The sequence below is a fragment of the Pseudomonas sp. Pseusp15 genome (assembly GCF_059492165.1).
On the sequence record NZ_CP168523.1, the window covers coordinates 5679168 to 5790924 of the forward strand.

Below are 111757 nucleotides of genomic sequence, written 5' to 3' on the forward strand. Positions count from 1 at the left end.
GATTTACTGCATGCCCGTTTCGACAGCCCGAAGGTGATCGATCTGTTGCAACAGATTGATAACGCCGACGGCCTGCTCATCGCCACACCGGTTTACAAAGCCTCGTTCTCCGGCGCGTTGAAAACCGTACTGGATTTGCTGCCCGAACGCGCCCTGGCCCACAAAGTGGTTCTGCCAATGGCGACCGGTGGCAGCATCGCCCACATGCTGGCGGTGGATTACGCGCTCAAGCCAGTGCTGTCGGCGTTGAAGGCCCAGGAAATGCTCCACGGGATTTTCGCCGTAGACAGTCAGATCGCTTATGGCGAAGGCAGCGCCCAGGCGCAGTTGGCTCCCGAGCTTGCACAACGACTGAGTGAATCGCTGGAGCTGTTCTACAGCGCCATGGCTCGCCGGCCCAAGCCGCTCGATCCAAACCTGTTGAACGAACGTTTGTTGAGTGCTCGCTGGAGCATTTAAGCCAGCCCTCAAGCAACATCTGAATTTGAAGTACTCACCTTACTGGTCCGCTAACGGGCAAGCAGGTGCAGCCAAAACCCAACTGCAAAAAGGAGAGCGCCATGCGCCCTGTCATTTTGCGTCGTGGTCTGGTCGCTCTGTTTGCTGCGGCTGTGTCCTTCGGCGTCATTACTCAAGCCCAAGCCGAGACTTTGCGAATCGGCTATCAGAAATACGGCACCCTGGTGCTGCTCAAAGCCAAAGGCACTCTGGAAAAACGCCTCGCCGCCCAAGGCGTGGACGTGCAATGGACGGAATTCCCCGGCGGCCCGCAACTGCTTGAAGGCCTGAACGTCGGCTCCATCGACTTCGGCGTCACCGGCGAAACGCCTCCGGTTTTCGCTCAGGCCGCGGGCGCCGATCTGCTCTACGTCGCTTATGAACCGCCTGCGCCCCACAGCGAAGCGATCCTGGTGCCGAAGGGCTCGCCGATCAAATCGGTGCAGGAACTCAAGGGCAAGAAAGTCGTGCTCAACAAAGGCTCGAACGTGCACTACCTGCTGGTGCGTGCGCTGGAAGACGCCGGCCTCAAATACACCGATATCCAGACCGTGTTCCTGCCGCCCGCCGATGCCCGCGCCGCATTCGAGCGCGGCAGTGTCGATGCCTGGGTGATCTGGGACCCGTACCAGGCTGCCGCCGAACAGCAATTGCAAGCGCGCACCTTGCGCGATGGCAAAGGCATCGTCGACAACCACCAGTTCTACCTGGCGACCAAGCCTTACGCGCAAAAAAATCCTGACGTGATCAAGGCCCTGGTGGAAGAAGTGCGCGCGGTCGGTGAATGGTCCCGGGCCAATCCCGAGGACGTCACCCGACAGGTTTCGCCACTGCTCGGCCTGCCGGCGGACATCACCCTGACTTCGGTGAAACGCCAGGGTTACGGCGCGCTGTTCCTGACCCCTGAGGTGGTCGCCGCCCAACAGAAAATCGCCGACAGCTTCTACCAGCTCAAGCTGATTCCCAAGCCCTTGAGTATCAAGGACGTGATCTGGACGCCACCGGCAGCCGTCGCCAAAGCGCCGTAATTCGATTCCCCAAGGAGACCACTCCATGAGCCTCAATATCTTCTGGTTCCTGCCTACCCACGGCGACGGCCATTATCTTGGTACCGCCGAGGGCGCTCGCGCCGTCGACCACGGTTACTTGCAACAAGTTGCGCAAGCGGCGGATCGTCTGGGCTTCGGCGGGGTGCTGATTCCCACCGGTCGCTCCTGCGAAGATTCGTGGCTGGTGGCCGCCTCGCTGATCCCGGTGACCCAGCGTTTGAAATTCCTCGTCGCCCTGCGCCCCGGGATCATTTCCCCGACGGTGGCGGCGCGTCAGGCCGCGACCCTGGATCGTCTGTCCGGCGGCCGTGCGCTGTTCAACCTGGTCACCGGTGGCGATCCGGAAGAACTGGCCGGCGACGGTCTGTTCCTCAGTCACGAAGAGCGCTATCAGGCCTCGGTGGAATTCACCCGCATCTGGCGCCGGGTACTGGAAGGCGAAACCGTCGATTACGACGGTCAGCACATCAGCGTGAAGGGCGCCAAGTTGCTCTATCCGCCGATCCAGCAACCGCGTCCGCCGCTGTATTTCGGCGGCTCGTCGGAAGCGGCGCAGGATCTGGCGGCGGAGCAGGTCGAAATGGTCCTGACCTGGGGTGAGCCACCGGCCGCCGTTGCCGAGAAAATCGCACAGGTTCGCGCCAAAGCCGCGAAGCTCGGGCGCACCGTGCGCTTCGGTATTCGCCTGCATGTGATCGTTCGCGAAACCAACGCCGAGGCGTGGCAAGCGGCGGATCGACTGATCTCTCATCTGGACGATGACACCATTGCCCGCGCCCAGGCTTCTCTGGCGCGTTTCGATTCGGTCGGCCAGCAACGCATGGCCGCTTTGCATGGCGGCAGTCGCGACAACCTGGAAGTCAGTCCCAACCTCTGGGCCGGTGTCGGTCTGGTGCGCGGCGGGGCCGGTACGGCGCTGGTCGGCGATGGTCCGACCGTGGCCGCTCGGGTGAAGGAGTACGCCGATCTGGGCATCGATACGTTCATCTTCTCCGGTTATCCACACCTGGAAGAATCCTATCGGGTGGCCGAGTTGCTGTTCCCGCACCTGGACATCGAGCGCCCGGAACTGCCGAAAAGCGCCGGTTACGTCAGCCCGTTCGGCGAGATGGTGGCCAACGACATTCTTCCCAAAGCCGCGTCCCAGAGCTGAGGCGTGGCCATGAAGAAAACTATCCACAGCCTCGCACCCTGGGTGTTGCCGATTCTGTTGCTGGCGGTATGGCAGTTGTCGGTGTCGGCGGGCTGGTTGTCGACGCGGATTCTGCCGGCGCCAATCGCGGTGATCGAAGCCGGTGTGAGCCTGTTCCGCAGCGGTGAAATCTGGACTCACCTGGCTATCAGCGGCTGGCGCGCGGCACTCGGGTTCGCCATTGGCGGCGGCATTGGCCTGGCGCTGGGCTTTATCACCGGCCTGTCGAAGTGGGGCGAGCGCCTGCTCGACAGTTCGGTGCAGATGATCCGCAACGTACCGCACCTGGCGCTGATTCCGCTGGTGATCCTGTGGTTCGGCATCGATGAGTCGGCGAAGATTTTCCTGGTGGCGTTGGGCACGTTGTTCCCGATCTACCTCAACACGTACCACGGCATCCGCAACGTCGATCCGGCGCTGGTGGAAATGTCCCGCAGTTATGGCCTGTCCGGTTTCAGCCTGTTCCGTCAGGTGATCCTGCCGGGTGCGCTGCCTTCGATTCTGGTCGGCGTGCGTTTTGCCCTGGGCTTCATGTGGCTGACCCTGATCGTCGCCGAAACCATCTCCGCCAACGCCGGCATCGGCTACCTGGCAATGAATGCCCGGGAATTCTTGCAGACCGACGTAGTGGTGCTGGCGATTCTGTTGTATGCCGTGCTCGGCAAACTCGCTGATCTCGCGGCCCGTGGACTTGAACGCGTGTGGCTGCGCTGGCATCCGGCCTATCAGGTTGCCAAGGGAGGTGCCGCATGACGGCTCAACAACCTCCACGCCTGCTGCGCGGAATCCCGCTGGCAGTGCGCAAGCTGCAAAAGACCTTCGGTTCGCGGCAAGTGCTGCGTGAAATCGACCTGCACATTCCTGCCGGGCAGTTTGTGGCGGTGGTCGGGCGCAGCGGTTGCGGCAAAAGCACCTTGCTGCGCTTGCTCGCCGGTCTCGACAAACCTACGGCTGGCGAGTTGTTTGCTGGCTCCGCGCCGCTGAGTGCCGCCCGGGAAGACACCCGGCTGATGTTCCAGGAAGCGCGGTTGCTGCCGTGGAAGAAGGTCATCGACAACGTCGGTCTCGGGCTCAAGGGCAACTGGCGGCCGCAAGCACTGGACGCGTTGGAGTCGGTCGGCCTGGCGGACCGCGCCCACGAATGGCCGGCGGCACTGTCCGGTGGCCAGAAGCAACGAGTGGCCCTGGCCCGCGCGCTGATCCATCAACCGCGCCTGCTGTTGCTCGACGAACCGCTGGGGGCACTGGATGCCCTGACCCGTATTGAAATGCAGCAACTGATTGAACGGCTCTGGCAGAAACACGGTTTCACCGTGTTGCTGGTGACCCACGACGTCAGTGAGGCGGTGGCGATTGCCGATCGGGTGATTCTGATTGAAGAGGGCGAAGTCGGCCTCGACCTGGCAGTGGAGTTGCCGCGCCCTCGGGTTCGCGGCTCCCATCGGCTGGCGGCGCTGGAAACCGAAGTGCTCAACCGCGTGCTGTCGGTACCCGGCCAACCGCCGGAACCGGAACCTGTTTCACCATTGCCCACGCAATTGCGCTGGGCTCAATAACGTTAAAACTCATCCAACGACAGGAATCAACATCATGACTATCAAAGCCATCAACGTTCGTAACCAGTTCAAAGGCTCGATCAAGGAAATCGTGCTCGGCGACGTCCTCTCGGAAATCGACGTGCAGACTGCCTCCGGCATCGTCACTTCGGTGATTACCACTCGTTCGGTGAAAGAGCTGGAACTGGTGGTCGGCAGCGAAGTGATCGCGTTTGTGAAATCCACCGAGGTGTCGATCGCCAAGTTGTAAGTGCGTGCGCCAACAACAACCCCGGAGGGTGTGAGCCCTTCGGGGTTTTTTATGCGTGCAGTGGTAGTGGTGGTGTATTCGAAGGCCGCGATCTTTTAAAGCGCTACGCGCTTGGGCAGGTACGGCGGCAAATACAGCCCGAGGTAGGCATCAAACACCCGCATCCCTTCTTCAGCCATGCGCGGCGTGATCTGCCCATGTTGCTGCACCGAGCGCGCATACACTCGATCTCCCAGCTCCATGGCCAGGGCAAACACATCGACATCTGTCGGCAGCCTTGGCAGCTCGAAGTGATGGTCGAACAGTTTGTGCATCAGGTCGCCGAGTTCGATGTCGTGCTGGCGGTCAGCCTGGGTGACTTCGGTCAGACCGTGCTGGGCGAGGATCAACTGGCGGGCAGCGGCGTCTTCGTCGTAGATGTCGAGCATGCGTTGTTCCACCAGTCGCGACAAATCGCGCCAGCCGTTGAGGGCGTGGTGGTCGATGGGCGCTTGCAGGCAAGCACGGAACGCGGCGTGGACGTCGGCGGTCAGGGCTTCGAGCAGGGCCGGGACGCTGGCGAAAAAGTGGTAGACGGAGGAGGGCGGGATCTCTGCGCGTTCAGCGACGCTGTAGATCGACAGACTGGCCACGCCCTCGGCGGCCAGCAGCGTGCGGGCGGCATCGAGTATCGAATCGATCCGGGCCTGGCTGCGTGCGCGGGGTTTGCGTGGGGTGGCGAGTCGGGTCATTGAAGTCTCCTGCAGGGCAGCGGGCATTGTACGAGCAGGTTTCTTTGTTGTCTGCCAGGACGCTTTCGCGGGCAAGCCTCGCTCCTACAGGGGCGCCGATCGACATGGGCTTGTAGGAGCGAGGCTTGCCCGCGAACCGCCGCAGGCGGCCATAAAAAAACGCCGCAGGCGGTAAGGCCGGCGGCGTTGTTTTTACGGCAACCGTTTACACGGTATGCAGGTACCAGTTGTATTCGAGGTCGGAGATGGAGTGTTCGAACTCCTCCAGCTCGCTCTCTTTACAGGCGACGAAGATATCGATGTATTTCGGATCGATGTACTTGGCCATGACTTCGCTGTCGTCCAGCTCGCGCAGTGCATCGCGCAGGTTGTTCGGCAGGCTTTGCTCGTTCTGCTCGTAGCTGTTGCCTTCCACGGGCGCGCCCGGCTCGATCTTGTTGACCAGGCCGTGGTGCACGCCGGCCAGGACCGAGGCCATCAGCAGGTACGGGTTGGCATCGGCGCCAGCCACACGGTGTTCAATGCGCACGGCATCGGAGGAGCCGGTTGGTACGCGAATCGCCACGGTGCGGTTGTCCAGGCCCCAGCACGGCGAGTTCGGCACGTAGAACTGCGCGCCGAAACGACGGTAGGAGTTGACGTTCGGGCAGAGGAAAGCCATCTGCGCCGGCAGGGTCTCGAGCACACCGCCGATCGCGTGACGCAGTGCGGCGTTCTGCTCGGGATCCTCGCTGGCAAAAATGTTTTTGCCATCTTTATCAAGAATCGAGATGTGGACGTGCAGACCATTACCCGCCTGGCCTGGATAAGGCTTGGCCATGAAGGTGGTGTCCATCTCATGGTCGTAGGCGATGTTTTTGATCAGACGCTTGAGCAGCACCGCGTAGTCGCAGGCCTTTATAGGGTCGGCCACGTGGTGCAGGTTCACTTCGAACTGCGCCGGGGCGCTTTCCTTGACGATCGCGTCGGCAGGGATGCCTTGCTCTTTCGCACCTTCCAGAATGTCCTGGAGGCAGTCGACATATTCATCCAGATCGTCGATCAGGTAGACCTGGGTCGAGTGCGGACGTTTGCCGGAGATCGGCGAGCGCGGCGGTTGCGGGCGACCGTTCACGTTTTCCTGGTCGATCAGGTAGAACTCCAGTTCGAACGCGGCGCAGATGGTCAGGCCCATCTCATCGAACTTGGTCACCACTTGACGCAGGACTTCGCGCGGGTCGGCGAAGAAAGGTTCACCTTCGAGTTCGTGCATGGTCATCAGCAGTTGCGCAGTCGGGCGCTTCTGCCAGGGCTCATTGCACAGGGTGTCGGGGATTGGATAGCAGATTCGGTCAGCATCGCCGATGTCCAGGCCCAGGCCGGTGCTTTCCACCGTCGAGCCATTGATATCCAGAGCAAATAGAGAGGCCGGCAGGTTGATGCCTTTCTCGTAAACCTTGTGGAGGCTGGTGCGTTCGATGCGCTTGCCGCGCACCACACCATTCATATCCGCAATCAGAAGGTCAACGTACAGAACCTCAGGATGTTCCTTAAGGAACGCGTTCGCTTCGTTAAGCTGAACGGCACGCGGGGGTACCGACATGATGCAACACCTTTGTTGTTAAAAATATCAATCATTGATCTTTTCAGATTCCAGTCAACCCGAACGGCATGCCGAAGTCAAGCGAGGCCTTTTTTGCCCTAAAAAAGCGCTCGCAAGGCTTTTTTGAGGCACTTTGGGGCGTATTTTTGTCTTCTGACGTCTTGGCGCCCGCGGGCTTGAGCGGGCCGTGTTGTATTTTTTACGGGGGTGTTGTGTAAAAAAATGAACAAGGCTAAGCTCGATTTAAACCCATAACAGCAATAATACCGGGGTGCTTCATGTCTCGCCTGCCGTTAATCGGCGTCACCGCCTGCTCAAAGCAGATCGGTCTGCATGCTTATCACATCAGTGGCGACAAATACGTACGCGCCGTGGCTTCAGCTGCCAAAGGCCTGCCGTTGATTCTTCCATCCCTGGCAGATCGACTGGCGCCGTCCGATATTCTGGACGCTCTGGACGGCATTCTGTTTACAGGCTCTCCTTCTAATATAGAACCGTTTCACTACAACGGCCCGGCCAGCGCGCCAGGCACTGCTCATGATTCTGCACGCGATGCCACCACTCTCCCGCTGATCCGCGCCGCTGTCGAGGCTGGCGTTCCCGTGCTCGGTATCTGCCGCGGCTTCCAGGAAATGAATGTGGCGTTCGGTGGCAGCCTGCATCAGAAGGTCCACGAGGCCGGTCCCTTCATGGATCACCGTGAAGACGACAGCCTGTCGCTCGAAGGGCAGTACGCTCCCAGTCACCTAGTGCACGTCCAGCCGGGTGGTGTACTTGCGGGGCTGGGCCTGGCGAGCGACATTCAAGTCAACTCGATTCATGGTCAGGGCGTCGAGCGGCTGGCGCCGGGCCTTCGTGTGGAAGCTGTGGCGCCCGATGGGCTGATCGAAGCGGTCTCTGTAATCGAAGGCAAGGCTTTTGCTTTAGGCGTGCAATGGCATCCCGAATGGCAGGTAAGCTTGAATCCTGACTACCTTGCGATTTTCCAGGCATTTGGCGATGCCTGCCGCAAGCGCGCATTACAACGCGACGCCGATGCGTCAAACAACGCCTGACTTATAAAAGTCAGGAAACTCAAGCCTAAGAGGCATTTATGAGTAACAACCTCGACCAGCTCACCGATTGGTTGAAAGACCACAAGATCACAGAAGTCGAATGCATGATTGGCGACCTGACCGGCATCACCCGGGGCAAGATCTCGCCGACCAACAAGTTCATCGCCGAAAAAGGCATGCGCCTGCCCGAAAGCGTTCTGTTACAGACCGTGACCGGCGACTATGTCGAAGACGACATCTATTACGAACTGCTCGACCCGGCCGACATCGACATGGTCTGCCGCCCCGACCAGAACGCCGTGTTCCTGGTGCCCTGGGCCATTGAACCCACCGCCATCGTGATCCACGACACCTACGACAAGCAGGGCAACCCGATCGAGCTGTCGCCGCGCAACGTGCTCAAGAAGGTACTGAAACTCTACGCCGACCATGGCTGGCAGCCGATCGTGGCGCCGGAAATGGAGTTCTACCTCACCAAGCGCAGCGATGACCCGGACTACCCGTTGCAACCGCCGATTGGCCGATCCGGTCGTCCGGAAACCGGTCGCCAGTCGTTCTCCATTGAAGCGGCGAACGAATTCGACCCGTTGTTCGAAGACGTCTACGACTGGTGCGAATTGCAGGAGCTGGACCTCGACACGTTGATCCACGAGGACGGCACTGCGCAGATGGAAATCAACTTCCGTCACGGCGATGCCCTGTCCCTGGCCGACCAGATTCTGGTGTTCAAACGCACCATGCGAGAAGCCGCACTCAAGCACAACGTGGCGGCGACCTTCATGGCCAAGCCCATGACTGGCGAGCCGGGCAGTGCCATGCATTTGCACCAGAGCATCATCGACATCGAGACCGGCAAAAACGTCTTCTCCAATGAAGACGGGACCATGAGCCAGCTGTTCCTCCATCACATCGGCGGTTTGCAGAAATTCATCCCTGAGTTGCTGCCGCTGTTCGCGCCCAACGTCAATTCGTTCCGCCGCTTCCTGCCGGATACCTCGGCACCGGTGAACGTGGAGTGGGGCGAAGAGAACCGCACCGTGGGCCTGCGGGTTCCGGATGCCGGGCCGCAGAACCGTCGGGTGGAAAACCGTCTGCCGGGTGCCGACGCCAACCCTTACCTGGCCATCGCCGCCAGCCTGTTGTGCGGCCTGATCGGGATGCTCGAAGGGCATAACCCGAGTGCCCCGGTGGTGGGGCGTGGTTACGAGCGGCGCAATCTGCGCCTGCCGTTAACCATCGAAGACGCGCTGGATCGTATGGAAAACAGCAAGACCATCGAAAAGTATCTGGGCAAGAAATTCATCACAGGCTACGTCGCGGTCAAGCGGGCCGAGCATGAAAACTTCAAGCGCGTGATCAGTTCGTGGGAGCGGGAGTTCCTGCTCTTCGCCGTCTGATGCGCCGGGCGCGACAAGGGGCGTGATTGCCCTCTGACGTCGCGCCGTCACTGCAATCCAAGGAGAATTCGCATGACCAGCAACAACCCGCAAACCCGTGCATGGCAAACCCTGAGCAATGATCACCACCTGGCCCCGTTCAGCGACTTCAAGCAGCTGAAAGAGAAAGGCCCGCGGATCATCACTAATGCCAAGGGTGTTTACCTCTGGGACAGCGAAGGCAACAAGATCCTCGACGGCATGGCCGGTCTGTGGTGCGTCGCGATCGGCTATGGTCGCGATGAACTGGCCGATGCCGCCGCCAAGCAAATGCGCGAACTGCCTTATTACAACCTGTTCTTCCAGACCGCTCACCCGCCGGTGCTGGAGCTGGCCAAGGTCATCGCTGAAATCGCGCCTGAAGGCATGAATCATGTGTTCTTCACCGGTTCCGGTTCTGAAGGCAACGACACCATGCTGCGGATGGTTCGCCACTACTGGGCGATCAAGGGCCAGCCGAAGAAGAAAGTCATCATCAGTCGCAAGAACGGCTATCACGGCTCCACCGTGGCCGGCGCGAGCCTGGGTGGCATGACGTACATGCACGAACAGGGCGATTTGCCGATCCCAGGCATCGTCCACATCGCCCAGCCATACTGGTTCGGCGAAGGCGGTGACATGACGCCACAAGAGTTCGGTATCTGGGCGGCCAATCAGCTGGAAGAGAAGATTCTGGAAATCGGCGTCGACAACGTCGGTGCATTTATTGCCGAGCCGATCCAGGGCGCCGGCGGCGTGATCATTCCGCCAGACAGCTACTGGCCGCGCATCAAGGAAATACTCGCCAAGTACGACATCCTGTTCGTGGCCGACGAGGTGATCTGCGGTTTCGGTCGTACCGGTGAGTGGTTCGGTACCGATTTCTACGACCTCAAGCCCCACATGATGACCATCGCCAAAGGTCTGACGTCCGGCTACATCCCGATGGGTGGCCTGATCGTGCATGACGATGTGGTCGAGGTGCTCAACGAAGGTGGTGATTTCAACCACGGTTTCACCTATTCCGGGCACCCGGTGGCCGCGGCGGTGGCGCTGGAAAACATCCGCATCCTGCGCGATGAGAAAATTGTCGAGCATGTGCGGGCAGAAACGGCACCTTATTTGCAAAAGCGTCTACGGGAACTGAACGATCACCCGTTGGTGGGGGAAGTGCGTGGGGTCGGTCTGTTGGGGGCTATCGAGCTGGTTCAGGACAAGGCCACTCGCAAGCGTTACGAAGGCAAGGGCGTCGGCATGATCTGCCGGCAGTTCTGCTTCGACAACGGCCTGATCATGCGTGCGGTCGGCGACACCATGATCATTGCACCGCCACTGGTGATTACACCGGCTGAAATCGACGAGTTGGTGACCAAGGCGCGCAAGTGCCTGGACCTGACCCTGAGTGCGTTGCAGGGCTAAGTGCTAGGCTCTGAGCGAGGTGCAATGTCTGCACTTCGCTCAGTGCAAACAAAGGATGGGGCTTTCCTTGAAAGCCTGCCTTGGATCTTGCCAGACTAACGGTTGTTCGGATGCCCTGTAACAGGCTGCTGAGCACGTGGTTAAAAAGAAAAACTGGAGCATTACCCATGAAGGCATTAGGTATGAAGATAACTGGCAAGACCCTCCTCGCCATGTCCCTGATGGGCGTGATGGCGGGCGCCGTTCAGGCCGACGATAAAGTGCTGCACGTGTACAACTGGTCCGATTACATCGCACCGGACACCATCGCGAACTTCGAAAAAGAGTCCGGGATCAAGGTGGTGTACGACGTATTCGACAGCAACGAAACCCTGGAAGCCAAGTTGCTGGCAGGCAAGTCCGGTTACGACGTTGTCGTACCGTCGAACAACTTCCTCGCCAAGCAAATCAAGGCCGGTGTTTACCGGGAGCTGGACAAGTCCAAGCTGTCCAACTACGGCAACCTGAACAAATCACTGCTTAAAGCGGTTTCCGTCAGTGACCCGGACAACAAACATGCCTTCCCTTACATGTGGGGCTCGATCGGGATCGGTTACAACCCTGAGAAAGTCAAGGCAGCACTGGGCGTCGACACGATCGATTCCTGGGACACCCTGCTCAAGCCTGAAAACATTGCCAAGCTCAAGGGCTGCGGTGTGAGCTTCCTGGATTCGCCTACCGAAATGCTGCCGGTCGCCCTGCATTACCTGGGTCTGCCAACCGACAGCCAGAAGAAAGAAGACATCAAGAAAGCCGAGGAGCTGTTCCTCAAGATTCGTCCTTCGATCACCTACTTCCACTCCTCGAAGTACATCTCGGACCTGGCCAACGGCAACATCTGCGTAGCCGTCGGCTATTCGGGTGACGTCCAGCAAGCCAAGTCCCGTGCTGCCGAAGCCGGTGACAAGGTGAAAGTCAGCTACGCCATTCCAAAAGAAGGCGCTGGCAGCTTCTACGACATGGTCGCAATCCCCAAGGATGCGGAAAACGTCGAGGGGGCCTACAAGTTCATGAACTACCTGCTGCAACCGAAAGTAATGGCTGACATCACCAACGCTGTGCGTTTCCCTAACGGTAATGCTGAAGCCACCCAGTATGTGAGCAAGGACATCACTTCGGATCCGGGCATCTATCCGACTCCTGAAGTACAGGCCAAGCTGTATGCGATCGCTGATTTGCCAGCCGCAACCCAGCGCGAACTGACCCGCAGCTGGACCAAGATCAAATCCGGTAAATAAGTAATAAACCCTGTAGCAGCTGCCGAAGGCTGCGTTGAGGTCCGAAGGACCTCCGCTTTTCGACAGCACAACTGCTTCGCAGTTGAATGCAGCTTGCGGCCGCTGCTACAGGATCTTCATAAAGTTTGCTGGAACGGTTTTTCGAGGGTAAGTTGCGCGCCGGTTTTGTTGTCAGGCAGCCATGGCTGTCATGTAGCGCGGGGCAACTTGGGCCCAACTAATTTTAGAGGACCTCCACTTGCCTGTTTTTTCTTTGTTGCGCAATGCCCTGCTGGTCGGCGCCGGGCTGACGCTTGCCGTCAGTGCCCAGGCCACCGGCACGGTGCATATTTATAACTGGTCGGACTACATCGGTGAGACCACCCTGGCCGACTTTCAGAAAGACGCCGGTATCAAGCCGATTTACGACGTATTCGATTCCAACGAAACCCTGGAAGGCAAATTGCTGGCCGGGCGTACCGGTTACGACGTGGTCGTGCCGTCCAACCATTTCCTTGGCAAGCAGATCAAGGCCGGCGCTTTCCAGAAACTCGACAAGTCTAAGCTAGGCAACTATTCCAACCTCGATCCGGTGTTGCTCAAGCGCCTGGAGCAGAACGATCCGGGTAACCAATATGCCGTGCCATATCTGTGGGGCACCAACGGCATCGGTTACAACGTCGACAAGATCAAGGCTGTGCTGGGGCTCGACAAGATCGATTCCTGGGATGTGGTGTTCGAGCCGCAAAACATCAAGAAGCTGCACAGCTGCGGCGTCGCGTTCCTCGACTCCGCCGATGAAATGATGCCCACGGTCCTCAACTACATGGGCCTGAACGCCAATAGCACCAACCCCGAAGACTACAAAAAGGCCGAGGCTAAATTGCTGGCGGTGCGGCCTTATGTGACGTACTTCCACTCATCCAAATACATCGCGGACCTGGCCAACGGTGATATCTGCGTTGCGATCGGTTTTTCCGGCGACATTTTCCAGGCCAAGGCACGCGCGGCTGAAGCCGGTAAAGGCATGAACATCGCCTACTCGATTCCAAAAGAGGGCGGCGCGCTCTGGTTCGATATGCTGGCGATCCCCAAGGATGCGGCCAACGTCAAGGAAGCCCACGCCTTCATCAACTATTTGCTCAAGCCTGAGGTGATCGCCAAGGTCAGCGATGCCGTGGGCTACGCCAACCCAAACCCTGGGTCGGACAAACTGATGGAACAATCCATACGCACTGACGCGTCGGTTTATCCGCCGCAAGCGGTCCTCGACAAGACGTATGTGTCCATCGAGTTGCCACCGAACATACAACGTTTGATGACGCGCAGCTGGACCAAGGTCAAGTCGGGCAAATAGCGTCAAACTATCCAGGTTCGCCACATTGAGCGAACTGCAAATTCTGTTGGGAGTTTCGTAAATGGCAGTTGCCTCCGGCGCCTATAAGAAAGCCCTCGAGGGCGACCAATCACCTAAACAGGTGTTGGTCAAAATCGACCGGGTCACCAAAAAGTTCGACGAGACGATTGCCGTGGACGACGTGTCCCTGGAAATCAAGAAAGGCGAAATCTTCGCCTTGCTCGGCGGCTCGGGTTCGGGCAAATCCACCTTGCTGCGGATGCTGGCAGGTTTCGAACGGCCCACGGAGGGGCGCATTTTCCTTGATGGCGTAGACATCACTGACATGCCGCCGTACGAGCGGCCGATCAACATGATGTTCCAGTCCTACGCCTTGTTCCCGCACATGACCGTGGCGCAGAACATCGCCTTCGGCCTCAAGCAGGACAAGATCCCGACGGCCGAGGTCGATGCCCGCGTGGCCGAGATGCTCAAGCTGGTGCAGATGAGTGAGTACGCCAAGCGCAAACCGCATCAGCTGTCCGGTGGTCAGCGTCAGCGCGTGGCCCTGGCGCGTTCGTTGGCCAAGCGGCCGAAGCTGTTGTTGCTCGACGAACCGATGGGCGCGCTGGACAAGAAACTGCGTTCGCAAATGCAGCTGGAACTGGTCGAGATCATCGAACGCGTCGGCGTAACCTGCGTCATGGTGACCCACGACCAGGAAGAGGCCATGACCATGGCCGAGCGCATCGCGATCATGCACCTGGGCTGGATCGCCCAGATCGGCAGCCCGATCGACATCTACGAAACCCCGACCAGCCGACTGGTCTGCGAATTCATCGGCAACGTCAACATCTTCGAAGGTGAAGTGGTGGACGACGCCGAGGGCCATGCACTGATCACCTGCAAGGATCTGGACCGCAACATTTACGTGGGTCACGGCATCAGCACCTCGGTGCAGGACAAGTCCGTTACCTATGCGATCCGTCCGGAAAAACTGCTGGTGACGGCCGAAATGCCGACCTGCGAACACAACTGGTCCAGCGGCAAGGTGCACGACATCGCCTACCTCGGCGGCCATTCGGTGTTCTACGTCGAACTGCCGAGCGGCAAGCTGGTGCAGTCCTTCGTCGCCAACGCCGAGCGCCGTGGCCAGCGCCCGACCTGGGGTGACCAGGTTTACGTGTGGTGGGAAGACGACAGCGGCGTGGTACTTCGCTCATGAACATGCGCAAACTCAAACGCCGGCTCAATCGAATACTTCCCGGTGGCCGTCAGCTGGTCATCGGGGTTCCGTTCATCTGGCTGTTCATGTTCTTCATGCTGCCGTTCTTCATCGTCCTGAAGATCAGCTTCGCTGAAGCCGACGTGGCCATTCCGCCGTACACCGAGATCTACACCTTCGTTGACCAGAAACTGCAGGTGCTGCTCAACCTGGCCAACTACGCGATGCTGGGCGATGACGAGTTGTACATCGCCGCTTACCTAGGCTCGCTGAAGATGGCGCTGTTCAGCACCATCCTCTGCCTGCTGATCGGCTACCCGATGGCCTATGGCATTGCCACCGCCCGCAAAGAGCTGCAAACGGTGCTGGTGCTGCTGATCATGATGCCGACCTGGACCGCGATCCTGATCCGCGTGTATGCGTGGATGGGCATCCTCAGCAACAACGGGCTGCTCAATGGTTTTCTGATGAGCATGGGCTGGATCGACGAGCCGTTGCAGATCCTCAATACCAACCTGGCGGTTTATATCGGGGTTGTTTACTCCTATCTGCCGTTCATGATCCTGCCGCTCTACGCCAACCTGGTGAAACACGATCACAGCCTGCTGGAAGCCGCATCGGACCTCGGTTCGAGCAACTTCAACAGCTTCTGGAAGATCACCGTGCCGCTGTCGAAAAACGGCATTATCGCCGGCTGCATGCTGGTGTTCATCCCGGTGGTGGGGGAGTTCGTGATCCCGGAACTGCTCGGTGGTCCGGAAACCCTGATGATCGGTAAAGTGCTCTGGCAAGAGTTCTTCAACAACCGCGACTGGCCGGTGGCGTCTGCCCTGGCGGTGGTGATGCTGGCAATCCTGATTGTGCCGATCATCCTGTTCAACCGCAGTCAGGCCAAGGAAATGGAGGGTAAAGAATGAAGCGCTTCCGTTTCTCGAACCTGATGCTGGTGCTGGGTCTGCTGTTCATCTACGCGCCAATGCTGATCCTGGTGATCTACTCGTTCAACGCCTCGAAACTGGTAACGGTGTGGGGCGGCTGGTCGGTGAAGTGGTACGTCGGCCTGCTCGACAACACGCAACTGATGGGCTCAGTGGTGCGCTCGCTGGAAATCGCTTGCTACACGGCGATAGCGGCGGTGGCATTGGGGACGCTGGCGGCGTTCGTGCTGACCCGCATCACCCGCTTCAAGGGCCGCACACTGTTTGGCGGCCTGGTGACGGCGCCGCTGGTGATGCCGGAAGTGATCACCGGTCTGTCGCTGTTGCTGCTGTTCGTGGCCATGGCGCAGATGATCGGCTGGCCGCAGGAGCGCGGCATCGTCACCATCTGGATCGCTCACACCACATTCTGTGCAGCCTATGTGGCGGTGGTGGTGTCGGCGCGCTTGCGTGAATTGGATTTGTCCATCGAAGAAGCCGCCATGGACCTCGGTGCGCGGCCATGGAAAGTGTTCTTCCTGATCACCATCCCGATGATCGCGCCGTCACTGGCGGCCGGCGGCATGATGTCGTTTGCCTTGTCGCTGGATGATTTGGTGTTGGCGAGCTTTGTGTCCGGGCCAGGCTCCACGACCCTGCCGATGGAAGTGTTCTCGGCGGTGCGCCTGGGCGTGAAGCCTGAGATCAACGCCGTGGCCAGCCTGATTCTGCTGGCGGTGTCGCTGGTGACCTTCCTGGTCTGGTTCTTCAGCCGTCGCGCCGAAGAAAGCCGCAAACGTGCGATCCAGCAAGCCATCGAGGAAGCCGCTGCCGACTCCTGGAAACAACCGGACGTACGTCGGGCGCAGGCACCGGAAGCGGCTTAAAACTGCTGCCGATCAAAAGATCGCAACCTGCGGCAGCTCCTACAGTGGAATGTGAATCCCGTAAGAGTTGCCGCAGGCTGCGATCTTTTGACTTTATGGCCCAGAATTTTGCGGCGAAGGCGTCAGCCCGGCCAGCAAAAATCTACCGCGCCGGCAACAGCTTCAAGGTGCTGCGGGTATTGGCCATCACTTCTTCCTCATTGAAATTCGCCTGGTAATAAACCCCTTCGATATACGCCTCGGCCTGGTCGGCATAGTGGCTGTCGAACGGCACGCCGCTCTGGCCCACCGGGTTGATGGTCAGGCTATGGGCCGGGTCGGCGAAGTCGATCAGCCGCCGGGTCGACGGGCCGTAGGTCACGGGCCACGGCGCCGGGCCGATCTTGGCCGAGAGGTTGTTCGGTACTTCGTGGGTGCCGGGTGCCGCGAATGGGCCAACGTTGAAAATCTGGTCCAGGGGCTTTTGCATCCCCAGCGGATGGCCGTGGGTCAGGGTGTGCGCCTTGCCCCACTGCCATTGCGCGGAATCGGCGCCAAGGGTGGCTTTGATATGAGCCATGCTCGCTTGCCAGGCCACCTTGACCGTATCGGCGCGGGTTTCCTTGCCAGGGGTGTTGCGGTTGTCCCACCACGGCGAGTCGGCGGAGGCCGCCAGGCGCGGCAGCGCGGCATCGATCACCCGGGTCGGGAGCAGCGTTTCGAAGAAGTCATTGCCCAGTTCATCGCGCAGCGCCGCGTCGGCGAGGTTGAACAGGAACTGGTTGAACAGGGTGGCGCTGATGGAGTCCAGCGGGTAATCGCCGCTCCACTGCGCCAGTTGCTCCACCAGTTTGAGTTCGGCCGGGTCGCTCACCACTTCACGCAGTACCGGCAGCAAAGGCGCCAGCAAGCGCGGCCCGTAGGCGGTGGTGGTACCCAGTTGCAGCTTCTGGTTGGCCGCGTTGTCCCACTTCACGTTCTTGTCGCTGAGCTGGCGATTGAGCTGCTGCCCGCGATCGGCGAGGTTGTAGTAGCCGGGAATTTCCATGCCGGTCGGCGACACCGGTTGGAAGTTGGCCGAGACGATGTAGCCCCGCGCCGGGTTCTCTTCCTGCGGGTTGGCACTGAACGGGTAAAAACCTTCCTTGTCCGCCTGAGGGGTGCTGCCGTCGAGGATGAAACCGGGCTTCACCCCGGCCGGACGCTTGGGCAGCAACGCCGAGGCCCACCAGCCGATATCGCCCTTGGCGTTGGCGTAGACGATGTTCAACCCTGGAGCCTGAACCTTGGCGGCCGCGGCGCGGGCCTTGGCCAGGGTGTCGGCGCGATTGAGCTGGTAGAAGCCGTCGAGGATCGGATTCGGGGTTTCGAGGAACGCCCACCACATGGCAACCGGCGTCTTGCCGGCGGCAGTGCCAAGCGCATCGTTGACGATCGGGCCATGGGGCGACTGGCGCAGCGTCAATGTGACCGGTGACTGGCCTTTCACTGCGATCTGTTGTTCGGTGGTGACCATGTCCACCCACTTGCCGCGATACCAGACCTGGTTCGGGTTGTCCGGGTTGACCTTCTCGGCGATCAGGTCCAGATCGTCGTTCTGGAACATCGTCAGGCTCCAGCCGAAGTCCAGGTTGTGGCCGAGAAATGCAAACGGCACCAGCGCCTGATGGTAGCCATACAGCTCGAAGCCTGGCGCCGACAGGTGCGCCTCGTACCACACTGACGGCACCGAGAAGCGTATGTGCGGGTCACCGGCCAGCAGCGGCTTGCCGCTTTTGCTGCGGTTGCCGGAAATCACCCAGGCGTTGCTGCCTTCGAATTGCGGCAGGCCGTGGTCGGCCAGAGCCTGCTCACTCAGACGGGCAAGGGCGTTCAGGTCTTTCCAGTCACTGGCGGCGAGGACCGGCGCGGGGCTGGGGCGCCTTTTGGCCAGCACGCCCTTGGGCTGCCAGTCGAGGTCGAAGATGTTTAGGTAATCGGCGCCCAGTTGGTCACGCACGTAAGTCAGCAAGGGTTCGGTGCGAAACGCCGCGGCAAAGCTGTAGGCCATGTAGCCGGCGATGCTGATGCTGTCTTCGGCGGTGAAAGGGCGCTTGGGGATTCCCAGCACGTCGAACTCTACTGGCGCGGCGTGGCTGTCCTGATATTGATTGATGCCGTCCAGATAGGCTTGCAGGGCCTTCCACGCCGGCGACTCACGATCCAGCGCGGCCACGTAACTGTCAGCACGTTCGCGGATGCGCAGGCTGCGAAACAGTTTGTCGGTGTCGAGCAGTTTCGGGCCGAGGACTTCGGCCAGCTCACCACGGGCCAGGCGCCGCACGGCTTCCATCTGGAATAGTCGGTCCTGGGCCTGCACGTAGCCGAGGGCGCGGTAGAGGTCGGTTTCGTTTTCGGCGCGGATATGCGGCACGCCGCGCTCGTCGTAGCGCACGGTCACTGAGCCTTGCAGATGCTGCAACGCCACCTGGCCCTGGCGCGTCGGTTGTTTGCTGTACATATACCAGCCGCCCCCGGCGGCGAGCGCGACGATCAGCAAGGCAAGTACGGTCAGGACGCGTTTCATGGTGACTCCTTGTTCTTTCAGGGGTTGCCACCCGTGCGGGCTGCAAACGTGTAGCACAGACCTCCTGTGCCGGGCATCGCGGTCCTGGAAAAGTCAGGAATGCCTTACTTCGCCTTCGCAGGCCACGGGCAGTAGCAACCCACCGCCATCGTATGGGTGGCGTTCACCGCCCTGCCTGCGTTCAGCGCTTGCAGGATGGGCTCGATAAAGCTGTTGCTCGAATTGCAGGTCAGGCCTTCGCTGTACGGGCCGAAATATGCCAGCTTGCCGTCGCGGTCCCATATCGCCACTGCCGGACTGGCAGGGATATGTTCGGAGCCAGGCAGGACAGCGAGGGTTTTCAGGCGGCTCAAGGTGCCGGGCAACTGGCCGTGGCTGCCGGGCTTTTGTACCGTATAGAACTCGACGCCCTGCGGTACATATTGCTCAACCAGTTCAGTCAGGTGTTGTTGGTTGCCGACATTGCACGGGCAGGCCGGGTCCCAGAAGTGCACCAGGCGAATGGCGCCGGGGCCGGCGAGTTCGTCGGGCAGGCGCAACGGGTCGCCGGAGAACACGGCGGTGTGCGAACTGAAGGCTCGCAGGTAGCGTCCCTGAAACCAGTCGTAAGCGGCCCACAGCACACTGGCACACACAAGGGCGAGCAGGCTGGCAAGCAGTGTGGTGCGATAGGCCGGGCGCATGGGTTTCAATCCTCGAAGGTCGGCTAGCTTGCCATGCTTGCTGCGACAGATGAATATCGCAGGCCGATAAAGTCCGTTTAGCGCTCTGGAATAGCCCATGTCTGCCACTTTCGACCCCGATCATTTGCGTGCCAGCCTGCGGCCGTTGGCCGAGTGGCGGCCGCTGTCGACGGAGGCCATGGCCTATCAGCGTTTTTACGGGCTGGATTTTCCACAGCGGACCCTGCGCCGTGGCTTGGGGCGTTTCGAGATCGATGGTTATGAAGTGGTCAGCCAGCTCTGGTGGCCCGAGCGGGCGAAGGCGACGCTGTTTCTATTTCACGGCTTCTACGATCACACCGGGCTCTACCGGCATGTGATTGAGTGGGCGCTGGACCAAGGGTTTGCGGTAATCGCCTGCGACCTGCCGGGGCATGGCTTGTCCAGTGGCGAACGGGCGAGTATCAAGGACTTCGCCGAGTACCAGAGCGCCCTGCAAGGCCTGCTGGCCGAGGCGCAGTCGTTGGGCCTTCCGCAGCCCTGGCACTTGTGCGGGCAAAGCACCGGCGGGGCGATTGTGATCGACCATGTACTCAATCAAGGTGCGAGCAGCCCGGCCCAGGGGCAAGTGATTCTGCTGTCGCCCTTGGTGCGGCCGCGAGCCTGGGGTTGGTCGCGGCTCAGTTATTACCTGCTCAAGCCGTTTGTCAAAGGCATCGCCCGGCGCTTCAGCGAGAATTCCAACGACCCTGACTTCCTCGCGTTCCTGCAGGCCGATCCGCTGCAACCGCTGCGTCTGCCAACGGCCTGGGTCGGTGCGCTGGGACGGTGGATCAAGCGTATCGAAGCGGCACCGAGCAGCCCGCGGCGGCCGCTGATCGTGCAGGGGCAGGCGGACATGACCGTGGATTGGGAGCACAACCTTGAAGTGCTGCGAGGCAAGTTCGATCGGCCCCAGGTGTTGATGCTGGCGGAGGCGCGGCATCATCTGGCGAATGAGTCGCCGGGGTTGCGGCAGGAGTATTTCGGGTTTTTGACCAAGCGCATGAGTCGGGATCGGCGGTGACATTTCGATAGTCTTCGCGGGCCATTTCACAGACGCCAAAAATTACTGGGTCAGGCTCGACGTACTTTGCCCCACTGCCAACCCCGCCCGAATCGCCGCCAATGCCGCTTGGTAATAAGCCTTGCCTTCAGAGGACTCGGCAAAGGTCGAAAACTCTTCCAGTTCGTCATCCGACAGGTCGCGATAGACATACAGCAGCGTGTTGTTCAGGTCGGCGCCGATCTGCTCCATCAGGCGCTGGCGCTGACCGTTCAACATGCCTTGAGCCTGACCGTTGCCGAGCAAGCCAGGGATCATCGAACTCAGGCTGTCGGCCGCGACGCCTGCGATCGCCAGGCTGACTTCAGCGCCGGCCTCGCGGGCGGGCAGGGCCTGGGCCAGGTGGCCGATGATCAGTTGACGGGTATCGCTGGCCTGCATCTTCGGCAAGCCCTTGGCGTTTTTCGCCAATTGATCGCGACGGGTCGCCAGCAGTTCGGCGGCGACGATTTTCTTGCCCAGGGGCGATTGAAAGAAGGTCAGCGCAGGTTTCGGGTCGGCGAGCTTCTTGCGCAGTTGCGCTTCGGCGCGCTGGTCCATGGCCTTGGGGGCGAACCGCAGATTGCTGTTGTCGACCAGGGCCTGGAACACTGCCGGTGGCAAGCTGTTCTGATAGCGCTGCTGAGCGGCCGAGAGAGCATCGTTGAAATGCGCGCGTTGTTCTGGCCAACCGGCGACCTTGTACAACTGGTCGTGGCCGTCCGCCCAGGCGGGCAAAACGCAGAACATCAACAGTGAGAAAAGCAAGCGACGCATAGGGACTCCTGTCAGCAGGCGACTATTCTCCGTGCGGCATTCGTACTTGTCGAGAATTCGTATCAGGTTGAGTACCTTATCCGACCAATCCTCCGCTGCGTGGCTCTGTCGGATTTGCGGGCACAGGAATACTATGCGCGCCATGCACATACCCTCTGATCATCCACTGCTGTTACGTATCGTCGACGACCTGGCCGAACACGGCTGGTCGCAGCAGAATATTTTCCTGCCCCTGGACCTGACCCGGGCGCTGGCCGCCGAATGTCGTAAACGTGCCGCCGAGGGTGAGCTCGCCCCGGCCGCCGTGGGGCGCGGGGCGTTTTCGGAGATTCGCGAGGGCATTCGCGGCGACCATATCCAGTGGCTCGAACCCGGCCAGGCCGAGTCCTGCGACAGCTACCTGGGGTTGATGGACAGCCTGCGTGAGGCGATGAATCGTGGTTTGTTCCTGGGCCTGGAAGATTTCGAAAGCCATTTCGCCCTGTACCCGCCCGGCGCTTTCTACCTCAAGCATGTCGACCGTTTCCGTGACGACGACCGGCGCATGGTCTCGGCGGTGATCTACCTCAACGACGCCTGGCTGCCCGAGCATGGCGGTCAGTTGCGCATGTACCTGGACGAAGGCGTCGAACACGATGTGGTGCCCACCGGCGGATGCCTGGTGGTGTTCCTGTCGGGCGACGTGCCCCACGAAGTCCTGCCCGCGACCCGAGAACGCCTGTCCTTGACGGGCTGGTTCCGCCGTCGTGGCAACGAGCCGTTCTGATCATGCAAAAGATTCTGGTAAGCCGCTGTTTGCTCGGTCACCGCGTCCGTTACGACGGCGGGGCCAGCGGGCCGTTCGATCTGTTGGAACAGTGGATTGCCGAGGGCCGGGTGGTGCCGTTGTGTCCGGAAGTCGCCGGCGGGTTGCCGACACCCAGGGCTGCGGCGGAAATTCCCGGCGGGCAGGGCGGTGAAGTGCTTGATGGCCTTGCATCGGTCATCACCACCGAGGGCGAGGACGTCAGTGCCGAGTTTCTATCGGGGGCTTCTCAGGCGCTGGAGCTGGTGCAACAGCACGGCATCCGGATTGCCGTGCTCAAGGCCAACAGCCCGTCTTGCGGGAATCTGCTGACCTATGACGGGACGTTCAGTGGAGTGAAGGTCAGCGGTGAGGGCGTGACCGCCGCGCTGCTCAAGCGCCATGGTGTGCAAGTCTTCAGCGAGCTGGAGTTGCCGCAAGCGGCGCAGGCCCTGGCAACCCTGAAGTAACAGCCCGCAGGGTTACTCATTCGCCCGAATCAAGGTTTCGGCGCCGCACCCGCATCTGCCCCAAACCACTTCTGCTCCAGGGCCTCCAGCCGGCCATCGGCCTTGATCCGCTGCAAGGCGTTTTCCAGGCTGGCATGGAACGCCGGGTTACCCTTCTGAAACGGAATGGCCAGGCTTGCAGCCGGGGCGGCTTTCGGCTTTTCCTCCGTCAGCGACTGCACTATCAGGATTGATCGCGGTTGCACTTCTTTCTGCGCGATCAATTGCGCGTTGGTGTGAATGTAAGGTTCGCTGAAGTCGAAACGATCCTTCAGATCCGGGGTCAGTGCTATGTGATTGATGGCAACGTCGTATTTGCCGCTTTCGACGCCGGTCATCAGATCGTCGGAATCAGTGACGACGAAGTCGGCCCGTACATCCAGCTCATTGGCCAGCAGTTGACCCAGCTCGACCTCGAACCCGGTCAGTTTGCCGTCATCCTTGAAATTGAAGGGCGGTGTATTAGCCTCAAGAGCAATGCGCAATTCGCCGCGGTCGTTTACATCGTCCATCAGTTCGGCATGAGCCAAAGGGCTCAAAAGGGGTAGCAGGCAGATCAGGCCAGGCAAAAAGCGCATGGTCACTCCTTTGAATTCATTTATCGCGACGCGCTGTTCAGGCTCGCTTTGCTATGGTTATTGAGTGCCTTCGACAACGAATGGCCGTTAAGTTGTTCACGGTCGAGCGAATTTTACGGAAAAACTGGAGAAGAGAATGAAAAGCTTTATGTCACGAGCAGCATTGGCTGGTGTGCTGATGGGTGTTTCGGTGCTGGCCGGTGCCGCCACCCCGGCTCCGAAGGGGGCAGAAGTGTTCATCGTATCTCCTGCGGACGGAGCCACGGTCGCGCAAACCTTTACAGTGAATTTCGGCGTCAAGGAAATCGCACTGGCACCAGCGGGCGACACCACCAAAAACACTGGGCACCACCATCTACTGATCGATGTCGACAAACTACCGGCTGCCGGCGCTCCGATTCCAAACGATGCCAATCACATGCACTTTGGCAAAGCGCAGACTCACGCAGAAATCAAACTGGCACCGGGCAAGCACACCTTGCAGCTCGAACTGGGCGACAGCGGTCACATGCCGTTCGATCCGCCGATCGTGTCGAAGAAAATCACCGTGACGGTGAAGTAACTTTTCCACAGCGATAAAAAAGCAGCCGTAAAAAAGGGAGCTCCGAGGAGCTCCCTTTTTTGTCGCTCAAGTCGCGATCAGAACAACACGCGGCAACGAATGGTGCCGTTGATGTGCTGCAGCTTCTCTTGCGCCATTTCCGAGTAATCGGCATCGACGTCGATCACGACGTAGCCGACTTTCTCGTTGGTCTGCAGGAACTGACCGGAAATGTTGATGCCGTTTTCGGCGAAGACCTTGTTGATCTCGCTCATCACACCCGGAATGTTTTCGTGGATGTGCAGCAGACGGTGCTTGCCAGGGTGAGCCGGCAGGGCCACTTCCGGGAAGTTCACGGACGATACCGACGTACCGTTGTCGCTGTACTTGACCAGCTTTTCCGCCACTTCCAGGCCGATGTTGGCCTGCGCTTCAGCGGTAGAACCACCGATGTGCGGGGTCAGGATCACGTTGTCCAGGCCACGCAGCGGGCTTTCGAACTCTTCTTCGTTGGAGCGTGGCTCCACCGGGAATACGTCGATGGCCGCGCCGATCAGGTGCTTGTCCTTGATCGCGTCCGCCAGGGCGTCCAGTTCGACCACGGTGCCGCGCGCGGCGTTGATCAGGATGCCGCCCTTCTTGATGGCGCGGATTTCCTTCTCGCCGATCATCCACTGGGTGGCAGCGGTTTCTGGAACGTGCAGGGTGACGATGTCGGACATGCCCAACAGCTCGTGCAGGTTGCCGACCTGGGTGGCGTTGCCCAATGGCAGCTTGGTCACGGTGTCGTAGAAGTAAACCTGCATCCCTAAGCCTTCAGCCAGGACCGACAGTTGAGTGCCGATCGAGCCGTAACCGACGATACCCAGCTTTTTGCCACGGATTTCGAAGGAGTTGGCTGCGCTTTTGATCCAGCCGCCACGGTGGCAGGAAGCGTTCTTCTCAGGGATGCCGCGCAGCAACAGGATCGCCTCGGCCAGCACCAGCTCGGCAACGGAGCGAGTGTTGGAGTACGGCGCGTTGAATACCGCGATACCGCGTTCGCGAGCCGCGTTGAGGTCGACCTGGTTGGTGCCGATGCAGAAACAGCCGACAGCCACCAGTTTCTTCGCGTGATCGAAGATCTCTTCGGTCAGTTGAGTGCGGGAGCGAATGCCGATGAAGTGAGCATCAGCGATCTTTTCCTTCAGCTGGGCTTCCGGCAGAGAACCTGTGAGGTACTCGATGCTGGTGTAGCCCGCCGCCTTGAGGACGTCGACAGCCGATTGGTGGACGCCTTCGAGAAGAAGGAACTTGATCTTGCTCTTATCGAGAGAAGTCTTGCTCATCTGCGTAAACCTGTGTCCCGGAGAAAAAATGGCAGGGAAGGGAGCAGCCAGAGCTGACCCGGACGGCAGGAAAGCCGTCGCCGCAGAACAGCCTTTGGGCACTATCCTGCGGGGTCGGTATGCTAGCATATGCGACCTGCTAACACTCATTCTGCGACGTGAAGCGTACTCAGGATGACCATGAATTGTTCGAGAGTTCTGTCGATGACCAATCCTGCGCTGATTGATGAGCTGAAGACCCTGGTTGAGCCTGGCAAGGTGCTGACCGACGCCGACTCCCTGAACGCTTACGGCAAGGATTGGACCAAACATTTCGCCCCGGCCCCGACGGCCATTGTGTTCCCCAAGACCATCGAGCAGGTCCAGGCAATTGTCCGTTGGGCCAATGAACACAAGGTTGCGCTGGTGCCGTCCGGCGGTCGTACCGGGCTTTCTGCCGCAGCAGTGGCGGCCAATGGCGAAGTGGTCGTGTCCTTCGACTACATGAACCAGATTCTCGACGTGAACCTCACCGATCGCACCGTTGTTTGTCAGCCGGGCGTGGTTACCGAACAATTACAGAACAAGGCTGAAGAGCACGGTTTGTACTATCCGGTGGACTTCGCTTCGGCAGGTTCCAGCCAGATAGGTGGCAATATCGGCACCAATGCCGGTGGGATCAAGGTAATTCGCTACGGCATGACCCGTAACTGGGTGGCTGGCATGAAAGTCGTCACCGGCAAGGGCGATCTGCTGGAACTGAACAAAGACCTGATCAAGAACGCCACCGGCTACGACCTGCGTCAGCTGTTCATCGGCGCTGAAGGCACCCTGGGTTTTGTCGTCGAAGCCACCATGCGTCTGGACCGTGCGCCGAAAAACCTTACCGCGATGGTGCTCGGTACCGCCGATTTCGATTCGATCATGCCGGTATTGCACGCGTTCCAGAGCAAACTTGACCTGACTGCCTTCGAATTCTTCTCCGACAAAGCCCTGGCCAAGGTCATGGCACGCGGCGATGTGCCGGCGCCGTTCGAGTCCGACTGCCCGTTCTATGCATTGCTGGAATTCGAAGCGACCACCGATGAAGTGGCCAATCACGCCCTGGAAACCTTCGAGTACTGCGTCGAGCAGGGCTGGGTGCTGGACGGTGTGATGAGCCAGAGCGAAACCCAGTTGCAGAACCTCTGGAAGCTGCGCGAGTACATCTCCGAAACCATTTCCCACTGGACGCCGTACAAAAACGACATTTCGGTCACTGTGTCGAAAGTCCCGGGGTTCCTGAAGGAAATCGACGCGATCGTCGGCGAACACTACCCGGACTTCGAAATCGTCTGGTTCGGCCACATCGGCGACGGCAACCTGCACTTGAACATCCTCAAGCCGGATAACCTGAGCAAGGATGAGTTCTTCGCCAAGTGCGCCACCGTCAACAAGTGGGTGTTCGAAACCGTCGAGAAGTACAACGGTTCGATTTCCGCCGAACACGGCGTGGGCATGACCAAACGTGACTACTTGACCTATAGCCGCTCACCGGTTGAGATCGAGTACATGAAAGCCGTCAAAGCGGTGTTCGACCCGAATGGCATCATGAACCCGGGCAAGATTTTCGCTGTTTGATTCTTCGAACTTTAAGAGCACGAAGCAGGAGTCGGTCAATGAGCTATCAGCACCAGTATGTCGACGGAACGCGTATTCATTTTCCGCTGGGGAAAGTGGTGTGCATCGGCCGCAACTACGCCGAACACGCCAAGGAACTGGACAACCCGGTGCCCACCGAACCACTGCTGTTCATCAAGCCCGGCAGCTGCGTGGTGCCACTGGAAGGCAGCTTCAGCATTCCGACCGAGCGCGGTTCGGTGCATTACGAAGCAGAAATAGCGGTGCTGATCGGCAAGCCATTGTCGACCAAGCCGAGCCGCGAAGAAGTGCTGGATGCCATCTCCGGCTTCGCCCCGGCCCTGGACCTGACCCTGCGCGACAAGCAGGCCGAGCTTAAAGCCAAGGGCCTGCCGTGGGAAATCGCCAAGTGCTTTGACGGTGCGGCGGTGATTGCGCCATTCGTGGCTGGCAGCACGTTTACCGACCTGACCGACATCGGCATCCGCCTGACCATCAATGGTGAAGTCCGCCAGGATGGCAACACCAAGGACATGCTCAATCCGATCGTGCCGATGATCCAGTACATGGCCGGCTGCTTCTCGCTGCAGGCCGGTGACGTGATCCTCACTGGCACGCCGGTGGGCGTTGGCCCGCTGAATGTCGGTGACGAACTGGTGCTCGAATTGCCGGGTGTCAGCCGCTTTACCAGTAGCGTTCTCTAAAAAGCAAAAGATCGCAGCCTGCCGCAGGCTGCGATCTTTTGATCTTGGCTGCCCACACAGGGCAATCCGGCCATTTCCCGTTTTTTTCACATTTTGTCTGGATAATTCCGGGGCTTATGGCATCTGAGCCTGTCCCAATGTGCTATTACCCATAGCCTGAATTTCTGGAACGCATCCCTGAATGGCCATCGAATCGCTGCCCAAGCTGAAAACTGCCCGCCGCTCGCGCTTTGTCATGCGTTGGTATTCCTGGCTTTTACTGGTGGCGGTCGCCGCTTATGGCCTTGCGTTTGCGATGCATTGGGATGATCGCGGTGTGCTCTGGGTGAAGGAACGCTTCGAAAGCCCTGCCGAACGAAAAGAGAGTGTCTGGCTGCCGGACTATCGGGCGGTGATCGACGCCAAACTGCTGCCGGGCATGGAGAAGGACGAAGCGTCGGACGTGTCTTACGACCCGCAGACCAAAACCCTGTTCTCCGTGATGGGCAAGAACCCGTTCCTGGTCGAGCTGACGTTGCAAGGCGACGTGTTGCGCAAAATGCCGCTGGTGGGGTGGAGCAACCCGGAAGGGGTGACGGTAATGGGCAATGGTTTGCTGGCGATTACCGATGAGCGCGAACACCTGCTCTCGATCGTCAAGGTCGATGCCGATACGCGCGAGCTGAACATCGCCAATTTCCCGAAATACGATCTCGGCCCCTCGAAAAACCAGAATAAAGGCTTCGAAGCCGTCGTCTGGGATGCCCGTCGCCAGCAACTGCTGCTGGGTGAAGAGCGTCCACCAGCGCTGTTCAGCTGGAAAAGCGATGGCAGCCAGATCCTGAAGGGTGACAAGCAGAAACTCTCCAGCGACGCACTGGATGTCCGTAACCTGTCGGCCTTGGCCATCGATCCGCGCACTGGCCACACCCTGGTGCTGTCCGCCGACTCTCACTTGTTGCTGGAACTGGACGAGAAGGGCGAGCAGGTCAGTTTCATGACCTTGCTCGGAGGGTTCAATGGCCTGAAGAAAACCATTCCCCGTGCCGAAGGCGTCACCATGGACGAAGCGGGCACGCTGTACATGGTGAGCGAGCCGAACCTGTTCTACCGCTTCGAAAAGCAACAGGTTCGGTAGTTGCGGTAGAAGGTCGCGGGCCATTAGGGTTTTAATTCAGGCAGCCGTGGTGTTTCATCCGCCCGTCCTGTTTCCGAGTTTGCCTGAATGCGTCGACTTGTCCGCCCCAAACCCCTGATGCTGATCCTGTCGGTCATTGCCCTGATCGTGTTGGTTGCCGTCGGCCAGTACCAGCGCCTGTTTGAACGCTGCGGGTTCAATGTGCAGGCGCTATGGCAGCCGATGAATACCCGATCCATTGGCCTGGACCAGTATCAGGTGGCGATCGAGGCGCGAGTCACTGACGGTCTGGACGACGATGTTTCAGCGCTGACCTTCGATCCCGTGCGCAAAAGCCTGTTCACGGTCACCCAAAAAAACGCCGAGCTGATCGAGTTGTCCCTGGAAGGCAAAATCCTGCGGCGAGTGGCGCTGGTCGGGTTCGGCGACCCGGAAGCAGTGGAGTTCATTAGCGCTGACACTTACGTGATCACCGATGAGCGTGAGCAACGGCTGATCAAGATTCATCTGCGCAAGGGCACGACGTTCCTCGATGCCGCGGACGCCGAGCAGATGACCCTCGGCGTGCACATGAGCGGCAACAAGGGTTTCGAGGGTTTGGCCTATGACTCGGTGGGCAAGCGCTTGTTCGTCGCCAAGGAGCGCGACCCGATGCTGATCTACGAAGTGCAGGGCTTTCCCCATTACAACCCGGAGAAGTCCTACGCGGTGCACGTGGTGAACAATCCCAAGCGCGATGGCGGAATGTTCGTGCGAGACCTGTCGAGCCTGCAATATGACGAGCGCAGCGGCCATTTGCTGGCACTGTCCGATGAGTCGCGGTTGATTCTTGAACTGGATGTGGACGGGCGACCGCTGAGCACCCTGTCACTGAGCAAGGGTCGTCAGGGATTGCACAAGCCGGAAGGCATTGCCATGGATGACGACGGCACCCTGTACCTCGTCAGCGAGCCGAACCTGTTCTATGTCTTCAAAAAACCGGCACAGCCCTGACCAACACCGCAAAACCAATTGTAGGAGCGAAGCTTGCTCGCGAAGAGGCCATATCAGTCAACTGAGATGTTGAATGCTATGGCCTCTTCGCGAGCAAGCTTCACTCCTACAGATGGCTAAGGCATCAGGCCTTGAGGGTTTTCACGCCTTCGCTCGTGCCCAACAGCAGCAAGTCCGCCGGGCGCGCCGCGAACAAACCGTTGGTGACCACGCCGACGATGGCGTTGATCTGTGCTTCCAGCTCCACCGGGTTGGTGATCTGCATGTTGTGCACGTCAAGGATGATGTTGCCGTTATCGGTCAGCACACCTTCACGGTAAACCGGGTCGCCGCCCAGCTTCACCAGTTCGCGGGCCACGTGGCTGCGAGCCATCGGGATCACTTCCACCGGCAATGGGAACGCACCGAGCACCGGCACCAGTTTGCTGGCGTCGGCGATGCAGATGAAGGTCTTGGCCACGGCCGCCACGATCTTCTCGCGGGTCAGGGCTGCACCGCCGCCTTTGATCAGGTGCAGGTGCTCGTCGCTTTCATCGGCGCCGTCGACGTAGAACTCCAGATCGCTGACGGTATTGAGCTCATACACCGGAATACCGTGGCCTTTGAGGCGCGCGGCGGTGGCTTCGGAACTGGCCACTGCGCCGTCAAACGCGCCTTTGTGCTTGGCCAGGGCGTCGATGAAGCAATTGGCGGTAGAGCCGGTGCCGACCCCGACGATGCTCTTGTCATCGAGTTTCGGGAGGATGAAGTCGACGGCGGCCTGAGCCACTGCCTGTTTGAGTTGATCCTGGGTCATGCGGGCTCCGAGGTGCCGAAGAGGGGGACGAAAGGCCGGCATTATAGGCCTCGCGATGTGGAAGGTCATTGCCAGTGTGTCGAATGGAGACGAGGGGGCTTGTCTGTGGCGAGGGAGCTTGCTCCCGCTCGGCTGCGCAGCAGTCGTAAAACCTGCCAATACAGTGTGTTTGAAGAAACGGGCTGCCTGTTTTGGGGAGCACTTCGCACTCCAGCGGGAGCAAGCTCCCTCGCCACAATGAGTCTCTTGCGTTTGCGAGTGGCTAAAACCACCTGTTTAGTGTGGTCGCCCGCCCGAAAGCCGGGTTAGACTCCTTGGCCCTGCCCAACCCGTTCAGTGATGCTTTCCGATGCTCGAACAGTACGTCAAAAAGATCCTCACCTCGCGCGTTTATGACGTTGCCGTAGAAACCCCATTGCAGACTGCTCGCCAGCTCTCCGAGCGGCTGGGCAACGAGATTTGGCTCAAGCGTGAAGACTTGCAGCCGGTGTTCTCGTTCAAGATTCGCGGCGCTTACAACAAGCTGACGCAACTGAGCGATGAAGAGCGTGCCCGTGGCGTGGTCACCGCTTCGGCGGGCAACCATGCGCAAGGCCTGGCCCTGGCAGCCAAAGTGCTGGGCGTGAAAGCGACCATCGTGATGCCCAAGACCACCCCGGAGATCAAGGTCGAGGGCGTGCGTTCGCGCGGCGGCAAAGTGGTACTGCACGGCGATTCGTTCCCGGAAGCCCTGGCCTACTCGCTGAAACTGGTCGACGAAAAAGGCTACGTCTACATTCACCCCTACGACGATCCCCACACCATTGCCGGGCAGGGCACGGTGGCCATGGAGATTCTGCGCCAGCACCCGGGGCGTCTGGATGCGATCTTCGTTCCGGTGGGCGGTGGCGGATTGATCGCCGGGATTGCGGCGTACGTGAAATACCTGCGTCCGGACATCAAGATCATCGGCGTCGAACCGGATGACTCCAACTGCCTGCAAGCCGCCATGGCGGCCGGTGAGCGCGTGGTGTTGCCGACCGTGGGCCTGTTTGCCGATGGCGTCGCGGTGGCGCAGATCGGCCAGCACACCTTCGATATCTGCAAAGACTACGTTGATGAAGTGATCACCGTCAGCACCGATGAAATCTGTGCGGCGATCAAGGATATCTACGACGATACCCGCTCGATCACTGAACCTGCCGGCGCCTTGGGCGTGGCCGGGATCAAGAAATACGTCGAGCAACGTGGTGTCACCGGCCACACCTTCGTGGCCATCGATTCCGGTGCCAACGTCAACTTCGACCGCTTGCGACACGTCGCCGAGCGTGCCGAGCTGGGCGAGGGCCGCGAAGCTATCATCGCCGTGACCATCCCCGAGAAACCGGGCAGCTTCAAGGCGTTCTGCGAAGCCATCGGCAAGCGCCAGATCACCGAATTCAACTACCGCTACAACACCGGCAGCGAAGCGCACATCTTTGTCGGCGTGCAGACCCATCCGGAAAACGACCCGCGCAGTGCACTGCTCGCCAGCCTGGCCGAGCAGGGTTTCCCGGTACTCGACCTGACCGACAACGAACTGGCCAAATTGCACATTCGCCATATGGTTGGCGGGCGTGCCGCCCAGGTGGTCGATGAGGTGGTGCTGCGCTTCGAGTTCCCGGAGCGTCCGGGGGCGTTGTTCAACTTCCTCAACAAGCTCGGTGGGCGCTGGAACATTTCGATGTTCCACTACCGCAACCACGGCGCGGCGGATGGCCGTGTGGTCGCGGGCCTGCAAGTGCCCCACGACGAGCGTCATCTGGTACCGGCGGCGCTGGAAGAAATCGGCTACCCGTACTGGGACGAAAGCGACAACCCGGCCTATCAGCTGTTTCTCGGCTGAGCGGCTACGCTGATGGGCAGCCTATAAGGAATTCGAACAATGGAAACGTTAACCGCCCTCAAAGTCGCGCATGGCGTGGCGACGGTGCTGCTGTTGATCAGCGCACTGGGGCTGGCAATCTGGGTCTGGCGCACTCGTCGTAACGGTGATGCGACGGCGCCTGCGCGTACCTTGCAGCGACCGCAGGTGTTCATCTGGTTGTTGATGGGCCTGGCGCTGTTGAGCATGCCGTTTACCGGCTGGTGGATGGTGCATCTGGTGGGCTGGCCGTTGGGGCAGACCTGGTTGCTGGCGTCCAGTGTGCTGTACACCGTGGCGGCGCTGGGCTGGTTCTGGCTGCTGGTGCGGCTCAATCGGCTGCGCAAGGCGCCGGCGGCGGGGAATGGGAAGTTTACGTTGGCGTTGGCGTTGTTCAGTTTTGTCTGCTTGATCGCCATTGCGGGGTTGATGGGGGCCAAGCCGGTATAGCGCGGAATCTGTAGCAGCTGCCGAGGTACGAGGCCGCGATGGGCTGCGAAACGGCCCCAAAGGGCGGTCCTGCGGACCGCAACGTAGCCTCGTACCTCGGCAGCTGCTACAGGCTTAATCAATCGCGCAAACTGATCACCGGCCAGCCACGTTTCTCGGCCTCGGCCCGCAAGTTAGGGTCCGGATCGACCGCGATCGGATTCGTCACTTGCTCCAGCAACGCCAAGTCGTTCATCGAGTCGCTGTAGAAATAACTGTCTTCCAGGCTGTGGCCGGTTTCTTCCAGCCAACGATTCAACCGGGTCACCTTGCCTTCACGGAAGCACGGGATATCGGTGCTGCGCCCGCTGTACCGGCCGTCGATCATTTCGCATTCGGTGGCGATCAGGGTTTCAACGCCTAAACGCGTGGCAATCGGCCCGGTCACAAAACGGTTGGTGGCGGTGATGATGACCAGCTTGTCGCCGGCCTCACGGTGTTGGGCCAACAGTTCGAGGCCCTTGGGCAGCACGAGCGGTTCGATGCAGTCGCGCATGTAATCCAGGTGCCATTGATCCAGTGTCGCCATTTCGGTGCGGCCGAGGACTTCCAGGCAGAAGTTCAGGTAGGCGGCCTGATCCAGCTTGCCGGCCAGGTAGTCCTGATAGAACTCGTCGTTGCGTGCCTTGTAGGCGACGGCGTCGAGGAAACCGCGTTCGCACAGATAATCGCCCCAGGCGTGGTCACTGTCGCCGCCCAGAAGCGTGTTGTCCAAGTCGAATAAAGCCAGCCGCATTGCAGTTACTCGCTGAAAAGTCTGTAGAAAGGTCTCCAGAATACGGACTTTTCACAAGAGTGCACATAAGGTAGGTCGGCTCGTTGCTGCTTTCACAACCTTTGTGGAACAATGCGGCGACATGCGTTTGCGAGGTTGTTGCCGTGATCGACCCCGATGGTTTCCGCCCCAATGTCGGGATCATTCTGACGAATGATGCTGGCCAGGTGCTATGGGCTCGCCGAATCAATCAAGATGCCTGGCAGTTTCCACAGGGCGGGATCAACCCCCAGGAGACGCCGGAAGACGCCTTGTACCGCGAGTTGAACGAAGAAGTGGGCCTGGAGCGCGAAGATGTTGAAATTCTCGCCTGCACCCGGGGCTGGTTGCGTTATCGTTTGCCGCAACGTCTGGTCAGAACGCACAGCCAACCGCTGTGCATCGGCCAGAAGCAGAAATGGTTTCTCCTGCGCCTGATCTCCAACGAGCAGCGGGTGCGGATGGATTTGACCGGTAAACCGGAATTCGATGGCTGGCGCTGGGTCAGCTATTGGTATCCGTTGGGCCAGGTGGTGACATTCAAGCGCGAGGTGTATCGACGCGCTCTCAAAGAGCTTGCCCCGCGCCTTTTAGCGCGCGACTGACGACGGAGTTCGACCCCGAGCCATGCTCAATACGCTGCGCAAGATCGTCCAGGAAGTTAACTCCGCCAAGGATCTCAAGGCGGCGTTGGGGATTATTGTGTTGCGCGTCAAAGAGGCCATGGGCAGCCAGGTCTGCTCGGTCTACCTGCTTGATCCAGAGACCAACCGCTTCGTGCTGATGGCCACCGAGGGCTTGAACAAGCGCTCGATCGGCAAAGTCAGCATGGCACCCAACGAAGGTCTGGTCGGCCTGGTCGGCACGCGTGAAGAACCCCTGAACCTCGAAAACGCCGCGGATCACCCGCGCTACCGTTACTTCGCCGAGACCGGTGAAGAGCGCTACGCGTCGTTCCTCGGGGCGCCGATCATTCACCACCGCCGCGTCGTCGGCGTGTTGGTCATTCAACAAAAGGAACGCCGCCAGTTCGATGAGGGTGAAGAAGCCTTCCTCGTGACCATGAGCGCGCAGCTCGCCGGCGTTATCGCCCATGCCGAGGCCACCGGTTCGATCCGTGGCCTGGGCCGTCAGGGCAAAGGTATCCAGGAAGCAAAGTTCGTCGGCGTACCGGGTTCGCCGGGCGCGGCGGTCGGCACCGCGGTCGTCATGCTGCCGCCGGCCGATCTGGATGTGGTGCCGGACAAGACCATCACCGACATCGATGCAGAACTTGGGCTGTTCAAGACCGCCATCGAAGGCGTGCGCGCCGACATGCGTGCCTTGTCCGCCAAGCTGGCAACCCAGCTGCGACCTGAAGAGCGGGCGCTGTTCGACGTCTACTTGATGATGCTCGACGATGCTTCGCTCGGCAGCGAAGTCACCACCGTGATCAAGACCGGTCAGTGGGCCCAGGGCGCGCTGCGTCAGGTGGTTACCGATCACGTCAACCGTTTCGAACTGATGGACGACGCCTACCTGCGTGAGCGGGCCTCGGACGTCAAGGACCTCGGCCGCCGTTTGCTCGCCTACTTGCAGGAAGAGCGGCAGCAGACGCTGGTCTACCCCGACAACACCATTCTGGTCAGCGAAGAACTGACGCCGGCGATGCTCGGCGAGGTGCCGGAAGGCAAGCTGGTGGGCCTGGTGTCGGTACTCGGTTCTGGCAACTCCCACGTGGCGATCCTGGCGCGCGCCATGGGTATTCCGACGGTGATGGGCCTGGTCGACCTGCCGTACTCCAAGGTCGACGGCATCCAGATGATCGTCGACGGCTACCACGGCGAGGTCTACACCAACCCGAGTGACGTGCTGCGCAAGCAGTTCGCCGACGTGGTCGAGGAAGAGAAACAACTGGCCCTCGGGCTGGATGCATTGCGCGACCTGCCGTGCGTAACGGTCGATGGCCACCGCATGCCGCTGTGGGTCAATACCGGCCTGCTGGCGGATGTGGCACGGGCGCAGAAGCGCGGTGCCGAGGGCGTGGGCCTGTACCGCACCGAAGTGCCGTTCATGATCAACCAGCGTTTCCCGAGCGAAAAGGAACAGCTGGCGATCTATCGCGAGCAACTTGCCGCGTTCCATCCACAACCAGTGACCATGCGTAGCCTGGACATTGGCGGTGACAAGGCGCTGTCGTACTTCCCGATCAAGGAAGACAACCCGTTCCTCGGCTGGCGCGGCATTCGCGTGACCCTCGACCACCCGGAAATCTTCCTGGTGCAGACCCGCGCCATGCTCAAGGCCAGCGAAGGCCTGAACAACCTGCGTATTCTGCTGCCGATGATTTCCGGCACCCATGAACTGGAAGAAGCCTTGCACCTGATCCACCGGGCCTGGGGCGAAGTCCGCGACGAAGGCACCGACGTGCCGATGCCGCCGGTTGGCGTGATGATCGAGATTCCGGCAGCGGTGTATCAGACCAAGGAACTGGCGCGGCAGGTGGACTTCCTGTCGGTCGGCTCCAACGACCTGACCCAGTACCTGCTGGCCGTGGACCGAAACAACCCACGGGTGGCCGACCTCTACGACTACCTGCACCCGGCGGTGCTGCAAGCCCTGCAGAGCGTGGTGCGCGATGCGCATGCCGAAGGCAAGCCGGTGAGTATCTGCGGCGAAATGGCCGGTGACCCGGCGGCGGCAGTGCTGTTGATGGCAATGGGCTTCGACAGCCTGTCGATGAACGCCACCAACTTGCCGAAAGTGAAGTGGATGCTGCGTCAGATCAACCTGAGCAAGGCCAAGGAGTTGCTGGCGGAGCTGATGACCATCGACAACCCACAAGTTATCCACAGCTCGCTGCAACTGGCGCTGAAAAACCTTGGGTTGGCACGGATGATCAATCCGGCTTCGGTCAAGACCCTCTAGGTCAGCGGCGGCCCTGTGGCGAGGGAGCTTGCTCCCGTTCGGCTGCGAAGCAGTCGTGATCCAGCCGATGCGATCTCTATGAAAGAACGCATCGGCCGGATCGGGAGCGCTTCGCACTCTAGCGGGAGCAAGCGCCCTCGCCGCAGTTTATTGTCCGACCTTCAAACCCTGACTTCCACTTCCCCTAGATGCCCCCCATACGGCCCGAAACTCCGCTCGACCATATGCCGCATCCCATTCGCCTGAACAATCAACGCCGTGCTCGCCCGCGTCCCATAAGCCTGGCTCTTGATAAACACGCTCGACAACAACGTCTCGGTGGCTTGCCCCACGCCAGTGTCCGGCAGCTCGGCAAGCGGCGCCGTCTGTGGATCGCTGAGCAAGGCCAATAGCGCCTGCGGCTGCGGGTCGTCCAGCACTTCGCTCAAGGCTGCCTTGGCCTTGAGCACTTTTGGCCACGGCGTATCCAGCCCCGCGTTCGATAACCCATAAATCCCTGGTTCGAGCCTGACCGCCGCGGTTTCCCGAGCGTTGAAGTGCCAGAGCTCTTTGGCATTGCCGGCCAGCAGATTGAACCCGGCATATTCAGCCGAACGTGCGATAACGTCGCTTAAATAGTCTTCAATGGGCGTTTCCCCGCTGAGAAACTGCGCCACCAGTTCGCCTCGCGACTTGGCGGCCGGCGGTTGAAGGGGATTACGGATGTTGGTCAGTGCGGCGAAGCGCCCATTGGCGCCGACACCGAGCCACGTACCGCCGGCCTCGAGGTCACGCCCGGCGTAGACATGCGGGGCGTGCGGCCATTGCGCCAGGGGCAGGCTGGGCCGGGCATAGAATTCGTCGCGGTTGGCCGCCACGATCAGCGGCTGGGCATGACCCGGCCGCCAGGCAAAGACAATCAGGCACATAAGGTGGTCCTTGTGTGTTTTTTGCTCACTCTACGCAGACATCGCTCATCGATCCATCGCCATCCGCAGTGGAGCCCGAGGCCATGCATCCGTTACCATGCCGCTCCTGTTTCGGGATGCTTGGGGATGTGGCCATGGAATTTCTGCTCTATCTGGCGCTGGGCGCCTGTGCGGGCGTGCTGGCCGGGCTGTTTGGGGTAGGCGGCGGGATTATCATCGTCCCGGTGCTGGTGTTCAGCTTCACCTTGCAGGGATTTGATCCGTCGATCCTGACGCATCTTGCAGTCGGTACTTCCCTGGCGACGATCATTTTTACGTCGGTCAATGCGGTTCGCGAACATCATCGCCGCGGCGCCGTGCGTTGGCCGATTTTTGCCTGGATGACCCTCGGCATTCTGATCGGTGCCGGTTTCGGCGCGCTGACCGCCGAAGCGATCTCCGGGCCGAATCTGCAGAAGATCATCGGCATATTCGCGTTGATCATCGCTGTTCAACTCGCCTTGGACTTCAAACCCAAGGCCAGCCGAACGGTGCCCGGTAAAGTCGGTCTGACCGTGGCCGGCAGTGTAATTGGCTGGGCCTCGGCGATTTTCGGGATCGGCGGCGGTTCGCTGACCGTGCCATTCCTGACCTGGCGCAGCGTACCGATGCAACAAGCGGTGGCCACATCGTCGGCCTGTGGCCTGCCCATCGCCTTGGCAAGTGCATTAAGTTTCATGATTCTGGGCTGGCACGATCCACTGCTGCCGGCCCATAGTCTCGGTTTTGTTTATTTGCCGGCGCTGCTGGGGATCGCTCTGACCAGCATGGTCTTCGCCCGCCTCGGTGCACGACTGGCCCACAGGCTGTCGCCACGCTTGCTGAAAAGACTGTTTGCCGCTTTGCTGTTTTGCGTCGGCTTGAACTTCCTGCTCTGACACCTGACGCAATCCTGGCTTAATCCTGGCGTGACAGCGTCGCCCGGGAATTTTGAAGGTTTCAACTCTAACGAGGAGTCGCAATGCTGCCTTACCCGCAGATCGACCCGGTGGCCCTGGCCATCGGTCCGCTGAAAATCCACTGGTACGGCCTGATGTATCTGGTCGGCATCGGCGGCGCGTGGTTGCTGGCGTCCCGCCGGCTGAACCGCTTCGACCCGACCTGGACCAAGGAGAAACTCTCCGACATGGTGTTCTGGATGTCGATGGGCGTCATCGTCGGCGGCCGCCTGGGTTATGTGCTGTTTTATGATCTGAGCGCTTACCTGGCCAACCCGATGTTGATCTTCGAAGTGTGGAAGGGCGGCATGTCGTTCCACGGTGGCTTCATCGGTGTGATGCTCGCAGCGTTGTGGTTTGGTAAAAAGAACAACAAGTCGTTCTTCCAGCTGATGGACTTCGTCGCGCCGATGGTGCCGATCGGTCTGGGTGCCGGGCGCATCGGCAACTTCATCAACGCCGAGTTGTGGGGCAAGCCGACCGACGTGCCGTGGGCGATGATCTTCCCGCCGTTCAGCGACCCGGCGCAGTTGCCGCGTCACCCGTCGCAGCTGTACCAGTTTGCGCTGGAAGGTGTGGCGCTGTTCCTGATCCTCTGGCTGTTCTCACGCAAGCCACGGCCGACCATGGCGGTATCCGGGATGTTCGCGTTGTTCTACGGCATCTTCCGGTTCATCGTCGAATTCGTCCGCGTTCCGGATGCGCAACTGGGCTATCTGGCGTGGAATTGGCTGACCATGGGCCAAGTGCTGTGCGTACCGATGATCGTCGGCGGTCTATTCCTGATCTGGCTGGCTTATCGACGCGCCCCGGCGGCCCCCGCAGCGGCTGTATAAGCAGCTGGCGCAAAAAATTCGAACCCCGGGGCGACAGCTCCGGGTTCAAGGACACAGGTAATTCATGAAGCAATATCTCGAACTGGTCGCCCATGTCATTAAGAACGGCACCAAACAGGCCAACCGCACCGGCGTGAACACCATCAGCTTTCCGGGTGCGATGCTGCGCTTCGATTTGCAGGAAGGTTTCCCTGCGATCACCACCCGAAAGATGGCGTTCAAGTCGGCCATCGGCGAGATGTGCGGTTTTCTGCGCGGGGTGAACAACGCCGCTGAATTTCGTGCGCTGGGTTGCAAGGTCTGGGACCAGAACGCCAACGAAAACGCCCAGTGGCTGGCCAACCCGTTCCGTCAGGGCGAAGACGACCTCGGCGAGATCTACGGCGTGCAATGGCGCAAATGGCCGGCGTACAAGCAGATCCCGGTCAGCAACCAGGCCGCCATCGAGCAGACCCTGAGCCAGGGTTATCGGCAGATTGCTGAAGGCGAAGAAGACGGCCAGGCGTATGTGGTGTTGTACAAGGCGATCGACCAGATCCGCCAGTGCGTCGACACCATCATCAAGGACCCGGGCAGCCGTCGCATTCTGTTCCACGGCTGGAACGTTGCGCAGCTCGATGAAATGGCCCTGCCGCCGTGCCACTTGCTGTACCAGTTCCACCCGAATGTCGAGACCAGGGAAATCTCCCTGACCCTCTACATCCGCTCCAACGACCTGGGCCTGGGCACGCCGTTCAACCTCACCGAAGGCGCTGCGCTGCTGAGCCTGGTCGGTCGCCTGACCGGTTACACGCCGCGCTGGTTCACCTATTTCATCGGTGATGCCCACGTCTACGAAAACCACCTGGACATGCTCAACGAACAGCTCAAGCGCGAGCCGTTCGCCATGCCGAAGTTGAAGATCTCCGACCGTGTGCCGGAGTTCGCCAAGACCGGTGTGTATCAGCCGGAGTGGCTGGAGCTGATCGAGCCAAGTGATTTCTCGCTCGAAGGCTATGAGCATCACGCTCCGATGACCGCGCCGATGGCGGTTTAAGCCTTAGCGCCGACCAAATGAGGGAGCGAGCAAGCCTGCTCCCTCATTGTTTTAGTGGTGTTTTTAGTGGCCATGACTTCTCCCGACATGGGAATGCTCAACCTCCGTCGCCACAACCCCGCCACTGACCTCCAGCCGCTGCAAAATCCCGCACTGATCGATATCCGGCCCTTCGCCGCAGCGTTGGCGCAGGTCGAGCAGTTGTGTCTGCAACGCCAGCAAGCCGTCGATTCGTGCTTTCACATGATGGATATGTTCGTCGATCAACGCGTTGACGTTTTCGCATTGATCCTGCGGGCTGTCGCGCAGGGCCAGCAGGCTGCGGATTTCCTCCAGGGTCATGTCGAGGGTCCGGCAGTTGCGGATGAAGGTCAGGCGTTCGGCGTGGGCCTGGGTGTAGACGCGGTAATTGCCGTCGCTGCGGGCCGGTTCCGGCAGCAGGTGTTCGCGCTCGTAGTAGCGGATGGTTTCCACGGCGCAATCGGTGAGTTTCGCCAGTTCTCCTATCTTCATCGCGTCGATCTCCAAAAGGGTGCTTGACCCTATAGTGGCTACAGGGTCTTTACTTGGCAACAGGCACCTTCATGGACGCGACCAATGAGCGATTCTCTTCACACCCACAAACCCGAGGCTGATCACGATCACGATCACGATCACGATCACAGCCACAAACTGCAGCCTGTGCCCCAGCATGCCCATGGTAGCCATGATCATGGCGGCCACGGCGATTCCTGCTGTTCCTCCAAAGCGGCGCCATCGCTGATCAAGTTGAGCGAGACACCGACCGCCGGCGCGCGGTTGAGCAGCTTCCGCATCGAGGCCATGGACTGCCCGACCGAACAGACGCTGATCCAGAACAAACTCGGCAAGCTTGCGGGCGTGCAGCAACTGGAGTTCAACCTGATCAACCGGGTGCTGGGCGTAACCCATGACCTGCCAACCAACGCGCCGATCATAGAGGCGATCAAGTCACTCGGCATGCACGCCGAGCCGTTGGAACAAGGCGTCGAAGCGCCAATACCTGTGCCAGAGAAAAAACCTTGGTGGCCATTGGCGCTGTCCGGCGTTGGTGCGTTGGCGGCTGAAGTGATCCACTTCACTAACGCGGCGCCCACTTGGGTGGTGGCGGTGATTGCGCTGATCTCAATCCTCAGTGGCGGCCTGGGTACCTATAAAAAGGGCTGGATCGCCCTGAAAAACCTCAACCTGAACATCAACGCGCTGATGAGCATCGCGGTGACCGGTGCGGTCCTGATCGGCCAGTGGCCGGAAGCGGCGATGGTGATGTTCCTGTTCACCGTCGCCGAGTTGATCGAAGCCAGGTCCCTGGACCGGGCGCGCAACGCCATCGGCGGACTGATGCAGATGGCGCCCGAGCAAGCCACGGTGCAGCAAGCCGACGGCAGTTGGGTCGTACAACCGGTGAAAAGCATCGTACTGGGCGCACGGGTGCGGGTGCGTCCCGGTGAGCGGATCGCTCTGGACGGTGAAGTGTTGTCTGGCAGCTCGACCATCAACCAGGCGCCGATCACCGGTGAAAGCCTGCCGGTCGAAAAAACCATCGGCGACAAAGTGTTCGCCGGCACCATCAACCAGTCCGGTTCACTGGAATACACCGTGACCGCAGCGGCCGACCACTCGACCCTCGCGCGGATCATCCACGCCGTCGAACAGGCCCAGGGCGCGCGGGCGCCGACCCAGCGTTTCGTCGACAGCTTTTCGAAAATCTACACACCGGCGGTGTTCATCCTGGCCCTCGCCGTGGCGGTGATCCCGCCGCTGTTCATGGACGCGCTGTGGTTCGACTGGATCTATCGGGCGCTGGTGTTGCTGGTGGTCGCCTGCCCATGCGCCTTGGTGATTTCCACTCCGGTGACCATCGTCAGCGGCCTCGCGGCAGCGGCGCGCAAAGGGATTCTGGTCAAGGGCGGCGTCTACCTGGAGCACGGCTACAAACTCGACTACCTGGCCCTCGACAAGACCGGCACCCTCACGCATGGCAAACCGGTGCAGACCGACTATTTGTCCCTCGACCCGACCGCCGATCAAACAGCCCCGGCCCTTGCGGCGGCGCTGGCTGGTCGCTCGGATCACCCGGTGTCGCTGGCCATCGCCAACGCGGCAGTTGTGGATAACCAGCGCGCGCCGCTGACTGTGGATAACTTCGAAGCCTTGGCGGGGCGTGGAGTACGCGGTGAGATCAATGGTGAGCTCTATCACCTGGGCAACCATCGACTGGTGGAAGACTTGGGCCTGTGTTCTCCAGCGCTGGAAGAAAAACTGTTTGCTCTGGAGAAACAGGGCAAGTCGGTGGTGCTGTTGCTCGACAAGTCGGGTCCGCTGGCCTTGTTTGCCGTCGCGGACACCGTGAAAGCGACCAGTCGCGAGGCGATCCAGCAATTGCATGAATTGGGCATCAAAACCCTGATGCTGACCGGTGACAACGTTCACACCGCCGAGGTCATCGCCGGCCATGTGGGTATCGATCAGGCGCAAGGCGATCTGTTGCCAAGCGAGAAGCTGCAGGCCATCGAAACGCTGTATGCCCAGGGCTATCGCGTGGGAATGGTCGGCGACGGCATCAACGACGCTCCTGCACTGGCGCGGGCCGAGATCGGTTTCGCCATGGCGGCCGCCGGGACCGACACCGCCATCGAAACCGCCGATGTCGCCCTGATGGACGATGATCTGCGCAAGATCCCGGCCTTCATCAGCCTGTCGCGGCAGACCTCCAATATCCTCAAACAGAACATTGCCCTGGCATTGGTCATCAAAGCGATCTTTCTTGGGGTAACCTTCGCCGGGATCGCCACCATGTGGATGGCGGTGTTCGCCGACATGGGCGTGAGCCTGCTGGTGGTGTTCAACGGTTTGCGCCTGTTGCGCAAATAGACGATGAGGGACGGGTGTGCTGAGTGCCGAGCTGAAGGCGTTTTACATGGTGGCCCGGCTGGGCAGCATTACCCTGGCGGCGAAAAAGCTCGGCCTGAGCCAACCGACGGTGACGACCCAGATCCGGCACCTGGAAAGCCAGTATTCGGTTGAGCTGTTCTACCGTGGCGGCCGCCGCCTCAGCGTCAGCGACGAAGGTGCGCGGCTGTTGCCGATGGTCAAGGCACTGCTGCAGCAGGAAGCCGATATCGAGTTCTTCCTGCGTAACAGCGGTCAGGTCCAGGGCACGTTGCGCATCGCCGCCACGGCGCCGTATTACATCCTCGATCTGGTGAAGACCTTTCGCGAGCGCTTGCCGCAGGTGGAGGTGTCGGTGGAAATCGGCAACTCCCAGCAGGTGCTCGAAGCGCTGGAGGATTACCGGGTCGATGTTGCCGCGTCCTCGCAGTTGCTCGACGATGCGCGGCTGATCCGCCGGGTGCTCGGCAGTGATCCACTGGTGTTGGCGGTGCATCGCGATCATCCGCTGGCGGTGCATGACCATGTGCCGCTCAGTGCGTTGGCTGGGTATACCTTGTTGATGCGCGAGTCGGGCTCGACCACCCGGCGCTTGACCGAAGAGTTGCTGGCCAGTGCCGGGGTGAGTTTCGGGCCGCTGCTGGAGATTGGCAGCCGCGAGTCGATTCGTGAAGCGGTGTTGCGCAACATCGGCATCAGCATCATTGCCCGGCAGGAAGTGCCGCACGATCCGCAATTGCGGGTGCTGACCCTCGAGAATGCGCCGCAGATTCTCGAGTACCTGTACTGCCTCAAGGAGCGAAAAGGCGCCCGGCTGCCGGCGGCGTTTCTCGGACTGGCGCAGGAAATGGCCCCGGCGTAGATCCCTGTGGCGAGGGAGCTTGCTCCCGCTGGACTGCGCAGCAGGCCCATTTTCTGGGGCCGCTTCGCAACCCAGCGGGAGCAAGCTCCCTCGCCACAGGTTACTCATCGCTCGTTCTACCCAACCCAAATCCTTGAATACCACTATCGGCCGTTTTTGCCTCGTTGCCACATGACGGACGCATTGCAAACCTAGGATGGCCCTCATCTGCTTGATGAGGCCTGTCCATGAACCACTCGATCGCAACTGCCCTGACCAACCCCGGCGCGCCGATGAAAGTGCGCGGCGTGCAGAAGCGCTTCGGCGCGTTCACCGCGCTGGATAACGTTTCCCTCGACGTGGCGGCCGGTGAACTGGTGTGTCTGCTGGGGCCGTCGGGTTGCGGCAAGACCACCTTGCTGCGCTGCATCGCCGGCCTTGAGCGCCAGGACAGCGGCGAGTTATACCTCGGTGATCGCGACGTTTCCCACCTGGCGCCTCAGGCCCGGGACTACGGCATTCTCTTCCAGTCCTACGCGCTGTTTCCCAATCTCACCGTCGAAGCGAACATCGCCTACGGCCTCTCTAGCAGCAGTCGCGATGAAGTGCGCCAGCGCGTCGGTCAGATGCTGGAGCTGGTTGGCCTCACCGGCAGCGAGAAAAAATACCCCGGCCAATTGTCCGGCGGCCAGCAGCAACGCGTAGCGCTGGCCCGGGCTCTGGCGCCGGCCCCTTCCTTGTTGCTGCTGGACGAACCGATGTCGGCGCTCGATGCCCGGGTCCGCGAGCATCTGTGCACCGAGTTGCGCCAATTGCAGCGCAACCTCGGCATCACCACCCTGATGGTCACGCACAATCAGGACGAAGCCATGCTGATGGCCGACCGCATCGCCGTGATGAACAACGGCAAGGTCGAGCAGTACGCCACACCGCAGGACATCTACGACCGCCCGGCCACACCGTTTGTGGCGGAGTTCGTCGGTCAGGGCAACTGGCTGCCGTTCCGCCGAAGCAGCGACAGTCATGCCCTGGTCGGCGGGATGCACATGCGCCTGGCCGATGGTAGTGCGAAAACCGCGTCGGGCCGCTTGTTCTGCCGCCCCGAGGCGATCAACGTCAACCCGCTGGTGCATGAAGAAAACCTGTTCCCGGCCAAGGTTCGCGAAATCACTTTCCTCGGCAATCGTTGCCGCATGAGCTTCGAACTCGATCAGCTGCCGGGTCATGCATTGCTGGCGGAACTGGCGCCGGAAGCGATGCCGCGTCTCGGTGCGCAGCAGATCATGGTCGCCTTGCCGCCGCGTAGCCTGCAGGTGTTCGCCTGATGAGCGCGAACGTCGCGCTGCCGATACCGCACAAGCAGCTTCGGCAGGCCTCCCGTGCCGAGATCGGCGACCGGCTGTTCGTGGTCGGCGGCAAGCTGCTGTTGTTGGTGTTGCTCTGTGTGGCAGTGTTGATGCCGTTACTGGCGATCTTCTGGCGCGGGTTCAGTTCGCAGGCCGGGCAGGGCGGTGGTCTGGTGGCTGCCGGTGAATTGCTGACCAGCGCGAATTTCCATTGGTTGCTGGGTAACAGCCTGAAGGTTTCCCTCAGCGTGGCGGCGATGGTCGTACCGTTGGCCTACCTGTTTGCCTACGCCCTGCAACGCACGTTGATTCCTGGCAAAGGTATCTGGCGCGGCATGTCGCTGCTGCCGTTGATGGCGCCGTCGATGTTGCCGGGGATTGCGCTGGTTTATCTGTTCGGTAATCAGGGCCTGTTGCGCGGTCTGTTCTCGGACAATATCTACGGTTTCTGGGGCATTGTGCTCGGCGAGGTCATCTACACCTTCCCGCACGCCTTGATGATTTTGCTGTCAGCGCTGTCCCTGGCGGATGCGCGACTGTTCGATGCCGCCTCCAGCATGGGCGCGAGCCCGGCGAAAGCCTTTCGCAGCATCACTTGGCCGGCGACGCGTCAGGCGGTGTTCGCAGCGTTCTGTCTGGTGTTCACCCTGACCATCACCGACTTCGGTGTGCCCGTGGTGGTCGGTGGCGACTATCAGGTATTGGCGCTGGAAGCCTACAAAGCGGTGGTCGGCCAGCAACAATTCGGTCGCGGCGCACTGATCGGCATGGTTCTGCTGCTGCCGGCGCTGTTCAGCTTTGGTGTCGACGCCTGGCTGCGTCGGCGTCATGGCGATTCCATGAGTGGTCGGGCGCAAGTCTTTCAGCCAATGCCGTCGAGGCTGCGCGACGGTTGTTATCTGGCCATCGTGCTGCTGATCTGCGCGGTGTTGCTGCTGGTGTTCGGCATGGCGGTGTACTCGTCGCTGGTGAAGTTCTGGCCGTACAACCTGTCGCTGTCGCTCAACCATTACCAGTTCAACGACACCGCGGGCGGCGGCTGGCTGGCCTATGGCAACAGCGTGAAGATGGCGTTGTGCACGGCGTTGATCGGCAGCGTGCTGATCTTCACCGGCGCCTACCTGATGGAGAAAACCCGTGGCCAGCGCGGGCTGAATCTGACACTGCGCATGCTCAGTTTCGTACCGATGGCGGTGCCGGGGCTGGTGCTGGGCCTGGGTTACGTCTTCTTCTTCAACCTCAGCGGCAATCCGCTGCATGTGCTCTACGGCAGCATGACGCTGCTGGTGGTCTGCACCATTGCTCACTATTTGACCACCGCGCAAATGACCGCCACCACCGCGCTGCGCCAGCTCGACGCCGAGTTCGAAGCCGCCGCGCTGTCGCTCAAGGCGCCGCTGTATCGGCATTACCTGCGAGTCACCGTGCCGATCTGCCTGCCAGCGTTGCTGGACATCGTGCGCTACCTGTTCGTCTCGGCCATGACCACCGTTTCGGCGGCAATCTTCCTCTACAGCCCTGACACCATCCTCGCGGCGGTGGCGGTGCTGAACATGGACGACGCCGGCAACGTCGGCGGTGCGGCGGCGATGTCGACCCTGATTCTGTTCACCTCGGCGGGCGTGTCCCTGCTGCTGGCCTGGGCCTCGCGCGGTTTATTGCGCCGCTCCCAGGCCTGGCGGCAGACCGCGCCCGGTCTTTGATTCACACCTTCAACTCACACAGGAATTGCACCATGTTCAAGCCCTTGGCCCTGGCCGCTGCTGTCCTCACCGCTTTCAGCCTGAACGCCTTCGCTGCGAAAACCGAGTTGACGGTGTACACCGCCCTCGAAGCCGAACAACTGAAGACCTACAAAGAAGCCTTCGAGAAGGCCAACCCGGACGTCGAGATCAAGTGGGTGCGCGACTCCACCGGCATCATCACCGCCAAGCTACTGGCCGAAAAAGCCCGTCCGCAAGCCGACGCAGTGTGGGGCCTGGCGGCATCGAGCCTGGCGATCCTCGATCAACAGGGGATGCTGCAAAGTTATGCGCCTAAAGATCTGGGAAAAATCGGCGGCAACTACCGCGACGCCGCCAACCCACCGGCCTGGGTCGGCATGGACGTGTGGGCGGCGACCATTTGCTTCAACACTGTCGAAGCCGAAAAGCAGGGCCTGAGCAAACCGGTCAGCTGGCAGGACCTGACCAAGCCTGAGTACAAAGGCAAGATCGTCATGCCCAACCCGGCCTCGTCCGGCACCGGTTTCCTCGACGTCAGCGCCTGGCTGCAAACCTTCGGCGAGAAGCAGGGCTGGCAATACATGGACGACCTGCACCAGAACATCGGCCAGTACGTTCACTCCGGTTCCAAGCCGTGCAAGCTCGCCGCTGCCGGTGAATTCCCGATCGGTATTTCCTTCGAATACCCGGCTGTTCAGCTGAAACGCCAGGGCGCGCCGCTGGACATCATCCTGCCGAAAGAAGGCCTGGGCTGGGAGATCGAAGCGACTGCCGTGATCAAAGGCACCGCGCATGAAGAAGCAGCGAAGAAACTGGCCGACTTCGCCGCAAGCCCGGCGGCGATGGAGCTTTATAAAGAGAACTTTGCGGTGCTCGCGCAACCGGGTATCGCCAAGCCGCAGACCGAATTGCCGGCGGACTATGAGCAGCGCTTGATCAAGAACGACTTTGCCTGGGCCTCGAAGAATCGCGACGAGATCCTGACTGAATGGCGCAAGCGCTATGACGGCAAGTCCGAGAAAGTGGCTGCCAAGTAACTGACTCACACCTTGTGGCGAGGGAGCTTGCTCCCGCTGGACTGCGCAGCAGGCCCCTTCTTTTCAGATAGAGAGGGGGGGCCGCTACGCGCCCCAGCGGGAGCAAGCTCCCTCGCCACAAAAAGCGGGATTATCTTCATGACACACCACAGCGACATGCTGATCGTCGGCGCCGGCATTCTCGGCCTGTCCCACGCCTATGCCGCCGCCAGGTGCGGCCTCAAGGTCAAAGTCTTCGAGCGCAGCGCCACACCATTGGGCGCATCTGTACGCAACTTCGGTCAGGCACTGGTCACCGGCCAGCCACCAGGGCCGATGCTCGAATTGGCCAGGGCCAGTCGAGAAATCTGGGGCCGATGGGCAGAACTTGCCGGCCTGCACCTCAAGCGCAACGGCTCGTACCTGTTCGCGCGTACCGAAGCGGAAGAACACCTGCTGGAAGCCTTCTGCGCCGGGCGTGCCGTGGAGCACGGTTACCGTGTCGAGCTGTTGCGCGGCAACCCATTGCGGGATTTATACGGCGGTCAATTCAGCCATCACCGCGCCGCGTTGCACGGCATGGACGATCAACAGCTGTATTCCCGCGAGGCGATGCCGGCATTGATCGACTACCTGCGCCGTGAGTGGGGTGTCGAGTTTCACTTCTCCACCCTGGTGCGCGACATCGAGCCGGGCCGCTTGCACAGCACCGCCGGCACCTTCAGCGCCGAGCAGATCATCGTTTGCTCCGGCCACGATTATCAAACTTTGCTGGCCGAGCCGATTGCCGAACTCAACCCGCAAATCTGCCGCCTGCAAATGCTCCGCGCCCGGCCGCAGATCAACCTCAACCTGCAACACGCACTGCTCACCGGTCTGAGTTGCGTGCACTACGGCGCCTTCGCCGATCTGCCGGAAGCTGCGGCGGTACAGGCGCAAATTCTGCGCGAGGCGCCCCATCTGCATGAAAACGGCATTCACCTGCTGATCAGCCCGACACCGTACGGTGAGTTGATCATCGGCGACTCCCACCATTACGGCAGCGATCCATCACCGTTCAATGCCGAACAGGTGGACGACTGGATGCTCGATCTGGCCGAGCAGACGTTGGGCTGCAAAGTGCAAGTGGTCGAGCGCTGGCAGGGTGTTTACGGTTCACGCGGCCCCGGCCCGTTTTCTTTTCTGCGTCCGATGCCGGGTGTGAGCGTGGCGCTGATGCACTCCGGTGTCGGCATGAGCGTCGGGCCGGCGTTGGCGGAACGTAATGTCGCCAGCTTATTGGGAGACAGTTGATGGACCACCATCAGCAAGTGATCGCCGAGGTGTTCGGTCTGTACGAACGGTTTGGCGATAACGACTACATCGGTGAACCGGTGTCGCAGATCGAGCACATGTCGCAAGCGGCCGAACTGGCGATGGCCGAGGGCTTCGATGATGAAGTGGTACTGGCGGCGTTCTTTCACGACATCGGGCATCTCTGTGCCGAGGGGGCCGAGAGCATGGGTGGCTTCGGGGTGGTCAGCCATGAGCGTTTGGGCGCTGATTATTTGCGTCGGGCCGGTTTCAGCGAACGCATGGCGCGGCTGGTGGAATATCACGTGCAGGCCAAGCGTTATCTGACGCTCAGAGAGCCTGGGTACTACGAGCGTTTGAGTGAAGCCAGTCGGCGGACGCTGGAGTATCAGGGTGGGGTGATGAGTGCTGAAGAGGCTGAGGCTTTTGAGCTCGATCCATTGTGCGAGGTCAGTCTGCGGATGCGTCAGTGGGATGAGTGCGCCAAGGACATGGACGTGCCGGTGATGGACCTCGACGTCTTGAAACGCAAGGCTGCGGGCCTGTTGTCCGGCGTTCTGCGCTGAGTTGTCTGACACACGATAGGGAATCGGTTTATGGATCAACGCGCGTCGAAGCATCAATCTGGCCTTTTCGCAAAGGAGCGCATGGATGCATTTTTTGAAAGTGATTGCACAGGATCGAAGCGGGAAGGGCTCGGCAGATACCGTCGTTTTCCAGTTCTTTGAAGGTGAACAGTTGCAGCGCGAGGCGACGGACGCGGATCGTCAACAGCTCAAGTTGTTTGGCAAAACGTACTTGAAATGCGCCTGGTATAACGCGGATGAAGCTGAGGAGCGGCACTTGCGCATCTTCTCGCAGAATCCATCCGCTGACGGTACGCCTGAGACGGTACGACTGCATTTTCATGACGGACCGAGGATTGCCTACAAGGCTGCGGTCCGCGATCTGGATAACGATGGGGTTTTTGAGTGGGTGTTGAGCTCGGATGTGGACAATGACGGGCGAGCGAACAGGACCGATCGTAGCCGTGTGAAGGCATTGGCCAAAGAGTTTCTGAAACTGGATTGGCGCTGACGATCGTTGGTTAGAGCTGCTGCGCCAACACCTCAACCTGCTCCTGCCGCTCCGCCTGATTCACCTTCGAATGAGGATTGAGCGACGACCACTGCGGATGTGCCCGAGCCTTGTTCAGCGCTTCCGGCAGTTTGCCTTCGCGCCAGGTTTTGTCCTGTGGTGTGGCGACCTGAATGCTGTCCATCGCCGCGTGCCCGCGCTGGTTCAGGGCTTGCAACAGTTGTCGCTGACGCAGGGCCAACAACCGCAGCACGCTGTCGTCGACAGTCAGTTCTCGCTGGCCCTTGATCTTGCCCAGCAGGCGGCTGCCGTAACTGCGGGCGGTTTGCAGGGCGCCGCCGGCAATCGCTCCGGCCAGTGCCGCCGTGCCGAGGGTCAGGCCGCCCACCAGCAAATCGACGCCGGCCCCGGCCGCCGCGCCAGCCGCGATGCCACCGCCGACCCGTACACCGAGTTGTTTCAGGGTTTCCGGGTTGAACAGGTCATCGCCCCAGCGACCATCGAGCAGCGGCAGGTCACTGGCCGCCGCGTCCTGTGGGCGGAAGGCGTAGAGCTTGAGCAAGGCTTCGACGCAACGTTGTTCACGCTGACGCACCGCTTTGCGCAGTTCGCTGATCGCTTGCTGTTCCTGCTCCGCCTCGCTGGCGACACTGCGGCGGCAGGCGGCGCAATCGATCAATAAATCGGCAATCAACTGCGCTGCACTCTGCTGACGGGCCAGGCGTTGGGCCTGCTGATCGGCGATCAGGCGTTCCAGTTGTTCGCGGGAGTTTTCCAGCAGCAGCGCGAGGCTTTCATACAGTCGGCGTTCGCCATCTTCCGGCGGCGCGACGCTGTCGAACCGCACCAAGGCATGCAAGCCCAACCGCGCCAGGGCTTCACGCCAATCCGGTTCGCGCTGCTGGGCGCTGCTGACAAAATTCAGCACTGGCAGCAGCGGTTTGCCGCAACTGGCCAGCACTTGCAGTTCGTCGCGGTACTTGGCCAGCACTGGCTCCCGAGCGTCGATCACATAGAGGCCGGCGTCGGAGGCGAGCAATTGTCGCAACACCTTGGCTTCCTGTTCGAAGCGCTGCCGGGCTTCGCTGCCCTCAAGGAAGCGCGCCAGCCGCGCCGGGCCGTCGAGGCGTTCGCCGGGCCGTTCCAGGCGCTCGAGGTAGTCGAGCAGGGCGATGGCGTCTTCCAGGCCCGGCGTGTCGAACAGATCGAGCAACGGCTCGCCGTCTACCGACAATCGCGCGCCTTCGACGTGGCGCGTGGTGCTGGGGCGATGGGAGACTTCGCCGAAGCCGACATCCCGCGTCAGCGTTCGCAGTAACGAGGTTTTGCCGACGTTGGTGTGGCCGACCACGGCGAGTTTCAATGGCCGTTTCCAGGCATCAGTCATGACCCGTCTCCAGCCAGCTCAACGGCGCGCAATCGGCGAATGGCAAGTCCAGTTGTTGCAGCGCAACGTGCCAGTCGCCCAGGCGTTCGGCATCCAGCGCTTCGCCGGGCGGCGCTTGCAGCAGCCACACGCGGGTAGCCGTAGCACTGCGAGCCAGTTCGGCAATCAGCGCGAGGCTGCCACGGTCCGGCGAACGCCGTGGATCGCAGGCGATGGCCAGGCGGGCCGGGGGAAAGCGACTCAGCTGTTCAAGCAGTTTGTGCCGGGATTCGCGGCTGTCGAGGATGCCGGCGTCGTTGACGCTTTTCGGCAGCTGCGGTGGCCAGGGGCGTTGATCGTCCAGCTCGATGGCCACCAACAGTGCGCCATCGCTTTGCAGATCGCTGGCCGCGCTTTCAACCCGGTGAAGTTGCTCAGGCGCGGCATCGCTAATACCCAGGCGTTCGCTGGTGGGCATCAGCCGTTCGCGCAGTTGGGCGTAACCTGGCAGGTTCAAGTCCAGATGCAAGGCTGCCTGGCCGGTTTTCCAGCGCCACCGGCAGAACACTGCGAGCAGCAAACGCGGTAAAACGCCGTACACCAGCAGCACGCCCACCAGCCACGCCGCCCAGGCCTGGCGGGCGCTTTCGATGTTCAGCGCGGCATCGCCGCTGGCGCGGATCATCTCCACGCTGGGCACACTGAAACCGAGCAAGGCCGGCAGGGCGCCGAGGGCCTGGGTCATGGCGACGAAGGTGTCGGCGCCGAGAATGGTGGTCTCCCAGACGAAGCCATAGCGCCGGGTCGCCATCAGCGTCAGCAGCATCACCAAGGCACTGAGCATCGCCAACAACCACAAGCCGTTGACCAGCACACCCAGCGCCCACCGATTGAGTTTCTGCCGTTGCAGCAACAGCAGCAGGGCTGGCGCCAGTTGCGCGGCGTTGGCATCGCGGGCGAGTTTTTCACTGAGCCACAACCACAAGCGTCCGAGAGCGGCGCCCTGTTCGCCGGCGAACACCAGGCCCAGGGCCCAGCTCAATAGCAGAATCAGGTTCAGCCCCAGCAGGCTGCCCAAGGCCCAGAACACATTGACCGGGGACTGGCCGTCGCCCAGCGCGGCAAACGCCAGGCCGGCGCCACTGATCACGGCCAGCACGGCGAGCACGATCAACGCCAGTCGCGCGCCTTGCAGCCAGTGTTTGAGGGCGCGGGTCTGCCCGTCGCGCTCGGCCAGCCACCGGGCGCGGCATTGAATACGCGTCGGCAGGTCGCCGCCGGCGCTACGGGCGACTCGGTTGGCTTCCAGATCATCCAGGGGGCCGGCGTGTTCTTCACGCAGGCGTATGGTTTCGCTCAGCCAGAGGTTTTGCAGGGGCGTCAGTTCAGTCACGCGGCATCCCGTCGCTTCATTGAGCGATGAGCATAACCGCTGTGACGCTTATCGGGGTAAGGGAGGCTCTGGTATCCTCGCCGGCATGACTAAATCACTCCCCCTCAGCCTGATCGCAGCCCTCGGTGAAAACCGTGTGATCGGCGTCGACAACAGCATGCCCTGGCACTTGCCGGGGGACTTCAAATACTTCAAGGCCACCACCCTCGGCAAGCCGATCATCATGGGGCGCAAGACCTGGGATTCCCTCGGTCGTCCGCTGCCGGGCCGGTTGAACATCGTGGTCAGTCGCCAGGTGGATTTGCAGCTGGAAGGCGCGGAGGTTTATCCGTCACTGGAGGCGGCCGTGGTTCGCGCCGAGGAATGGGCGCTGGAGCAGGGTGCCAATGAGTTGATGTTAATTGGTGGTGCGCAGTTGTATGCGCAAGGTCTGGAGCAGGCCGATCGGCTATACCTGACGCGCGTGGCGCTGAGCCCGGAAGGGGATGCGTGGTTTCCGGAGTTTGATGTGAACCAGTGGAAGCTGGTGTCGAATGTTCCGAATCCGGCAGAAGGCGACAAACCGGCGTATAGCTTTGAGGTGTGGGAGCGCACATAGATCGTTCCCACGCGGGAGCGTGGGAACGATCAGTACGGGTTAAGCGTGAGCCAACTCCGAATGCTCATCCGCATCCAACAGCGCTTTATCCGTCTGCTGCATGATCTGGCTGGTGATCGCCCCAGCGGTGATCGAGCCACTGACGTTCAACGCCGTGCGACCCATGTCGATCAGCGGTTCAACGGAAATCAGCAACGCCACCAGTGACACCGGCAAACCCATGGCCGGCAACACGATCAGCGCGGCGAAGGTTGCACCGCCACCAACCCCGGCCACCCCGGCCGAACTCAGCGTCACAATCGCCACCAACGTCGCGATCCACAAAGGGTCCAGCGGGTTGATGCCCACGGTTGGCGCAACCATCACCGCCAGCATTGCCGGGTACAGACCGGCACAGCCGTTCTGGCCAATGGTCGCGCCAAACGAGGCAGCGAAACTGGCGATGGACTGTGGAATACCCAAACGGCTGGTCTGGGCTTCGATGCTCAGCGGAATGGTGGCGGCGCTGGAGCGGCTGGTGAAGGCGAACGTCAGCACCGGCCAGATCTTGCGGAAGAAGCGCAACGGGTTGATCCCGGCGGCCGACACCAGCACGCCATGGACCACAAACATCAGGCCCAGGCCGATGTAGGACACCACCACGAAACTGCCGAGCTTGATGATGTCTTGCAGGTTGGAGCCGGCGACCACTTTGGTCATCAGCGCCAACACGCCGTATGGGGTCAGCTTCATCACCAGGCGCACCAGACGCATCACCCAGGCTTGCAGGGTGTCGATGGCGTTGATCACTTTCTGACCTTTCTCGACATCATCCTTGAGCAGTTGCAGCGCCGCGACCCCAAGGAATGCGGCGAAGATCACCACACTGATGATCGACGTCGGTTTGGCGCGAGCGAGGTCGGCGAACGGGTTCTGCGGGATGAACGACAACAACAGTTGCGGCACATTCAGGTCGGCGACCTTGCCCGCATAGTCGGTCTGGATGGTTTGCAGACGCGCCATTTCCTGGGTGCCGGCGACCAGGCCTTCAGCCGTGAGGCCGAACAGGTTGGTCAGGCCGATACCGATCAGCGCCGCGATGGCGGTGGTGAACAGCAGCGTGCCGATGGTCAGGAAACTGATCTTGCCCAGCGACGAAGCGTTGTGCAGACGGGCCACGGCACTGAGGATCGAGGCGAACACCAGCGGGATCACGATCATTTGCAGCAACTGCACATAACCGTTGCCCACCAGATCGAACCAGCCGATCGAGGCTTTCAGCACCGGGTTGCCCGCACCATAAATCGTGTGCAGGGCGATACCGAATACCACGCCCAGCACCAGCGCCAGCAGCACCTTTTTCGCCAGGCTCCAGGTGGTGTGACGGGTTTGCGCCAGGCCAAAGAGCAAGGCGAGGAACACCAGCAGATTGAGAATCAGCGGCAGATTCATAGAGGCTCCATAGACTTGTGCCAGCCACCTTCGTGTGTGACTGCGAACCGGTGAGCCTAACAGCTTGATATGTAATGATTTAATATCAAAAACAGCGGTCAACTGTCGTTTTTGGAATAAGCCAATGCCGCTATAAGGAATGCCGCTGACGGAATCAGGATGCAAGCGGTCGCGGGCAGGCGAGGACTGTCACACTTATTTGTTAGCGTCGATTTCTTTGAACCGGGGAGAAACGCCGATGAAGCTTGCACCGAAATTTCTTGCTGCTGCACTTGGATTGGGTTTGAGTCTTGGCCTTGCCGGCCAGGCGTTCGCTACCGACCTGAAGCACTGGCCAGCGGATCAGGCCAAGGCGCTGGACGCGATGATCGCGGCCAATGCCAACAAGGGTAACTTCGCGGTGTTCGACATGGACAACACCAGTTACCGCTACGACCTCGAAGAGTCATTGTTGCCGTTCATGGAAAACAAGGGCCTGATCACCCGCGAGAGCCTCGACCCCTCGCTGAAACTGATCCCGTTCAAAGACACCGCCGACCACAAGGAGAGCCTGTTCAGCTACTACTATCGTCTCTGCGAAATCGACGACATGGTCTGCTATCCATGGGTCGCCCAAGTGTTTTCCGGCTTCACGCTTCAAGAGCTCAAGGGCTACGTCGATGAGCTGATGGCGTCTGGCAAACCGGTGCCGAGCACTTATTACGACGGCGATGTGGTCAAGACCATCGACGTCCAGCCGCCGAAAGTCTTCACCGGCCAGGCCGAGCTCTACAACAAGCTGATGGAAAATGGCATTGAGGTCTACGTGATGACCGCTGCCTCCGAAGAATTGGTGCGCATGGTCGCTGCCGATCCGAAGTACGGCTACAACGTCAAACCGCAGAACGTGATCGGTGTGACCACGATGCTCAAGGACCGCAAGACTGGTGAACTGACCACGGCGCGTAAGCAGATCACTGCGGGCAAGTATGACGAGAAGGCCAACCTTGGCCTCGAGTTGACCCCGTACCTGTGGACTCCGGCAACCTGGATGGCCGGCAAGCAAGCGGCGATCCTGACCTACATCGATGAATGGAAAAAACCGGTCCTGGTGGGTGGTGATACGCCGAGCAGCGACGGTTACATGCTGTTCCACAGCGTCGACGTGTCCAAGGGCGGCATCCATTTGTGGGTCAACCGCAAAGACAAGTACATGACCCAGATTAACGGCATGATGGCCAAGCACGCAGCGGCCCAGGCGAAAGAAGGGTTGGCGGTGACGGCGGACAAGAACTGGGTGATCGTCAAACCGGAAGAGATTCAATAAGCGCTGTGATCTCGTTCCCACGCTCTGCGTGGGAACGATCAAAAAAATGCCCCGCACTTGGCGGGGCATTTTTTTGTTCGACGGTTAAGTATTACAGCCCGTCGAGCATCGCTTTGTTACGCACGGCACCCTTGTCGGCGCTGGTCGCCAACAGGGCATAGGCTTTCAGAGCGGTGGTCACTTTACGTGGACGCTTTTCCACCGGCTTCCAGCCTTTCTTGTCCTGCTCGACCCGGCGCGCGGCCAGTTCTTCGTCGCTGACCAACAGGTTGATCGAGCGGTTCGGAATGTCGATCAGGACCTTGTCGCCGTCCTGCACCAGACCGATCGCGCCACCGGCAGCGGCTTCTGGCGAAGCGTGGCCGATGGACAGGCCCGAAGTGCCGCCGGAGAAACGGCCGTCGGTCAGGAGGGCGCAGGCTTTGCCCAGGCCTTTGGATTTCAGGTAAGAGGTCGGGTAGAGCATTTCCTGCATGCCCGGGCCGCCTTTCGGGCCTTCATAACGAATGATCACGATGTCGCCAGCCTTCACTTCGTCGGCGAGGATGCCGCGTACGGCGCTGTCCTGGCTTTCGAAGATCTTCGCGTTGCCTTCGAAGACGTGGATCGACTCGTCGACACCGGCGGTTTTCACCACGCAACCGTCCAGCGCGATGTTGCCGTACAGAACGGCCAGGCCGCCTTCTTTCGAGTAAGCGTGTTCGACACTGCGGATGCAGCCGTTTTCACGGTCGTCGTCCAGGGTTTCCCAGCGGGTCGACTGGCTGAACGCGGTTTGCGTCGGGATGCCCGCAGGGCCAGCCTTGAAGAAGTGATGCACCGCTTCGTCGTTGGTCTGGGTGATGTCCCACTTGGCGATACCTTCGGCCATGGTCTTGCTGTGTACGGTCGGCAGGTCGGTGTGCAACAGGCCGCCACGGGCCAGGGAGCCGAGGATGCTGAAGATCCCGCCGGCACGGTGCACGTCTTCCATGTGGTACTTCTGGATGTTCGGCGCGACCTTGCACAGTTGCGGTACATGGCGGGAGAGGCGGTCGATGTCGCGCAGGTCGAAATCGATCTCGGCTTCTTGGGCCGCGGCCAGCAAGTGCAGGATGGTGTTGGTGGAACCGCCCATGGCGATGTCCAGGGTCATGGCGTTTTCGAACGCCTTGAAGTTGGCGATGTTGCGCGGCAACACCGACTCGTCGTTCTCGCCGTAGTAACGCTTGCACAGCTCGACGATGGTGCGGCCGGCTTGCAGGAACAGCTGTTCGCGGTCGCTGTGGGTGGCCAGGGTCGAACCGTTGCCCGGCAATGCGAGACCCAGGGCTTCGGTCAGGCAGTTCATCGAGTTGGCGGTGAACATGCCGGAGCAGGAGCCACAAGTAGGGCAGGCGCTACGCTCGTACTCGGCGACCTTCTCGTCAGAGGCGCTGGAGTCGGCGGCGATCACCATGGCGTCGACCAGGTCGAGACCGTGGCTGGCCAGTTTGGTCTTGCCGGCTTCCATCGGGCCGCCGGACACGAAGATTACCGGGATGTTCAGGCGCAAGGCGGCCATCAGCATGCCAGGGGTGATCTTGTCGCAGTTGGAAATGCAGACAATGGCGTCGGCGCAGTGGGCGTTGACCATGTATTCGACGGAGTCGGCGATGATCTCGCGGCTCGGCAGCGAATAGAGCATGCCGTCGTGGCCCATGGCAATGCCGTCATCCACGGCGATGGTGTTGAATTCTTTGGCTACGCCGCCGGCCCGTTCGATTTCACGTGCGACCAGTTGACCCAGATCCTTCAGGTGCACATGGCCCGGTACGAATTGGGTAAAGGAGTTGGCAATGGCGATGATCGGCTTCTTGAAGTCGTCATCTTTCATCCCCGTGGCGCGCCACAGTGCGCGAGCACCGGCCATGTTGCGACCGTGGGTGGATGTTTTCGAGCGGTAATCAGGCATGGAGCACTCCGGGCGGCAAATCAGGTATCAAAAGGGAAGTGAGCTTCTATTGACGTCTGGAACACTCAGAAATGGCCGTGTGTCCGGAAGTTGCCGATAACTTTGCGGGATCGCCGCGCGCTTCAGCTTGAGCTCATAAACCCGCCGGGGGATGACTGGCGATGAATCTCGCGATTCTACACCGCTGGCGTCAGGAGGGAATGCCGGAAAACGTTGATCCAGTGCTGACGGGGCGTGTGGGATGACGACTGGCAGGATTATTCGACGCTTGGGCTGGCTCCCGGGCTCTTGGCTCGGCTATGGATACGACTGTTGAGTACCAGCGCCACGCTGCTCAGGATGATAAAGCTGTATCCCAGCGTGGATTGCAGGTTGGCCGGGCTCAGGCTGATGAGCGCACTGATCAACCCGCCACAGATGAAAATCACCGTACTGCCGGCCGACGCCGAAGTTCCCGCATTTTCAGGGAACAGGCCCATGGCTTTGGACGTGGCGGCCGGTCGGGCAATGGTGGTGCCGGCGGTACAGATGAGCATCGGTACCAGGACGGTGATCGGGGACAACGCAAAGTGGCTTGAGAGGTAAAGCATGATCAGGCCGGACAGCAGGATCAGGCTCAGCCCGCTGATGACTTGATGGCCGGGACTGAGACGTTTACCCAGCAGCGTCGCAACCATGCCGCCGATAATGTAGGCGCCGCCGTATGCCAGCAGGACCAGGGAGAAGTCATAGGCCGATAGCTGCAGTCGATCCATGAAAATCAGCGGCGAAATCACGATGAAGGAAAAATGGCAGGCGAAAGCAAAGGCTGAAATCAGCCAGTAGGACAGAAAGTCGACATCGCACAAGACCCGGCGGTAGGGCTGGAAGATATTCGATAGCGCCCTGGTTGCCGCAGGCCGAGTGTTTTCGAGAAAAAAACAGGCCTTGAGCAGTACTATTCCAGCCAGTGCGATAAACACCACAAAGCTGCCCTGCCAGCCCAGCGTGGCTTGCAGGAACGTGCCGGCCAACGGTGAGACCGAGATGAAAACGCCGGTGGCAGTCACCATCAGGATCCGCAACCGGTCACGCTCCTCGCCCTCGAACAGGTCCTGGATCAATGCTTGTGACAGCACGAAACACCCGCAGCCGAGTGCCTGAATCACACGGAACAACAGGAAGTGAACATAGTCCGTGGTCAGCATGCAGTCCACTGCACCCAGCATCGAGATGGTTATTCCAGCGAGCAACAGTCCTTTGCGCCCGATCACATCCGACAGCGGCCCGATCAGCAGTTGGGAGACCGCTATGCCGACGGCAAACAGACTGATCGACAGCGCAATGTCGGCGGGTGTGCTGCGAAAGTGTTCGGCGAGCGCCGGGAAAGAGGGCAGCAGGACATCCAGCGGGAACACGCCAAGCAGCACCATGGCCAACAACAGGCTGACCGCTCCCCGACGTTGTCCGGCGGTTACTGCGGATTGTCCTTCAGCCATCGATAAGCCCTGCCTTCATGAACAGTTGCTGGTTGGAGGGCAGGTCGAAGAAACCAGCCTTTTTTAACGCCTGAAGCGTTGCGCCAGCACCGGATCGCGCCCGTTGATGGGTGGCTTGGGGGCTGGTCAGTCCGCCAAGAATTTCCGTGATGGAGGTCTCGCCAAGACCCGCGCTGAGCAGGCTTTCGCGCATCCATCGCTCATCGGCTTCGAAGAACATCCGGATGATGTCCAGCAGCGCTTTGGCGACAAACGTGCGTTGAGGGCTGTTCAGCGTCAGCCACAGGTAATGGAACACTTCAGAGAAATAGCGACTATGGCGCGCCTCGTCCGCCAGATGATCCCTGAGCATTGCCTGGACGCTGGAAACCAGGTCGTTACGGCAGACATCGAGCAGTTCCTTGGCAATGATCGTCTCCGACACGAACCCGACGAGGAACCAGGCCAGCGCCCTGTATCTTTCCGGGGCGCCGTCAAGCAGGGCGTTCAATCGCATGATGCGGTGGGGCATGACCGGACGTCGGCTGATCCCGTAGAAACTGGCTACTTGCTCGGCAAGGCTGTTGGAAAACAGGGCGTGATAACCCTCGTCGGTATAAAGCTGAAGCGCGGCGGTCTTCATTCGTGCGGGAATGTGGACGTTCAGTTCATCATGGATGATGGTTTCCACGGAGCGGTTGACGATGCGGTGCTCAAGCAAGGTGGTGTAGTCGAGGAAGTACACCAGATGATTGGCCGACAACCGATGGATGACGGTTTGACCTGCTGCCTGGATGGCCGGGTGAGTCAGGTAAGCCAGGAAGCCTGGAGGAAACCAGTGGCGCGTTTCCAGTTGCTGTTCCAGGTCTGGTGGTAATAGATAGTCGTGTTCGCTGGTGCGCACTGACGCACGGGTATTCCAGTCGCCCAGGGTGTAACGAAGAGCCCAGGACACGGGCTGCTCCAACGGGGCAATGATGGGAGTGGTCATTGTTGCGGCTCCCGACTGCTCAGAAGATCTTTCAATTCCTTGCACATCACTTGTCCGTCGCTGTAGCCACAGCCGACAAAAAACAAAGGTTGTTCCGCGCTGTTCTCGATCCCCAGCAAGACCTCGACCTGATCATCGGCCAGCGCCCCCGTCAGCCAGGTGTTCAACCCCAGTGCAGTGGCCACCAGTTGGAATGTTTGAGAAATATGCCCTGCTTCCACGAAGGCCATTCGGTAGGCTCGCGAGTGTTCATATTTCCACCACAGCTTGTCGAACCGACTGGTGATGAACAGGCCCACGGGCAGGTTGTTGATGAAGTGCTGTCCACACAGCAACTGCCCCAGTGGTGAGTCAGGTGTCGGGTTGACGAAACTCAAGGCGTGGTCGGTGGGGTGATAGGCGTAGAGCCCGGGTTTCAGGCCGCTGACGTTGTGTACATGAAGAAAGCCTTCGCAGGCATTCAGCCCGCCACCGGATGGGCTGCTGCGCCGGGCATCGAGACCTTCGACAAGGGTTTCGTCGACATCGTTTTCGCGCTCATGCAAGTAGCCAAGGGACAGGTAAAGCAGCGTGCCGATAGCTTCCAGTGAAACTGCTGCGTCCGTGAAGGTGCGGCAGGTTTTTCGGCCGATCAGGACGTTGGCAAGAGACCCTTCCGGCAGGCAGGAAGGCTTTGGCAGGCCAATCAGCTCCCGCGCCTGGCGTTCTGTGGGCCGGTTGCTCGGCGCAGGAGCGGCCAGCACTTCGGTGCAGTGATCCAGGTAGTGTCTGGACCATTCATGAATATCCTGAGGAACATGTTCGCAGGGGATGTTTTTGGTACCGATATGGAATATCTTCGACAGTTCATCCCAGCCCCATTCAACAGTACCTTGTATTGATGTTGTCAGTATTCCTGCGTTCAGGAGTTGAGTGTCAACTATGTTGCTGGCGTTATAAAGTTCGGGGTTGTTGATAAGTTGCGTGAGTCTGCTTGAGTATTCAAGGCTTAGTTCAAATTGTTTGTGATTTTTGTAATCCCAGACTATTTGGCCGGGCGTGCGAGGAAGTATGAATAGATATGGGTTTATCTGCATGGTGGGCGGTTCGCTCTGGACGGGTGCCATAGAACACGCTGGGTAGCCGGCACTCCCCAGCGTCTCATTTACTTAGCGGGCTTTTGGTGCAACCAGAAAAGCCAGGTTGGCGATTTTGTTAGCTTCCAGAGTAATTGCTTTCATGTTGTTGACTCCTTGTCATTTGATAGTGAGTGTCACTTCGAGGTGACAACTCAATCATAGGCTTTAATGGGCTCTTATCAAGGGGAGATCAAGTAGGAATATTCCAGTAATTTTGTCGGAGCAGTCTTGGGGTTGGAGAAAGTTTGTAAGTTATATTCTTTCAAATCAAATGTGCAGGGAAACGTCCTGCAAGTTTGTAGGACTGCAAGAGTAAGACGATGGGGCGGGAGAGGAGATGTCGCAGCGTCAGAATGGCTGACGGAGAGCCTGTCGGCTCCCCGTCAAACCGGCGTACTCAGCTGTTTGGCAGCAGACGGCAGGTAATGCTCTTGATGTAGCGGGTTTCGGCAATGGCTGGGTGAACCGGGTGATCCGGGCCTTGTCCGCCGCGCTCCAGCATCTGGATGTTGCGGTCCAGGTGACGGGCGCTGGTCAGCAGGATGTTCTGCAAATCGTCTTCCGGCAGGTGCATCGAGCACGATGCGCTGACCAGGATGCCGTCCTTGCTGAGCAGGCGCATGGCTTGTTCGTTCAGGCGACGGTAGGCACCTTCACCGTTTTTCATATCTTTCTTGCGTTTGATGAATGCAGGAGGGTCGGCCACGATGACGTCGAAACGTTCTTCGCTGGCTTTCAGCTCTTTGAGGGCTTCGAACACGTCGCCTTCAATGCAGGTCATTTTTTCGGCGAAACCGTTCAGTGCGGCGTTGCGCTCGACGCCGTCGAGGGCGAAGGCCGACGCATCGACGCAGAACACTTCACTGGCGCCGAAGGCGGCCGCTTGCACGCCCCAGCCACCAATGTAGCTGTACAAGTCCAGTACGCGTTTGCCTTTGGCATAAGGTGCCAGACGCGCGCGGTTCATGCGGTGGTCATAGAACCAGCCGGTTTTCTGGCCCTGGATGACCGGCGCTTCGAACTTCACGCCGTTTTCTTCCAGCGCCACCCACTCCGGCACCAGGCCGAACACGGTTTCGACGTAACGGTTGAGGCCTTCGGCGTCACGGGCTGCGGAGTCGTTCTTGAACAGGATGCCGCTAGGCTTGAGTACTTGGGTCAGGGCCGCGATCACGTCATCTTTGTGAGCTTCCATGGTCGCCGAAGCGATCTGGGCCACCAGGATGTCGCCGAAACGGTCGACCACCAGGCCTGGCAGCAGGTCGGAGTCGCCATAGACCAGACGATAGAACGGCTTGTCGAACAGGCGATCGCGCAGCGACAGGGCGACGTTCAGGCGATGCACCAGCAGTGATTTGTCCAGCGGCAACTTGATGTCGCGCGACAGCAGGCGGGCGCAGATCAGATTGTTCGGGCTCATGGCAACGATGCCCAGCGGCTTGCCGCCGGCGGCTTCGAGGATCGCCTGATCGCCAGCCTTGAAGCCGTGCAATGGGGTGGCGGCTACATCGATTTCGTTGCTGTAGACCCACAGGTGACCGTTGCGCAGGCGTCGGTCGGCGTTGGCTTTGAGGCGCAGGCTAGGCAGGGACATGACGTCGCTCCGGAAAAAAGAGCGGGAGTATAGCGTGTTGAGGGAGTGGCGGGTTTGACGGACGATGAAACGCGCATGGCGCCATCGCGGGCCCGCACACATATGGATTGAGTTTGACTGGCTGTCGGATCGATCTTTTTAAGGGTTAGAATCCCCGCCTGACCCGGAGTGCGTACTTATGTCCCAAGAGCTGTCTTCTGAACAGATTCAACAGTCCCTGCAAGGCATCAGTGTGCCGGCCCAGCCGCAGATCATGGTGGATCTGCAGATGGAGCAATATATGCCCGACCCGGACCTGGAGGTGATCGCCAAGCTGATCTCCCAGGACCCTGGCCTTTCCGGCGCCTTGCTGAAAATCGTCAATTCGCCGTACTACGGCTTGAGTAACAAGATCACCGCGATCCAGCGTGCAGTAAACCTGTTGGGCAGTCGTTCGATCATCAACCTGATCAACGCGCAGTCGATCAAGGGTGAGCTGAACGACGAGACCATCGTCACCCTCAACCGTTTCTGGGACACGGCGCAGGACGTGGCGATGACCTGCCTGAGCCTGGCCAAGCGCGTCGGTGTCCAGGCCGGCGATGAAGCTTATGCGCTGGGCCTGTTCCACGATTGCGGCATTCCGCTGATGCTCAAGAAATTCCCCGATTACATGAAAGTGCTGGAACAGGCCTATGCCAACGCCAGCGCCGAATGCCGCGTGGTGGATACCGAGAACAAGCACTACAACACCAACCACGCCGTGGTCGGGTATTACACCGCCAAGTCCTGGCGTCTGCCGGAACATGTCACCCAGGCCATTGCCAACCATCACAATGCCCTGGCCATTTTCAGCGATGAGTCATGCCGCAATACGCCGCTGAAAAACCTGCTGGCAATCCTGAAGATGGCCGAGCACATTTGCGCCTCCTATCGGGTGTTGGGCAACCAGGCCGAAGACCACGAATGGAACAATGTCGGGCATCTGGTGCTCGATTACATCGGTCTATCAGAATACGATTTCGAAACCCAGAAACAAGAAATTCGCGACCTCGCCACACGTTGAGTGTCGAACCTCGCCTGATTCGAGAGCCCCATGCCAGAACTGCCGGAAGTCGAAACCACCCGCCGCGGAATTGCACCGCACCTGGAAGGCCAGCGCGTCAGCCGGGTGATCGTGCGTGAGCGCCGTCTGCGCTGGCCGATCCCCGAAGACCTGGATGTGCGGCTGTCGGGCCAGCGCATCGTGCTGGTGGAACGGCGGGCCAAGTATTTACTGATCAATGCCGAAGTCGGCACGTTGATCAGCCATTTGGGCATGTCGGGGAATCTGCGGCTGGTGGAAGCCGGCTTGCCGGCGGCCAAGCATGAGCATGTGGACATCGAGCTGGAATCGGGCCTGGCCCTGCGTTACACAGACCCGCGTCGGTTCGGGGCGATGCTCTGGAGTCTGGACCCGCTGAATCACGAACTGCTGGTTCGTCTGGGGCCGGAGCCGTTGACCGATCTGTTCGATGGCGAACGTCTGTTCCAGCTGTCCCGCGGGCGATCCATGGCGGTCAAGCCGTTCATCATGGACAACGCGGTGGTGGTTGGCGTCGGCAATATCTACGCGACCGAAGCGCTGTTTGCTGCCGGCATCGACCCGCGCCGCGAGGCCAAGAGCATTTCCCGGGGGCGTTATTTGAAGCTGGCGATCGAGATCAAGCGCATCCTGGCGCTCGCCATCGAACGGGGCGGCACCACGTTGCGGGACTTTATCGGCGGCGACGGCCAGCCGGGGTACTTCCAGCAGGAGCTGTTCGTATACGGCCGTGGTGGTGAACACTGCAAGGTCTGTGGCACGGGGCTGCGGGAAGTCAAACTCGGGCAGCGCGCCAGTGTCTTTTGTCCGCGCTGTCAGAGCTGATATCGGCTACGGTCTATAGTCAGTGTTCTCACTGCCTAGCCGAAGGACCGTGCCATGAATCTGTTTCGAACCTTTGTCGTCACGCTGCTGCTGAGCATCGCTGCGCCCACGCTGGCTACTGAGAACGGCAGCGGCGACCCGCGTTACACCATCCAGAATCCACCGGCCTACGCCATGCTTGGCGATCTGCTGATTGCCCGACCGTTGCTGGTGGTGGCGACAGTGATCGGTGCCGGGGCGTTTGTGGTGTCGCTGCCATTTACCGCGCTGGGCGGCGGCATTGGCGATGCAGGGCAGGCGCTGGTGGTCGACCCGGCGAAAGCGGCGTTTGTGCGGTGTCTGGGGTGCGTCGGGGAAGGGTTTGAGCAGCGGGAGTGAGGCATAAAAAAGATCGTCCGAAGGTTCGGGCCGCCTTCGGACGATCTTTCCAGGCTTTCAAGCCTTACCGGTAATCTTCCGGTACTTCTCCATCAACTGTTCTTCAGTTTCCGGATGGGCCTCGTCCAGTGGAATGCAATCCACAGGGCAGACCTGCTGGCACTGCGGTTCGTCGTAGTGGCCGACACATTGCGTGCACAGGTTCGGGTCGATCACGTAGATCTCTTCGCCCTGGGAAATGGCGGCGTTCGGGCACTCGGGTTCGCAGACGTCGCAGTTGATGCAATCGTCGGTGATGATCAGGGACATGCTAACTCCAGCCGGGGCGGCAGGCCCTGGCGCAATAAACCAATGCGCACAATTGTGCCGCATTGGCGCCCGCAGTGCACGCGGGCGCGATCAAGTGCAGCAGATCGCAGCCTTCGGCAGCGCCTACTTTTTGAAGCGTTCGGTGAGGGCATCGGCCACCACCGGGTGGACGAACTTGGTGATATCGCCGCCCAGGGCCGCGATTTCACGGACCAGTGTCGAGGAAATGAACGAATAACGCTCGGACGGGGTAAGAAACAGGCTTTCCACATCCGGTGCCAGTTGGCGGTTCATGTTGGCCAGCTGGAATTCGTATTCGAAGTCCGACACCGCGCGCAAACCACGCAGGAATACATTGGCGTTCTGCTCTTTGGCGAAATGCGCGAGCAGCGTCGAGAAGCCGACGACTTCAACGTTCGGCAAATGTTTGGTGACCTCGCGGGCCAGCTCCACCCGTTGTTCCAAGGGAAACAGCGGGTTTTTCTTCGGGCTGGCGGCGACGGCGATGATCACGTGATCGAACAGGCGCGAGGCGCGTTCGACCAGATCGCCATGGCCCTTGGTAATAGGGTCGAAGGTACCTGGGTACAACACTCGGTTCATCGCGTCGTCCTGGCGGGAGTCCGTTGGGGAGTCGGATGGTATCGCAGCCTTCCCGGTCGGCCAAGTCGCCTGTTGGGTAAGAAAGCACTATAGACGATGGGAATATTCCTCGTTTTCATGGGTTTTTCAAACGCTCGGCCAGTGAATTCGCCAGTTGTGCCGTCAGTCCGTAGACCGACAATTGTGGGTTTGCACCAATGCTGGTGGGAAATAGCGAGCCGTCGTGAATCGATAGATTGTGCAGTTGGTGATGTCGGCCGAGGCTATCGGTCACGGCGTTTTTCGGGTCTTCACCCATGGCACAACCGCCCATTACATGAGCACTGCCCAGGCGCGTGCGATACAGCTCAAGGCTCAATCCATCGATCAAGGCACGCGCTTCGGTGAGGGTTCTGACGTAACGGGCGTCGGCATGCATCGGCATCACGGCGTTGGCGCCACCGGCGAACTGGATCTCGGCCATGCTATGGAACGCCCGGCGCAACCCGTCCCAGGCATACGGTGAAACCTGATAGTCGAGCACCGGCGTGCCGTCACTGCGTAATTCGACACTGCCGCCGGAGCTGTCCGGGTGAAAGCCGTCTCGCAGCAATGCCAGCATGGCGTGGGTATGCGGAAGGTTTTCCATGTGCCGGGCGTTTTCCGTGCCGAAGCCACCGAGCAGGGTGGTGGCCAGCGCCGGGTGCAGCGGTGGGACCTCCAATTTGTAGGACATCTTGCCGGTGATGCCGTCCTGCCACTGGAAATGGTCGGAATAAATCGACTGCGGCGCGCCGTAGAACGGGTTGATCACCTCGTCGAACAGCCCGGCGGACATGTTGACCAAATGCAGGAACGTCCGTTTTCCCAGTCGCCCATGCGGATCCGGCGCCTCTGAACGCAATAGCAGCGCCGGGCTGTTGATTCCGCCGCCGGCCAGCACGTAATGCCGTGCCTTGACCGTGATTGTGCGTCCGGTAGGGGCAACGCAACGCTCATCCATCGCCACACAGTGCAGACCCGTGACCCTGGCGTCCTTGATCGACAACTTTTCAGCGCGTGCCAGATAGAGCAGCTCGCCACCTTTTTCCAGGGTCGCCGGGATGGTCGTGACCAGCATCGATTGTTTGGCGTTGGTCGGGCAACCCATGCCGCAGTAGCCGATGTTCCAGCAGCCGCGCACGTTGCGCGGGATCACATGCCAGGCGTAGCCGAGTTTTTCGCAGCCTTTGCGGATGACGTCGTTGTTGGCGTTGGGCGGCACTAGCCACGGGGCGACGCCCAGGCGTTGTTCCATTTTCTCGAACCAGGGCGCCATCTCGGCCGGTGTGTGGCCTACGACGTCATGTTCTTTGGCCCAGTGTTCGAGCGTCTGATCCGGGGTGCGAAAGCTCGAAGTCCAGTTGATCAGCGTGGTACCGCCCACCGCCCGGCCCTGGAGGATGGTGATCGCACCGTCCTTGCTCATGCGCCCGATGCCTTCCTGATAGAGGCTGGTGTAGGCCTGATCTTCGAGCATCTTGAAGTCGCTGCTGGTCTTGAGTGGGCCTTCTTCGATGAGCAAGACCTTGTAGCCTGCGGCGCTGAGGATTTCGGCGGTGGTTCCGCCGCCGGCACCGCTGCCGATGATCGCCACATCCGCTTCGAGGGTCAGGTCCTGGGGCAATTGCGAACCGTTATAGGTTTTCCAGCCACGGGCCAGGCCTTCGCGAAACGGATCGGGTACGGGCATGTTCGGGTTCTCTTGTTGTTATGTTTTGGGTGCGATGGTGAGGCGGCTTGCCCGCGAAAGGGACGCCACGGTTTCAGACCGTAGGCGGCCCCGGATACCCACAATGCGCCCAAGACTCCGCCCGGCTGTACCACGCCATCATCACCATTTGCAGCAACGAGCTATGGCCCATGCGCAGCAGGCTCAACGAGCTGTTTTCCCAACGGTCGAGAAAATGTCGGATGGCTTCGCTGCTGGCGTTTTCCCAGCTGCCCCAGATCCCGGTCAGTGGGCCGCGGGTGATGCTCATCCCCAGCGCATCGAACAATTGTCGGGTCAGCTTGAGCATTTCCGGCGACAGGTGATCGAGGCTGTAATCCAGGCTTTTGAGGGTGCCTTCGACGGCGGCCGGCATTTTCTCGACGGCCACGGCTCCGTCGAGCATCACCGGGATCAGTGCCCGCAGAAACAACAGGTCACCGCTGCGCAGAGTCGCGAAACCGCTGGCCGCTGTGCTCGACGAGCAGCCGCTGAGGCTCGCGCCGAATCCGGCTGTGGCCAGAAATGCGCTGGCGCCCAGGCTGAATTTAAGCAGGCCGCGCCGTGACAGCGCGGGTGTGTCGGACAGGCTTGGGCTCATTATTGTTATTACCCGGCGGTGTTGATCGTTAGCGGATAAACAGCTTCTGGATCAGTTTCTGAATGGATTTGCCGTACGGCGGATAGATCAGCTTCGCCGCGTTGAAACGCTGTTTGATCAGCACACCCTTGGCCTTGCTGAAGGTCAGGAAGCCCTCATGGCCGTGGTAGTGGCCCATGCCCGAGGCGCCGATGCCGCCGAACGGCATGTCGTCCTGGGCAACGTGCAGCAAGGTGTCATTGAGGCATACGCCGCCGGAATGGGTTTCGTGGAGAACGCGGTTTTGCTCGCGCTTGTCGTAGCCGAAGTAATACAGCGCCAGCGGACGAGGCCGTTGGTTGATGTAGGCAAATGCTTCATCGAGATCCTTGTAGGGGACGATCGGCAACAGCGGGCCGAAAATTTCGTCCTGCATCACCGTCATGTCGTCGCTGACGTTGAGCAGCAGGCTATGACCCATGCGTCGGCCCTGGCCCTGATCGAACAGCGGAATCAGCAGCGCGCCCTTGCTGGTAGCGTCGCTGAGGTAACCGTTGAGCCGCGCCAGTTGTCGGTCATTGATGATGGCGGTGTAGTCCGGATTGTCGGCCAGGGTCGGATAAAACCCGCGAATTGCCTGGCGATAGGCTTCGACGAAGGAGCCGACGCGGTCTTCCGGTACCAGCACGTAGTCCGGGGCGACACAGGTTTGCCCGGCGTTGAGGGTCTTGCCGAAAGCGATGCGTTCGGCGGCATCCTTGAGCGGCACATCGCGGGAAACGATGGCCGGGGACTTGCCGCCCAGTTCGAGGGTCACTGGAGTCAGGTTCTCGGCGGCTGCGCGCATCACGTGTTTGCCGATGCTGGTGGCGCCGGTGAACAGCAGGTGATCGAAGCGCAACCGGGAGAACGCCACGCCGATGTCGGCCTCGCCGAGCACCACGCAGACCAGGTCTTGAGGGAATATCCGCCCCAGCAATTCCTTGAGCAGCAAACCGGTGGCGGGGGTCGATTCGCTGAGTTTGAGCATCACCCGGTTACCCGCCGACAGCGCCCCCACCAGTGGCCCGATGGCCAGATACAACGGGTAGTTCCACGGCACGATCACCCCGACTACGCCCAGCGGTTGATAAACGACTTTGGCCGAGGCGGGTTGAAAGGCGATGCCGACTTTACGCCGCGAGGCCTTCATCCAGCCTTTGAGGTGTTGGCTGGCGTAGTGAATACCGTGCAGGCTGGGCATCAATTCGGCGAGCAGGGTTTCGTCGGCGCTACGGTGGCTGAAATCCTGGCTGATGGCGTCGATCAAGGCCTGGCGCTCATTGCTCAACAGGTCCCGCAATGCCTTTAGCCATTGTTGGCGCTGAGCTGCTGGCGGCATCGGGTTGCCTGTATACGCAGCGCGTTGAGCATCGAACAGGGTTTGGAGCTCGTCCAGAGGCTGCTGCAAGTTCTTCAGGTAGGCGATGTCAGCAGGCATGGTCGGCTCCGGATTTATTGTAATGAGGGGATTTTTAGAGTCAGTACTCTAAAAAGTCAAATGACATCCTGACGCAGCTTTGTTTTATCCACCCGCGGATAGGTCGTAAGATGCCCGTCACCGCACTCTGAATTAAAGCTCAAGCCATGGCCCCTCGGATCAAAACCAGCGAGCGCATCGTGCAGAACAGCCTGGAGCTGTTCAATCAGCAGGGCGAGCGCAGCATCAGCACCAACCACATTGCTGCCCACATGGAGATTTCTCCGGGCAACCTGTACTACCACTTCCCCAACAAGCAGGCGATCATCGCTGTGCTGTTCAGTGAGTACGAAAGCCTGGTGGACAGCTTCCTGCGCCCACCCCAGGGCCGCGCCGCGACGGTCGAAGACAAGCGCTTCTACCTCAAGGAATTGCTCGCCGCCATGTGGCGTTACCGTTTTTTGCATCGCGACCTCGAGCACTTGCTCGACAGCGATCCCGAGCTGGCCGCCCGTTACCGGCGCTTTTCCCAGCGCTGCCTGATCCAGGGCACCGCCATTTACGAAGGGTTCGTTGCCGCTGGCATCCTGAACATGGATAAGGTTCAGATCGAGTCCCTGACGCTGAACGCCTGGATCATCCTCACGTCGTGGGTGCGGTTTCTGTGCACCACGCGGGAAAACTCCAACCACTTGAGCGAACAGGCTATCAAGCGCGGCGTGTATCAGGTGTTGGTGCTTGAGGCCGGGTTCGTCACCGATCAATCGCGCGACGCGGTAAATGCGCTGTTCGACGAATTTTACGTGCCACTGGCCCAGGCGCTGGAAGAAGTGCATTAGGATTCAAGATCGACAACATCACAGGAGCCCGTTATGCCCATTGCGCAACTGATCAGCCCGCAAGCGTTGGACCTGAAAAAGGAGACCCCGGGGCTGGTGATTCTGGATTGTCGTTTTGCCCTCGAAGACCCGGATTATGGTCAGCGCAGTTATGCCGAAGGGCATATTGCCGGGTCGAGTTTTGCCGATCTCGAGCGTGATCTGAGCGGGGCGGTGGTCAAGGGGGTTACCGGGCGTCATCCGTTGCCTGAACCCGAAAAGCTGATCGAGCGCCTGCAAGCCTGGGGCATCAATGCCGACAGCGAAGTGGTTTTGTACGATGACGGTCCTGGCGCCTACGCGGCGCGGGCCTGGTGGTTGCTGGCCTGGCTGGGCAAGCGCGACGGTGTGTTCATTCTCGATGGCGGGCTGAAAGCCTGGCATGCCGCCGGATTACCCCTGAGTCTTGATCCGCCGTCGATCAATCGCGGCACCTTCACCGGGACGCCGGATGCTTCGCTGGTGCTCAGCTCCAAACAGCTCCAGAAACGTCTCGGCCAGCCCGCGTTGACCTTGCTCGACGCCCGCGCCATGCCGCGCTTCAAGGGCGAAGTGGAACCGATCGATCCGATTGCCGGGCACATCCCCGGCGCACAATGCGCCGCGTTCACCGAAAACCTGGGCAGCGACGGACGTTTTCTGCCCGCCGATCAGCTCAAGCAGCGGTTTGCCGCGAAGCTCGGTGATCGTTCGCCGACGGAGCTGGTCGCGTATTGCGGTTCCGGCGTGACGGCCTGCCACAACCTGTTCGCCCTTTGCCTGGCGGGTTATCCATTGGGGGCGTTGTATGCCGGTTCGTGGAGTGAGTGGATCAACGACCCTGCACGAGGCGTCGCCACCGGCGAGTAAGCGCAGAGCAGATGTGGGAGCGGGCCTGCTCCCACATTTGGATCTTCGTTGTCATCTATGGTCGGGCAATTGCCGCGCGCTGCGATACGCCCCCGGTCCAACGCCATAAACCTGCTTGAATTGCCGGCTCAGATGGCTCTGGTCGGCAAAACCCAGTTGCGTCGCGACTTCCAGCGGCAGACAGCCGTCCTGTAACAACGCCCGTGCCCGAGCGATACGCTGCTGCATCAGCCAGGCGTGCGGCGGCATGCCGGTGGTGCGGCGGAACACCCGGGCGAAGTGGAAAGGGGACAGGTTCACCGTCGCCGCCAGTTCTTCCAGCGAGGGCGGCGCCGCCAATTGCGATTGCAGCCGTTCTTTGGCCAAGGTCACCGCACGGTGTTCCTTGCCGGGTTTGCCGGCGATCGGGACGGCTGCGTGGCGTTGCAACAGCGACAGCATCATTTCCCGCCAGACCGTTTGCTGCTGCAGGGCCGTGGACGGACTTTCCAGCAGTCGATGCAGTTGGCAGAACCCCCTCACCAGATCCGGGTCGCGGTACAGCGTGGCGCCAAACACCGGCAAGGTGTCGCTCGGCAGTTCAAGCTCTTCCAGCAGCGAGAGAATTTGCCCGCTGTCGGGATAAAACGCCCGGTACAACCAACCGTCTTCCGTACCTTTGTGGCCGGTGTGCAGTTCGTCCGGATTGATCAGCACCAGCGTGCCGCTGCCCGCCAGATGCTCGGCACCGCGATAGCGATAACGCTGGGCGCCGGCCATGATCATGCCGATCACATAGCCGTCATGCACATGCGGGGCGAAACGGTGTTCGATGTAGCGCGCAGACAACAACTCGACCCCGGCCAGCGGTGCCGTTTGCCAGAAGTGGATCGACTCGCCCTGATCGACTTCCACTGGTTACTTGCGTCCTGTGGCGGCCAGCCATTGGGGAATGCGCCGTTCCAGGTAGTAACCCGGTTGCCTGAACGAACCCTCGACGAAACCGACATGCCCGCCCTTGGCCTGCAGCTCGAATTGAGTGCTGGCGGACAATTCGTCGGCTTGCGGCAGGCTATGCGGAAACACAAACGGATCGTCAGCCGCCTGGATAATCAGGGTCGGCGTGCGAATCTCTCCAAGGAAATAACGACTCGAAGCGCGACGATAGTAATCCGCGGCATCGGCGAAACCATTGAGCGGTGCGGTGACCCGGCCGTCGAAATCCCAGAAGGTACGCAAGTTCTCCAAAGAGCCCAGCGCCTCCAATGCCGCCAGGCCATCCTCATGTCCCTCATGCTGGAATCTGCGTTGCTTGTTCTTGATGTAGGCGACCATCTCTCGCATGAAATGCGCTTGGTAGAACTGGGAAAAACCCTGGCTGATACGATCGGCACAGTGATCGAGGCGAAACGGCACCGACACTGCCACCGCACCGAGTACACCGCTGTTGCTGCCGGTTTCACCCAGATGCTTGAGCAACACGTTACCGCCCATGGAATAACCGACCGCATACAGCGGCGCGAGGGGGCGTTGGGTGCGCAGGTGCCTGATGGTTTCGGCCAAGTCTTCACTGGCCCCGGAATGGTAGCTGCGCGGCAACAGATTGGGCTCGCCGGAGCAGCCTCGCCAGTTCAACGCGACGCTGGCCCAACCCTGGGCACCCAACGCTTTCTGCATGCCGGCCACATAAGGCGAATTCGACGAGCCGGTCAGGCCGTGCAGTACCAGCACCAACGGTGCATTCGCGCTGTGTGGGCCGTGCCAGTCCAGGTCAAGGAAATCGCCATCTTCAAGCCACAATCGCTCGCGCTCACGCTCGATATGTGTGGTTTTGCGCCATAGCGGTCCCCACAAGGTTTGTAAGTGCGGATTACCCAGGCCGTAGGCGGGCGTGAAGGCAGGGGTGAAACGTTCTGGCAGATGGGACACGATTGCTCTCGATGCTGCGGCGCGTACCCGCAGCGTTAGCTGACTGAGCTTCGCACCGTTTTCTCAGGCCGGACTAGCCGGCGATCCCTGCCATACGTTGCCACAACGCGTAGTACACACGTCCCGATTTTTGCTCCCGATGCAGGCGCCAATTTTCTGGCAAACCCAATATCGACGGTGCGCTTTCGCTTTCAGTGTAGACCCACGCATCGTCGGCCAGCCAATGACGTTCTTCGAGCAGAGTGCAAACCACAGGCAACAGATTCTGATTGAACGGCGGGTCGAGGAACACCAGGTCGAACGCCGTGGCCGGTTGGGTTTCCAGATAGCGCAAGGCGTCGGCAGTCTGTACCTGGCCGTTGGTGCAGCGCAGGGTGCCCAGATGTTCTTTCAGGCTGGACACCGCGATGTTGCTGGCGTCCAGCGCCTGGCCCATGGCGGCGCCACGGGACAAGGCTTCCAGGAACAGCGCGCCGCTGCCGGCAAACGGATCGAGTACCTTGGCCCCGGCGACGTAAGGCGCGAGCCAGTTGAACAGGGTTTCCCGCACCCGGTCCGGCGTCGGGCGCAGGCCCGGAGCATCCGGGAAGCTCAGCTTTCGGCTGCGCCATTCGCCACCGATGATGCGCAGTTGGTTCACACCGTTATGCACGTTATGGACAGGTTTTTTTGGGCGAGTGGCCATTAATGCTCCGGAACCCCGAGCGGCTGCTCGGCAGGTTTGTCAGTAGGGGCCGGCAACGGCTTTTGTGGCACGGTCGGGCCAGCGCTGACGATGACCAGTTTATCCGTGCTCAGGTGTTTGTTCAGTGCGGCTTTGACTTGCTCGACGGTCAGGCTCTGGGACTGTTGCATGAAGTCTTCCAGGTAGCTCAGCGGCAAGTTGTAAAAGCCCATGGCGCCGAGCTGACCGACGATATCGGCGTTGCTGGCGGTGGACAGCGGGAAGCTGCCGGCCAGTTCACGCTTGGCGTCGTCGAGTTCTTTCTCGGTGGGGCCGGTCTTAAGGTAGTCGGCGAGCACATCCTGCACCAGTTTCAGGGTGCCTTCGCTCATTTCGGCGCGGGTTTGCAGGTTGATCATGAACGGGCCGCGAGCCTGCATCGGGCTGAAACCCGAATACACGCCATACGACAAGCCACGCTTCTCGCGCACTTCGCTCATCAGCCGGGTGCCGAAACCGCCGCCGCCAAGAATCTGGTTGCCCATGGACAGCGCTGCGTAATCCGGATCGTCACGGTCGATACCCAGTTGCGCGATCATCAGGTTGGTCTGTTTGGACGGAAACTCAATGTGGCCGATGCTGGGCTTGGGGTCGGTCGGTTGTTCGATTTTCGCCAGGGCCGGGCCTTTGGGCAGGTCGGCGGACACTTGTGCGGCAACTGCCTCTGCCTCGGCACGCGACAGGTCGCCTACCAGCGCAATCACCACGTTGCCGGCGGCGTAGGCTTTCTGATGGAAGGCTCGCAACTGCGCCAGGGTAATCGGGGGAATACTCTTGGCTGTGCCGTCGCTGGAGTGAGCGTACGGATGATCGCCGTACAAACGGTTCATCAGCTCCAGGCTGGCGAGTTTGCCGGGGTTCTGTTTCTGGTATTCGAAGCCGGCGAGCATCTGGTTCTTGATGCGCGCAAACGAGTCGGCGGGGAAGGTCGGCTTGCCGACGACTTCAGCGAACAGCTTCAAGGCAGGCTCGCGTTTGTCCACGGCACTGAGGCTGCGCAGGGAGGCAAGCGCCATGTCCTTGTACGCGCCGTTGCTGAAGTCGGCGCCCAATCCTTCGAAGCCCTGAGCGATGGCGCCGACATCTTTGCCGGCCACACCTTCGTTGAGCATGGCGTTGGTCAGCAATGCCAGGCCGGGTGCATCACCGTCCTGGCTGCTGCCGGCGGCGAAGATCAGGCGCATGTCGAACATCGGCAGTTCACGGGCTTCAACGAACAATACCTTGGCGCCTTCGGCGGTATTCCAGGTCTGCACGTTCAGCGAGCGATGGCTTGGGGCCTTGCCGTCGAGTTCGGCCAGCGATTGCAGCTTTTGGCTGGACTTGGCCTTGTCGAGGGCTTCGCTGGCGTTGGACTCGTCGGGTTTTGACAGATAGAAGGCGGCAGACCCGATCAGTGCAACAGCGATCAGGCCGATCAGGGCCAGACGCGACTTTTTACGCTCACTCATGAGTCGTCTCCTGTGGCAGTACATGGGCGACGCTGAGACGTTCGCGGGTGAAATACAGCTTGGCGGCCTTCTGGATATCTTGCGGGGTCACGCTTTCCAGGTCGGCGAGTTCGGTGTCCATCAGTTTCCAGGACAGGCCGACGGTTTCCAACTGACCGATGGCGGTGGCCTGGCTGGTGATCGAGTCACGCTCAAAAACCAGGCCGGCAATGACCTGCGCTCGTACCCGCTCCAGTTCTTCAGCGGATGGCGCGGTGGTTTTCAGTTGTTCGAGCAGTTTCCACAGGCCGGCTTCGGCCTGGGCCATGGTTTTATTTTTCTGGGTGTTCGGCGAAGCCGACAAGGTGAACAGGCTGTCGCCACGGGTATAGGCGTCGTAGCTCGACGACCCGCCGGACACCAGCTCTTCGCCGCGTTCCAGTTGCGTCGGGATGCGGCCGCTGTAGCCGCCGTCAAGCAGGGCGGAAATCAAGCGCAGGGCGTTCACCGAGCGTTTGTCTTCGGCGGTGGCAATGCTCGGCACGTTGAAGGCCAGCATCAGGCTCGGCAATTGGGTCTGCACATGCAGGGTGATCTTGCGTTCGCCGGGCTCAGCCAGCTCCAGCGGGATTTTCGCCGGTGGCACGTCGCGCTTGGCGATCGGGCCGAAGTAACGCTGGGCCAGGGTTTTGACTTCGTCCGGGGTCACATCGCCGACCACCACCAGAGTGGCGTTGTTCGGCACATACCAGGACTGGTACCAATGGCGCAGTTCTTCGACTTTCATGCGGTCGAGGTCGGCCATCCAGCCGATGGTCGGCGTGTGGTAACCGCTGGCGGGGTAGGCCATGGCCATGAAACGTTCGTAGGCCTTGGACATCGGCTTGTCGTCGGTGCGCAGGCGACGCTCTTCTTTGATCACCTCGATTTCGCGGGTGAACTCGTCGGCCGGCAGGCGCAGGTTGGCCATGCGGTCGGCTTCCAGTTCGAAGGCCACGCCCAGACGGTCGCGGGCCAGCACCTGGTAATACGCGGTGAAGTCGTCGCTGGTGAAGGCGTTCTCCTCGGCGCCGAGGTCACGCAGGATCAGCGAGGCTTCGCCGGGGCCGACTTTCTCGCTGCCCTTGAACATCATGTGTTCCAGCGCGTGGGACAACCCGGTCTGGCCCGGGGTCTCGTAGCTGGAGCCGACCTTGTACCAGATCTGGGAAACGACGACCGGCGCACGATGGTCTTCGCGCACGACAACCTTCAGGCCGTTGTCGAGGGTGAATTCGTGGGTCGGTTGTGGATCGGCAGCCAGGGCCGAGAGGGGCAGACAAACTGTGCTGAGCAGCAGGCCTGCAGCGCGGCGGGCTAGAGCATTCATTCGTTTTTAAACCTGTTGGGCTGCCCGCTTGGTCTTAGCGTCGGCGGGCGAGAGGGTGCTAGGATACTGATCCGTTTTACTGGCGGCCACGCCTATCAAGCCTTTGATCGGCTTGCAGGTTGTATGGGTTACCGGCAGAAGCTTTGAGTTTGTCAGCTAAACTCTGCGTTTTCGCCGACGATGCCGTTCCAGTCCTTCGTATTAGTCGACCTTTGAGGCGCCGTTGGCTCCTCGACAAAATGTTGCGCGTGAACAAGCTGGATGAATCGCAGTCTGTTCAGCATCGAATTATTTATTTGCCGAGGCGCCTTTTGGCGCGTCGCTACCGTGAGATAGCCGTCCTCCATGTTTGGTTCCAACGACGACAAGAAGACCCCAGCTGCGGCTGGTGAGAAGAAAAGCCTGTTCGGATGGCTGCGCAAAAAGCCGCAGGAACCCGTTGTCGAACAGCCACAGCCACTTTCTGAGCCAACCCCGGCACCGGTTATAGAGCAAAAGCCTGCGCCGATTGCCGAGCCGGTGCTGCAACCTGCGGCCGCGCTCGTACCTGAAACCGAAGTCGCGGCCCCATTGCCGCTGACGCCAGTTGCCACGCCGTGGCTGACTTTGCCGGTAGCGGAAGAGCCGGTGGCGTTGGTTGAAGATGAGCAAGCGCCGCACATCACGCCACCGATTCCGGCCCCGACTGCGTTTGCTCCGGAGCCGGTTCGGGCGCCAGTGGTTGAGCCGACAGTCGTTGCACCGGCAGCCGTTGCGCCCGTGTTCGTGGCCGAACCTGCTCCAGTGGTTCCAGAGCCGGCAGTGCCAGCATTTGTTGCTCCGGTTGCTCCAGCGCCTGCACCCGTCATCGCTCCTGTTGCCGCCACACCGGTTGCGCCCCTCGAAACTCCAGTCGAGCCTGTGCGTACCGAAGAGACCAAAGCCGGTTTCTTCGCCCGTCTCAAGCAAGGCCTGTCCAAGACCAGTGCCAGCATTGGCGAGGGCATGGCCAGCCTGTTCCTCGGCAAGAAAACCATTGATGACGAACTGCTCGAAGACATCGAAACCCGTCTGCTGACCGCCGATGTCGGCGTCGAAGCGACGTCGGTGATCATTCAGCGCCTGACTCAGAAAGTCGCCCGCAAGGAGCTGGCCGATGCCGACGCGCTGTACAAATCCCTGCAAGCCGAATTGGCAGCGATGCTCAAACCGGTCGAGCAGCCGCTGAAAATCACCTCGCAGAACAAGCCGTTCGTGATTCTGGTGGTCGGCGTCAACGGTGCCGGCAAAACCACCACCATCGGCAAGCTGGCGAAGAAGCTGCAACTGGAAGGCAAGAAAGTCATGCTCGCCGCCGGTGACACCTTCCGCGCCGCAGCGGTCGAGCAACTGCAGGTCTGGGGCGAGCGCAACAAGATTCCGGTGATCGCCCAGCACACCGGCGCCGACTCGGCTTCGGTAATTTTCGACGCTGTGCAGGCCGCCAAGGCCCGTGGCATTGATGTGTTGATCGCCGACACCGCCGGTCGCCTGCACACCAAAGACAATTTGATGGAAGAGTTGAAGAAGGTTCGCCGAGTGATCGGCAAGCTCGATGCCGACGCGCCTCATGAGGTGCTGTTGGTGCTCGACGCCGGTACCGGCCAGAACGCCATCAACCAGGCCAAGCAATTCAACCAGACCGTCGAATTGACCGGCCTGGCGCTGACCAAGCTCGACGGCACCGCCAAGGGTGGGGTGATTTTCGCCCTGGCCAAGCAGTTTGGCTTGCCGATCCGTTACATCGGCGTTGGTGAAGGCATCGACGATTTGCGTACTTTTGAAGCAGAACCCTTTGTCCAGGCATTGTTTGCCGAGCGGGAGCGTTCATGATTCGTTTCGAACAGGTCGGTAAACGCTACCCGAACGGTCACGTCGGCTTGCATGAGCTGAGCTTTCGAGTCCGTCGGGGCGAATTCTTGTTTGTCACCGGCCATTCCGGCGCCGGTAAAAGCACCTTGTTGCGGCTGTTGCTGGCCATGGAACGTCCGACCACCGGCAAATTGCTGCTGGCCGGGCAAGACCTGAGCACCATCAGCAACGCACAGATTCCGTTCCTGCGCCGACAGATCGGCGTGGTGTTCCAGAACCACCAGTTGCTGTTCGATCGCACGGTGTTCAATAACGTCGCGTTGCCGTTGCAGATCCTTGGCCTGTCCAAGGCCGAGGTCGTCAAGCGCGTGGACTCGGCCCTGGAGCGCGTGGCGCTCTCGGACAAAACCGATCTCTACCCTGGCGACCTGTCTACCGGCCAGCAGCAGCGCGTCGGCATCGCTCGCGCCATCGTTCACCGCCCGGCCTTGCTGCTGGCGGATGAACCGACCGGTAACCTCGACCCGCGTCTGGCGGCAGAAATCATGGGCGTGTTCGAAGATATCAACCGTCTGGGCACCAGCGTGCTGATCGCCAGTCACGACCTGGCGCTGATTGCCCGCATGCGTCATCGCATGCTGACCCTGCAGCGTGGCCGATTGATCGGCGACGGGGAGGCCGGCGTATGAGTGCGACACGTAGCCCCAAGGTTTCCGAGCGTGTGGCCCCGAAGGCCGCCGACCCGCAACCACAGCAGAAGAAAAAACGCGACGATGACGATGGCCCGGATTTCGCCACGCTGTTCCGCGCCTGGATCGAAAGTCATCGCGCCAGTTTGCTGGACAGCTTGCGTCGCTTGGGCAAGCACCCGATCGGCAGCTTTTTCACCTGCATGGTGATGGCGGTGGCCCTGAGCTTGCCGATGGGGCTGTCACTTTTGCTGAATAACGTCGAGCGTCTCGGTGGCTCCTGGCAGCGTGCGGCGCAGATTTCCCTGTATCTGCAACTTGAGGCCAGCCCTGCCGAGGGTGAGTCGTTGCGTGAGCAGATCAAAGGCATGCCGGGCGTAGCGGATGCCGAATACGTGGGTCGCGATCAGGCGCTGGAAGAATTCCAGCAGCAGTCCGGTCTGGGCGAAGCCCTTAAGGAACTGCCGGAAAACCCGCTCCCAGGCGTGGTCCTGGTGACTCCGAAAGAGGTCGACAAGCCTGCGCTTGAAGCATTACGACAAAAACTTTCCGAGTTGCCGAAGGTACAACAGGCGCAACTTGATCTAGTCTGGGTCGAGCGTCTGGCGGCCATCCTCAAGCTGGGCGACCGTTTTGTCTTCGGTCTGACCGTGCTTTTGGTTTCTGCATTACTTTTGGTGATAGGCAATACCATTCGTCTTCATATTGAAAACCGCCGCACAGAGATAGAAGTGATTAAACTCGTCGGCGGCACGGACAGTTATGTGCGCAGGCCCTTTCTGTACATGGGCGCGCTATATGGCTTCGGTGCGGGGATTCTTTCCTGGGGCGTATTGGCGTTCGGCCTGAACTGGCTGAACGACGCGGTGGTTGGACTGGCCGGTTTGTACGGCAGTGATTTTGCGCTGGCCGGAGTGCCAGTTGCCGACGGTCTGTCGCTCTTGCTTGGCGCGGTGCTGTTGGGGTATATCGGTGCATGGATTGCAGTCGCACGCCACCTGCGGGAGCTTGCGCCAAAGTAATATCATTTTGCTCGTATTGACCTTTCAGCGTTTATGGGAACTTGTTTTTTGGTTTCCGGTCAATTTTCGCAGTGCTGAACTGCACGAGTTATGTAAGTCGGAGGTTTTTTCGTATGACCAATTCTTTGCAACCTGCATATGCTCTGGTCCCGGGTGCGAACCTGGAGGCCTATGTGCACACGGTGAACAGCATTCCATTGCTGACGCCGGAGCAGGAGCGTGAACTGGCCGAGAGTCTCTATTATGAGCAGGATTTGGGGGCGGCTCGGCAGATGGTGCTCGCCCACCTGCGTTTTGTCGTACACATTGCCCGTAGCTATTCCGGTTACGGCCTGGCCCAGGCTGACCTGATCCAGGAAGGCAACGTCGGCCTGATGAAAGCGGTCAAGCGTTTCAACCCGGAAATGGGTGTGCGCCTGGTGTCCTTTGCGGTGCACTGGATCAAGGCGGAAATCCACGAGTTCATCCTGCGCAACTGGCGGATCGTCAAAGTCGCGACCACCAAGGCTCAGCGCAAGCTGTTCTTCAACCTGCGCAGCCAGAAGAAACGTCTGGCCTGGCTGAACAACGAGGAAGTCCACCGTGTGGCGGAAAGCCTCGGCGTAGAGCCGCGGGAAGTGCGTGAGATGGAAAGTCGCCTGACCGGCCATGACATGGCCTTCGACCCGGCCGCGGAAGCGGACGACGACAGTGCCTTCCAATCGCCGGCCAACTACCTGGAAGACCACCGGTACGATCCGGCCCGTCAACTGGAAGATGCCGACTGGAGCGACAACTCCAACCACAACCTGCACGAAGCGCTTGAAGTGCTGGACGACCGCAGCCGCGACATTCTCTATCAGCGCTGGCTGGCAGAAGAAAAAGCCACGCTGCACGACCTGGCGCAGAAGTACAACGTGTCGGCCGAGCGTATTCGTCAGCTCGAGAAGAGCGCGATGAACAAGCTCAAGTTGTCGATCGCTGCGTAACCCGCGCGAAGGCAATAAAAAACGCCCCGATCATTGATCGGGGCGTTTTTGTTTCTGCCCAATTTCCGGTTTAGCGTCGACTTTGTGGGATCTTCGGTGTCATTGAGCCCATGGCGCCCGGCGGGAATCGTTGAGGCCGACCAGATAGCTGTCCCCGCCCAACTGATTCATCTGCTGGCGAATCCACCCCGCCCGCCTTGCAACGTAAGAAGTCGGATGGCTGGCACTCCACACCCGCGGGTTCGGCAGTACCGCGGCCAACAAACTTGCCTGCTGCCGGGACAGCGAACCAGCGCCCACGCCAAAGTGATGCCGGGCCGCTGCTTCGGCGCCGAACACACCTTCATCCCACTCGACGCTATTGAGGTATACCTCAAGAATCCGCTGCTTGGGCCAGAACACTTCGATCAGCCCGGTAAACCAGGCTTCCAGGCCTTTACGCAGCCAGCTGCGGCCAGACCACAGAAACAGGTTTTTCGACACTTGCTGGCTCAGGGTGCTTGCGCCGCGAATCGAGCCGCCGCGCTCGTTATGTGCAAACGCCGCCTGAATCGCGCTGAAATCAAAGCCCCAATGCTCGGCAAACTTCTGGTCTTCACCGGCAATCACCGCGACTTTCAGGTCGTCGGAGATTTCATCCCAGGGTTTCCAGGTGCGTTGCAAATCAATCGGCTCGCCGTCGACCCAGGATTCGATCTTGCGCTCGACCATCAATGCCGTTCCCGGTGGCGGCACCACCCGAAACAGCAGAACCAGCAAAACACTGCCGACCGCGAACCAGAGCAGGGCCTTTGTGAAACGACGGAAAATTAACTGCAGCATAGAGATGGCTTGGCCGAACCCGTTGAGCCGGCCATTATACAGACCCTGCTGATCGAGTCTGACTGGAGTTCTTCATGCTGCGTGGCTTTCTGATGCTTGCCGCTTTCTTCGGATTCACCGGCGTTGCCTTGGGCGCATTCGCCGCCCACGGCCTGAAAAACCGCCTGACGCCTGAGTATTTGGCGATTTTCCACACGGGCGTCACTTATCAACTGGTGCATACCCTGGCGTTGCTGGGTGTTGCATTGCTGGCCACGCAGATTCCCGGTCGTCTGATTACCTGGGCCGGCGCGTCTTTTGCTCTCGGCATTGTGTTGTTTTCCGGCAGCCTGTACCTGCTGACGATGACCGGCGTCAGCAAGCTCGGGATCGTTACACCGTTCGGCGGCCTCGCGTTTCTGGTCGGCTGGGTTTGCCTGGGGCTAGCCGCCTGGCGGCTGAGCTGACCACGCAGTCCATTTCGTGACGAATGGCTTGGGTCGCCAAGTCTGATCGGGCTAGAATGCCAGCCCCTAAAAATGATGGCGGCATTCGGCATGCGCATTCAGTTGAACGGCGAATCCCTTGAACTGCCCGACGGTGAAACCGTTGCGGCCCTGCTGACCCGTCTGGAACTGACCGGGCGCCGGGTGGCGGTCGAGCTCAATCTGGATATCGTCCCGCGCAGCCAGCACGCTGAAACCACGCTGAACGACGGCGACTCGGTCGAAGTGGTACACGCCATCGGCGGCGGCTAGCCGCCCGGCCCGAGCGGCCACAGAATCATTCTGCAAGAACCTCACCCCAACAGAGGATTTCCCATGAGCATCGTTCGTAGCGACAAGCCCTTCGTCCTGGCCGGTCGTACTTACCAGTCGCGTTTGCTGGTAGGCACCGGCAAGTACCGTGACATGGAAGAAACCCGCCTGGCCATCGAGGCTTCGGGTGCCGAGATCGTCACCTTCGCCGTGCGCCGGACCAACCTCGGCCAGAACCCGGGCGAACCGAACCTGCTCGAAGTCCTGTCGCCGGATTGCTACACCTTCCTGCCGAACACTGCCGGTTGCTACGACGCCATTGAAGCCGTGCGCACCTGCCGCCTGGCCCGTGAGCTGCTCGACGGCCACAACCTGGTGAAGCTGGAAGTGCTGGCGGATCAGAAAACCCTGTTCCCCAACGTGATCGAAACCCTCAAGGCCGCCGAAGTGCTGGTCAAGGAAGGCTTCGACGTGATGGTGTACACCAGCGATGATCCGATCATTGCCCGTCAACTGGCGGAAATCGGCTGTATCGCAGTCATGCCGCTGGCTGGTTTGATCGGCTCGGGCTTGGGGATCTGCAACCCGTACAACCTGCAGATCATCCTCGAAGAGGCGAAAATTCCGGTGCTGGTGGATGCCGGTGTCGGTACTGCCTCCGACGCCACCATCGCCATGGAGCTGGGCTGTGAAGCGGTGCTGATGAACTCGGCCATCGCCCATGCCCAGCAGCCGATCATGATGGCTGAAGCCATGAAACACGCCATCGTGGCAGGTCGTCTGGCCTACCTCGCGGGCCGCATGCCGAAAAAACTCTATGCCAGCGCCTCCTCGCCGCTGGATGGTCTGATCAAGTAAGAGCCATTGATGACTGAATCAAACGACACGCCTATCCAGCAGGAAGAAGGCGAAGAGCGCCAACACCGCCGCATCAAGAGTTTCGTGATGCGCGCGGGGCGCATGACCGAAGGCCAGCAACGCGGCCTGGAGCAGGGCGCTCCGCTGTTCGTGCTGCCTCTGGCCGATGCGCCGGTGGATTTCGACCAGGTGTTCGGCCGTTCGGCGCCTCGCTCGCTGGAAATCGGTTTCGGCATGGGCCATTCGCTGTTGGAAATGGCCGCGGCCTCGCCGGAGCAGGATTTCATTGGCGTTGAAGTTCACCGTCCGGGTGTTGGCGCGCTGCTCAATGGCGTGCTGACTCAGGGCCTGACCAACCTGCGTGTCTACGATTGCGATGCGATCGAAGTGCTCAACCGTTGCATCGCCGACAACAGCCTCGACCGCCTGATGCTGTTTTTCCCGGATCCGTGGCACAAGAGCCGTCACCACAAGCGTCGTATCGTTCAGGCATCGTTCGCTGAGCTGGTGCGCAGCAAGTTGAAGGTCGGCGGTGTGTTGCACATGGCCACCGACTGGGAGCCGTACGCCGAGTACATGCTGGAAGTGATGAACGTCGCCCCGGGCTATCGCAACCTCGCCGAAGACGGCAAGTGCGTCCCGCGCCCGGCCGAACGCCCGATCACCAAGTTCGAACGCCGCGGCGAACGTCTTGGGCATGGCGTGTGGGATCTGAAGTTCGAAAAGCAGTCCTAAGCCGTAACGCAATACAAAATGTGGGAGCGGCGGTGCGCCGCTCCCACATTTTTTTGTGTGTTATTCGAAGTCAGCGGCGGTCTGCCACAACCCCGATCAACACCAGCACCACCAACAACACCGGCGCCAGGCTGTAGTTGTTGAACTGGCTCAGGCCTTTGATGATCCATGGCGTGGCATAGATCAGCGCTACGCCGCTGCCGACCATGCACAGCAGGGCCATCAGCGGGATGCGCAAGGCGCCGGCGATGCTGCCCAGACGTTGGTCGACCCAGCCCTTGAGGTCGGCGCCAAACAGCACGAGCAGGCAGCCCACCAGTGCCAGAGAGATTTCCGACAGGTTGCTACGGCTCCAGCGGGACACGGTGGCGAGCAGGTCGAGTACCAGATCCATTCGATTTCCTTATGTCAGAAAAGTCTGCAGCAAGTCATTGAGAAAGAGTTGTCCGCGCATCGTGGCTGCCAGACGTGACGGTTCGACCTGCAACAAGCCACTTTGTTCGGCCTCTCGGCGGCCTTCGGCAAGGCTTTCCAGGGGCAGCCCGGTGCGCTCCGTATACAACCGCGCTTCGACACCCTCGGTCAGGCGCAAGGCGTTCATCAGGAACTCGAACGGCAGTTCTTCGTTGCTCAGCGCTTTCTCGCCAGCCTTGAAGCTTTTGGCCGGATTGAGGTAATCCTTCGGCAGGCGAGTCTTCCAGGTGCGTACGATGCGCCCGTCCGGATGGCTGAGCTTGCCGTGGGCACCGGCGCCGATGCCGATGAAGTCGCCGAAACTCCAGTAATTGAGGTTATGCCGCGCCGGCCGGCCGGGCTGGGCATAGGCCGAGACTTCGTACTGCGCGTAACCGTGTTCGGCCAACAGCGCCTGGCCGGCCTCTTGAATATCCCACAGGGCGTCATCTTCCGGCAGCGTCGGCGGCTGGTTCCAGAACACCGTGTTCGGCTCCAGGGTCAGCTGATACCAGGACAGGTGCGTCGGCTTCAGGGCGATGGCCTGGCGCAGGTCGCTCAGGGCATCGTCCAGCGTCTGATCGGGCAAACCGTGCATCAGGTCCAGATTGAAGTTGTCGAAGCCAGCCTGGCGCGCCATGTCGGCGGCACGCACGGCTTCATCGCCGTTGTGGATCCGCCCCAACGCCTTGAGTTTTTCTTCCTGAAAGCTCTGGATACCGATCGACAGGCGATTGATGCCCAGCGCCCGGTAGGCGCGGAATTTCTCCTGCTCGAACGTTCCTGGGTTGGCTTCCAGGGTGATTTCTATGTCGCTGGCAAACGGAATACGTTGCTCGACACCCTTGAGCAAACGGCCCAACGCCTCGGCGCTGAACAGGCTCGGCGTACCGCCACCAAAGAAGATCGAGCTCAGTTCGCGGCCATAGACCGCATGCAGGTCCTGATCGAGGTCGGAGAGCAGGGCGTCCACATACTCTTGTTCCGGCAGCACCGGGCTGGCGGTGTGGGAGTTGAAGTCGCAATAAGGGCATTTGCGTACACACCACGGGATGTGGATGTACAGCGCCAAGGGCGGCAGCACAGGCAAAGCGGCCCGAGGCGAATGCGCGCCGCCGAAGATCAGCGGCGACGCGGACGATTCAATGGTCATTTCAAGCCCAGACGCTGGCGCAGCAGATCCATTGCACGGGCGCGGTGACTGATCTGGTTCTTGTCGCTGGGCTTAAGCTCGGCGCTGGAGCACTCGCGCTCCGGCACCCAGAACAGCGGATCGTAGCCAAAACCGTGCTCACCGCTGGCCTGGGTCAGGATGCGCCCATGCCACAGGCCTTCGCAAAGGATTGGCAACGGATCGTCGGCATGACGCACCAGCGCCAACACGCAGACGAATTGCGCGCCGCGCTCGGCTTGCGGCACGTCTTTCATGACGTCGAGCAGTTTGGCGTTGTTCGCCGCATCGCCCTTGCCGTCGGCATAACGGGCCGAATAGATACCCGGCGCACCGCCAAGGAAATCCACCGCCAGCCCCGAATCGTCGGCCAAGGCCGGCAGGCCGGAAATACGCGAGGCATTGCGGGCCTTGAGAATGGCGTTTTCAACGAACGACAGGCCGGTTTCTTCAGGCTCGACGCTGCTGAACTCGCCGATCGAGCGCAAGTGCACCGATTCGCCCAGCATGGCCTGGAGTTCCTTGAGTTTGCCGGCGTTATGGCTGGCCAGTACGAGTTGCGTGAAATTGATCATTCGCCGGGGAAGAGCTCTTGGTTGAAATTGATGGTGTTGATTTTGTCACCGGTCTGCACCTTGATTTCAAAGGTGCGGATTTCCTGCTGTGGCACCGGATACTGGGCGATGTAGTAGACCGCGCCGGTTTCGGTGATCTGTTTGAACTGCAATGGGACGCTTTGGCTGGTCAGGTCTTTGACCGTCCCGCTGACTTGTGCGGTTTGCGGTTTGCCGTCCTTGATCACCGACACGTTGATCACGCCCTGGTTCTTGCTGCGGATCAGCTCGGCAGCCTTGGCGATGTCCGGTGTCAGATAAGTCGAGTTGAAGGTGTTGTAGTGCACTGTCACATCGCCAAATGTTTCCTGGCGTTCGCTTTTGATGACGTCGGCGGCCATGGCGGTGACGCTCAGGCAGGCAGTAAGTACAAACAGCGCTAGACGACCCATGATCGTTCTCCTGGAAGTGTCGTGATTCAGACCGCGACCTTGTGGTCCGGCAGACCGGGGCTGCTGACGCGATAGATACCGATCTCACCTAACAGATTAGGCCATAGCTTACTGGCCCACCCGTGTCGATGCTGTTGATCCACGGCAAGTCGATCAATGACCTTGGCTTCACGTTCGCGACACAGCGCTTCAAAGTCTTCGAAGGTGCAGAAGTGAATGTTTGGCGTGTTGTACCAGGTGTACGGCAGAAACTCCGAAACCGGCATCCGGCCCTTGCTCGCCAGGTACCAGCGGCAGCGCCAGTGGCCGAAGTTGGGGAAGGTGATGATGCACTGGCGACCGACCCGCAGCATTTCGTCGAGGATCTTGTCCGGGTAATGCACGGCTTGCAGGGCCTGGGTCATGACCACGATGTCGAAACTGTTGCTGGCAAAGTTGCCCAGGCCCTTGTCCAGGTCCTGCTCGATGACGTTGATGCCTTTGGCGACGCACTCGGCAATGTTGTCCGGGTCGTTTTCCAGGCCATAGCCGGTGACCTGCTTGTGGTCACGCAGCCAGGTCAGCAGCTCGCCGTCACCGCAGCCGAGGTCGAGCACGCGGCTGCCGGCGGGGATCCATTCCTGGATGATTTCCAGATCGGCTCTCATGTCTTCCTCAAAGCGATATGCGGTTCATGTAATTGCTGAAGGCCTGCAAGTAACGCGGGATCGGAATCAGGAAGGCATCGTGGCCTTGCGGAGCGTCGATCTCCAGATAGCAGACGTCTTTCCTGGCCGCCATCAGCGCGTCCACCAGCTCCCGCGAGCGGGCAGGGGAGAAACGCCAGTCGGTGGTGAAGGACATCACGCAGAACTTGGCTTTCGCGCCTTCGAAGGTTTTCGCCAGGTCATCGTCGAAGTTCGCCGCAGGATCGAAGTAGTCCAGCGCCTTGGTCATCAGCAGGTAGGTGTTGGCGTCGAAACGTCCGGAAAACTCCTCGCCTTGATAGCGCAGGTAGCTTTCGACCTGGAACTCGACACTGTGGAAGTCGTAGTTGAGCTTTTCGCTCTTCAGACCGCGGCCGAATTTTTCGCCCATGGAGTCATCGGACAGGTATGTGATGTGCCCGACCATTCGCGCCAGCATCAGCCCGCGCTTGGGGATTACCCCGTATTCCTGGAACGAACCGCCGTGGAACTCCGGGTCGGTAAGAATCGCCTGGCGTGCGACTTCGTTGAACGCGATGTTCTGCGCCGACAGTTTCGGTGCCGAGGCGATCGCCAGGCAGTGCCGCACGCGATCCGGATAGGTGATGGTCCACTGCAAGGCCTGCATGCCGCCCAGACTGCCGCCGATCACCGCCGCCCATTGGTCGATGCCGAGCAGGTCGGCAAGGCGTGCCTGGCTGTGCACCCAGTCTTCCACGGTCAGTACCGGGAAGTCGGCGCCAAACGGCTTGCCGGTTTCCGGATTGACGCTGCTGGGGCCGGTGGAGCCGTTGCAACCGCCGAGGTTGTTCAGGCTGACCACGAAGAATTTGCGGGTGTCGATCGGTTTGCCGGGGCCGATGCAGCTGTCCCACCAACCGGGTTTGCGGTCGTCGGGGCTGTGGAAGCCGGCGGCGTGATGGTGACCGGACAAGGCATGGCAGATCAGCACGGCATTGCTCGCCGTGGCGTTCAGCGTGCCATAGGTTTCATAGATCAGGTCATAAGCGGGTAGCGAACGACCGCAGGCCAGGGCCAGGGGTTCACTGAAGTGCGCCACTTGCGGCGTCACCAGACCAACAGAATCGGGGGGGAAGGCAGCTGGCATCGACCCTGCTCTCATTGAAATGAGGCGTAAGTCTAAAGACCGCTGTGGCTAGCGGCAAGCAAAGGCCGGGCCTGATTTTCCCTCGCCACATTGAGGTCAGGCCGGGCGCACCAGATCCGGCAAATCCGGCAGCTTCTTCGGCGAACAGATCCGCACTCGCTTCTGCCGGTTCAACTCGCCGCTGATCAGGCTGACCTGGCTCTTGGAAACCCCGAACGCCTTGGCCAGAAACGCCATCAGGTACGCATTGGCCTTGCCCTCGACCGGCGGCGCCGTCAGACGGATCTTCAGGCGATCACCGTGCAGTCCGCAGAAATCATCGCTGCGGGCCGCAGGTTGCAGGTGACATTCCAGAATCAGGTCATCACCGTCCCAGCGAAAGTAGCTCACCGGATCAGATCAGCAGGCGCAGGATCTGCGGCATCATGGTCAAGGCTGCGAGGTTGTTGATCACCAGCATGTCGATCAGCTTGAGCACCATGAACGCCAGGATCGGCGAGATATCCAGGCCGCCGAGGTTTGGCAGAATCTTGCGGAACGGCGCCAGGGCCGGCTCGCAGATCTGGTTCACCAGCTCGGCGCCGGGGTTGTGGCTGCCCGGCGCGACCCAGGACAGGATCACGCTGATGATCAGGGCATAGAAGAAGATATTCAGGAACAGCGCCGTTACGCCGATCAGCGACCAGATCAGCAATTGCAGCGGGTTACCGGTGGTGCCGAAGGTCAGCAGCAGGGTCAGGGCCATCAACGCCAGTTGCACGAGGATTGCCAACACCAGCGAGGACATGTCCAGGCCGAACAGGCTCGGGATGATCCGGCGCAGTGGCTTGAGCAGTGGCTGGGTGGCTTTCACGGCGAACTGGCACAGCGGGTTGTAGAAGTTTGCGCGCACCAGTTGCAGCACGAAACGCAGCAGCACGATCAGCAGGTACAGACTGCCGAGGGTTTGCAGCACGTAAATCGCCGCAGTGTTCAATCCAATCATGTAAGGCTCCTTATTTGCCCAGTTGTTCGGCCATCTCGGCCGAGCGGTGCGCGGCGGCGCCGAGTGCTTTTTCCACCAGGGCTTCGAAGCCGCCGGCCTGGAACGATTTGATCGCCGCTTCGGTGGTGCCCGCAGGCGAGGTCACGCGGCGACGCAGTTCAGCGGCGTCGACATCGCTGGCGACTGCCATGTGTGCAGCGCCCAGCGCGGTTTGCACGGTCAGTTGTGCAGCGATTTCGGGTGGCAGGCCGAGCTTCACGCCAGCGGCGGTCATGGCTTCGATCAGCAGGAAGAAATACGCAGGGCCAGAGCCGGAAACGGCGGTGACCGCGTCCAGTTGCTGTTCTTCGTCCAGCCACAAAGCGATGCCGACTGCCGACAGCAGCTCTTGGGCCTGCTGGCGTTGCTCGGCGCTCACTTGGGCCGTGGCGTACAACCCGCTCACACCCTGGCGCACCAGCGCCGGGGTGTTGGGCATGCAGCGCACGATCGGCTGGGCACCCAGCCAGTTGTTCATGCTGGCGCAGGTGATGCCGGCCGCAATCGACACCACCAGCTGGTTCGGCTTGAGGCTTGGGCGAATGGCTTCGCAAACGGCTTTCATCGCCTGTGGCTTGACCGCCAGCACGACCACGTCCACGCCCTCAATGGCTTGGGCGTTGTCGGCAAACACTTCGATGCCGTGTTCGGCTTTCACGCGGGCACGGGTTTCTTCGCCCGGATCGCTGGCGCGGATCTGCGCGGCGTCCAGACCTTTGGCGCGCAGGCCGCCGATCAGGCTGGCGGCCATGTTGCCGGCTCCGATAAAGGCAATACGAGTCTTGCTCATGTCAGGTCCTTATAGAGAGGTGAGTCAGCCATGTTCATGGTCGACTGTAATCGCGGGCGCCAAACAGGGCCGTACCGATGCGGACCCAAGTGGCGCCCTGGGCGATGGCCGACTCGAGGTCGTGGCTCATGCCCATGGAAAGTGTGTCGAGTGGCAGGTTCAGGCTGGCTTGCAGGCTCTGCACGGCAGCAAAAGCGGCGTCCTGGGCGGCGCGATCTTCAGTCGGCTCGGGAATCGCCATCAGCCCGCGCAATTTCAAACGCGGCAGCGCACTGATGGCATCGGCCAGGGCGGGCAGGTCGGCCGGGGTGCAGCCGGATTTGCTGGCTTCACCACTGACGTTGACCTGGATGCAGATGTTCAAGGGCGGCAAATCGGCAGGGCGCTGTTCGGACAGGCGTTGTGCGATTTTCAAACGATCCACGGAGTGCACCCAGTCGAAATGCTCGGCGATAGCACGAGTCTTGTTCGATTGAATGGGGCCGATGAAGTGCCAGATCAAGGGCAGGTCGGCCAATTCGAGCTGTTTGCCCAAGGCTTCCTGCAGGTAGTTTTCGCCAAAGTCGCGGATCCCGGCGGCATAGGCTTCACGCAGGGCCTCGGCGGGCTTGGTTTTGCTCACGGCCAATAGCTGGATGCTGTTCTCATCGCGGTGGGCGGCTTTGGCTGCTGCCTGGATGCGTGAACTAACCTGAAGAGTGTTGTCTGCTATCGTGGACATCAAGAGGCGCCAGCGGTCTGAAGGTTCGCGGCATTCTACTGGAATTGAGGAGCGCTATGGATATCACTGAGCTGCTGGCTTTCAGCGCCAAACAAGGCGCGTCCGACCTGCACCTGTCCGCCGGCCTGCCACCGATGATCCGTGTCGATGGCGATGTGCGACGCATCAACTTGCCGGCCTTGGACCACAAGGAAGTGCATGACCTGATCTACGACATCATGAACGACCTCCAGCGGGTGGACTTCGAGAAGCATCTTGAAACCGACTTTTCCTTCGAAGTGCCCGGCGTGGCGCGTTTCCGGGTCAATGCCTTCAACCAGAATCGTGGCGCGGGCGCGGTGTTCCGGACCATTCCGTCGAAGGTCCTGAGCATGGACGATCTGGGCATGGGGGACGTGTTTCGCAAGATTACCGAAGCGCCCCGGGGCCTGGTGCTGGTGACCGGCCCGACCGGCTCCGGCAAGTCCACCACGCTGGCGGCGATGATCGATTACCTGAACAACCATCGCCATCACCACATCCTCACCATCGAAGACCCCATCGAGTTCGTCCACGAATCGCGCAAATGCCTGATCAATCAGCGTGAAGTCCATCGCGATACCCGCAGCTTCGCCACGGCCCTGCGCTCGGCCCTGCGTGAAGACCCGGACGTGATTCTGGTGGGGGAAATGCGTGACCTGGAGACTATTCGGCTGGCGTTGACCGCCGCCGAGACCGGCCACCTGGTATTCGGCACGCTACACACCACCTCGGCGGCGAAAACCATCGACCGGGTGGTGGACGTGTTTCCGGGTGACGAGAAATCGATGGTGCGCTCGATGCTCTCCGAGTCGTTGCTGGCGGTGGTGTCCCAGGCACTGATCAAGAAAATCGGCGGCGGGCGGATTGCCGCCCACGAAATCATGCTCGGCACCTCGGCGATCCGTAACCTGATCCGTGAAGACAAGGTGGCGCAGATGTACTCGTCGATTCAGACCGGTGGCTCGCTGGGGATGCAGACGCTGGATATGTGCCTGAAGGATCTGGTGACCAAGGGTGTGATCAGTCGCGAGCATGCGCGGGAGAAGGCGCGGTCGCCGGATAATTTTTGAGGGTTGGAGCGCGACCTGTGGCGAGGGGGCTTGCCCCCGTGCGGCTGCGAAGCAGTCGCAAACTCGGGCGATGCGGTCTTTCTAGTAACGCTTGGTGGCAGGTTTTGGGGCCGCTCCGCGGCCCAACGGGGGCAAGCCCCCTCGCCACAATCGGATCAGCGCTGTACGACGCGCAGTTGATTCGGTTCTTTCGGCAGAACCCGCTTGGCAACCACATAGTGGTTATCCCAATACGGCTTCTTCAGGGTGTCGATGCTTACCGACTTGCCACGGCGTGGTGCGTGGATGAAGCGGTCGTTGCCCAGGTAGATGGCCACATGGTTGACCCGGCGGCTCTTGATGTTGAAGAAGATCAGGTCGCCTGGCTTCAGTTCGTTGCGATCGACTTTCTCACCGTGACCGCTGGCCATGGCATTGGAGGTGCGTGGCAGGTCGAAGGTCGCGTCGTTGAACGCGTATTTCACCAGGCCGCTGCAATCGAACCCTTTACTTGGGCTGCTGCCACCCCAACGATAAGGTGTGCCGAGCACGTTTACCGCGCGGCTCAACACGTTGCTGCTTTCCTTGGTCGCCATCGGCGGAACCAGCTTGCCGTTGGCGCGGCTCAGTTGGGTGGAGCGTTTTACCGTCTGTTGGTTTTTGCTCGAAGGAGCAGAAACATGGGATTTTGGGGTGTAACCATTAACGTTCGGAAGACGTTGCTCACGATTGGTGGCGTGGGCGGCCAGAGGCAATAATAGGCAAATGGTTAGCCATGTCTTGAAAAATGGACGCATTAGGCAAGGCTCGTATGGGTTAGCGCGCAACTTTATAACAGCTTTTTTGTCCCTTCCGAGGCCGTTGGTCGATTCAACCTTGGGGTCAACGGAACCAAATAAGCGGCAATTTGGCGCAATTGTCGGACACAAGTCAGGTGTTACAAGGCTTTGACGGGACCCAAGGTAGCATTCGCCGTATGTCGGCTGCCTGTAAAAAAGTCACAAAGAATTCAAGAATATTTCTCTATCGCGTGAATCGAGGCCATCCATGAACACCTATCGACAACCCGTTTCACAACAAGATACGCACAGCAAAGTGATTGGTTACCTGCTGTGGATTTTCGGTTTTACCGGGGCTCACCGCTTCTATTACGGCAAGCCGGTGACCGGGACGATCTGGTTTTTGACCTTGGGCTTGCTGGGTATTGGCTGGTTGATCGACGTGTTCCTGATTCCGGCCATGGATCGTGAAGCAGACCTGCGCTTTACCGCCGGCCCCATCGAATACAACGTCGCGTGGATTCTGCTGACGTTCCTTGGGGTATTCGGCGTACACCGGATGTATCAGGGGAAGTGGATCAGCGGGTTGCTGTACCTGGTCACGGGCGGGTTGTTCTTTCTAGGGGTGTTGTATGACTTCTGGACGCTGAACGATCAGATTTCAATTCGTAACGCGCAGAACAGAGGCGCCTTCCAGTAAGTAGTGGCGAGGGAGCAAGCTCCTTCGCCACAGGGTTTTACGCCTGGTGGCTGATCCGCCCATCCACCAGGGTATAACGCACCACGCCCGGCAGGCTGTGGCCAATGAACGGGCAGTTTTCGCCCTTGGACAGCCAAGTTTCACCGGCCACGGTCGAGGCCGCCGGGTCGAACAGCACGATATCCGCCGCGCCACCCACCGCCAACTTACCCGCCGGCAGGCGCAACGCCTCGGCAGGGCCGGCGCTCAAGCGTGCGAGCAGGGTTGGCAGGTCGAGCAAACCGTCTTCCACCAAGGTCATCGCCAGCGGCAGCAGCAGTTCAACGCTGCTGATGCCCGGTTCGGTCGCGCCGAACGGTGCCAGCTTGGCGTCGCGCTCATGGGGCTGGTGATGGCTGGAGATGGCGGATACCACACCGGACTTCACCGCTGCCCGCAGGCCGTCGCGGTCGGCGCGGGTGCGCAGCGGCGGCTGGACGTGATAGAGGCTGCTGAAGTCGATCAGCGCTTCGTCGGTGAGGATCAGTTGATACAACGCCACATCCGCCGTGACCTTCAGCCCGCGAGCCTGGGCCTGAGCGATCAGCGCTACGCCGCGCGCGCTGGTGAGCTGGCTGAAGTGCGCACGTACGCCGCTTTGCTCGACCAGCAGCAGATCCCGGGCCAGGGCCACGGTTTCGGCGGTTTCCGGAATGCCCGGCAGACCGAGGAAGCTTGCGGTCGGGCCTTCATGGGCCAGGCCACCTTCGGCCAAGTCGTGATCCTGCGAGTTGAAAATCACCGTCAGGTCGAACGTCGCCGCGTACTCCAGCGCCCGGCACAGGGTGCGGGTGTTGCGGAAGCTCTCCAGGCCATTGCCGAAGGCCACGCAGCCGGCATCGCGCAAGGCTACGAGCTCTGCAAGCTGCTCGCCGTCCAGGCCTTTGCTCAGGGCGCCGATCGGGAAGACTTTGGTGTTGCCGGCCTCACGAGCACGGTCGAGGATCAATTCGGCCACGGCCGAGGTGTCCAGCACCGGTTTGGTTTTCGGCGGGCAGCACAGGCTGGTCACGCCGCCGGCGGCAGCTGCGCGGGTTTCGCTGGCGATCGAGCCTTTGCGGCTGTAGCCCGGCTCGCGCAGGGCAACGTTCAGGTCAACCAGGCCCGGGGCGGCCACCAGGCCCTTGGCGTCGATGGTGTCGACGGCAACAAAACCGGCCGGAGCGGCGCCAAGGGCGACGATCTTGCAGGCTTCAACATGGATGTCAGTCACTTGATCCAGGCCGCTGGCCGGATCGATAACGCGTGCGCCGAGAATGCTGAGCTTCACTGGGCGTTCTCCTGCTCGAATTGGCGCTGGGCTGTTTGCCCGCTCATGGCCATGGACAGCACGGCCATACGAATCGCGATGCCGTAGGTCACTTGGTTGAGAATCACCGAGTGCGGACCGTCGGCCACCGCCGACTCAATCTCCACCCCACGATTGATCGGCCCAGGGTGCATCACGATGGCATCGGGTTTGGCACCGGCCAGGCGCGCGGTGGTCAGGCCGAACAGGCGGTAGAACTCGCCTTCACTCGGCAGCAGGCCGCCGGTCATGCGCTCACGCTGCAAGCGCAGCATGATCACCACGTCGACGTCTTTCAGGCCTTCGGTCATGTCGGTGTAGACCTTCACACCGTATTGCTCGATGCCGATCGGCAGCAGGGTTTTCGGCGCGATCACGCGGATGTCCGGGCAGCCGAGGGTTTTCAGGGCCAGCATGTTCGAGCGTGCTACCCGCGAGTGCAGGATGTCGCCGACGATGGCCACCGAGAGGTTTTCGAAGCCACCCTTGTGCCGACGAATGGTGAGCATGTCGAGCATGCCCTGGGTCGGGTGCGCGTGACGGCCGTCGCCACCGTTGATGATCGCCACTTGCGGGCAGACATGTTCGGCAATGAAGTGCGCCGCGCCAGAATCACCGTGACGCACGACGAACATGTCGGCGGCCATGGCTTCGAGGTTGCGCAGGGTGTCGAGCAGGGTTTCGCCCTTGCTCGCCGATGACGTGGACACGTTCAGGGTGATCACGTCGGCCGACAGCCGCTGGGCCGCCAGTTCGAAGGTGGTGCGGGTGCGGGTGGAGTTCTCGAAGAACACATTGCACACGGTCTTGCCGCGCAACAACGGGACTTTTTTCACCGCCCGGGCGCCGACTTCGAGGAACGAGTCGGCGGTGTCGAGGATTTCCGTCAGCAGCTCGCGGCGCAAACCGTCGAGCGAGAGGAAGTGGCGTAGCTGGCCCTGATCATTGAGCTGCAGCGGGCGCTTGGTTTCTAGAGGCGTCATCGCGAGGGGGACTCTCAATAGGGCGAATTAAAGGGCGAGGTCTTGCAGTTCGAGCTTGAGTTCCGGACCGGACAACTTCACCCGTTCGTGGGCCGCCAGTGACAGGGTCGCTCCGACTATATTCGGGCGGATCGGCAGCTCAGCGGCGTCCAGGTCCAGCAGGCACACCAGCGTCACGCTGGCCGGGCGGCCGTAGTCGAACAGTTCGTTCATCGCGGCGCGGATGGTCCGACCACTCATCAGTACGTCGTCGATCAGCACCAGATGCTGGCCTTCGATCTCGAAGGGCAGCGCCGAAGGGCGTACTTGCGGGTGCAGGCCGCTCTGGCTGAAGTCGTCGCGGTAGAAGGACACATCAAGGGTGCCCAGCGGCGCGTCGCTGCCCAACTCCTTGAGCAACGCCTGAGCGACCCAGATGCCACCGGTCCGAATACCGATATAACGCGGTTCGCTGATGCCACGGTTTTCCAGGTAAGCCTTGAGACGGATCGCCATCTGGCTGATCAGTTCGGCGGGATTAGGCAGGCTCATGGTTTGCTCCTTCTTGGTCCCGAGCCCTGCTTTTGGGGTATAGCGCCTGGGTGGGGGCTCGGGTTGTAGCTAAAAGAGACGCGCAGCGACTCGTCAGGATCAGGTGCTTGAGGATTCGAACAGTGCGGTATTTTCGTCGAGCCAGCCTTGCAGTAGCAGGGCGGCGGCGATGGCATCGACCGGGTTGTCGCGGAAACTGCCTTTCTGGCCGCCACGGACCAGGCGTTCGCCCTTGGCCTCGAAGGTGGTCAGGCGCTCGTCGTGAGTATAGAAGGGCAGGTTGTAGCGGCCGTTCAGGCGCCGGGCGAATTTTTCGGCCCGCAGGCACATGTCGCTGGGCGTGCCGTCCATGTTCAACGGCAGGCCGACCACCACGGCGTCGGGTTTCCACTCTTTGATCAGGGCTTCGACCTGATTCCAGTCGGGAATGCCATTTTGTGCCTTCAAGGTGCACAGCTCGCGGGCCTGGCCGGTAATCACCTGGCCGACCGCAACGCCGATCTGCTTGGTGCCGTAGTCGAAACCCAGAATCAGCCGCAGGGCCATCAGGCGTGCCCCGCCTGGCTGGTGAGCAGGCTGAGGTTGATACCCAGGTGCTTGGCCGCCGCTTCGAGACGTAACTCGCTGCTGGTGTTGAACAGGATGTCGGCATGGAACGGGCAAGTCAGCCAGGCGTTGTCGGCCAGTTCGGCTTCCAGTTGCCCGGCTTCCCAACCGGCATAGCCGAGGGTGATCAAACTTTTCGCGGGGCCGACGCCATCGGCGATGGCGAACAGCACGTCCTGGGAGGTCGACAGCGACAACTCGCCATCCAGATCAACGGTAGCCTGATAGGTTTTTCCCGACGGGTGCAGGACAAAGCCGCGATCGGTTTGCACCGGGCCGCCGATAAAGATCGGCACGTGCTGGCAGAGCACCGGCGGTTCGATATCGGGGCGCAATTGCTCGAGGATATCGGCCAGGTTCAGATCCTGCGGACGGTTGACCACCAGACCCATGGCACCATTGGCGGTGTGCTCGACGATGTAGGTCAAGGTGTGCGCAAAGTTCGGGTCGGCCATGTGAGGCATGGCGATCAGGAAGTGATGCTTGAGGTAGCTGGGGCTGACGTTCTTCATGAGCGCTAGTGTGGCGTTGGAGGGGCGAACTGACAAGCTGAGGATGCACAGGAAATGCCTGTGCAGGTGTCTTTTTGATCCGGGCTTGCCCGCGAAGACATTGGCTCGATCACTGCAAATCTTCCGGCTAATTACTGGACAACCGGTCCCCGCGCGCAAACCTCCAGGTGCGGATGATTTCCAGGCGGTCGATGTCCGACAGATCCCCGGTAAACGGTGCGAACGGCGCGGCGAGCCGCACGATGCGCTGCGCCGCCTGATCCAGCAGCGGTTGGCCGGACGATTCCAGCACCAACACTTCATACAGCGAGCCGTCGCGATTGATCGAGACCATCAGGCGCAAATTGCCATAAATCTGTTTGCGTCGGGCCTCGTCGGGGTAGTTGAGGTTGCCGATGCGCTCGACCTTCTTGCGCCATTCATCCTTATACCAGGCACCCTTGTCGCGCATGGTCGACGCGGCGCTCAAGCGGTGGATGCGCGGGCGTTTGGCGTACAGCTGTTGCTCGTTGGCCAGTTCCGCTTCCAGGCTGGCGATGTCGCTGGACAACTGTGAGCTGTCGAAGGTCGGTGCTTCGACCTTGGGCTTGGTCTCGGTCTTGACGTCTTCCTGCTTGGTCGCGGCTTTTTTCGGCTTCGGCGCGACAGTCGTCACGGCGGCCTTGGGCGCGGCTTCCTGCACTTGGGGTTTGGCGGTTGGCGGCGGAGTGACCGTCTGCACCTTGTTGTCCTGGAAGGGCGCGACCTCGGTGGTCTTTGGAATGGCCTTTTTATCCAGGGTGCCGCTGCCTTGCTGATTCTCTTGAGCGAGGAAATCGGCTTTTTTCGGCTTGGTTTCGCTTTTGAAGGTGGCGAGGGTGATTTCCAGGGTTTTGCTGATTTGCTTGGGTTCGACCATGGTGAACCCGACGCCCAACAGCAAGGCCAGGTGAATCAGTGCCGCGAGAAACAGGGTAAAACCGAGGCGATCGGCCGGGCGCACGCCACGATGGGCGAGTTCAGGGGGCAGATCGGACGGGAGTGTCATGACAAGAAAACCAACATCGCGTTTTTTACAGGCCGGCGATGATAACGCAATGTTGGTTGTCTCTTGGCTGTTCTCGATCAACGAGCCTTGAGCTTCTGATCGATGGCATCCATCAACTGGCCGCCGATGTCGGTGCCGAACGCGTTATCGATCTCGCGAATGCAGGTCGGGCTGGTGACGTTGATTTCGGTCAGGTGCTCACCGATCACGTCGAGACCGACGAACAGCAAGCCCTTCTCGCGCAGGGTCGGGCCGACTTGCGCGGCGATCCAGCGATCTTTCTCGGTCAGCGGTCGGGCTTCGCCACGGCCACCGGCGGCGAGGTTGCCACGGGTTTCGCCTGCTGCCGGAATCCGCGCCAGGCAATAATCCACAGGCTCGCCGTCGATCATCAGGATGCGCTTGTCGCCATCAACGATCGCCGGCAGGTAGCCCTGGATCATGATCTGCTGCTTGCCATGCAGGGTCAGGGTTTCAAGAATCACCGACAGGTTCGGGTGGCCCGCGGTATGACGGAAGATCGACGAACCGCCCATGCCGTCCAGCGGCTTGAGGATCACGTCACCGTGATGGTCGGCGAATTCACGCAACACGTCCGGGCGACGGCTGACGATGGTCGGCGGCGTGCACTGCGGGAACAGCGTGGCGAACAGCTTCTCGTTGCAGTCACGCAGGCTTTGCGGCTTGTTGACCACCAGCACGCCAGCGTTCTCGGCTTGCTCCAGCAGGTAAGTGGAGTAGACGAACTCCATGTCGAACGGCGGATCCTTGCGCATCAGAATCACGTCCAGGTCGCTCAGCAGTGCGTCGGATTCGGCGCCCAGCTCGAACCACTTGTGCGGGTCGGCGAAGACTTTCAGCGGACGCATCCGCGCGCGCGCCTGGCCCTCGGCCTGATACAAATCGCGCTGTTCCATATAGAACAGTTCCCAGCCACGCTTTTGCGCGGCCAACAGCATGGCCAGCGAGCTATCCTTTTTATAGGAGATGCTGGCGATAGGATCCATGACAATCCCGACGCGAACGCTCATGGGGTTTTCCTCGAAATTGGGGTGGAAAGTGCGATGAAAAAGTGGCGTCAGAGTGGCGCTGAGTGGGTTCCCGGTCAAGGAAAAACCACCGCACAGGTCACCCGATAGATTGGACGGGGAGACTGTGCTAAAAAGGCTGCCATGCCGTCTTGGCCCTTGAGTATCAAGGGTTTCGGGCCGCAAACGGACAAATTGATTCACAAAGGCGACGGTAGAGCCCCTATGGAACAGCATTCCAGCGCCTTGAAGGTCATGGTGATCGATGATTCGAAAACGATTCGTCGCACCGCCGAAACGCTGTTGAAAAACGTGGGCTGTGAAGTCATCACCGCAATCGATGGTTTCGATGCCCTGGCCAAGATTGCCGACAATCACCCAGGCATCATCTTTGTCGACATCATGATGCCGCGTCTGGATGGCTATCAGACCTGCGCGTTGATCAAGAACAACAGTGCGTTCAAGTCCACGCCAGTGATTATGCTGTCGTCCAGGGACGGGTTGTTCGACAAGGCCAAGGGGCGGATCGTCGGCTCCGACCAGTTTTTGACCAAGCCTTTCAGCAAGGAAGAACTGCTGAACGCGATTCAGGCCCACGTACCGGGCTTTGCTGTCGTTTCGCCGCAGTAGGACACGCACAGTGACGCTCGGCCATGGGGCCTTGCGTCGACAAGAATGGGGAAGACCATGGCACGTATTCTGATCGTCGATGATTCGCCGACCGAAATGTACAAACTGACCGGCATGCTCGAAAAGCACGGTCATGAAGTGTTGAAAGCCGAAAACGGCGCCGACGGCGTGGCCCTGGCCCGTCAGGAAAAACCCGACGCGGTACTGATGGACATCGTCATGCCCGGCCTCAACGGTTTCCAGGCGACCCGTCAGCTGACCAAAGACCCGGAAACCGGGCACATCCCGGTGATCATCATCACCACCAAGGATCAGGAAACCGACAAAGTCTGGGGCACGCGCCAGGGCGCCAAGGACTACCTGACCAAACCGGTCGATGAAGACACCCTGATCAAGACGCTGAACAACGTGCTGGCCGGTTGATCGTCCGGCCATGACCGAGTCGCTGACGGCCTTCGAACTGCTGCTGCAGATTGATCAACGTTGTCGTCTGCTGGCGGCGGACCTGCCGTCCCAGCCGACTCGACAGGACAGCTGGAGCGGCATCGGTTTTCGCTTGGGCGAGCACGGGTACGTCGCGCCCATGGGCGAAGTCAGCGAAGTCCTGCACGAACCGCGCGTTACCCAAATGCCGGGGGTCAAGCCCTGGGTCAAGGGCGTAGCGAACCTGCGTGGGCGGCTGCTGCCGATCATGGATGTGTACGGCTTCTTTTATGGTTATGAGGCCGGCCATGAACTGTCGGCCCTGCGCAAGCAGCGGCGGATACTGGTGGTGGAGCACAACGACGTGTTCGCCGGGTTGCTGGTCGATGAGGTCTTCGGCTTGCAGCACTTTGCCCAGGACAGCCTGGAGCCGGTGCCCATGGACGAGCTGCAGGGGCCGATCGCGCCGTTCGTCAAAGGCCGCTTTCAGCGTGAACAGAATTGGCAGGTGTTCAGCCCGTTTGCGTTGGCGCAGTCGCAAGGTTTCATGAATGTAGCGCTGTAGCCGGGGAGTAGGTTGAATTGGGCAGGACAGGCGAGGACCGATGATTAAAGCAAACGCAGGTACGCCGGAAGGGTCGCGCAGCCGGTCGCAGATCATCGTGCTGTTCATCGCGCTGATCATCTTCATCATGCTGCTGTTCGCCAACTTCGCGTACCTCAACACCCAGGCGAATTACGACAAGCAGTACATCGGCCACGCCGGTGAGCTGCGGGTGCTGTCGCAACGCATCGCCAAGAACGCCACCGAAGCCGCCGCTGGCAAGGCCGCGGCGTTCAAGTTGCTCAGCGATGCGCGCAACGACTTCGCCCTGCGTTGGGGCTATCTGAAGAAAGGCGATCCCTCCACCGGCCTGCCGCCGGCACCGTCCACTGTGCGCCCGGAAATGCGCGCGGTACAGCTGGATTGGGAGCGGCTGCTGAAAAACACCGACGCCATTCTCTCCAGCGAACAGACCGTGTTGTCATTGCATCAAGTCGCCGCGACGCTGGCCGAAACCGTGCCGCAATTGCAGGTCGAGTACGAAAAGGTCGTCGAAACCCTCCTGCAACGTGGCGCCCCGGCCGCTCAGGTGGCGATGGCCCAGCGTCAGTCGCTGCTGGCCGAGCGGATTCTCGGTGCAGTGAACACCGTGCTGTCCGGCGACGAAAACTCGCAGCAGGCCGCCGACGCCTTCGGTCGCGATGCGGCGCGTTTTGGCCAGGTGCTCAACGGCATGCTTCAGGGCAATGCGGCGCTGAAAATCAGCCAGGTCGAAGACCGCGATGCCCGTGCCCGGTTGACCGAGATTTCCGAACTGTTCGAATTCGTCTCGGGTTCGGTGGACGAAATCCTCGAAACCTCGCCGGAGCTGTTCAAGGTCCGCGAATCGGCCAGCAACATTTTTACCCTGTCGCAAACCCTGCTCGATGAAGCTTCGCACTTGGCCAGCCGTTTCGAAAACCTCGCCGGCGGGCGCAACACCGATACCATCGGCGGCTACGTGCTGGGTTTGCTCGCGTTGATGTCGATCATTCTCATTGGCCTGGTGATGGTGCGCGAAACCAACCGTCAGTTGCGTGAAACCGCTGAGAAGAACGAGCGCAATCAGAGCGCGATCATGCGCCTGCTGGACGAAATTGAAGACCTGGCCGACGGTGACCTGACCGTGACCGCCTCGGTGACCGAAGACTTCACCGGGACCATCGCCGACTCGATCAACTATTCCGTCGACCAGTTGCGCGATCTGGTGGCGACCATCAACCTCACCGCCGGCCAGGTCGCCGCCGCCGTGCAGGAAACCCAGGCCACCGCGATGCACCTGGCCCAGGCCTCGGAGCATCAGGCGCAGCAGATTTCCGAAGCCTCCATGGCGATCAACGACATGGCCGAGTCCATCGATCAGGTCTCGGCCAATGCCGCCGAATCCTCAGCGGTGGCCGAGCGCTCGGTGGAAATTGCCAACAAGGGCAACGAAGTGGTGCACAACACCATCCACGGCATGGACAATATTCGCGAGCAGATCCAGGACACCGCCAAGCGCATCAAGCGCCTCGGTGAGTCTTCTCAGGAAATCGGCGACATTGTCAGCCTGATCGATGACATTGCTGATCAGACCAACATCCTCGCCCTCAACGCGGCCATTCAGGCGTCCATGGCCGGTGACGCCGGGCGCGGTTTTGCGGTGGTGGCCGACGAAGTACAGCGGCTGGCCGAGCGCTCGTCCGCGGCGACCCGGCAGATCGAAACGCTGGTGCGGGCAATTCAGACCGACACCAACGAAGCGGTGATTTCCATGGAGCAGACCACCACCGAAGTGGTGCGCGGCGCGCGTCTGGCGCAGGATGCCGGAGTGGCCCTGGAAGAAATCGAAGGCGTATCGAAGACCCTCGCGGCATTGATCCAGAGTATTTCCAACGCCGCGCAGCAACAGACGTCTTCGGCCGGCCAGATTTCCCTGACGATGAACGTGATCCAGCAGATCACCACGCAGACCTCGTCCGGCTCCACCGCCACTGCCGAGAGCATTGGCAACCTGGCGAAAATGGCCAGCCAGCTGCGGCGTTCGGTGTCCGGTTTCACCTTGCCGGCCAAGCCTGCGCAAGCTGCGGACAACGCTTGAACCGCCTCAGGGCGTATGCATTTGATTGGAGTAGTTATGGGTGATCGGCACGACTATGTGGCCCTCGAATGGGTCAAGGGCGAGATTGCCGAAACGCTGAAGCAGGCTCATCGGGCGATCGAAACCCTGATCGACGACCCGCAGGCGACGCACGCGCTGAGTGAGTGCCTGGCCTGTGTCCATCAGGTGCACGGCAGTTTGCAGATGGTCGAGTTCTACGGCGCGGCGCTGCTCGCCGAAGAGATCGAGCAACTGACCAGCGCCTTGCAGCAGAACCGCATCAGCCATCGCGACGAGGCCATTCGTTTGCTGTTGCATGCCCTGGGGCAATTGCCGACTTACCTCGACCGGGTGCAAGGCGCCCGGCGTGACCTGCCGCTGGTGGTGTTGCCGCTGATCAACGACCTGCGCAGTGCCCGTGGCGAAAGCCTGTTGTCGGAAACCAGCCTGTTCAGCCCGCAACTGCCGGAACTGCCGCCCCTGAGCGAAGAAGCCCTGGCGCTGCTGGAGCCGTCCGACTTGCCGAATGTGCTGCGCAAGTTGCGGCAAATGCTGCAGATGGCGCTGGTCGGCTTGCTGCGCGAGCAGGATGACGAAACCCACTTGGCTTACCTGTCCAGGGTTTTTGCACGCCTTGAAGGGCTGTGCGGCAATGCGCCGCTGAGCCCGTTATGGCACGTCGCTTCGGCGCTGGTCGAAGGCATGCGCAATGGCTCGATCGCCAATAGCCCCGCGTTGCGCAGCCTGTTCAAGGAGGCCGACAAAGAGCTCAAGCGTCTGCTCGAACAAGGCATGCCCGCGATCAATCAACCGGCACCGCCAGAGCTGCTCAAGAGTTTGTTGTTCTATATTGCCAAGGCCGAACACCCCACCGGGCAGATGCTGACCATGAAAGATCGCTACTCACTGGACGACGCGCTACCCGACAGTGCGATGGTCGATGAAGAACGGGCGAGGCTGGCCGGCCCTGATCGCGATGCCATGCGTTCGGTATTGGCGGCGTTGTGCGAAGAGCTGGTGCGGGTCAAGGAGCGCCTGGACCTGTTCGTGCGCAGCGACCGCCAGCACACCTCGGACCTCGAAAGCCTGCTGGCGCCGCTGCGGCAAATCGCCGACACCCTGGCGGTGCTCGGTTTCGGCCAGCCGCGCAAGGTCATCATCGATCAACTGGCGGTGGTGCTGAGCCTCGCCCAGGGCCAGCGCGAACCTAACGACGCGACCCTCATGGACGTCGCCGGGGCCTTGCTCTACGTCGAAGCGACCCTGGCCGGCATGGTCGGCACCGTGGAGCCGGAAAGCCAGGAAGACAGCCGTCTGCCGACCACCGACCTGACGCAGATCCACCAGATCGTGATCAAGGAAGCGCGCATCTGCCTGCAGCAGGCCAAGGACATGATCGTCGACTACATCGACGCCGACTGGGACCGTCAGCATTTGCAACCGTTGCCGGCATTGCTGACCCAAGTGCGCGGTGCGCTGGCGATGATTCCGTTGGCCCGCGCGGCGAGCCTGGTCGAGGCCTGTAACGGTTTCATCCGCGAGCATCTATTGGTGGACCCGGGGCAGCCCGGCTGGCAGCAACTGGACAGCCTGGCTGACGTCATCACCAGCATCGAGTATTACCTGGAGCGCCTCAGCGACGACCCCGAAGCGCCCGGTGAACAACTGCTCGACGTTGCGGAAAAAGGCCTGGCCGCACTCGGCTGTTTCCCCAGCGAACAGCACGTGCCGAAGCTTGAGGATGTGCTCAGCCCCAGTGAAGCCCTGGTGATGCAGGACATGCAGGAGCTGGACGACCCCGAAACCGTCCAGTCGTTGGCCGATGTACTGGCCAGCCCGGTGTCGTCCGTCAACCCGCCGGCACTGACGATGCCCGGTAGTCTGTTGCCGCCGCCCGCCGATGAACAACCGGTGGACGATGAACTGCGGGAAGTCTTCCTCGAAGAAACCGACGAGGTTCTGGAAATCCTCCGGGAGTACCTGCCGCGCTGGTCGGCCAATCCCGACAGCACATCGGTTTTGAGTGAATTACGCCGCGCCTTCCACACCCTCAAGGGCAGTGGCCGGATGGTCCGCGCGTTGGTGCTGGGCGAGCTGGCCTGGGCGGTGGAAAACCTGCTCAACCGCGTGCTTGAACACAGCGTTGCACCTTTGCCTGCAGTGCAGCAACTGGTGGGCGACGCGCTGAAGTTGCTGCCGGAACTGGTGGCCGAGTTCGCCGCCAACGCCCAGCGCCAGCGCAACGATGTCGATCGATTGGCCGCCCGCGCCCATGCCCTCGCCAAGGGTTATGAACCGCTGTCCGATGAGGACGCGCAGGATGTCGCGGCGCTCGATCCGCTGTTGCTGGAGATCTTCCGCAACGAAGCCGAAACCCATTTGAACAGCCTCAATCGCTTCCTCGATCAGGCTGCCGAGCACGTACCGCTGCAGGCCAGTGACGAGTTGCAGCGAGCCTTGCACACCCTCAAGGGCAGCGCGTCGATGGCCGGCGTGCTGCCGATTGCCGAGCTGGCGGCGTCGCTGGATCAACTGGCCCGGGAGTACAAGGCGCACCGGATTGCCCTCGACCTGGACGAAGTCGAGTTGCTGCTGGAAGCCGAAGGCTTGTTCCGCCTGGGGCTGCGACAGCTCAAGAGCGACCCGCTGGCCGAAATCCCCGGCGCCCGTTCGTTGATTGAACGCACCCGGACATTGCTGGCCGAACATCTGCAAAGCCTGTCGAGCGCGCCCGGCACGGGGCTGCGGATCAAACGCGACCCGCAACTGATCAACAACTTCCTCGCCCAGGGCATGGACATCCTGCTGGACGCCGAAAGCCTGTTGCAGCGCTGGCAGCAGCATCCCGGCGAGCGCCAGGAACTCAGCGCGCTGCTGGACGAATTGACCACCCTCGGCGAAGGCGCGCACCTGGCCGACCTGCATCCGGTGGACGAGCTCTGTGAAGCCTTGCTCGATCTCTATGGCGCTGTGGAAGAAAGCAGCCTGGCGGTCAGCGACAGGTTTTTCCACGAAGCACAAAGTGCCCACGAAGCGCTGATCAACATGCTCGATGAACTGGCTGCCGGCCAGGAAGTCACTGCGCAACCGCAGCGGGTGCGGGCCTTGCGCGACTTGCTGGATGAGAGTCTCGACCCATCCTCCATGGGCCTGATTCGCAGCGATGGCAGCCGCACCCTGAGCATTCGAGAACTGGGCAGCGCCACGGCCGAGCTGGAGCAGGCCGCGACTGAGGTGGATCTGGACGACGAAATCGTTTCGATCTTTCTTGAGGAAGCGGTGGATATCCTTGAAAGCGCCGGCCAGGCCTTGCAACGCTGGTTGAGCGACCCGGAAAACGCCGCGCCGCTACTGTCTTTACAGCGCGATTTGCACACCCTCAAGGGCGGTGCGCGGATGGCCGAGGTCGAGCCGGTCGGCGATCTGGCCCATGAGCTGGAAAGCCTTTATGAAGGCCTGGTGGACCGCCGTTACTGCCACAGCGAAGCGCTGGCGCAGTTGCTGCAACAGAGCCATGACCGACTGGCCGTGTTCCTCGAACAGTTGCAGCACAACCGTCCGTTGGGCGATCCGGGCGAATTGATCGAGGCCATTCGTGAGTTTCGTCTGGGTAATGCCGGCAGTGCCGAGGTGATCGAACCGGCGGCCAGCAACGACTCGCCGGGGCATGATCCCGAGCTTCTGGAAATCTTCCTCGAAGAAGGTTTCGACATCATCGAAAACTCCGGCGCGGCGCTGTTGCGCTGGCAGGCCGAGCCTTCGAATCGTCAGGAAGTGGAAACCCTGCTGCGCGACCTGCATACCCTCAAGGGTGGCGCGCGAATGGTGGAAATCGCGCCGATCGGCGACCTGGCCCATGAGCTGGAATTCCTCTACGAAGGCTTGTCCGCTGGCGCGCTGCAACCGACCGCGGCGCTGTTCACGCTGTTGCAAAGCAGCCATGACCGACTGGCGCAGATGCTCGACGCCACCCGCGCCGGTCAGCCACTTCCACCGGCCGATCAGCTGATCGAGGCGATCAAGAATTTCAGCCACCCGGCGGTGCCCGAAACACCGACACCGATGGCGATGCCCGCAGCGCCCAAAGCCGAGCCAGCCGCGTTGCAACCCGAAGGCGCCGACACGGTCAAGGTCTCGGCGGAGTTGCTCGACGACCTGGTCAACCTGGCCGGGGAGACTTCGATCTTCCGTGGCCGTATCGAACAACAGGTCAACGATGCGCGGGTGGCCCTGAGCGAAATGGAAACCACCATCGAGCGCATGCGCGACCAGTTGCGCCGCCTCGATACCGAAACCCAGGGGCGGATTCTCAGCCGTCAGCAAGTCGAGGCCGAACGCCTGGGTTATGAAGAGTTCGACCCGCTGGAGATGGACCGTCACTCGCAGTTGCAACAGCTGTCGCGGGCATTGTTCGAGTCCGCCTCCGACCTGCTTGACCTCAAGGAAACCCTCGACCGGCGCAATCAGGATGCGGAAAATCTGCTGCAACAGCAGGGCCGCATCAACACCGAATTGCAGGAAGGCCTGATGCGCACGCGCATGGTGCCGTTCGAACGAATGCTGCCGCGTTTGAAACGCATCGTGCGTCAGGTTTCCAGCGAACTGGGCAAGGATGTGGAGTTCATCGTTGGCAACGCCGAAGGCGAGATGGACCGCAACGTCCTCGAGCGCATGGCCGCGCCGCTGGAACACATGCTGCGCAACGCCGTTGACCATGGGCTGGAATCGGCCGAGGTGCGGATCGCGGCCGGTAAACCGGCTCAAGGCAAGATCACCCTCGACTTGTCGCGAGAGGGCGGCGACATCATTTTCGACATCTGCGACGACGGTGCCGGCGTGCCGCTGGACGCCGTGCGGCGCAAGGCGATTAAGCGCGGCTTGCTCGCCCCGGACAGCGACATCAGCGATCGCGACGTGCTGCAATTCATCCTGCAACCGGGGTTTTCCACCGCCGAGAAAATCACCCAGATCTCCGGGCGTGGCGTCGGCATGGACGTGGTTCACGAAGAAGTCCGGCAGCTCGGCGGGACCATGAGCATCGACTCGACGTCGGGGCAGGGCGTGCATTTCCGGATTCGCCTGCCGTTCACCGTGTCGGTCAACCGCGCGCTGATGGTGCAGTGCGGGGAGGATCAATACGCGATCCCGCTGAACACCATCGACGGCATCGTTCGCGTGCTGCCCAACGAACTCGAAGGGCATTACCGGCTCGATCCACCGAGCTACGAATACGCCGGGCAACGCTATGAGCTGTGCTACCTCGGCGATCTGCTGAAAACCAGTACCCGCCCGAAACTGCTGGGCCAGAGCCTGCCGTTGCCGGTATTGCTGGTGCAGTGCAACGAACGGCACGTTGCGGTGCAGGTGGACGCCATGGCCGGCACCCGGGAAATCGTGGTCAAAAGCCTCGGCCCGCAATTTGCCGCAGTGCAGGGTTTGTCCGGTGCGACGATTCTCGGCGATGGTCGGGTGGTGCTGATTCTCGACTTGCTGGCGCCGATCCGCGCGATGCAAGCGCAGGTGCCGCAACGACCGGTGACACAGGACGTCGAGCCCGAGGCGCAACGGCCGTTGCTGGTGCTGGTGGTCGATGATTCGGTCACCGTGCGCAAGGTCACCAGCCGTCTGCTGGAGCGCCACGGCATGAACGTACTGACCGCCAAGGACGGTGTCGACGCCATGCTACTGCTGGAAGAACACATGCCCGATCTGATGCTGCTGGACATCGAAATGCCACGCATGGACGGCTTCGAAGTGGCGACCCAGGTGCGCGCCGACGAACGCTTGCAGCATCTGCCGATCATCATGATCACCTCCCGCACGGGTCAAAAACACCGCGACCGCGCCATGGCCATCGGCGTCAACGACTACCTCGGCAAGCCGTATCAGGAATCGGTGCTGCTCGACAGCATCGCCCGCTGGAGCAAAACCCATGCATGAGCACCGCTCCAGCAACCTGACAGGTTTGCTGCTGCCCCTGGCCGACCGCAACCTGATCCTGCCCAACGTCGCCGTCGCCGAACTCATCGACTATCAGCCGGGGGCTTTCGATCTCGATACACCGCCGTGGTACCTGGGGCGGGTGACCTGGCGCGAACGGCAGATTCCACTGCTCAGTTTCGAGTCGGCGTGTGGCAACAAAGTGGTGATCGGGGAACGGGCGCGGATCGTCATCCTCAATGCCCTTGGCGGGCGGCCTGAGTTGAAGTTCATTGCGCTGCTGGTGCAGGGGATTCCGCGTTCTTACAAGCTCGACAGTCAGTTGAGTTATGTTGACGTGCCGTTGTGTTCGCTGGAGAAGGCGGCGGTGCAGGTGGGGGAGCAAGTGGCCAAGGTGCCTGACTTGCTCGCGCTGGAAGACCTGCTTGTGAATGCGGGTCTGGTCTGACCGGACCCTGTGGCGAGGGAGCTTGCTCCCGCTGGGTCGCGAAGCGGCCCCAAAACCTGTCATCGATGTGTGTCAGGTACACCAAGCACAATGGTTTTACGACTGTTTCGCAGCCGAACGGGAGCAAGCTCCCTCGCCACAGGGGGTTGTGCGTTAAACCCCGGCCCGAGCCTTCATCTGCAACGACTCATGATGATCCAGCACCCGCTCCACCAACAACTGCACGCCATCTGCCAAACGGCTGAGCGCCAAGGCTACAGAGCGGCGTGAGCCTTCCACATCGTCCGCGAGATCGGCAGCAATGGCGCTGATGGACAGCAGGTCTTCGGAGGCATTGGCCAGAAGGGCTTCGGTGTCGATATCGGGGGAGACGGTGAAGAGCTGGGACTTACGGCGTTTGGCCGGTTTGTCGTGGGGTGACGGGAAGTAATGGGAGAAGGCGCGGTCGGCGGCTTCCTTCATTTTTTCTGCATCGAGTGATGCTTGGGAATCGACGCCGGTTTCCGGGGGGTTGGGAGTAGCTTTGAACATAGTGAATCACCGTATTGGGTTGGAGCTGGCCCATTCGGTTTCCAAGACGAAGGGGTGACAGCTGTACGCAGGCTGGAAACCCGGGGTACGGCAACCCGGTCGACCCGAAGGTCTCCCGCGCACAGCCGCCATAACGGAGTGCACACTTTGAAAGGTGCGCAAGCATACGTTATGAAGGGCGCTTTGGCGCCAGTAACTCATCGGGGTTTCCAGTCCCGGTCGCTGAATTGGCAGCGACACACAAACGATAAAGATCAACGCAAAACC

At 60.6% G+C, this 111757-nt stretch carries 109 protein-coding genes (1 of these 109 running past the window's edge); 60 read left to right on the forward strand and 49 right to left on the reverse strand.

Annotation, left to right across the window (positions count from 1 at the left end; translation table 11 throughout):
- From ssuE to ACEN8R_RS25650, 6 genes are all read left to right on the forward strand, one after another.
- Positions 1-459, forward strand: the 3' portion of a protein-coding gene (gene ssuE / locus ACEN8R_RS25625) for an NADPH-dependent FMN reductase (protein WP_495624435.1). It extends 135 nt beyond the left edge of the window; only the last 459 of its 594 coding nucleotides appear in the window; the start codon falls outside the window, past its left edge; its stop codon occupies positions 457-459.
- Positions 460-560: 101 nt separating this feature from the next.
- Positions 561-1526 (forward strand): sulfonate ABC transporter substrate-binding protein, encoded by a 966-nt coding sequence (locus ACEN8R_RS25630; protein WP_064621026.1) that lies wholly within the window; start codon positions 561-563, stop codon positions 1524-1526.
- 25 nt (positions 1527-1551) lie between these two features.
- Positions 1552-2700, forward strand: a complete 1149-nt coding sequence (gene ssuD, locus ACEN8R_RS25635) for an FMNH2-dependent alkanesulfonate monooxygenase (protein ID WP_018928626.1) — start codon at positions 1552-1554, stop codon at positions 2698-2700.
- Between the two features lie 9 nt (positions 2701-2709).
- On the forward strand, positions 2710-3492 hold the full coding sequence (gene ssuC / locus ACEN8R_RS25640; RefSeq protein WP_018928627.1) for an aliphatic sulfonate ABC transporter permease SsuC: 783 nt from the start codon (positions 2710-2712) through the stop codon (positions 3490-3492).
- Positions 3489-4295 (forward strand): aliphatic sulfonates ABC transporter ATP-binding protein, encoded by an 807-nt coding sequence (gene ssuB / locus ACEN8R_RS25645; protein ID WP_096479400.1) that lies wholly within the window; start codon positions 3489-3491, stop codon positions 4293-4295. Before ssuC ends, ssuB begins: the two co-directional genes overlap by 4 nt.
- Before the next feature lie 34 nt (positions 4296-4329).
- A complete protein-coding gene (locus ACEN8R_RS25650; RefSeq protein WP_003229256.1) occupies positions 4330-4545 on the forward strand; it encodes a TOBE domain-containing protein in 216 nt (71 codons plus the stop codon).
- Positions 4546-4640: 95 nt separating this feature from the next.
- On the opposite strand, the gene ACEN8R_RS25655 is transcribed toward ACEN8R_RS25650, so the two are convergent.
- Together ACEN8R_RS25655 and ACEN8R_RS25660 are read right to left on the reverse strand one after the other, a co-directional pair.
- Positions 4641-5276 (reverse strand): TetR/AcrR family transcriptional regulator, encoded by a 636-nt coding sequence (locus ACEN8R_RS25655; RefSeq protein WP_018928629.1) that lies wholly within the window; start codon positions 5274-5276, stop codon positions 4641-4643.
- 205 nt (positions 5277-5481) lie between these two features.
- Complete coding sequence (locus ACEN8R_RS25660) at positions 5482-6858, reverse strand: glutamine synthetase family protein (protein WP_018928630.1); 1377 nt, start codon at positions 6856-6858, stop codon at positions 5482-5484.
- Between the two features lie 278 nt (positions 6859-7136).
- On the opposite strand from ACEN8R_RS25660, the gene ACEN8R_RS25665 reads away from it, so the two are divergent.
- The 8 genes from ACEN8R_RS25665 to ACEN8R_RS25700 all read left to right on the forward strand — a co-directional run bounded on the left by ACEN8R_RS25665 (position 7137) and on the right by ACEN8R_RS25700 (position 16368).
- Positions 7137-7913, forward strand: a complete 777-nt coding sequence (locus tag ACEN8R_RS25665; RefSeq protein ID WP_495624436.1) for a gamma-glutamyl-gamma-aminobutyrate hydrolase family protein — start codon at positions 7137-7139, stop codon at positions 7911-7913.
- Between the two features lie 38 nt (positions 7914-7951).
- On the forward strand, positions 7952-9310 hold the full coding sequence (locus ACEN8R_RS25670) for a glutamine synthetase family protein (protein WP_018928632.1): 1359 nt from the start codon (positions 7952-7954) through the stop codon (positions 9308-9310).
- A gap of 72 nt (positions 9311-9382) precedes the next feature.
- Positions 9383-10747 carry an aspartate aminotransferase family protein gene (locus tag ACEN8R_RS25675; RefSeq protein ID WP_018928633.1) on the forward strand — a complete coding sequence of 455 codons (1365 nt, stop codon included), beginning with the start codon at positions 9383-9385 and terminating at the stop codon, positions 10745-10747.
- Between the two features lie 182 nt (positions 10748-10929).
- The gene (locus ACEN8R_RS25680) at positions 10930-12024 is read left to right on the forward strand and encodes a polyamine ABC transporter substrate-binding protein (protein ID WP_018928634.1); all 1095 of its coding nucleotides are present in this window, start codon (positions 10930-10932) and stop codon (positions 12022-12024) included.
- A 238-nt stretch (positions 12025-12262) separates the two neighbouring features.
- Positions 12263-13360 (forward strand): polyamine ABC transporter substrate-binding protein, encoded by a 1098-nt coding sequence (locus ACEN8R_RS25685; protein WP_495624437.1) that lies wholly within the window; start codon positions 12263-12265, stop codon positions 13358-13360.
- A gap of 61 nt (positions 13361-13421) precedes the next feature.
- On the forward strand, positions 13422-14564 hold the full coding sequence (locus ACEN8R_RS25690; RefSeq protein WP_018928636.1) for an ABC transporter ATP-binding protein: 1143 nt from the start codon (positions 13422-13424) through the stop codon (positions 14562-14564).
- Positions 14561-15481 (forward strand): ABC transporter permease subunit, encoded by a 921-nt coding sequence (locus ACEN8R_RS25695; RefSeq protein WP_018928637.1) that lies wholly within the window; start codon positions 14561-14563, stop codon positions 15479-15481. The genes ACEN8R_RS25690 and ACEN8R_RS25695 overlap by 4 nt, the downstream gene beginning before the upstream one ends.
- On the forward strand, positions 15478-16368 hold the full coding sequence (locus tag ACEN8R_RS25700; RefSeq protein ID WP_018928638.1) for an ABC transporter permease subunit: 891 nt from the start codon (positions 15478-15480) through the stop codon (positions 16366-16368). The genes ACEN8R_RS25695 and ACEN8R_RS25700 overlap by 4 nt, the downstream gene beginning before the upstream one ends.
- 142 nt (positions 16369-16510) lie before the next feature.
- Here the strand turns inward: ACEN8R_RS25700 and ACEN8R_RS25705 are convergent, their stop codons facing one another.
- Complete coding sequence (locus tag ACEN8R_RS25705; protein ID WP_495624438.1) at positions 16511-18913, reverse strand: penicillin acylase family protein; 2403 nt, start codon at positions 18911-18913, stop codon at positions 16511-16513.
- 104 nt (positions 18914-19017) lie between these two features.
- Positions 19018-19596 (reverse strand): DUF6436 domain-containing protein, encoded by a 579-nt coding sequence (locus ACEN8R_RS25710; protein ID WP_495624439.1) that lies wholly within the window; start codon positions 19594-19596, stop codon positions 19018-19020.
- Positions 19597-19693: 97 nt separating this feature from the next.
- On the opposite strand from ACEN8R_RS25710, the gene bipL reads away from it, so the two are divergent.
- Positions 19694-20641 carry a phospholipase BipL gene (gene bipL / locus ACEN8R_RS25715; RefSeq protein WP_495624440.1) on the forward strand — a complete coding sequence of 316 codons (948 nt, stop codon included), beginning with the start codon at positions 19694-19696 and terminating at the stop codon, positions 20639-20641.
- Positions 20642-20683: 42 nt separating this feature from the next.
- On the opposite strand, the gene ACEN8R_RS25720 is transcribed toward bipL, so the two are convergent.
- Positions 20684-21436, reverse strand: a complete 753-nt coding sequence (locus tag ACEN8R_RS25720; protein WP_018928642.1) for a DUF2059 domain-containing protein — start codon at positions 21434-21436, stop codon at positions 20684-20686.
- 133 nt (positions 21437-21569) lie between these two features.
- Here ACEN8R_RS25720 and ACEN8R_RS25725 point away from each other — a divergent pair, with 133 nt between their 5' ends.
- Together ACEN8R_RS25725 and ACEN8R_RS25730 are read left to right on the forward strand one after the other, a co-directional pair.
- Complete coding sequence (locus ACEN8R_RS25725; protein ID WP_018928643.1) at positions 21570-22202, forward strand: 2OG-Fe(II) oxygenase; 633 nt, start codon at positions 21570-21572, stop codon at positions 22200-22202.
- 2 nt (positions 22203-22204) lie between these two features.
- Positions 22205-22690, forward strand: coding sequence for a 2-thiouracil desulfurase family protein (locus ACEN8R_RS25730; RefSeq protein ID WP_018928644.1), 486 nt, complete (start codon positions 22205-22207; stop codon positions 22688-22690).
- A gap of 29 nt (positions 22691-22719) precedes the next feature.
- On the opposite strand, the gene ACEN8R_RS25735 is transcribed toward ACEN8R_RS25730, so the two are convergent.
- The gene (locus ACEN8R_RS25735; RefSeq protein ID WP_258612812.1) at positions 22720-23307 is read right to left on the reverse strand and encodes a transporter substrate-binding domain-containing protein; all 588 of its coding nucleotides are present in this window, start codon (positions 23305-23307) and stop codon (positions 22720-22722) included.
- 136 nt (positions 23308-23443) lie between these two features.
- Between ACEN8R_RS25735 and ACEN8R_RS25740 the strand changes: the two genes are divergently transcribed.
- Positions 23444-23869, forward strand: coding sequence for a DUF4399 domain-containing protein (locus ACEN8R_RS25740; RefSeq protein ID WP_086944382.1), 426 nt, complete (start codon positions 23444-23446; stop codon positions 23867-23869).
- Between the two features lie 77 nt (positions 23870-23946).
- Here the strand turns inward: ACEN8R_RS25740 and serA are convergent, their stop codons facing one another.
- On the reverse strand, positions 23947-25176 hold the full coding sequence (gene serA, locus ACEN8R_RS25745; RefSeq protein ID WP_007939276.1) for a phosphoglycerate dehydrogenase: 1230 nt from the start codon (positions 25174-25176) through the stop codon (positions 23947-23949).
- 204 nt (positions 25177-25380) lie between these two features.
- Here serA and ACEN8R_RS25750 point away from each other — a divergent pair, with 204 nt between their 5' ends.
- The 4 genes from ACEN8R_RS25750 to ACEN8R_RS25765 all read left to right on the forward strand — a co-directional run bounded on the left by ACEN8R_RS25750 (position 25381) and on the right by ACEN8R_RS25765 (position 29589).
- The gene (locus tag ACEN8R_RS25750) at positions 25381-26775 is read left to right on the forward strand and encodes an FAD-binding oxidoreductase (RefSeq protein WP_028939105.1); all 1395 of its coding nucleotides are present in this window, start codon (positions 25381-25383) and stop codon (positions 26773-26775) included.
- Positions 26776-26813: 38 nt separating this feature from the next.
- On the forward strand, positions 26814-27479 hold the full coding sequence (locus ACEN8R_RS25755; protein WP_018928649.1) for a fumarylacetoacetate hydrolase family protein: 666 nt from the start codon (positions 26814-26816) through the stop codon (positions 27477-27479).
- A 181-nt stretch (positions 27480-27660) separates the two neighbouring features.
- Entirely contained in the window at positions 27661-28596 is a 936-nt protein-coding gene (locus ACEN8R_RS25760; RefSeq protein WP_064621008.1) for an SdiA-regulated domain-containing protein, read from the forward strand.
- An 87-nt stretch (positions 28597-28683) separates the two neighbouring features.
- A complete protein-coding gene (locus tag ACEN8R_RS25765; RefSeq protein WP_495624441.1) occupies positions 28684-29589 on the forward strand; it encodes an SdiA-regulated domain-containing protein in 906 nt (301 codons plus the stop codon).
- A 124-nt stretch (positions 29590-29713) separates the two neighbouring features.
- On the opposite strand, the gene rpiA is transcribed toward ACEN8R_RS25765, so the two are convergent.
- Positions 29714-30385, reverse strand: coding sequence for a ribose-5-phosphate isomerase RpiA (gene rpiA, locus ACEN8R_RS25770; protein WP_018928652.1), 672 nt, complete (start codon positions 30383-30385; stop codon positions 29714-29716).
- Between the two features lie 349 nt (positions 30386-30734).
- Here rpiA and ilvA point away from each other — a divergent pair, with 349 nt between their 5' ends.
- Together ilvA and ACEN8R_RS25780 are read left to right on the forward strand one after the other, a co-directional pair.
- Positions 30735-32249: a threonine ammonia-lyase, biosynthetic gene (ilvA, locus tag ACEN8R_RS25775; RefSeq protein WP_495624442.1), complete on the forward strand. Its 1515-nt coding sequence runs from the start codon at positions 30735-30737 to the stop codon at positions 32247-32249.
- A gap of 39 nt (positions 32250-32288) precedes the next feature.
- Positions 32289-32717 (forward strand): DUF2269 domain-containing protein, encoded by a 429-nt coding sequence (locus ACEN8R_RS25780; protein WP_018928654.1) that lies wholly within the window; start codon positions 32289-32291, stop codon positions 32715-32717.
- 118 nt (positions 32718-32835) lie between these two features.
- Here the strand turns inward: ACEN8R_RS25780 and ACEN8R_RS25785 are convergent, their stop codons facing one another.
- Positions 32836-33492 (reverse strand): histidinol-phosphatase, encoded by a 657-nt coding sequence (locus ACEN8R_RS25785; protein WP_018928655.1) that lies wholly within the window; start codon positions 33490-33492, stop codon positions 32836-32838.
- 143 nt (positions 33493-33635) lie between these two features.
- On the opposite strand from ACEN8R_RS25785, the gene ACEN8R_RS25790 reads away from it, so the two are divergent.
- Positions 33636-34115 (forward strand): RNA pyrophosphohydrolase, encoded by a 480-nt coding sequence (locus tag ACEN8R_RS25790; RefSeq protein WP_007897732.1) that lies wholly within the window; start codon positions 33636-33638, stop codon positions 34113-34115.
- A 22-nt stretch (positions 34116-34137) separates the two neighbouring features.
- Complete coding sequence (gene ptsP / locus ACEN8R_RS25795; protein ID WP_018928656.1) at positions 34138-36417, forward strand: phosphoenolpyruvate--protein phosphotransferase; 2280 nt, start codon at positions 34138-34140, stop codon at positions 36415-36417.
- 161 nt (positions 36418-36578) lie between these two features.
- Here the strand turns inward: ptsP and ACEN8R_RS25800 are convergent, their stop codons facing one another.
- Positions 36579-37325, reverse strand: a complete 747-nt coding sequence (locus tag ACEN8R_RS25800; RefSeq protein WP_018928657.1) for an NRDE family protein — start codon at positions 37323-37325, stop codon at positions 36579-36581.
- A gap of 134 nt (positions 37326-37459) precedes the next feature.
- Between ACEN8R_RS25800 and ACEN8R_RS25805 the strand changes: the two genes are divergently transcribed.
- The 3 genes from ACEN8R_RS25805 (at position 37460) to ACEN8R_RS25815 (ending at position 40174) form a co-directional block, all read left to right on the forward strand.
- The gene (locus ACEN8R_RS25805) at positions 37460-38242 is read left to right on the forward strand and encodes a sulfite exporter TauE/SafE family protein (protein WP_018928658.1); all 783 of its coding nucleotides are present in this window, start codon (positions 37460-37462) and stop codon (positions 38240-38242) included.
- Positions 38243-38325: 83 nt separating this feature from the next.
- On the forward strand, positions 38326-39138 hold the full coding sequence (gene lgt / locus ACEN8R_RS25810; protein ID WP_064621002.1) for a prolipoprotein diacylglyceryl transferase: 813 nt from the start codon (positions 38326-38328) through the stop codon (positions 39136-39138).
- 64 nt (positions 39139-39202) lie between these two features.
- Positions 39203-40174, forward strand: coding sequence for a thymidylate synthase (locus ACEN8R_RS25815; RefSeq protein ID WP_495624443.1), 972 nt, complete (start codon positions 39203-39205; stop codon positions 40172-40174).
- A 63-nt stretch (positions 40175-40237) separates the two neighbouring features.
- Here ACEN8R_RS25815 and cadR read toward each other — a convergent pair whose 3' ends face one another.
- A complete protein-coding gene (gene cadR / locus ACEN8R_RS25820; RefSeq protein ID WP_258612807.1) occupies positions 40238-40687 on the reverse strand; it encodes a Cd(II)/Pb(II)-responsive transcriptional regulator in 450 nt (149 codons plus the stop codon).
- A gap of 84 nt (positions 40688-40771) precedes the next feature.
- Here cadR and ACEN8R_RS25825 point away from each other — a divergent pair, with 84 nt between their 5' ends.
- The 8 genes from ACEN8R_RS25825 (at position 40772) to ACEN8R_RS25860 (ending at position 50381) form a co-directional block, all read left to right on the forward strand.
- Positions 40772-43066 (forward strand): heavy metal translocating P-type ATPase, encoded by a 2295-nt coding sequence (locus ACEN8R_RS25825; protein WP_495624444.1) that lies wholly within the window; start codon positions 40772-40774, stop codon positions 43064-43066.
- A gap of 16 nt (positions 43067-43082) precedes the next feature.
- Positions 43083-43946 (forward strand): LysR family transcriptional regulator, encoded by an 864-nt coding sequence (locus tag ACEN8R_RS25830; protein ID WP_495624445.1) that lies wholly within the window; start codon positions 43083-43085, stop codon positions 43944-43946.
- A 227-nt stretch (positions 43947-44173) separates the two neighbouring features.
- The gene (locus tag ACEN8R_RS25835; protein WP_018928663.1) at positions 44174-45250 is read left to right on the forward strand and encodes a putative 2-aminoethylphosphonate ABC transporter ATP-binding protein; all 1077 of its coding nucleotides are present in this window, start codon (positions 44174-44176) and stop codon (positions 45248-45250) included.
- On the forward strand, positions 45250-46974 hold the full coding sequence (locus ACEN8R_RS25840) for a putative 2-aminoethylphosphonate ABC transporter permease subunit (RefSeq protein ID WP_018928664.1): 1725 nt from the start codon (positions 45250-45252) through the stop codon (positions 46972-46974). Before ACEN8R_RS25835 ends, ACEN8R_RS25840 begins: the two co-directional genes overlap by 1 nt.
- Positions 46975-47006: 32 nt before the next feature.
- Positions 47007-48032, forward strand: coding sequence for a putative 2-aminoethylphosphonate ABC transporter substrate-binding protein (locus tag ACEN8R_RS25845; RefSeq protein ID WP_018928665.1), 1026 nt, complete (start codon positions 47007-47009; stop codon positions 48030-48032).
- 138 nt (positions 48033-48170) lie between these two features.
- A complete protein-coding gene (locus ACEN8R_RS25850) occupies positions 48171-49304 on the forward strand; it encodes a TIGR03364 family FAD-dependent oxidoreductase (protein WP_018928666.1) in 1134 nt (377 codons plus the stop codon).
- A complete protein-coding gene (locus ACEN8R_RS25855; RefSeq protein ID WP_018928667.1) occupies positions 49304-49870 on the forward strand; it encodes a phosphonate degradation HD-domain oxygenase in 567 nt (188 codons plus the stop codon). The genes ACEN8R_RS25850 and ACEN8R_RS25855 overlap by 1 nt, the downstream gene beginning before the upstream one ends.
- A gap of 85 nt (positions 49871-49955) precedes the next feature.
- Positions 49956-50381, forward strand: a complete 426-nt coding sequence (locus ACEN8R_RS25860; RefSeq protein ID WP_018928668.1) for a hypothetical protein — start codon at positions 49956-49958, stop codon at positions 50379-50381.
- A 10-nt stretch (positions 50382-50391) separates the two neighbouring features.
- On the opposite strand, the gene ACEN8R_RS25865 is transcribed toward ACEN8R_RS25860, so the two are convergent.
- Together ACEN8R_RS25865 and ACEN8R_RS25870 are read right to left on the reverse strand one after the other, a co-directional pair.
- Complete coding sequence (locus ACEN8R_RS25865) at positions 50392-51768, reverse strand: GTPase/DUF3482 domain-containing protein (RefSeq protein ID WP_018928669.1); 1377 nt, start codon at positions 51766-51768, stop codon at positions 50392-50394.
- Positions 51761-53140, reverse strand: coding sequence for a DUF2868 domain-containing protein (locus tag ACEN8R_RS25870; protein WP_018928670.1), 1380 nt, complete (start codon positions 53138-53140; stop codon positions 51761-51763). The genes ACEN8R_RS25865 and ACEN8R_RS25870 overlap by 8 nt, the downstream gene beginning before the upstream one ends.
- 85 nt (positions 53141-53225) lie before the next feature.
- On the opposite strand from ACEN8R_RS25870, the gene ACEN8R_RS25875 reads away from it, so the two are divergent.
- Positions 53226-53738, forward strand: coding sequence for a dihydrofolate reductase (locus ACEN8R_RS25875; protein WP_018928671.1), 513 nt, complete (start codon positions 53226-53228; stop codon positions 53736-53738).
- Positions 53739-53777: 39 nt separating this feature from the next.
- Here ACEN8R_RS25875 and ACEN8R_RS25880 read toward each other — a convergent pair whose 3' ends face one another.
- The gene (locus tag ACEN8R_RS25880; RefSeq protein ID WP_018928672.1) at positions 53778-55169 is read right to left on the reverse strand and encodes an L-cystine transporter; all 1392 of its coding nucleotides are present in this window, start codon (positions 55167-55169) and stop codon (positions 53778-53780) included.
- Between the two features lie 238 nt (positions 55170-55407).
- On the opposite strand from ACEN8R_RS25880, the gene ACEN8R_RS25885 reads away from it, so the two are divergent.
- Entirely contained in the window at positions 55408-56475 is a 1068-nt protein-coding gene (locus ACEN8R_RS25885; RefSeq protein ID WP_018928673.1) for an HAD family hydrolase, read from the forward strand.
- A gap of 91 nt (positions 56476-56566) precedes the next feature.
- On the opposite strand, the gene ilvD is transcribed toward ACEN8R_RS25885, so the two are convergent.
- The 5 genes from ilvD to ACEN8R_RS25910 form a co-directional block, all read right to left on the reverse strand.
- Positions 56567-58408 (reverse strand): dihydroxy-acid dehydratase, encoded by a 1842-nt coding sequence (gene ilvD / locus ACEN8R_RS25890; protein WP_018928674.1) that lies wholly within the window; start codon positions 58406-58408, stop codon positions 56567-56569.
- A gap of 257 nt (positions 58409-58665) precedes the next feature.
- Positions 58666-59886, reverse strand: coding sequence for an MFS transporter (locus tag ACEN8R_RS25895; RefSeq protein WP_495624446.1), 1221 nt, complete (start codon positions 59884-59886; stop codon positions 58666-58668).
- Positions 59879-60856, reverse strand: a complete 978-nt coding sequence (locus tag ACEN8R_RS25900) for a diiron oxygenase (protein ID WP_018928676.1) — start codon at positions 60854-60856, stop codon at positions 59879-59881. The genes ACEN8R_RS25895 and ACEN8R_RS25900 overlap by 8 nt, the downstream gene beginning before the upstream one ends.
- The gene (locus tag ACEN8R_RS25905) at positions 60853-61932 is read right to left on the reverse strand and encodes a SagB family peptide dehydrogenase (RefSeq protein WP_026286614.1); all 1080 of its coding nucleotides are present in this window, start codon (positions 61930-61932) and stop codon (positions 60853-60855) included. The genes ACEN8R_RS25900 and ACEN8R_RS25905 overlap by 4 nt, the downstream gene beginning before the upstream one ends.
- A gap of 439 nt (positions 61933-62371) precedes the next feature.
- Positions 62372-63568, reverse strand: a complete 1197-nt coding sequence (locus ACEN8R_RS25910; RefSeq protein ID WP_018928678.1) for a class I SAM-dependent rRNA methyltransferase — start codon at positions 63566-63568, stop codon at positions 62372-62374.
- Between the two features lie 232 nt (positions 63569-63800).
- On the opposite strand from ACEN8R_RS25910, the gene ACEN8R_RS25915 reads away from it, so the two are divergent.
- From ACEN8R_RS25915 to ACEN8R_RS25925, 3 genes are read left to right on the forward strand one after another with little or no spacing between them, the layout of a single operon-like run.
- Entirely contained in the window at positions 63801-64613 is an 813-nt protein-coding gene (locus ACEN8R_RS25915) for an HDOD domain-containing protein (protein ID WP_167331192.1), read from the forward strand.
- A 30-nt stretch (positions 64614-64643) separates the two neighbouring features.
- Complete coding sequence (mutM, locus tag ACEN8R_RS25920; RefSeq protein WP_018928680.1) at positions 64644-65456, forward strand: bifunctional DNA-formamidopyrimidine glycosylase/DNA-(apurinic or apyrimidinic site) lyase; 813 nt, start codon at positions 64644-64646, stop codon at positions 65454-65456.
- Positions 65457-65510: 54 nt separating this feature from the next.
- Entirely contained in the window at positions 65511-65834 is a 324-nt protein-coding gene (locus ACEN8R_RS25925; protein WP_018928681.1) for a multidrug transporter, read from the forward strand.
- A gap of 57 nt (positions 65835-65891) precedes the next feature.
- On the opposite strand, the gene ACEN8R_RS25930 is transcribed toward ACEN8R_RS25925, so the two are convergent.
- From ACEN8R_RS25930 to ACEN8R_RS25950, 5 genes are all read right to left on the reverse strand, one after another.
- Positions 65892-66143, reverse strand: coding sequence for a YfhL family 4Fe-4S dicluster ferredoxin (locus ACEN8R_RS25930; protein WP_003195146.1), 252 nt, complete (start codon positions 66141-66143; stop codon positions 65892-65894).
- A 123-nt stretch (positions 66144-66266) separates the two neighbouring features.
- Positions 66267-66746 carry a pantetheine-phosphate adenylyltransferase gene (gene coaD, locus ACEN8R_RS25935; protein ID WP_007939322.1) on the reverse strand — a complete coding sequence of 160 codons (480 nt, stop codon included), beginning with the start codon at positions 66744-66746 and terminating at the stop codon, positions 66267-66269.
- Between the two features lie 115 nt (positions 66747-66861).
- Positions 66862-68457 (reverse strand): GMC family oxidoreductase, encoded by a 1596-nt coding sequence (locus ACEN8R_RS25940; protein ID WP_018928682.1) that lies wholly within the window; start codon positions 68455-68457, stop codon positions 66862-66864.
- Between the two features lie 73 nt (positions 68458-68530).
- Positions 68531-69076, reverse strand: a complete 546-nt coding sequence (locus ACEN8R_RS25945; RefSeq protein ID WP_477743620.1) for a twin-arginine translocation pathway signal protein — start codon at positions 69074-69076, stop codon at positions 68531-68533.
- A 28-nt stretch (positions 69077-69104) separates the two neighbouring features.
- Complete coding sequence (locus ACEN8R_RS25950; RefSeq protein ID WP_018928684.1) at positions 69105-70535, reverse strand: coniferyl aldehyde dehydrogenase; 1431 nt, start codon at positions 70533-70535, stop codon at positions 69105-69107.
- A gap of 146 nt (positions 70536-70681) precedes the next feature.
- Here ACEN8R_RS25950 and ACEN8R_RS25955 point away from each other — a divergent pair, with 146 nt between their 5' ends.
- Positions 70682-71353, forward strand: coding sequence for a TetR/AcrR family transcriptional regulator (locus tag ACEN8R_RS25955; protein WP_018928685.1), 672 nt, complete (start codon positions 70682-70684; stop codon positions 71351-71353).
- 33 nt (positions 71354-71386) lie between these two features.
- Positions 71387-72241, forward strand: coding sequence for a sulfurtransferase (locus ACEN8R_RS25960; RefSeq protein ID WP_018928686.1), 855 nt, complete (start codon positions 71387-71389; stop codon positions 72239-72241).
- Between the two features lie 51 nt (positions 72242-72292).
- Here the strand turns inward: ACEN8R_RS25960 and ACEN8R_RS25965 are convergent, their stop codons facing one another.
- The 5 genes from ACEN8R_RS25965 to ACEN8R_RS25985 form a co-directional block, all read right to left on the reverse strand.
- Positions 72293-73135 (reverse strand): AraC family transcriptional regulator, encoded by an 843-nt coding sequence (locus ACEN8R_RS25965; RefSeq protein ID WP_018928687.1) that lies wholly within the window; start codon positions 73133-73135, stop codon positions 72293-72295.
- Between the two features lie 3 nt (positions 73136-73138).
- Positions 73139-74149 carry a hydrolase gene (locus tag ACEN8R_RS25970; protein ID WP_018928688.1) on the reverse strand — a complete coding sequence of 337 codons (1011 nt, stop codon included), beginning with the start codon at positions 74147-74149 and terminating at the stop codon, positions 73139-73141.
- Between the two features lie 73 nt (positions 74150-74222).
- Positions 74223-74834: a 16S rRNA (guanine(966)-N(2))-methyltransferase RsmD gene (gene rsmD, locus ACEN8R_RS25975; RefSeq protein ID WP_018928689.1), complete on the reverse strand. Its 612-nt coding sequence runs from the start codon at positions 74832-74834 to the stop codon at positions 74223-74225.
- Positions 74834-76324 carry a M16 family metallopeptidase gene (locus ACEN8R_RS25980; RefSeq protein ID WP_018928690.1) on the reverse strand — a complete coding sequence of 497 codons (1491 nt, stop codon included), beginning with the start codon at positions 76322-76324 and terminating at the stop codon, positions 74834-74836. Before ACEN8R_RS25980 ends, rsmD begins: the two co-directional genes overlap by 1 nt.
- A complete protein-coding gene (locus ACEN8R_RS25985; RefSeq protein WP_018928691.1) occupies positions 76317-77672 on the reverse strand; it encodes a M16 family metallopeptidase in 1356 nt (451 codons plus the stop codon). Before ACEN8R_RS25985 ends, ACEN8R_RS25980 begins: the two co-directional genes overlap by 8 nt.
- Positions 77673-78017: 345 nt before the next feature.
- Here ACEN8R_RS25985 and ftsY point away from each other — a divergent pair, with 345 nt between their 5' ends.
- From ftsY to rpoH, 4 genes are all read left to right on the forward strand, one after another.
- A complete protein-coding gene (gene ftsY / locus ACEN8R_RS25990; protein ID WP_018928693.1) occupies positions 78018-79523 on the forward strand; it encodes a signal recognition particle-docking protein FtsY in 1506 nt (501 codons plus the stop codon).
- Entirely contained in the window at positions 79520-80191 is a 672-nt protein-coding gene (ftsE, locus tag ACEN8R_RS25995; protein ID WP_018928694.1) for a cell division ATP-binding protein FtsE, read from the forward strand. Before ftsY ends, ftsE begins: the two co-directional genes overlap by 4 nt.
- Positions 80188-81213: a permease-like cell division protein FtsX gene (gene ftsX / locus ACEN8R_RS26000; protein WP_018928695.1), complete on the forward strand. Its 1026-nt coding sequence runs from the start codon at positions 80188-80190 to the stop codon at positions 81211-81213. Before ftsE ends, ftsX begins: the two co-directional genes overlap by 4 nt.
- Before the next feature lie 113 nt (positions 81214-81326).
- A complete protein-coding gene (gene rpoH / locus ACEN8R_RS26005; protein ID WP_007897890.1) occupies positions 81327-82181 on the forward strand; it encodes an RNA polymerase sigma factor RpoH in 855 nt (284 codons plus the stop codon).
- Between the two features lie 99 nt (positions 82182-82280).
- Here the strand turns inward: rpoH and mtgA are convergent, their stop codons facing one another.
- Complete coding sequence (gene mtgA, locus ACEN8R_RS26010; RefSeq protein WP_086944404.1) at positions 82281-83003, reverse strand: monofunctional biosynthetic peptidoglycan transglycosylase; 723 nt, start codon at positions 83001-83003, stop codon at positions 82281-82283.
- A 74-nt stretch (positions 83004-83077) separates the two neighbouring features.
- Here mtgA and ACEN8R_RS26015 point away from each other — a divergent pair, with 74 nt between their 5' ends.
- From ACEN8R_RS26015 to trmB, 4 genes are all read left to right on the forward strand, one after another.
- Complete coding sequence (locus ACEN8R_RS26015; protein ID WP_019580607.1) at positions 83078-83449, forward strand: DUF423 domain-containing protein; 372 nt, start codon at positions 83078-83080, stop codon at positions 83447-83449.
- 90 nt (positions 83450-83539) lie between these two features.
- A complete protein-coding gene (thiS, locus tag ACEN8R_RS26020; RefSeq protein ID WP_007897898.1) occupies positions 83540-83740 on the forward strand; it encodes a sulfur carrier protein ThiS in 201 nt (66 codons plus the stop codon).
- Positions 83741-83803: 63 nt separating this feature from the next.
- Positions 83804-84598, forward strand: a complete 795-nt coding sequence (locus tag ACEN8R_RS26025) for a thiazole synthase (RefSeq protein ID WP_495624447.1) — start codon at positions 83804-83806, stop codon at positions 84596-84598.
- 9 nt (positions 84599-84607) lie between these two features.
- A complete protein-coding gene (gene trmB / locus ACEN8R_RS26030) occupies positions 84608-85333 on the forward strand; it encodes a tRNA (guanosine(46)-N7)-methyltransferase TrmB (RefSeq protein WP_018928698.1) in 726 nt (241 codons plus the stop codon).
- 70 nt (positions 85334-85403) lie between these two features.
- Here trmB and ACEN8R_RS26035 read toward each other — a convergent pair whose 3' ends face one another.
- The 10 genes from ACEN8R_RS26035 to ACEN8R_RS26080 form a co-directional block, all read right to left on the reverse strand.
- The gene (locus ACEN8R_RS26035) at positions 85404-85727 is read right to left on the reverse strand and encodes a DUF3392 domain-containing protein (protein WP_018928699.1); all 324 of its coding nucleotides are present in this window, start codon (positions 85725-85727) and stop codon (positions 85404-85406) included.
- A gap of 9 nt (positions 85728-85736) precedes the next feature.
- Positions 85737-86939 carry a radical SAM family heme chaperone HemW gene (gene hemW, locus ACEN8R_RS26040; RefSeq protein WP_495624448.1) on the reverse strand — a complete coding sequence of 401 codons (1203 nt, stop codon included), beginning with the start codon at positions 86937-86939 and terminating at the stop codon, positions 85737-85739.
- The gene (rdgB, locus tag ACEN8R_RS26045; protein ID WP_007939349.1) at positions 86936-87532 is read right to left on the reverse strand and encodes an RdgB/HAM1 family non-canonical purine NTP pyrophosphatase; all 597 of its coding nucleotides are present in this window, start codon (positions 87530-87532) and stop codon (positions 86936-86938) included. The genes hemW and rdgB overlap by 4 nt, the downstream gene beginning before the upstream one ends.
- Positions 87529-87963, reverse strand: a complete 435-nt coding sequence (locus ACEN8R_RS26050) for a DUF4426 domain-containing protein (RefSeq protein WP_018928701.1) — start codon at positions 87961-87963, stop codon at positions 87529-87531. The genes rdgB and ACEN8R_RS26050 overlap by 4 nt, the downstream gene beginning before the upstream one ends.
- 26 nt (positions 87964-87989) lie before the next feature.
- Positions 87990-88610, reverse strand: coding sequence for a methionine biosynthesis protein MetW (metW, locus tag ACEN8R_RS26055; RefSeq protein WP_007939351.1), 621 nt, complete (start codon positions 88608-88610; stop codon positions 87990-87992).
- A gap of 7 nt (positions 88611-88617) precedes the next feature.
- Positions 88618-89757, reverse strand: a complete 1140-nt coding sequence (metX, locus tag ACEN8R_RS26060; protein WP_258612792.1) for a homoserine O-succinyltransferase MetX — start codon at positions 89755-89757, stop codon at positions 88618-88620.
- Positions 89758-89853: 96 nt separating this feature from the next.
- Positions 89854-90147, reverse strand: coding sequence for a DUF167 domain-containing protein (locus ACEN8R_RS26065; protein WP_018928703.1), 294 nt, complete (start codon positions 90145-90147; stop codon positions 89854-89856).
- 4 nt (positions 90148-90151) lie between these two features.
- Positions 90152-90742 (reverse strand): YggT family protein, encoded by a 591-nt coding sequence (locus ACEN8R_RS26070; protein WP_019580613.1) that lies wholly within the window; start codon positions 90740-90742, stop codon positions 90152-90154.
- Positions 90743-90752: 10 nt separating this feature from the next.
- The gene (gene proC, locus ACEN8R_RS26075; protein ID WP_349746346.1) at positions 90753-91571 is read right to left on the reverse strand and encodes a pyrroline-5-carboxylate reductase; all 819 of its coding nucleotides are present in this window, start codon (positions 91569-91571) and stop codon (positions 90753-90755) included.
- A gap of 34 nt (positions 91572-91605) precedes the next feature.
- Positions 91606-92292 carry a YggS family pyridoxal phosphate-dependent enzyme gene (locus tag ACEN8R_RS26080; protein ID WP_018928706.1) on the reverse strand — a complete coding sequence of 229 codons (687 nt, stop codon included), beginning with the start codon at positions 92290-92292 and terminating at the stop codon, positions 91606-91608.
- 56 nt (positions 92293-92348) lie between these two features.
- Between ACEN8R_RS26080 and ACEN8R_RS26085 the strand changes: the two genes are divergently transcribed.
- Positions 92349-93383, forward strand: coding sequence for a type IV pilus twitching motility protein PilT (locus ACEN8R_RS26085; RefSeq protein WP_064620948.1), 1035 nt, complete (start codon positions 92349-92351; stop codon positions 93381-93383).
- A 155-nt stretch (positions 93384-93538) separates the two neighbouring features.
- Here ACEN8R_RS26085 and ACEN8R_RS26090 read toward each other — a convergent pair whose 3' ends face one another.
- Positions 93539-94159, reverse strand: coding sequence for a C40 family peptidase (locus ACEN8R_RS26090; protein WP_018928708.1), 621 nt, complete (start codon positions 94157-94159; stop codon positions 93539-93541).
- A 250-nt stretch (positions 94160-94409) separates the two neighbouring features.
- Here ACEN8R_RS26090 and ACEN8R_RS26095 point away from each other — a divergent pair, with 250 nt between their 5' ends.
- Positions 94410-94841 (forward strand): NINE protein, encoded by a 432-nt coding sequence (locus ACEN8R_RS26095; protein ID WP_018928709.1) that lies wholly within the window; start codon positions 94410-94412, stop codon positions 94839-94841.
- Positions 94842-94878: 37 nt separating this feature from the next.
- On the opposite strand, the gene ACEN8R_RS26100 is transcribed toward ACEN8R_RS26095, so the two are convergent.
- The 7 genes from ACEN8R_RS26100 to gshB form a co-directional block, all read right to left on the reverse strand.
- Positions 94879-96150 carry a dihydroorotase gene (locus ACEN8R_RS26100; protein WP_105340816.1) on the reverse strand — a complete coding sequence of 424 codons (1272 nt, stop codon included), beginning with the start codon at positions 96148-96150 and terminating at the stop codon, positions 94879-94881.
- Positions 96147-97151: an aspartate carbamoyltransferase catalytic subunit gene (locus ACEN8R_RS26105; RefSeq protein ID WP_007939362.1), complete on the reverse strand. Its 1005-nt coding sequence runs from the start codon at positions 97149-97151 to the stop codon at positions 96147-96149. Before ACEN8R_RS26105 ends, ACEN8R_RS26100 begins: the two co-directional genes overlap by 4 nt.
- Before the next feature lie 27 nt (positions 97152-97178).
- Positions 97179-97682, reverse strand: a complete 504-nt coding sequence (gene pyrR / locus ACEN8R_RS26110; protein WP_018928711.1) for a bifunctional pyr operon transcriptional regulator/uracil phosphoribosyltransferase PyrR — start codon at positions 97680-97682, stop codon at positions 97179-97181.
- A 99-nt stretch (positions 97683-97781) separates the two neighbouring features.
- Positions 97782-98228, reverse strand: coding sequence for a Holliday junction resolvase RuvX (ruvX, locus tag ACEN8R_RS26115; protein WP_495624449.1), 447 nt, complete (start codon positions 98226-98228; stop codon positions 97782-97784).
- Positions 98228-98800, reverse strand: a complete 573-nt coding sequence (locus ACEN8R_RS26120; RefSeq protein WP_018928713.1) for a YqgE/AlgH family protein — start codon at positions 98798-98800, stop codon at positions 98228-98230. Before ACEN8R_RS26120 ends, ruvX begins: the two co-directional genes overlap by 1 nt.
- Positions 98801-98927: 127 nt before the next feature.
- Positions 98928-99827 (reverse strand): energy transducer TonB, encoded by a 900-nt coding sequence (locus tag ACEN8R_RS26125; protein ID WP_026286615.1) that lies wholly within the window; start codon positions 99825-99827, stop codon positions 98928-98930.
- 77 nt (positions 99828-99904) lie between these two features.
- On the reverse strand, positions 99905-100858 hold the full coding sequence (gshB, locus tag ACEN8R_RS26130) for a glutathione synthase (protein ID WP_018928715.1): 954 nt from the start codon (positions 100856-100858) through the stop codon (positions 99905-99907).
- Between the two features lie 222 nt (positions 100859-101080).
- Here gshB and pilG point away from each other — a divergent pair, with 222 nt between their 5' ends.
- Genes pilG through ACEN8R_RS26160 form a run of 6 tightly spaced genes read left to right on the forward strand, consistent with a single transcriptional unit; the run spans position 101081 to position 110959 of the window.
- Positions 101081-101485: a twitching motility response regulator PilG gene (gene pilG / locus ACEN8R_RS26135; protein ID WP_007897954.1), complete on the forward strand. Its 405-nt coding sequence runs from the start codon at positions 101081-101083 to the stop codon at positions 101483-101485.
- 57 nt (positions 101486-101542) lie between these two features.
- Positions 101543-101908: a twitching motility response regulator PilH gene (gene pilH, locus ACEN8R_RS26140; RefSeq protein ID WP_007897961.1), complete on the forward strand. Its 366-nt coding sequence runs from the start codon at positions 101543-101545 to the stop codon at positions 101906-101908.
- Positions 101909-101918: 10 nt separating this feature from the next.
- Positions 101919-102473, forward strand: a complete 555-nt coding sequence (locus tag ACEN8R_RS26145; RefSeq protein ID WP_018928716.1) for a chemotaxis protein CheW — start codon at positions 101919-101921, stop codon at positions 102471-102473.
- A 40-nt stretch (positions 102474-102513) separates the two neighbouring features.
- Positions 102514-104571, forward strand: coding sequence for a methyl-accepting chemotaxis protein (locus ACEN8R_RS26150; RefSeq protein WP_018928717.1), 2058 nt, complete (start codon positions 102514-102516; stop codon positions 104569-104571).
- Positions 104572-104607: 36 nt separating this feature from the next.
- On the forward strand, positions 104608-110511 hold the full coding sequence (locus ACEN8R_RS26155) for an Hpt domain-containing protein (RefSeq protein WP_495624450.1): 5904 nt from the start codon (positions 104608-104610) through the stop codon (positions 110509-110511).
- The gene (locus ACEN8R_RS26160) at positions 110504-110959 is read left to right on the forward strand and encodes a chemotaxis protein CheW (protein WP_018928719.1); all 456 of its coding nucleotides are present in this window, start codon (positions 110504-110506) and stop codon (positions 110957-110959) included. The genes ACEN8R_RS26155 and ACEN8R_RS26160 overlap by 8 nt, the downstream gene beginning before the upstream one ends.
- A 153-nt stretch (positions 110960-111112) precedes the next feature.
- Here ACEN8R_RS26160 and ACEN8R_RS26165 read toward each other — a convergent pair whose 3' ends face one another.
- Positions 111113-111490 carry a DUF6124 family protein gene (locus ACEN8R_RS26165; RefSeq protein WP_495624451.1) on the reverse strand — a complete coding sequence of 126 codons (378 nt, stop codon included), beginning with the start codon at positions 111488-111490 and terminating at the stop codon, positions 111113-111115.
- Positions 111491-111757: the final 267 nt, after the last annotated feature.

Excerpts from the sequence above, each read along its gene's own strand:
- ACEN8R_RS26095 (WP_018928709.1), top strand. The coding sequence starts at position 94,410 with ATGAACACCTATCGACAACCCGTTTCACAACAAGATACGCACAGCAAA.
- ACEN8R_RS25755 (WP_018928649.1), top strand. The coding sequence starts at position 26,814 with ATGAGCTATCAGCACCAGTATGTCGACGGAACGCGTATTCATTTTCCG.
- ACEN8R_RS25695 (WP_018928637.1), top strand. The coding sequence starts at position 14,561 with ATGAACATGCGCAAACTCAAACGCCGGCTCAATCGAATACTTCCCGGT.
- ACEN8R_RS25785 (WP_018928655.1), bottom strand. The coding sequence starts at position 33,492 with ATGCGGCTGGCTTTATTCGACTTGGACAACACGCTTCTGGGCGGCGAC.
- ACEN8R_RS25835 (WP_018928663.1), top strand. The coding sequence starts at position 44,174 with ATGAACCACTCGATCGCAACTGCCCTGACCAACCCCGGCGCGCCGATG.
- ACEN8R_RS26155 (WP_495624450.1), top strand. The coding sequence starts at position 104,608 with ATGGGTGATCGGCACGACTATGTGGCCCTCGAATGGGTCAAGGGCGAG.
- ruvX (WP_495624449.1), bottom strand. The coding sequence starts at position 98,228 with ATGGCCCTGCGGCTGATTCTGGGTTTCGACTACGGCACCAAGCAGATC.
- ACEN8R_RS25780 (WP_018928654.1), top strand. The coding sequence starts at position 32,289 with ATGGAAACGTTAACCGCCCTCAAAGTCGCGCATGGCGTGGCGACGGTG.
- rsmD (WP_018928689.1), bottom strand. The coding sequence starts at position 74,834 with ATGGCCACTCGCCCAAAAAAACCTGTCCATAACGTGCATAACGGTGTG.
- ACEN8R_RS26105 (WP_007939362.1), bottom strand. The coding sequence starts at position 97,151 with ATGACGCCTCTAGAAACCAAGCGCCCGCTGCAGCTCAATGATCAGGGC.
- metX (WP_258612792.1), bottom strand. The coding sequence starts at position 89,757 with ATGCCAGCTGCCTTCCCCCCCGATTCTGTTGGTCTGGTGACGCCGCAA.
- metW (WP_007939351.1), bottom strand. The coding sequence starts at position 88,610 with ATGAGAGCCGATCTGGAAATCATCCAGGAATGGATCCCCGCCGGCAGC.
- ACEN8R_RS26090 (WP_018928708.1), bottom strand. The coding sequence starts at position 94,159 with ATGCGTCCATTTTTCAAGACATGGCTAACCATTTGCCTATTATTGCCT.
- ACEN8R_RS25690 (WP_018928636.1), top strand. The coding sequence starts at position 13,422 with ATGGCAGTTGCCTCCGGCGCCTATAAGAAAGCCCTCGAGGGCGACCAA.
- ACEN8R_RS25925 (WP_018928681.1), top strand. The coding sequence starts at position 65,511 with ATGAATCTGTTTCGAACCTTTGTCGTCACGCTGCTGCTGAGCATCGCT.
- coaD (WP_007939322.1), bottom strand. The coding sequence starts at position 66,746 with ATGAACCGAGTGTTGTACCCAGGTACCTTCGACCCTATTACCAAGGGC.
- ACEN8R_RS25705 (WP_495624438.1), bottom strand. The coding sequence starts at position 18,913 with ATGAAACGCGTCCTGACCGTACTTGCCTTGCTGATCGTCGCGCTCGCC.
- ACEN8R_RS25960 (WP_018928686.1), top strand. The coding sequence starts at position 71,387 with ATGCCCATTGCGCAACTGATCAGCCCGCAAGCGTTGGACCTGAAAAAG.
- trmB (WP_018928698.1), top strand. The coding sequence starts at position 84,608 with ATGACTGAATCAAACGACACGCCTATCCAGCAGGAAGAAGGCGAAGAG.
- ftsY (WP_018928693.1), top strand. The coding sequence starts at position 78,018 with ATGTTTGGTTCCAACGACGACAAGAAGACCCCAGCTGCGGCTGGTGAG.
- ACEN8R_RS25800 (WP_018928657.1), bottom strand. The coding sequence starts at position 37,325 with ATGTGCCTGATTGTCTTTGCCTGGCGGCCGGGTCATGCCCAGCCGCTG.
- pyrR (WP_018928711.1), bottom strand. The coding sequence starts at position 97,682 with ATGAGCCTGCCTAATCCCGCCGAACTGATCAGCCAGATGGCGATCCGT.
- ACEN8R_RS25940 (WP_018928682.1), bottom strand. The coding sequence starts at position 68,457 with ATGCCCGTACCCGATCCGTTTCGCGAAGGCCTGGCCCGTGGCTGGAAA.
- ACEN8R_RS26125 (WP_026286615.1), bottom strand. The coding sequence starts at position 99,827 with ATGACACTCCCGTCCGATCTGCCCCCTGAACTCGCCCATCGTGGCGTG.
- ACEN8R_RS25725 (WP_018928643.1), top strand. The coding sequence starts at position 21,570 with ATGCGCGCCATGCACATACCCTCTGATCATCCACTGCTGTTACGTATC.
- ssuD (WP_018928626.1), top strand. The coding sequence starts at position 1,552 with ATGAGCCTCAATATCTTCTGGTTCCTGCCTACCCACGGCGACGGCCAT.
- ACEN8R_RS25895 (WP_495624446.1), bottom strand. The coding sequence starts at position 59,886 with ATGGCTGAAGGACAATCCGCAGTAACCGCCGGACAACGTCGGGGAGCG.
- ACEN8R_RS25650 (WP_003229256.1), top strand. The coding sequence starts at position 4,330 with ATGACTATCAAAGCCATCAACGTTCGTAACCAGTTCAAAGGCTCGATC.
- ssuC (WP_018928627.1), top strand. The coding sequence starts at position 2,710 with ATGAAGAAAACTATCCACAGCCTCGCACCCTGGGTGTTGCCGATTCTG.
- ilvA (WP_495624442.1), top strand. The coding sequence starts at position 30,735 with ATGCTCGAACAGTACGTCAAAAAGATCCTCACCTCGCGCGTTTATGAC.
- ACEN8R_RS25860 (WP_018928668.1), top strand. The coding sequence starts at position 49,956 with ATGCATTTTTTGAAAGTGATTGCACAGGATCGAAGCGGGAAGGGCTCG.
- thiS (WP_007897898.1), top strand. The coding sequence starts at position 83,540 with ATGCGCATTCAGTTGAACGGCGAATCCCTTGAACTGCCCGACGGTGAA.
- ACEN8R_RS25815 (WP_495624443.1), top strand. The coding sequence starts at position 39,203 with ATGAAGCAATATCTCGAACTGGTCGCCCATGTCATTAAGAACGGCACC.
- ACEN8R_RS26160 (WP_018928719.1), top strand. The coding sequence starts at position 110,504 with ATGCATGAGCACCGCTCCAGCAACCTGACAGGTTTGCTGCTGCCCCTG.
- ACEN8R_RS26080 (WP_018928706.1), bottom strand. The coding sequence starts at position 92,292 with ATGTCCACGATAGCAGACAACACTCTTCAGGTTAGTTCACGCATCCAG.
- ACEN8R_RS25660 (WP_018928630.1), bottom strand. The coding sequence starts at position 6,858 with ATGTCGGTACCCCCGCGTGCCGTTCAGCTTAACGAAGCGAACGCGTTC.
- ACEN8R_RS25880 (WP_018928672.1), bottom strand. The coding sequence starts at position 55,169 with ATGAATCTGCCGCTGATTCTCAATCTGCTGGTGTTCCTCGCCTTGCTC.
- ACEN8R_RS25905 (WP_026286614.1), bottom strand. The coding sequence starts at position 61,932 with ATGCAGATAAACCCATATCTATTCATACTTCCTCGCACGCCCGGCCAA.
- ACEN8R_RS25855 (WP_018928667.1), top strand. The coding sequence starts at position 49,304 with ATGGACCACCATCAGCAAGTGATCGCCGAGGTGTTCGGTCTGTACGAA.
- ACEN8R_RS25720 (WP_018928642.1), bottom strand. The coding sequence starts at position 21,436 with ATGCGTCGCTTGCTTTTCTCACTGTTGATGTTCTGCGTTTTGCCCGCC.
- ACEN8R_RS25950 (WP_018928684.1), bottom strand. The coding sequence starts at position 70,535 with ATGCCTGCTGACATCGCCTACCTGAAGAACTTGCAGCAGCCTCTGGAC.
- cadR (WP_258612807.1), bottom strand. The coding sequence starts at position 40,687 with ATGAAGATAGGAGAACTGGCGAAACTCACCGATTGCGCCGTGGAAACC.
- ACEN8R_RS25700 (WP_018928638.1), top strand. The coding sequence starts at position 15,478 with ATGAAGCGCTTCCGTTTCTCGAACCTGATGCTGGTGCTGGGTCTGCTG.
- hemW (WP_495624448.1), bottom strand. The coding sequence starts at position 86,939 with ATGACCATTGAATCGTCCGCGTCGCCGCTGATCTTCGGCGGCGCGCAT.
- ACEN8R_RS25735 (WP_258612812.1), bottom strand. The coding sequence starts at position 23,307 with ATGCGCTTTTTGCCTGGCCTGATCTGCCTGCTACCCCTTTTGAGCCCT.
- ACEN8R_RS25680 (WP_018928634.1), top strand. The coding sequence starts at position 10,930 with ATGAAGATAACTGGCAAGACCCTCCTCGCCATGTCCCTGATGGGCGTG.
- ACEN8R_RS25670 (WP_018928632.1), top strand. The coding sequence starts at position 7,952 with ATGAGTAACAACCTCGACCAGCTCACCGATTGGTTGAAAGACCACAAG.
- ACEN8R_RS26120 (WP_018928713.1), bottom strand. The coding sequence starts at position 98,800 with ATGAAGAACGTCAGCCCCAGCTACCTCAAGCATCACTTCCTGATCGCC.
- proC (WP_349746346.1), bottom strand. The coding sequence starts at position 91,571 with ATGAGCAAGACTCGTATTGCCTTTATCGGAGCCGGCAACATGGCCGCC.
- ACEN8R_RS25900 (WP_018928676.1), bottom strand. The coding sequence starts at position 60,856 with ATGACCACTCCCATCATTGCCCCGTTGGAGCAGCCCGTGTCCTGGGCT.
- rpoH (WP_007897890.1), top strand. The coding sequence starts at position 81,327 with ATGACCAATTCTTTGCAACCTGCATATGCTCTGGTCCCGGGTGCGAAC.
- lgt (WP_064621002.1), top strand. The coding sequence starts at position 38,326 with ATGCTGCCTTACCCGCAGATCGACCCGGTGGCCCTGGCCATCGGTCCG.
- ACEN8R_RS25630 (WP_064621026.1), top strand. The coding sequence starts at position 561 with ATGCGCCCTGTCATTTTGCGTCGTGGTCTGGTCGCTCTGTTTGCTGCG.
- ACEN8R_RS26150 (WP_018928717.1), top strand. The coding sequence starts at position 102,514 with ATGATTAAAGCAAACGCAGGTACGCCGGAAGGGTCGCGCAGCCGGTCG.
- ACEN8R_RS25865 (WP_018928669.1), bottom strand. The coding sequence starts at position 51,768 with ATGACTGATGCCTGGAAACGGCCATTGAAACTCGCCGTGGTCGGCCAC.
- ACEN8R_RS26165 (WP_495624451.1), bottom strand. The coding sequence starts at position 111,490 with ATGTTCAAAGCTACTCCCAACCCCCCGGAAACCGGCGTCGATTCCCAA.
- ACEN8R_RS25655 (WP_018928629.1), bottom strand. The coding sequence starts at position 5,276 with ATGACCCGACTCGCCACCCCACGCAAACCCCGCGCACGCAGCCAGGCC.
- ACEN8R_RS25765 (WP_495624441.1), top strand. The coding sequence starts at position 28,684 with ATGCGTCGACTTGTCCGCCCCAAACCCCTGATGCTGATCCTGTCGGTC.
- ACEN8R_RS26070 (WP_019580613.1), bottom strand. The coding sequence starts at position 90,742 with ATGATTGGATTGAACACTGCGGCGATTTACGTGCTGCAAACCCTCGGC.
- ACEN8R_RS25910 (WP_018928678.1), bottom strand. The coding sequence starts at position 63,568 with ATGTCCCTGCCTAGCCTGCGCCTCAAAGCCAACGCCGACCGACGCCTG.
- ACEN8R_RS26145 (WP_018928716.1), top strand. The coding sequence starts at position 101,919 with ATGACCGAGTCGCTGACGGCCTTCGAACTGCTGCTGCAGATTGATCAA.
- ilvD (WP_018928674.1), bottom strand. The coding sequence starts at position 58,408 with ATGCCTGATTACCGCTCGAAAACATCCACCCACGGTCGCAACATGGCC.
- ACEN8R_RS25955 (WP_018928685.1), top strand. The coding sequence starts at position 70,682 with ATGGCCCCTCGGATCAAAACCAGCGAGCGCATCGTGCAGAACAGCCTG.
- ACEN8R_RS25845 (WP_018928665.1), top strand. The coding sequence starts at position 47,007 with ATGTTCAAGCCCTTGGCCCTGGCCGCTGCTGTCCTCACCGCTTTCAGC.
- ACEN8R_RS26025 (WP_495624447.1), top strand. The coding sequence starts at position 83,804 with ATGAGCATCGTTCGTAGCGACAAGCCCTTCGTCCTGGCCGGTCGTACT.
- ssuB (WP_096479400.1), top strand. The coding sequence starts at position 3,489 with ATGACGGCTCAACAACCTCCACGCCTGCTGCGCGGAATCCCGCTGGCA.
- ACEN8R_RS26050 (WP_018928701.1), bottom strand. The coding sequence starts at position 87,963 with ATGGGTCGTCTAGCGCTGTTTGTACTTACTGCCTGCCTGAGCGTCACC.
- ACEN8R_RS26085 (WP_064620948.1), top strand. The coding sequence starts at position 92,349 with ATGGATATCACTGAGCTGCTGGCTTTCAGCGCCAAACAAGGCGCGTCC.
- ACEN8R_RS25945 (WP_477743620.1), bottom strand. The coding sequence starts at position 69,076 with ATGAGCCCAAGCCTGTCCGACACACCCGCGCTGTCACGGCGCGGCCTG.
- ptsP (WP_018928656.1), top strand. The coding sequence starts at position 34,138 with ATGCTCAATACGCTGCGCAAGATCGTCCAGGAAGTTAACTCCGCCAAG.
- rdgB (WP_007939349.1), bottom strand. The coding sequence starts at position 87,532 with ATGATCAATTTCACGCAACTCGTACTGGCCAGCCATAACGCCGGCAAA.
- ACEN8R_RS25825 (WP_495624444.1), top strand. The coding sequence starts at position 40,772 with ATGAGCGATTCTCTTCACACCCACAAACCCGAGGCTGATCACGATCAC.
- rpiA (WP_018928652.1), bottom strand. The coding sequence starts at position 30,385 with ATGACCCAGGATCAACTCAAACAGGCAGTGGCTCAGGCCGCCGTCGAC.
- ACEN8R_RS25665 (WP_495624436.1), top strand. The coding sequence starts at position 7,137 with ATGTCTCGCCTGCCGTTAATCGGCGTCACCGCCTGCTCAAAGCAGATC.
- bipL (WP_495624440.1), top strand. The coding sequence starts at position 19,694 with ATGTCTGCCACTTTCGACCCCGATCATTTGCGTGCCAGCCTGCGGCCG.
- ACEN8R_RS25885 (WP_018928673.1), top strand. The coding sequence starts at position 55,408 with ATGAAGCTTGCACCGAAATTTCTTGCTGCTGCACTTGGATTGGGTTTG.
- mutM (WP_018928680.1), top strand. The coding sequence starts at position 64,644 with ATGCCAGAACTGCCGGAAGTCGAAACCACCCGCCGCGGAATTGCACCG.
- ACEN8R_RS25710 (WP_495624439.1), bottom strand. The coding sequence starts at position 19,596 with ATGCGCCCGGCCTATCGCACCACACTGCTTGCCAGCCTGCTCGCCCTT.
- ACEN8R_RS25760 (WP_064621008.1), top strand. The coding sequence starts at position 27,661 with ATGGCCATCGAATCGCTGCCCAAGCTGAAAACTGCCCGCCGCTCGCGC.
- ACEN8R_RS25730 (WP_018928644.1), top strand. The coding sequence starts at position 22,205 with ATGCAAAAGATTCTGGTAAGCCGCTGTTTGCTCGGTCACCGCGTCCGT.
- ACEN8R_RS25805 (WP_018928658.1), top strand. The coding sequence starts at position 37,460 with ATGGAATTTCTGCTCTATCTGGCGCTGGGCGCCTGTGCGGGCGTGCTG.
- serA (WP_007939276.1), bottom strand. The coding sequence starts at position 25,176 with ATGAGCAAGACTTCTCTCGATAAGAGCAAGATCAAGTTCCTTCTTCTC.
- ACEN8R_RS25750 (WP_028939105.1), top strand. The coding sequence starts at position 25,381 with ATGACCAATCCTGCGCTGATTGATGAGCTGAAGACCCTGGTTGAGCCT.
- ACEN8R_RS26015 (WP_019580607.1), top strand. The coding sequence starts at position 83,078 with ATGCTGCGTGGCTTTCTGATGCTTGCCGCTTTCTTCGGATTCACCGGC.
- gshB (WP_018928715.1), bottom strand. The coding sequence starts at position 100,858 with ATGAGCGTTCGCGTCGGGATTGTCATGGATCCTATCGCCAGCATCTCC.
- ACEN8R_RS25980 (WP_018928690.1), bottom strand. The coding sequence starts at position 76,324 with ATGAGTGAGCGTAAAAAGTCGCGTCTGGCCCTGATCGGCCTGATCGCT.
- ACEN8R_RS25850 (WP_018928666.1), top strand. The coding sequence starts at position 48,171 with ATGACACACCACAGCGACATGCTGATCGTCGGCGCCGGCATTCTCGGC.
- ftsX (WP_018928695.1), top strand. The coding sequence starts at position 80,188 with ATGAGTGCGACACGTAGCCCCAAGGTTTCCGAGCGTGTGGCCCCGAAG.
- ftsE (WP_018928694.1), top strand. The coding sequence starts at position 79,520 with ATGATTCGTTTCGAACAGGTCGGTAAACGCTACCCGAACGGTCACGTC.
- pilH (WP_007897961.1), top strand. The coding sequence starts at position 101,543 with ATGGCACGTATTCTGATCGTCGATGATTCGCCGACCGAAATGTACAAA.
- mtgA (WP_086944404.1), bottom strand. The coding sequence starts at position 83,003 with ATGCTGCAGTTAATTTTCCGTCGTTTCACAAAGGCCCTGCTCTGGTTC.
- ACEN8R_RS25930 (WP_003195146.1), bottom strand. The coding sequence starts at position 66,143 with ATGTCCCTGATCATCACCGACGATTGCATCAACTGCGACGTCTGCGAA.
- ACEN8R_RS25840 (WP_018928664.1), top strand. The coding sequence starts at position 45,250 with ATGAGCGCGAACGTCGCGCTGCCGATACCGCACAAGCAGCTTCGGCAG.
- ACEN8R_RS25675 (WP_018928633.1), top strand. The coding sequence starts at position 9,383 with ATGACCAGCAACAACCCGCAAACCCGTGCATGGCAAACCCTGAGCAAT.
- ACEN8R_RS25875 (WP_018928671.1), top strand. The coding sequence starts at position 53,226 with ATGACTAAATCACTCCCCCTCAGCCTGATCGCAGCCCTCGGTGAAAAC.
- ACEN8R_RS26035 (WP_018928699.1), bottom strand. The coding sequence starts at position 85,727 with ATGGATCTGGTACTCGACCTGCTCGCCACCGTGTCCCGCTGGAGCCGT.
- ACEN8R_RS25985 (WP_018928691.1), bottom strand. The coding sequence starts at position 77,672 with ATGAATGCTCTAGCCCGCCGCGCTGCAGGCCTGCTGCTCAGCACAGTT.
- ACEN8R_RS25740 (WP_086944382.1), top strand. The coding sequence starts at position 23,444 with ATGAAAAGCTTTATGTCACGAGCAGCATTGGCTGGTGTGCTGATGGGT.
- pilG (WP_007897954.1), top strand. The coding sequence starts at position 101,081 with ATGGAACAGCATTCCAGCGCCTTGAAGGTCATGGTGATCGATGATTCG.